Origin of the sequence: Bacillus sp. FSL P4-0248, assembly GCF_038593305.1 — a bacterium.
Classification (GTDB): Bacteria; Bacillota; Bacilli; order Bacillales; family Bacillaceae; genus Bacillus; species Bacillus safensis.
This window is the reverse complement of sequence record NZ_CP151983.1, coordinates 2646567-2761628: the sequence shown is the minus strand read 5'-3', so window position 1 is coordinate 2761628 and position 115062 is coordinate 2646567. Positions and strand designations below refer to the sequence as shown.

Annotated in this window: 115 protein-coding genes, 21 tRNA genes, 3 rRNA genes, 2 riboswitches and 1 other annotated feature (2 of these 142 running past the window's edge); of the genes, 99 read left to right on the top strand and 40 right to left on the bottom strand. The window is 42.6% G+C overall.

Translation table 11 applies throughout. The annotated features are described in order from the left end of the window. A protein-coding gene (gene betB / locus NST65_RS14265) for a betaine-aldehyde dehydrogenase (RefSeq protein ID WP_268481297.1) crosses the window boundary here: on the top strand, positions 1–1296 show its 3' portion. 174 nt of this gene lie to the left of the window's left edge; the window shows 1296 of its 1470 coding nt (coding positions 175–1470); its start codon lies off the left edge, out of view; the stop codon is at positions 1294–1296. A gap of 27 nt (positions 1297–1323) precedes the next feature. Further along, the gene (locus NST65_RS14260) at positions 1324–2532 is read left to right on the top strand and encodes an iron-containing alcohol dehydrogenase (RefSeq protein ID WP_176967274.1); all 1209 of its coding nucleotides are present in this window, start codon (positions 1324–1326) and stop codon (positions 2530–2532) included. Between the two features lie 39 nt (positions 2533–2571). Here the strand turns inward: NST65_RS14260 and NST65_RS14255 are convergent, their stop codons facing one another. Then, complete coding sequence (locus NST65_RS14255) at positions 2572–3051, bottom strand: DinB family protein (protein WP_024425883.1); 480 nt, start codon at positions 3049–3051, stop codon at positions 2572–2574. 206 nt (positions 3052–3257) lie between these two features. On the opposite strand from NST65_RS14255, the gene NST65_RS14250 reads away from it, so the two are divergent. The 3 genes from NST65_RS14250 (at position 3258) to NST65_RS14240 (ending at position 6044) form a co-directional block, all read left to right on the top strand. Continuing rightward, positions 3258–3788: a hypothetical protein gene (locus NST65_RS14250; RefSeq protein ID WP_034284306.1), complete on the top strand. Its 531-nt coding sequence runs from the start codon at positions 3258–3260 to the stop codon at positions 3786–3788. Positions 3789–3799: 11 nt separating this feature from the next. Further along, a complete protein-coding gene (locus tag NST65_RS14245; protein ID WP_034284308.1) occupies positions 3800–5347 on the top strand; it encodes a flotillin family protein in 1548 nt (515 codons plus the stop codon). Between the two features lie 142 nt (positions 5348–5489). Continuing rightward, a complete protein-coding gene (locus NST65_RS14240) occupies positions 5490–6044 on the top strand; it encodes a GNAT family N-acetyltransferase (RefSeq protein ID WP_061110356.1) in 555 nt (184 codons plus the stop codon). Here NST65_RS14240 and NST65_RS14235 read toward each other — a convergent pair. Together NST65_RS14235 and thiT are read right to left on the bottom strand one after the other, a co-directional pair. Next, the gene (locus NST65_RS14235) at positions 6004–6192 is read right to left on the bottom strand and encodes a hypothetical protein (RefSeq protein WP_024423229.1); all 189 of its coding nucleotides are present in this window, start codon (positions 6190–6192) and stop codon (positions 6004–6006) included. The two genes, NST65_RS14240 and NST65_RS14235, sit on opposite strands and share 41 nt — an antisense overlap. A gap of 92 nt (positions 6193–6284) precedes the next feature. Further along, the gene (thiT, locus tag NST65_RS14230; protein ID WP_034284310.1) at positions 6285–6860 is read right to left on the bottom strand and encodes an energy-coupled thiamine transporter ThiT; all 576 of its coding nucleotides are present in this window, start codon (positions 6858–6860) and stop codon (positions 6285–6287) included. Positions 6861–6958: 98 nt separating this feature from the next. Then, positions 6959–7060, bottom strand: a riboswitch (TPP riboswitch). Between the two features lie 433 nt (positions 7061–7493). Here thiT and NST65_RS14225 point away from each other — a divergent pair. The 24 genes from NST65_RS14225 (at position 7494) to NST65_RS14110 (ending at position 14779) form a co-directional block, all read left to right on the top strand. Next, positions 7494–9042: ribosomal RNA gene (locus tag NST65_RS14225) — 16S ribosomal RNA — on the top strand. A 182-nt stretch (positions 9043–9224) separates the two neighbouring features. Then, a 23S ribosomal RNA gene (locus NST65_RS14220) occupies positions 9225–12155 on the top strand. Between the two features lie 61 nt (positions 12156–12216). After that, positions 12217–12332: ribosomal RNA gene (gene rrf, locus NST65_RS14215) — 5S ribosomal RNA — on the top strand. The 16S, 23S and 5S rRNA genes sit together here, the layout of an rRNA operon. Positions 12333–12853: 521 nt before the next feature. Then, positions 12854–12929: transfer RNA gene (locus NST65_RS14210), tRNA-Val, on the top strand. Between the two features lie 33 nt (positions 12930–12962). Further along, a tRNA-Thr gene (locus NST65_RS14205) sits at positions 12963–13038 on the top strand. Positions 13039–13075: 37 nt separating this feature from the next. Next, positions 13076–13151: transfer RNA gene (locus tag NST65_RS14200), tRNA-Lys, on the top strand. Positions 13152–13159: 8 nt separating this feature from the next. Then, a tRNA-Leu gene (locus NST65_RS14195) sits at positions 13160–13242 on the top strand. 30 nt (positions 13243–13272) lie between these two features. Further along, positions 13273–13344, top strand: a tRNA-Gly gene (locus tag NST65_RS14190). Between the two features lie 12 nt (positions 13345–13356). Further along, positions 13357–13442, top strand: a tRNA-Leu gene (locus NST65_RS14185). Positions 13443–13452: 10 nt separating this feature from the next. Further along, a tRNA-Arg gene (locus tag NST65_RS14180) sits at positions 13453–13529 on the top strand. Between the two features lie 7 nt (positions 13530–13536). Further along, positions 13537–13613, top strand: a tRNA-Pro gene (locus NST65_RS14175). 8 nt (positions 13614–13621) lie between these two features. Further along, a tRNA-Ala gene (locus NST65_RS14170) sits at positions 13622–13694 on the top strand. 25 nt (positions 13695–13719) lie between these two features. Continuing rightward, a tRNA-Met gene (locus NST65_RS14165) sits at positions 13720–13793 on the top strand. A 4-nt stretch (positions 13794–13797) separates the two neighbouring features. Then, positions 13798–13874: transfer RNA gene (locus tag NST65_RS14160), tRNA-Ile, on the top strand. A 7-nt stretch (positions 13875–13881) separates the two neighbouring features. Then, positions 13882–13974 (top strand) — tRNA-Ser (locus tag NST65_RS14155). Between the two features lie 22 nt (positions 13975–13996). Further along, a tRNA-Met gene (locus tag NST65_RS14150) sits at positions 13997–14073 on the top strand. A 4-nt stretch (positions 14074–14077) separates the two neighbouring features. Then, positions 14078–14154, top strand: a tRNA-Asp gene (locus NST65_RS14145). Between the two features lie 18 nt (positions 14155–14172). Continuing rightward, positions 14173–14245 (top strand) — tRNA-Phe (locus NST65_RS14140). A gap of 25 nt (positions 14246–14270) precedes the next feature. Continuing rightward, positions 14271–14346: transfer RNA gene (locus tag NST65_RS14135), tRNA-His, on the top strand. Between the two features lie 11 nt (positions 14347–14357). Next, positions 14358–14431: transfer RNA gene (locus NST65_RS14130), tRNA-Gly, on the top strand. Positions 14432–14448: 17 nt separating this feature from the next. Beyond that, positions 14449–14525: transfer RNA gene (locus NST65_RS14125), tRNA-Ile, on the top strand. 6 nt (positions 14526–14531) lie between these two features. Further along, positions 14532–14606 (top strand) — tRNA-Asn (locus NST65_RS14120). Between the two features lie 3 nt (positions 14607–14609). Further along, a tRNA-Ser gene (locus tag NST65_RS14115) sits at positions 14610–14700 on the top strand. A 7-nt stretch (positions 14701–14707) separates the two neighbouring features. Continuing rightward, positions 14708–14779, top strand: a tRNA-Glu gene (locus NST65_RS14110). Between the two features lie 75 nt (positions 14780–14854). Here the strand turns inward: NST65_RS14110 and NST65_RS14105 are convergent. The 3 genes from NST65_RS14105 to NST65_RS14095 form a co-directional block, all read right to left on the bottom strand. Beyond that, complete coding sequence (locus NST65_RS14105) at positions 14855–15331, bottom strand: tryptophan-rich sensory protein (protein WP_061109521.1); 477 nt, start codon at positions 15329–15331, stop codon at positions 14855–14857. Positions 15332–15417: 86 nt separating this feature from the next. Then, the gene (locus NST65_RS14100) at positions 15418–16152 is read right to left on the bottom strand and encodes a TraR/DksA C4-type zinc finger protein (protein ID WP_041107397.1); all 735 of its coding nucleotides are present in this window, start codon (positions 16150–16152) and stop codon (positions 15418–15420) included. Positions 16153–16270: 118 nt separating this feature from the next. After that, positions 16271–17209, bottom strand: a complete 939-nt coding sequence (locus tag NST65_RS14095; protein WP_342489021.1) for a 1,4-dihydroxy-2-naphthoate polyprenyltransferase — start codon at positions 17207–17209, stop codon at positions 16271–16273. A 380-nt stretch (positions 17210–17589) separates the two neighbouring features. Between NST65_RS14095 and NST65_RS14090 the strand changes: the two genes are divergently transcribed. From NST65_RS14090 to menC, 6 genes are all read left to right on the top strand, one after another. Further along, positions 17590–19008 carry an isochorismate synthase MenF gene (locus tag NST65_RS14090; protein ID WP_265193584.1) on the top strand — a complete coding sequence of 473 codons (1419 nt, stop codon included), beginning with the start codon at positions 17590–17592 and terminating at the stop codon, positions 19006–19008. Continuing rightward, entirely contained in the window at positions 19001–20746 is a 1746-nt protein-coding gene (menD, locus tag NST65_RS14085) for a 2-succinyl-5-enolpyruvyl-6-hydroxy-3-cyclohexene-1-carboxylic-acid synthase (RefSeq protein WP_342489020.1), read from the top strand. Before NST65_RS14090 ends, menD begins: the two co-directional genes overlap by 8 nt. Continuing rightward, positions 20728–21555 carry a 2-succinyl-6-hydroxy-2,4-cyclohexadiene-1-carboxylate synthase gene (menH, locus tag NST65_RS14080; protein WP_024425779.1) on the top strand — a complete coding sequence of 276 codons (828 nt, stop codon included), beginning with the start codon at positions 20728–20730 and terminating at the stop codon, positions 21553–21555. The genes menD and menH overlap by 19 nt, the downstream gene beginning before the upstream one ends. A gap of 14 nt (positions 21556–21569) precedes the next feature. Next, positions 21570–22388, top strand: coding sequence for a 1,4-dihydroxy-2-naphthoyl-CoA synthase (gene menB, locus NST65_RS14075; protein ID WP_024424937.1), 819 nt, complete (start codon positions 21570–21572; stop codon positions 22386–22388). Between the two features lie 71 nt (positions 22389–22459). After that, positions 22460–23920 (top strand): o-succinylbenzoate--CoA ligase, encoded by a 1461-nt coding sequence (locus NST65_RS14070; RefSeq protein ID WP_327823196.1) that lies wholly within the window; start codon positions 22460–22462, stop codon positions 23918–23920. Beyond that, positions 23907–25031, top strand: coding sequence for an o-succinylbenzoate synthase (gene menC / locus NST65_RS14065; protein WP_326484213.1), 1125 nt, complete (start codon positions 23907–23909; stop codon positions 25029–25031). Before NST65_RS14070 ends, menC begins: the two co-directional genes overlap by 14 nt. 106 nt (positions 25032–25137) lie before the next feature. Here menC and NST65_RS14060 read toward each other — a convergent pair whose 3' ends face one another. The 4 genes from NST65_RS14060 to NST65_RS14045 all read right to left on the bottom strand — a co-directional run bounded on the left by NST65_RS14060 (position 25138) and on the right by NST65_RS14045 (position 27982). Beyond that, positions 25138–25329, bottom strand: a complete 192-nt coding sequence (locus NST65_RS14060; protein WP_326484214.1) for a hypothetical protein — start codon at positions 25327–25329, stop codon at positions 25138–25140. Between the two features lie 25 nt (positions 25330–25354). After that, complete coding sequence (locus tag NST65_RS14055) at positions 25355–25513, bottom strand: DUF1540 domain-containing protein (protein WP_008360682.1); 159 nt, start codon at positions 25511–25513, stop codon at positions 25355–25357. A gap of 68 nt (positions 25514–25581) precedes the next feature. Next, positions 25582–26628, bottom strand: a complete 1047-nt coding sequence (locus NST65_RS14050; protein ID WP_169510868.1) for a cytochrome d ubiquinol oxidase subunit II — start codon at positions 26626–26628, stop codon at positions 25582–25584. Positions 26629–26650: 22 nt separating this feature from the next. Continuing rightward, entirely contained in the window at positions 26651–27982 is a 1332-nt protein-coding gene (locus NST65_RS14045) for a cytochrome ubiquinol oxidase subunit I (RefSeq protein WP_024425783.1), read from the bottom strand. 176 nt (positions 27983–28158) lie between these two features. Here NST65_RS14045 and NST65_RS14040 point away from each other — a divergent pair, with 176 nt between their 5' ends. Continuing rightward, positions 28159–28401: a type B 50S ribosomal protein L31 gene (locus tag NST65_RS14040; protein WP_024424931.1), complete on the top strand. Its 243-nt coding sequence runs from the start codon at positions 28159–28161 to the stop codon at positions 28399–28401. 77 nt (positions 28402–28478) lie between these two features. Here the strand turns inward: NST65_RS14040 and NST65_RS14035 are convergent, their stop codons facing one another. After that, positions 28479–29462 carry a zinc ABC transporter substrate-binding protein gene (locus NST65_RS14035; RefSeq protein ID WP_326484215.1) on the bottom strand — a complete coding sequence of 328 codons (984 nt, stop codon included), beginning with the start codon at positions 29460–29462 and terminating at the stop codon, positions 28479–28481. Positions 29463–29676: 214 nt separating this feature from the next. Between NST65_RS14035 and NST65_RS14030 the strand changes: the two genes are divergently transcribed. Continuing rightward, complete coding sequence (locus NST65_RS14030; protein WP_024424929.1) at positions 29677–30243, top strand: carbonic anhydrase; 567 nt, start codon at positions 29677–29679, stop codon at positions 30241–30243. A 1-nt stretch (position 30244) separates the two neighbouring features. Here the strand turns inward: NST65_RS14030 and yidD are convergent, their stop codons facing one another. Continuing rightward, positions 30245–30469, bottom strand: a complete 225-nt coding sequence (gene yidD / locus NST65_RS14025) for a membrane protein insertion efficiency factor YidD (protein ID WP_024424928.1) — start codon at positions 30467–30469, stop codon at positions 30245–30247. 126 nt (positions 30470–30595) lie between these two features. On the opposite strand from yidD, the gene NST65_RS14020 reads away from it, so the two are divergent. Then, positions 30596–31069: an S-ribosylhomocysteine lyase gene (locus tag NST65_RS14020; RefSeq protein ID WP_003217624.1), complete on the top strand. Its 474-nt coding sequence runs from the start codon at positions 30596–30598 to the stop codon at positions 31067–31069. Positions 31070–31187: 118 nt separating this feature from the next. Beyond that, positions 31188–31625, top strand: coding sequence for a FixH family protein (locus tag NST65_RS14015; RefSeq protein ID WP_041116883.1), 438 nt, complete (start codon positions 31188–31190; stop codon positions 31623–31625). A gap of 8 nt (positions 31626–31633) precedes the next feature. Here NST65_RS14015 and ytzI read toward each other — a convergent pair whose 3' ends face one another. Then, positions 31634–31780 carry a YtzI protein gene (gene ytzI, locus NST65_RS14010; RefSeq protein ID WP_003217544.1) on the bottom strand — a complete coding sequence of 49 codons (147 nt, stop codon included), beginning with the start codon at positions 31778–31780 and terminating at the stop codon, positions 31634–31636. A 131-nt stretch (positions 31781–31911) separates the two neighbouring features. Between ytzI and NST65_RS14005 the strand changes: the two genes are divergently transcribed. The 4 genes from NST65_RS14005 to NST65_RS13990 all read left to right on the top strand — a co-directional run bounded on the left by NST65_RS14005 (position 31912) and on the right by NST65_RS13990 (position 33579). Beyond that, positions 31912–32349 carry a Dps family protein gene (locus NST65_RS14005; protein WP_024424926.1) on the top strand — a complete coding sequence of 146 codons (438 nt, stop codon included), beginning with the start codon at positions 31912–31914 and terminating at the stop codon, positions 32347–32349. Between the two features lie 126 nt (positions 32350–32475). After that, entirely contained in the window at positions 32476–32667 is a 192-nt protein-coding gene (locus NST65_RS14000) for a hypothetical protein (RefSeq protein WP_024424925.1), read from the top strand. A 155-nt stretch (positions 32668–32822) separates the two neighbouring features. Next, on the top strand, positions 32823–33227 hold the full coding sequence (locus NST65_RS13995) for a phage holin family protein (RefSeq protein ID WP_034279395.1): 405 nt from the start codon (positions 32823–32825) through the stop codon (positions 33225–33227). Positions 33228–33270: 43 nt separating this feature from the next. Further along, positions 33271–33579 (top strand): hypothetical protein, encoded by a 309-nt coding sequence (locus NST65_RS13990; protein WP_024425787.1) that lies wholly within the window; start codon positions 33271–33273, stop codon positions 33577–33579. A gap of 28 nt (positions 33580–33607) precedes the next feature. On the opposite strand, the gene NST65_RS13985 is transcribed toward NST65_RS13990, so the two are convergent. Both NST65_RS13985 and NST65_RS13980 read right to left on the bottom strand, forming a co-directional pair. Further along, a complete protein-coding gene (locus tag NST65_RS13985; protein WP_176966855.1) occupies positions 33608–34393 on the bottom strand; it encodes an AIM24 family protein in 786 nt (261 codons plus the stop codon). Between the two features lie 22 nt (positions 34394–34415). Next, positions 34416–35027, bottom strand: a complete 612-nt coding sequence (locus NST65_RS13980; protein WP_046312174.1) for a TerD family protein — start codon at positions 35025–35027, stop codon at positions 34416–34418. A 248-nt stretch (positions 35028–35275) separates the two neighbouring features. Between NST65_RS13980 and ytkD the strand changes: the two genes are divergently transcribed. After that, complete coding sequence (gene ytkD, locus NST65_RS13975) at positions 35276–35752, top strand: RNA deprotection pyrophosphohydrolase (protein WP_025093666.1); 477 nt, start codon at positions 35276–35278, stop codon at positions 35750–35752. Between the two features lie 31 nt (positions 35753–35783). Here ytkD and NST65_RS13970 read toward each other — a convergent pair whose 3' ends face one another. Genes NST65_RS13970 through NST65_RS13960 form a run of 3 tightly spaced genes read right to left on the bottom strand, consistent with a single transcriptional unit; the run spans position 35784 to position 38352 of the window. After that, positions 35784–36578, bottom strand: a complete 795-nt coding sequence (locus NST65_RS13970) for an ABC transporter permease (protein ID WP_176966856.1) — start codon at positions 36576–36578, stop codon at positions 35784–35786. Next, complete coding sequence (locus NST65_RS13965) at positions 36565–37335, bottom strand: ABC transporter ATP-binding protein (protein ID WP_034279407.1); 771 nt, start codon at positions 37333–37335, stop codon at positions 36565–36567. Before NST65_RS13965 ends, NST65_RS13970 begins: the two co-directional genes overlap by 14 nt. Positions 37336–37350: 15 nt before the next feature. Next, positions 37351–38352: an ABC transporter substrate-binding protein gene (locus tag NST65_RS13960; RefSeq protein WP_081124704.1), complete on the bottom strand. Its 1002-nt coding sequence runs from the start codon at positions 38350–38352 to the stop codon at positions 37351–37353. A gap of 174 nt (positions 38353–38526) precedes the next feature. Between NST65_RS13960 and NST65_RS13955 the strand changes: the two genes are divergently transcribed. From NST65_RS13955 to NST65_RS13930, 6 genes are read left to right on the top strand one after another with little or no spacing between them, the layout of a single operon-like run. Continuing rightward, positions 38527–39255, top strand: a complete 729-nt coding sequence (locus tag NST65_RS13955; protein WP_342489014.1) for a carotenoid biosynthesis protein — start codon at positions 38527–38529, stop codon at positions 39253–39255. Next, the gene (locus tag NST65_RS13950; RefSeq protein ID WP_065214487.1) at positions 39224–39970 is read left to right on the top strand and encodes a lysophospholipid acyltransferase family protein; all 747 of its coding nucleotides are present in this window, start codon (positions 39224–39226) and stop codon (positions 39968–39970) included. Before NST65_RS13955 ends, NST65_RS13950 begins: the two co-directional genes overlap by 32 nt. Then, the gene (locus NST65_RS13945) at positions 39955–41082 is read left to right on the top strand and encodes a glycosyltransferase (protein WP_176966858.1); all 1128 of its coding nucleotides are present in this window, start codon (positions 39955–39957) and stop codon (positions 41080–41082) included. The genes NST65_RS13950 and NST65_RS13945 overlap by 16 nt, the downstream gene beginning before the upstream one ends. After that, positions 41079–42560 carry a phytoene desaturase family protein gene (gene crtI / locus NST65_RS13940; protein WP_342489012.1) on the top strand — a complete coding sequence of 494 codons (1482 nt, stop codon included), beginning with the start codon at positions 41079–41081 and terminating at the stop codon, positions 42558–42560. The genes NST65_RS13945 and crtI overlap by 4 nt, the downstream gene beginning before the upstream one ends. Positions 42561–42586: 26 nt before the next feature. After that, entirely contained in the window at positions 42587–43381 is a 795-nt protein-coding gene (locus tag NST65_RS13935; RefSeq protein WP_041107366.1) for a prolyl oligopeptidase family serine peptidase, read from the top strand. 39 nt (positions 43382–43420) lie between these two features. Further along, on the top strand, positions 43421–43663 hold the full coding sequence (locus NST65_RS13930) for a DUF2584 domain-containing protein (RefSeq protein WP_025092385.1): 243 nt from the start codon (positions 43421–43423) through the stop codon (positions 43661–43663). Positions 43664–43705: 42 nt separating this feature from the next. Here NST65_RS13930 and pckA read toward each other — a convergent pair whose 3' ends face one another. Beyond that, on the bottom strand, positions 43706–45292 hold the full coding sequence (gene pckA, locus NST65_RS13925) for a phosphoenolpyruvate carboxykinase (ATP) (RefSeq protein WP_024424910.1): 1587 nt from the start codon (positions 45290–45292) through the stop codon (positions 43706–43708). Between the two features lie 226 nt (positions 45293–45518). Next, positions 45519–45653, top strand: a riboswitch (SAM riboswitch). A gap of 195 nt (positions 45654–45848) precedes the next feature. On the opposite strand from pckA, the gene metK reads away from it, so the two are divergent. Both metK and asnB read left to right on the top strand, forming a co-directional pair. Further along, the gene (gene metK, locus NST65_RS13920) at positions 45849–47051 is read left to right on the top strand and encodes a methionine adenosyltransferase (protein WP_034279424.1); all 1203 of its coding nucleotides are present in this window, start codon (positions 45849–45851) and stop codon (positions 47049–47051) included. Between the two features lie 148 nt (positions 47052–47199). Beyond that, the gene (asnB, locus tag NST65_RS13915) at positions 47200–49098 is read left to right on the top strand and encodes an asparagine synthase (glutamine-hydrolyzing) (protein WP_081124701.1); all 1899 of its coding nucleotides are present in this window, start codon (positions 47200–47202) and stop codon (positions 49096–49098) included. Between the two features lie 142 nt (positions 49099–49240). On the opposite strand, the gene NST65_RS13910 is transcribed toward asnB, so the two are convergent. Next, a complete protein-coding gene (locus NST65_RS13910) occupies positions 49241–49756 on the bottom strand; it encodes a gamma carbonic anhydrase family protein (RefSeq protein WP_034279429.1) in 516 nt (171 codons plus the stop codon). Positions 49757–49801: 45 nt separating this feature from the next. On the opposite strand from NST65_RS13910, the gene NST65_RS13905 reads away from it, so the two are divergent. Further along, entirely contained in the window at positions 49802–50581 is a 780-nt protein-coding gene (locus NST65_RS13905; RefSeq protein ID WP_024424906.1) for an alpha/beta hydrolase, read from the top strand. Between the two features lie 30 nt (positions 50582–50611). Then, positions 50612–51691: a tetraprenyl-beta-curcumene synthase family protein gene (locus NST65_RS13900; RefSeq protein ID WP_024424905.1), complete on the top strand. Its 1080-nt coding sequence runs from the start codon at positions 50612–50614 to the stop codon at positions 51689–51691. A 178-nt stretch (positions 51692–51869) separates the two neighbouring features. Here the strand turns inward: NST65_RS13900 and NST65_RS13895 are convergent, their stop codons facing one another. Next, positions 51870–52442, bottom strand: a complete 573-nt coding sequence (locus NST65_RS13895) for a class I SAM-dependent methyltransferase (RefSeq protein ID WP_024426215.1) — start codon at positions 52440–52442, stop codon at positions 51870–51872. Then, on the bottom strand, positions 52439–53404 hold the full coding sequence (locus tag NST65_RS13890) for a TIGR01212 family radical SAM protein (protein ID WP_017358356.1): 966 nt from the start codon (positions 53402–53404) through the stop codon (positions 52439–52441). Before NST65_RS13890 ends, NST65_RS13895 begins: the two co-directional genes overlap by 4 nt. A 152-nt stretch (positions 53405–53556) precedes the next feature. On the opposite strand from NST65_RS13890, the gene NST65_RS13885 reads away from it, so the two are divergent. The 7 genes from NST65_RS13885 to NST65_RS13855 all read left to right on the top strand — a co-directional run bounded on the left by NST65_RS13885 (position 53557) and on the right by NST65_RS13855 (position 58434). Then, positions 53557–53832: a YtzC family protein gene (locus NST65_RS13885; RefSeq protein WP_024426214.1), complete on the top strand. Its 276-nt coding sequence runs from the start codon at positions 53557–53559 to the stop codon at positions 53830–53832. Positions 53833–53973: 141 nt separating this feature from the next. Further along, positions 53974–54153 (top strand): hypothetical protein, encoded by a 180-nt coding sequence (locus NST65_RS13880; protein ID WP_024426213.1) that lies wholly within the window; start codon positions 53974–53976, stop codon positions 54151–54153. Between the two features lie 17 nt (positions 54154–54170). After that, the gene (locus tag NST65_RS13875; protein ID WP_024426212.1) at positions 54171–54563 is read left to right on the top strand and encodes a GntR family transcriptional regulator; all 393 of its coding nucleotides are present in this window, start codon (positions 54171–54173) and stop codon (positions 54561–54563) included. Next, positions 54556–55434, top strand: a complete 879-nt coding sequence (locus NST65_RS13870) for an ABC transporter ATP-binding protein (RefSeq protein ID WP_034279440.1) — start codon at positions 54556–54558, stop codon at positions 55432–55434. Before NST65_RS13875 ends, NST65_RS13870 begins: the two co-directional genes overlap by 8 nt. Further along, complete coding sequence (locus tag NST65_RS13865) at positions 55428–56414, top strand: ABC transporter permease subunit (RefSeq protein WP_111926265.1); 987 nt, start codon at positions 55428–55430, stop codon at positions 56412–56414. The genes NST65_RS13870 and NST65_RS13865 overlap by 7 nt, the downstream gene beginning before the upstream one ends. A 21-nt stretch (positions 56415–56435) precedes the next feature. Next, positions 56436–57134, top strand: coding sequence for an ABC transporter ATP-binding protein (locus tag NST65_RS13860; RefSeq protein ID WP_024424897.1), 699 nt, complete (start codon positions 56436–56438; stop codon positions 57132–57134). Then, on the top strand, positions 57124–58434 hold the full coding sequence (locus NST65_RS13855) for an ABC transporter permease (RefSeq protein ID WP_024424896.1): 1311 nt from the start codon (positions 57124–57126) through the stop codon (positions 58432–58434). Before NST65_RS13860 ends, NST65_RS13855 begins: the two co-directional genes overlap by 11 nt. A gap of 65 nt (positions 58435–58499) precedes the next feature. Here NST65_RS13855 and NST65_RS13850 read toward each other — a convergent pair whose 3' ends face one another. Both NST65_RS13850 and NST65_RS13845 read right to left on the bottom strand, forming a co-directional pair. Continuing rightward, positions 58500–59198, bottom strand: coding sequence for a hypothetical protein (locus NST65_RS13850; RefSeq protein WP_211043049.1), 699 nt, complete (start codon positions 59196–59198; stop codon positions 58500–58502). 287 nt (positions 59199–59485) lie between these two features. Beyond that, a complete protein-coding gene (locus NST65_RS13845) occupies positions 59486–60289 on the bottom strand; it encodes an STAS domain-containing protein (RefSeq protein ID WP_024426208.1) in 804 nt (267 codons plus the stop codon). A 422-nt stretch (positions 60290–60711) separates the two neighbouring features. Between NST65_RS13845 and NST65_RS13840 the strand changes: the two genes are divergently transcribed. The 6 genes from NST65_RS13840 to NST65_RS13815 all read left to right on the top strand — a co-directional run bounded on the left by NST65_RS13840 (position 60712) and on the right by NST65_RS13815 (position 68315). Further along, positions 60712–61041, top strand: a complete 330-nt coding sequence (locus NST65_RS13840; protein WP_008343006.1) for a DUF4257 domain-containing protein — start codon at positions 60712–60714, stop codon at positions 61039–61041. Positions 61042–61143: 102 nt separating this feature from the next. Further along, positions 61144–61365, top strand: a binding site (T-box leader). A 97-nt stretch (positions 61366–61462) separates the two neighbouring features. Then, positions 61463–63877: a leucine--tRNA ligase gene (leuS, locus tag NST65_RS13835; RefSeq protein ID WP_211043051.1), complete on the top strand. Its 2415-nt coding sequence runs from the start codon at positions 61463–61465 to the stop codon at positions 63875–63877. 130 nt (positions 63878–64007) lie between these two features. Next, complete coding sequence (locus tag NST65_RS13830; protein ID WP_065214496.1) at positions 64008–64910, top strand: dienelactone hydrolase family protein; 903 nt, start codon at positions 64008–64010, stop codon at positions 64908–64910. A gap of 47 nt (positions 64911–64957) precedes the next feature. Continuing rightward, positions 64958–65710 carry an NAD(P)-dependent oxidoreductase gene (locus tag NST65_RS13825; protein WP_211043055.1) on the top strand — a complete coding sequence of 251 codons (753 nt, stop codon included), beginning with the start codon at positions 64958–64960 and terminating at the stop codon, positions 65708–65710. Positions 65711–65929: 219 nt separating this feature from the next. Next, on the top strand, positions 65930–66790 hold the full coding sequence (locus tag NST65_RS13820) for a carbohydrate ABC transporter permease (RefSeq protein WP_087976618.1): 861 nt from the start codon (positions 65930–65932) through the stop codon (positions 66788–66790). Between the two features lie 25 nt (positions 66791–66815). Then, positions 66816–68315 carry an extracellular solute-binding protein gene (locus NST65_RS13815; RefSeq protein WP_120208840.1) on the top strand — a complete coding sequence of 500 codons (1500 nt, stop codon included), beginning with the start codon at positions 66816–66818 and terminating at the stop codon, positions 68313–68315. 45 nt (positions 68316–68360) lie between these two features. On the opposite strand, the gene NST65_RS13810 is transcribed toward NST65_RS13815, so the two are convergent. Together NST65_RS13810 and NST65_RS13805 are read right to left on the bottom strand one after the other, a co-directional pair. Further along, entirely contained in the window at positions 68361–69203 is an 843-nt protein-coding gene (locus tag NST65_RS13810; protein WP_211043057.1) for an aldo/keto reductase, read from the bottom strand. Positions 69204–69213: 10 nt separating this feature from the next. Further along, positions 69214–70401, bottom strand: a complete 1188-nt coding sequence (locus tag NST65_RS13805) for an MFS transporter (RefSeq protein WP_335617902.1) — start codon at positions 70399–70401, stop codon at positions 69214–69216. Between the two features lie 155 nt (positions 70402–70556). On the opposite strand from NST65_RS13805, the gene NST65_RS13800 reads away from it, so the two are divergent. After that, positions 70557–70928, top strand: coding sequence for a winged helix-turn-helix transcriptional regulator (locus NST65_RS13800; protein ID WP_003217763.1), 372 nt, complete (start codon positions 70557–70559; stop codon positions 70926–70928). Between the two features lie 38 nt (positions 70929–70966). Here NST65_RS13800 and NST65_RS13795 read toward each other — a convergent pair whose 3' ends face one another. Further along, complete coding sequence (locus NST65_RS13795) at positions 70967–73267, bottom strand: helix-turn-helix domain-containing protein (RefSeq protein ID WP_342489005.1); 2301 nt, start codon at positions 73265–73267, stop codon at positions 70967–70969. A 231-nt stretch (positions 73268–73498) separates the two neighbouring features. On the opposite strand from NST65_RS13795, the gene NST65_RS13790 reads away from it, so the two are divergent. From NST65_RS13790 to NST65_RS13760, 7 genes are all read left to right on the top strand, one after another. Continuing rightward, positions 73499–74464, top strand: coding sequence for a sugar ABC transporter permease (locus tag NST65_RS13790; protein WP_024424886.1), 966 nt, complete (start codon positions 73499–73501; stop codon positions 74462–74464). An 18-nt stretch (positions 74465–74482) separates the two neighbouring features. Beyond that, positions 74483–75595 (top strand): glycoside hydrolase family 105 protein, encoded by a 1113-nt coding sequence (locus tag NST65_RS13785; protein ID WP_342489004.1) that lies wholly within the window; start codon positions 74483–74485, stop codon positions 75593–75595. Beyond that, on the top strand, positions 75592–76116 hold the full coding sequence (locus NST65_RS13780; RefSeq protein WP_342489003.1) for a lipoprotein YteS: 525 nt from the start codon (positions 75592–75594) through the stop codon (positions 76114–76116). Before NST65_RS13785 ends, NST65_RS13780 begins: the two co-directional genes overlap by 4 nt. Before the next feature lie 17 nt (positions 76117–76133). Then, positions 76134–77423: a Gfo/Idh/MocA family oxidoreductase gene (locus tag NST65_RS13775; RefSeq protein ID WP_342489002.1), complete on the top strand. Its 1290-nt coding sequence runs from the start codon at positions 76134–76136 to the stop codon at positions 77421–77423. 24 nt (positions 77424–77447) lie between these two features. After that, complete coding sequence (locus NST65_RS13770; protein WP_211043061.1) at positions 77448–78131, top strand: YesL family protein; 684 nt, start codon at positions 77448–77450, stop codon at positions 78129–78131. A gap of 54 nt (positions 78132–78185) precedes the next feature. Then, positions 78186–78497, top strand: a complete 312-nt coding sequence (locus tag NST65_RS13765) for a rhodanese-like domain-containing protein (protein WP_065214504.1) — start codon at positions 78186–78188, stop codon at positions 78495–78497. A 100-nt stretch (positions 78498–78597) separates the two neighbouring features. Then, on the top strand, positions 78598–78780 hold the full coding sequence (locus tag NST65_RS13760) for a sporulation protein Cse60 (RefSeq protein WP_024424881.1): 183 nt from the start codon (positions 78598–78600) through the stop codon (positions 78778–78780). Between the two features lie 44 nt (positions 78781–78824). Here the strand turns inward: NST65_RS13760 and NST65_RS13755 are convergent, their stop codons facing one another. The 4 genes from NST65_RS13755 to NST65_RS13740 all read right to left on the bottom strand — a co-directional run bounded on the left by NST65_RS13755 (position 78825) and on the right by NST65_RS13740 (position 82618). After that, positions 78825–79349, bottom strand: a complete 525-nt coding sequence (locus NST65_RS13755) for a CbrC family protein (RefSeq protein WP_211043063.1) — start codon at positions 79347–79349, stop codon at positions 78825–78827. 130 nt (positions 79350–79479) lie between these two features. Then, positions 79480–81012, bottom strand: a complete 1533-nt coding sequence (locus tag NST65_RS13750; RefSeq protein WP_034279475.1) for a BCCT family transporter — start codon at positions 81010–81012, stop codon at positions 79480–79482. A 140-nt stretch (positions 81013–81152) separates the two neighbouring features. After that, on the bottom strand, positions 81153–81350 hold the full coding sequence (locus tag NST65_RS13745; RefSeq protein WP_024424878.1) for a hypothetical protein: 198 nt from the start codon (positions 81348–81350) through the stop codon (positions 81153–81155). Then, positions 81347–82618 carry an NAD(P)/FAD-dependent oxidoreductase gene (locus tag NST65_RS13740; protein ID WP_034279477.1) on the bottom strand — a complete coding sequence of 424 codons (1272 nt, stop codon included), beginning with the start codon at positions 82616–82618 and terminating at the stop codon, positions 81347–81349. Before NST65_RS13740 ends, NST65_RS13745 begins: the two co-directional genes overlap by 4 nt. Positions 82619–82793: 175 nt before the next feature. On the opposite strand from NST65_RS13740, the gene NST65_RS13735 reads away from it, so the two are divergent. Both NST65_RS13735 and NST65_RS13730 read left to right on the top strand, forming a co-directional pair. Then, on the top strand, positions 82794–84416 hold the full coding sequence (locus tag NST65_RS13735) for a polysaccharide biosynthesis protein (protein ID WP_065214506.1): 1623 nt from the start codon (positions 82794–82796) through the stop codon (positions 84414–84416). 16 nt (positions 84417–84432) lie between these two features. Continuing rightward, positions 84433–85149, top strand: a complete 717-nt coding sequence (locus NST65_RS13730; RefSeq protein WP_046312109.1) for a pseudouridine synthase — start codon at positions 84433–84435, stop codon at positions 85147–85149. Between the two features lie 69 nt (positions 85150–85218). Here the strand turns inward: NST65_RS13730 and NST65_RS13725 are convergent, their stop codons facing one another. Both NST65_RS13725 and NST65_RS13720 read right to left on the bottom strand, forming a co-directional pair. After that, positions 85219–85440, bottom strand: a complete 222-nt coding sequence (locus NST65_RS13725) for a DeoR family transcriptional regulator (RefSeq protein ID WP_008356419.1) — start codon at positions 85438–85440, stop codon at positions 85219–85221. Between the two features lie 372 nt (positions 85441–85812). Continuing rightward, positions 85813–87111 (bottom strand): NCS2 family permease, encoded by a 1299-nt coding sequence (locus NST65_RS13720; protein WP_034279487.1) that lies wholly within the window; start codon positions 87109–87111, stop codon positions 85813–85815. Between the two features lie 94 nt (positions 87112–87205). On the opposite strand from NST65_RS13720, the gene pepV reads away from it, so the two are divergent. Both pepV and NST65_RS13710 read left to right on the top strand, forming a co-directional pair. Further along, complete coding sequence (pepV, locus tag NST65_RS13715) at positions 87206–88606, top strand: dipeptidase PepV (RefSeq protein ID WP_211043065.1); 1401 nt, start codon at positions 87206–87208, stop codon at positions 88604–88606. 28 nt (positions 88607–88634) lie between these two features. Beyond that, positions 88635–89261 (top strand): Type 1 glutamine amidotransferase-like domain-containing protein, encoded by a 627-nt coding sequence (locus NST65_RS13710; RefSeq protein WP_046312106.1) that lies wholly within the window; start codon positions 88635–88637, stop codon positions 89259–89261. 48 nt (positions 89262–89309) lie between these two features. On the opposite strand, the gene cysK is transcribed toward NST65_RS13710, so the two are convergent. Further along, positions 89310–90242, bottom strand: a complete 933-nt coding sequence (gene cysK / locus NST65_RS13705) for a cysteine synthase A (RefSeq protein WP_185907636.1) — start codon at positions 90240–90242, stop codon at positions 89310–89312. A 91-nt stretch (positions 90243–90333) separates the two neighbouring features. On the opposite strand from cysK, the gene thpR reads away from it, so the two are divergent. The 4 genes from thpR to NST65_RS13685 all read left to right on the top strand — a co-directional run bounded on the left by thpR (position 90334) and on the right by NST65_RS13685 (position 93909). Next, positions 90334–90885 (top strand): RNA 2',3'-cyclic phosphodiesterase, encoded by a 552-nt coding sequence (thpR, locus tag NST65_RS13700; protein WP_046312102.1) that lies wholly within the window; start codon positions 90334–90336, stop codon positions 90883–90885. 25 nt (positions 90886–90910) lie between these two features. Next, a complete protein-coding gene (locus NST65_RS13695) occupies positions 90911–91846 on the top strand; it encodes a hypothetical protein (protein ID WP_024424870.1) in 936 nt (311 codons plus the stop codon). A gap of 48 nt (positions 91847–91894) precedes the next feature. After that, on the top strand, positions 91895–92824 hold the full coding sequence (locus NST65_RS13690; RefSeq protein WP_034279500.1) for a YegS/Rv2252/BmrU family lipid kinase: 930 nt from the start codon (positions 91895–91897) through the stop codon (positions 92822–92824). 284 nt (positions 92825–93108) lie between these two features. Further along, a complete protein-coding gene (locus tag NST65_RS13685; RefSeq protein WP_254001407.1) occupies positions 93109–93909 on the top strand; it encodes a phosphotransferase family protein in 801 nt (266 codons plus the stop codon). Here NST65_RS13685 and NST65_RS13680 read toward each other — a convergent pair. Next, positions 93906–94181, bottom strand: a complete 276-nt coding sequence (locus tag NST65_RS13680) for a YtzH-like family protein (protein WP_024424867.1) — start codon at positions 94179–94181, stop codon at positions 93906–93908. The two genes, NST65_RS13685 and NST65_RS13680, sit on opposite strands and share 4 nt — an antisense overlap. Positions 94182–94368: 187 nt before the next feature. On the opposite strand from NST65_RS13680, the gene trmB reads away from it, so the two are divergent. The 3 genes from trmB to NST65_RS13665 all read left to right on the top strand — a co-directional run bounded on the left by trmB (position 94369) and on the right by NST65_RS13665 (position 97748). Beyond that, complete coding sequence (gene trmB, locus NST65_RS13675; protein WP_342489000.1) at positions 94369–95010, top strand: tRNA (guanosine(46)-N7)-methyltransferase TrmB; 642 nt, start codon at positions 94369–94371, stop codon at positions 95008–95010. A 117-nt stretch (positions 95011–95127) separates the two neighbouring features. After that, the gene (locus tag NST65_RS13670) at positions 95128–95976 is read left to right on the top strand and encodes an MBL fold metallo-hydrolase (protein ID WP_070326318.1); all 849 of its coding nucleotides are present in this window, start codon (positions 95128–95130) and stop codon (positions 95974–95976) included. Positions 95977–96050: 74 nt separating this feature from the next. Further along, a complete protein-coding gene (locus NST65_RS13665; RefSeq protein WP_335370755.1) occupies positions 96051–97748 on the top strand; it encodes an NAD-dependent malic enzyme in 1698 nt (565 codons plus the stop codon). A gap of 41 nt (positions 97749–97789) precedes the next feature. Here the strand turns inward: NST65_RS13665 and NST65_RS13660 are convergent, their stop codons facing one another. Further along, entirely contained in the window at positions 97790–98104 is a 315-nt protein-coding gene (locus NST65_RS13660) for a PepSY domain-containing protein (RefSeq protein ID WP_003217759.1), read from the bottom strand. Positions 98105–98303: 199 nt separating this feature from the next. On the opposite strand from NST65_RS13660, the gene NST65_RS13655 reads away from it, so the two are divergent. Continuing rightward, a complete protein-coding gene (locus tag NST65_RS13655; RefSeq protein ID WP_034279511.1) occupies positions 98304–99377 on the top strand; it encodes a M42 family metallopeptidase in 1074 nt (357 codons plus the stop codon). Positions 99378–99423: 46 nt separating this feature from the next. Here the strand turns inward: NST65_RS13655 and NST65_RS13650 are convergent, their stop codons facing one another. Then, complete coding sequence (locus NST65_RS13650; protein WP_024426182.1) at positions 99424–99870, bottom strand: YtoQ family protein; 447 nt, start codon at positions 99868–99870, stop codon at positions 99424–99426. Between the two features lie 200 nt (positions 99871–100070). Here NST65_RS13650 and NST65_RS13645 point away from each other — a divergent pair, with 200 nt between their 5' ends. From NST65_RS13645 to ccpA, 11 genes are all read left to right on the top strand, one after another. Continuing rightward, positions 100071–101099, top strand: a complete 1029-nt coding sequence (locus NST65_RS13645) for a PTS sugar transporter subunit IIC (protein WP_101676755.1) — start codon at positions 100071–100073, stop codon at positions 101097–101099. Further along, positions 101086–101406 (top strand): thioredoxin family protein, encoded by a 321-nt coding sequence (locus NST65_RS13640; protein ID WP_024424860.1) that lies wholly within the window; start codon positions 101086–101088, stop codon positions 101404–101406. The genes NST65_RS13645 and NST65_RS13640 overlap by 14 nt, the downstream gene beginning before the upstream one ends. A gap of 20 nt (positions 101407–101426) precedes the next feature. Beyond that, complete coding sequence (locus NST65_RS13635; protein WP_034279516.1) at positions 101427–102239, top strand: DUF1444 domain-containing protein; 813 nt, start codon at positions 101427–101429, stop codon at positions 102237–102239. A 16-nt stretch (positions 102240–102255) separates the two neighbouring features. Then, positions 102256–102861, top strand: a complete 606-nt coding sequence (ytpR, locus tag NST65_RS13630; RefSeq protein WP_024424858.1) for a YtpR family tRNA-binding protein — start codon at positions 102256–102258, stop codon at positions 102859–102861. Positions 102862–103056: 195 nt separating this feature from the next. After that, the gene (locus tag NST65_RS13625; RefSeq protein ID WP_328699388.1) at positions 103057–105789 is read left to right on the top strand and encodes a DNA translocase FtsK; all 2733 of its coding nucleotides are present in this window, start codon (positions 103057–103059) and stop codon (positions 105787–105789) included. Positions 105790–106090: 301 nt separating this feature from the next. Further along, positions 106091–107389, top strand: coding sequence for a UDP-N-acetylmuramate--L-alanine ligase (gene murC / locus NST65_RS13620; RefSeq protein ID WP_025092288.1), 1299 nt, complete (start codon positions 106091–106093; stop codon positions 107387–107389). A 222-nt stretch (positions 107390–107611) separates the two neighbouring features. Then, positions 107612–108031 carry a DUF948 domain-containing protein gene (locus tag NST65_RS13615; RefSeq protein ID WP_024424855.1) on the top strand — a complete coding sequence of 140 codons (420 nt, stop codon included), beginning with the start codon at positions 107612–107614 and terminating at the stop codon, positions 108029–108031. Between the two features lie 26 nt (positions 108032–108057). Further along, positions 108058–108528, top strand: coding sequence for a YtxH domain-containing protein (locus tag NST65_RS13610; RefSeq protein ID WP_034279523.1), 471 nt, complete (start codon positions 108058–108060; stop codon positions 108526–108528). 33 nt (positions 108529–108561) lie between these two features. Further along, positions 108562–108885: a bacillithiol system redox-active protein YtxJ gene (gene ytxJ / locus NST65_RS13605; protein WP_046312088.1), complete on the top strand. Its 324-nt coding sequence runs from the start codon at positions 108562–108564 to the stop codon at positions 108883–108885. A 221-nt stretch (positions 108886–109106) separates the two neighbouring features. Beyond that, the gene (locus tag NST65_RS13600) at positions 109107–110183 is read left to right on the top strand and encodes a bifunctional 3-deoxy-7-phosphoheptulonate synthase/chorismate mutase (RefSeq protein ID WP_034279528.1); all 1077 of its coding nucleotides are present in this window, start codon (positions 109107–109109) and stop codon (positions 110181–110183) included. Positions 110184–110634: 451 nt separating this feature from the next. Continuing rightward, on the top strand, positions 110635–111636 hold the full coding sequence (gene ccpA / locus NST65_RS13595; protein WP_034279529.1) for a catabolite control protein A: 1002 nt from the start codon (positions 110635–110637) through the stop codon (positions 111634–111636). A 43-nt stretch (positions 111637–111679) separates the two neighbouring features. Here ccpA and NST65_RS13590 read toward each other — a convergent pair whose 3' ends face one another. The 3 genes from NST65_RS13590 to NST65_RS13580 are packed head-to-tail and all read right to left on the bottom strand — an operon-like array spanning position 111680 to position 114150. Next, a complete protein-coding gene (locus NST65_RS13590; RefSeq protein WP_024424850.1) occupies positions 111680–112840 on the bottom strand; it encodes an acetoin utilization protein AcuC in 1161 nt (386 codons plus the stop codon). Beyond that, complete coding sequence (locus NST65_RS13585; protein WP_034279532.1) at positions 112837–113478, bottom strand: CBS and ACT domain-containing protein; 642 nt, start codon at positions 113476–113478, stop codon at positions 112837–112839. Before NST65_RS13585 ends, NST65_RS13590 begins: the two co-directional genes overlap by 4 nt. A 39-nt stretch (positions 113479–113517) precedes the next feature. Then, the gene (locus NST65_RS13580; RefSeq protein WP_034279534.1) at positions 113518–114150 is read right to left on the bottom strand and encodes a GNAT family N-acetyltransferase; all 633 of its coding nucleotides are present in this window, start codon (positions 114148–114150) and stop codon (positions 113518–113520) included. Between the two features lie 155 nt (positions 114151–114305). Between NST65_RS13580 and acsA the strand changes: the two genes are divergently transcribed. Further along, on the top strand, positions 114306–115062 hold the 5' portion of the coding sequence (gene acsA / locus NST65_RS13575) for an acetate--CoA ligase (RefSeq protein ID WP_025092287.1). Its footprint extends 968 nt past the window's final position; 757 of the gene's 1725 nt are visible here — the first part of the coding sequence; its start codon is at positions 114306–114308; its stop codon lies beyond the right edge, outside the window.

Genomic DNA, 115062 nt, shown 5'->3' with positions numbered 1-115062 from the left:
GCAAACCTGCCTGGACTTGAAAGAGGAAATATTGTGTTTAAGATAGCTGAATTGATTAGACGTGATCTTGATGAACTAGCCAAATTGGAATCGCTTGATACAGGCAAAACATTAGAGGAAAGCAAAGCAGATATGGACGATATTGCGAACGTGTTCCAATATTACGCAGGTCTGGCTGATAAAGATGGCGGGGAAATCATAGCATCGCCAATTCCAAACTCGAAAAGTGAATTAGTCAGAGAGCCTGTCGGTGTATGCGGACAAATCACTCCTTGGAACTATCCATTGCTTCAAGCAAGCTGGAAAATCGCTCCTGCACTTGCGGCGGGAAATACAATCGTTTTAAAGCCAAGTGAAATCACACCACTCACCACAATAAAAGTATTTAAACTCATGGAAGAAGCGGGCGTTCCAGCAGGCGTTGCAAACCTAGTGCTTGGACCTGGAGCAACGGTTGGAGATGAGCTTGCTGTGAATGATCAAGTAGATCTGATTTCATTTACAGGCGGTATTGAAACAGGGAAGAAAATTATGCAGGGAGCCAGCGTGAATGTGAAAAAAATAGCCCTTGAGCTCGGCGGAAAGAATCCGAATATTGTGTTTCAAGATGCTGATTTAGACGTAGCGGTTGACCAGGCGATGAATGCTGTGTTTTTCCATGCAGGGCAAGTGTGTTCAGCAGGTTCACGTTTGCTGGTGGAAGAATCTATTCATGATGAATTTTTAGAAGAACTGGTGAAGCGTACGAAAAAAATCAAGCTAGGCAACGGCTTTGATGAAGACACCCAGAGCGGGCCGCTCATCTCAGCTGAGCATCGAGAAAAAGTAGAAAAATACGTCAGCATCGGTTTAGAAGAAGGCGCTAAGTTAGAGACAGGCGGAAAAAGACCTGACGCAGAGGAGCTGCAAAATGGGTTCTTCTACTTGCCGACCATTTTCTCAGGCTGCACGTCAGATATGCGGATTGTACAGGAAGAAGTCTTTGGACCTGTCCTGACAGTCGAATCCTTCCGTACAGAGGAAGAAGTCATCAAGCTGGCAAATGATACGATTTATGGATTAGCAGGAGCTGTGTGGTCTTCTGATATCAGCAAGGCCGAAAGAGTGGCTCGACAATTAAGATTGGGCACGGTTTGGATCAATGACTTCCATCCTTATTTCGCTCAAGCACCTTGGGGTGGCTACAAGCAATCAGGCATTGGGCGCGAATTAGGACGCACGGGACTTGAAGAATATACCGAACTGAAGCATTTATATCGAAATACAAAACCTGAAGCGGTTCATTGGTTTAAATAAAAATTAAGCATTTGGAGGAGATTCTTTATGACACTAAATATGAAAATTGAAAGCATGCAGAAATTCCACACATTTGAAATTCCAACTGTTATCAAACATGGCATTGGTGCAGTGAAACATGTTGGGGAAGAAGTAAAAGCATACGGCGTTTCAAAGGTATTGCTTGTAACAGACCCTGGTATTTATCAAGCCGGCGTGGTGGACCCAGTAATTGCTTCATTAAAAGAAGCACAAATCGATGTCGTTCTATTTGATAAAGTAGAGCCAAATCCGCCAGTCCGTCTAGTGAACGAAGGATCTGCTTTATATGAAAAAGAGGGCTGTAATGGATTAGTCGCAGTAGGCGGCGGCAGTTCAATGGATACAGCAAAGGCAATCGGAGTAGAGGCGACTCATGAAGGCTCAGTCCTTGATTACGAAGCGGCAGAGGGAAAAAAACCGCTAGAAAACAGAATCCCTCCTTTAACCACTATTCCGACAACAGCTGGTACAGGTTCAGAGGTAACGCAGTGGGCGGTCATTACTGATGAAGAAAGAGAATTCAAATTCAATACTGGTGGACCTCTCATTGCAGCTCATCTAACAGTCATTGATCCAGAGCTTCATGTGTCCATGCCGCCTCATGTGACAGCAATGACTGGAATTGACGCGCTTGCTCACGCGATTGAATGCTATACGATGAAATTTGCTCAGCCGATTACAGATGCGGTAGCGCTCATGGCAATGGAATATGCAGCTCATTATATTCGCCGTGCCTTTGCTGATGGCGAGGACTTAGAAGCAAGATATGGAATGGCACAAGCTGCGATGCTTGCCGGGCTTTCTTATGGAAGTGAATCAGCTGGAGCTGCACATGCGATGAGTCAAACACTCGGAGGTATTATTCCTGTCGCTCACGGTCAGTGTGTTGCAGCGATGATGGGACCAGTGATGGAGTATAACTGGAAAGGGTATCCGGAAAAATTCGCTCGAATTGCGCAAGCGTTTGGGATTGATACAAGCAGAATGACAACAGAGGAAGCAGCCAAAGCAGCTGTGAACTGGATGTATGATTTAGTAGAGGATTTAGAAGTTCCTTCATTAGAAGAACAAGGTGTATCAAAAGATATGATTGATCGTTTATCTAAAGAAGCAATGAAAGATCCGCAAACAGTTGGAAACCCAAGAGATTTAAACGAAAAAGCGTACAAATGGATTTATGCTCGCTGCTTTGAGTTAACACCTAAAACGGTGTAACAATGAAAAAAGGCTCCCAAAAGGGAGTCTTTTTTATGCCTATAGTTGTTCTTTAATTTCTTTGATTTGATGAATATGGCGTTTTTCGTGTGCGCCGATAAAATCAAGGTATTGCTTAAGGGATAGCTCTTTAAACACAGGATGTGCAATGACGCGTTTGAAATCTTCCTCAGTAAATGTGGATAAAATTTGATTGAGCTGCTCACGTGCAGTATCGAGCTCATCCTTTAAATGTGTAGGTGTTACATGCTTGCGTTCAGGCTCAACAATACTAGGCGCAGTGGCTTTTTTCGAACGGTCCTCTGCCATTTCTACCGGCTTTGGTTCATATTCTTTAATCGGTGCTTTTTTACCCTCAGCAGCTAGATGTTTTGCTGCAACTAGGTCCATTTTCTTTAAATGATCTGCTACCTCTTGAATACTCCAAGTATCATCAGATAATTTTTGGTTCAATTGTTCTTCGCTCAAACCTTGCAGCTCGTGCCACAATTCTTGTCTCGCTTCATGTAATATACTCATTTTCTCATCACCTCAAGATCAAATTTTAACATAATGGTACATGACAATCATTCTTGAGCTATCCGAAAATCCCTTTGAAGAATTGTGATGAAATATGAAACCTTTACAAAAGTGGTTCGTATTACCTGTTAGAAGGAATACATTGGAGGTGGGTGTGGTCTAAATGAAACAAAAGATGTTCATTTCATGAAGAAAGGATGAGGAAGATGGATGTGTTCGGGCTGCCTCTTCAGACGCTGTATTTATACATATTAATGATATCAGGAATCCTGACACTTGTTTTCGTCTTTTTCGGCGATGTATTTGATGGATTATTTGAAGCGATCCCTGTTCCATTCCTTCAACCAACATTGATCCTCGCATTTCTTACCTTTTTCTCAGCTGGAGGGTTTATCTCTGAAAAAACAGCAATTGTAGGAAGTGGACTTGGCGCAGTATTATCTGCCATCCTCGCAGTGATCCTTGTGACCTGTTTGAATGTATTTGTATTAGTCCCGCTTTCCTCTGCTGAAGAATCTCTCTCTTATACGGAAGCCGATTTAAAAGGAAGAACTGGGGAGATCATTGTATCTGTTCCAAAAGACGGATTTGGAGAAGTGCTGTTAATCAGTAATAGCGGGAAAATCTCAAAGCCAGCTGTCAGTTTCGACCAAGAGGAGATTCCATATGGAACCCGTGTGCTAGTTGTCGAAGTGAACAAAGGCGTCTTATCTGTTATACCAAATGAAGAAATCTAGGAGGGAATGCTATGCCAGGAACAACTATTTTAGTGATCATTGGAATTGTGCTTGTGATTCTTATTGCACTTATTGGTGTATTTGTTTCTAAATACCGGACAGCAGGTCCAGATGAAGCATTAATCGTTACAGGAAGTTACCTAGGAAGTAAAAATGTCCACGTGGATGAAGGTGGAAACAAGATTAAGATTGTAAGAGGCGGCGGTACCTTTGTACTTCCAGTCTTTCAACAAGCAGAGCCGCTCAGCTTACTATCTAGCAAGCTAGATGTTTCAACACCTGAAGTCTATACTGAACAAGGTGTACCAGTCATGGCGGATGGAACGGCCATCATAAAAATTGGCGGATCGATTGAAGAAATCGCGACTGCTGCAGAGCAATTTTTAGGGAAAACAAAAGAAGACCGCGAAAACGAAGCGAGAGAAGTATTAGAAGGTCACCTTCGTTCCATCTTAGGATCAATGACAGTTGAAGAGATTTATAAAAACAGAGAGAAATTTTCTCAAGAAGTACAACGTGTCGCTTCTCAAGATTTAGCGAAAATGGGTCTTGTCATTGTATCGTTTACGATTAAAGATGTTCGTGATAAAAATGGCTATTTAGAATCTCTAGGTAAACCAAGAATTGCCCAAGTAAAACGCGATGCAGATATTGCAACAGCTGAAGCAGATAAAGAAACACGTATCAAACGTGCCGAAGCAGATAAAGATGCGAAGAAATCTGAGCTTGAGCGTGCTACTGAAATCGCTGAAGCAGAAAAGATCAATGAGCTGAAAAGAGCAGAATTTAGACGTGAACAGGATACGGCGAAAGCAAGTGCTGACCAAGCGTACGATCTAGAAACAGCTCGTAACCGTCAGCACGTAACTGAACAAGAAATGCAAGTCAAAATCATTGAGCGTCAGAAACAAATTGAATTAGAAGAAAAAGAGATTCAGCGTCGTGAACGTCAATACGATTCTGAAGTGAAAAAGAAAGCAGATGCGGACCGTTATGCTGTTGAGCAGTCGGCTGCGGCGGAAAAAGCGAAACGCCTTGCTGAAGCAGATGCGAAGAAATACAGCATTGAAGCAATGGCCAAAGCAGAAGCTGAGAAAGTTCGTATTGACGGACTTGCCAAAGCGGAAGCGGATCGTGCAAAAGGGGAAACAGAAGCGGAAGTCATTAGACTAAAAGGACTTGCAGAAGCGGAAGCGAAAGAGAAAATCGCTGAAGCATTCGAACAGTATGGTCAGGCAGCGATCCTTGATATGATTGTGAAAATGCTACCTGAATATGCGAAGCAAGTATCTGCACCACTTTCTAACATTGATAAAATTACTGTTGTGGATACGGGCGGTAACGGGGAAGGCAGCGGTGCCAATAAAGTTACAGGCTATGCCACAAACCTCATGTCCAGTCTGCAAGAAAGTCTGAAAGCATCCTCTGGAATAGATGTGAAAGAAATAATTGAGAACTTTTCCGGCAAAGGAAATGTGAAGCAAAGCATTCAAGAGCTGACAAACGAAATCAAACAGCCAAGAAAAAAAGAGATCGCTGATACTCAAATAGAAGAATAAAATCAATAGACACCTTCCAGCAGAAGGTGTCTATTTTTTATAGAAGAAGTTTTAACCATTGAAATACAGACCATTGAATTCTACGTAATAGGAATTTATGATAATGAAGATAGGGTGTAAAAAACTAAAAGGAATGGTGCGGATGAAGGTGAGACATGCTGTACATCAAGATATTCCTAAAATCGCCGAAATACATGTGAAGAGCTGGCAAACGACTTATCAAGGCATTATTAATCAGGATTATTTGGATGGTTTAAATATAAAAGATCGGAAAGAGAGCTGGAGAAAAAGATCGCTTGAAGGCACGTTTGTCGCAGAAGATGCGGATGGCGTATTTGGTTTTGCTTCTTTCGGAAAACAACGTGACGAACGTTATTCTACATATGATGGAGAGCTGTATGCCATCTATTTATTACAACAGAGACAGAAATCAGGTGCGGGTATTGCTTTAATTGCTAAAGGTGTCGATTATTTAATAGAAAAAGGATATCAGAGGTTGATGCTATGGGTGTTTGAACAAAATTCGGCAAAACAATTTTATCAAAAACTTCAACCTAGTTTTGTCGTTACCAGCCAGTTCGAGCTGGCTGGCGAGAACCATAATGAAATAGGGTATGGATGGGAGCTGTCTATATTGAATAACCATGTACAGAGGATTAAATCGTCAGCTTCCAGTAATAATGAGAGAAAAAAGTGAAGAGCACAGCAAGCAGCATGTAAGAAATAAACGGTGAAGCTTCTACTTTTCCTTTCACGCCTGCTATTTTTAAAGCTTCATAGAAACCTGCCAAAAAATAAGCAAGACTGAGAATATAGCAGCACAGCATAATGGAGTAAGGGCTCATTGTCGTACCTCCAGCATGAAATCTTCTATTATTAATAGATTCCATAGAGCAGCAAATTATGCATAAAAAAATAACCAGCTGAAATCAGCCGGTTATTTTTGATGAGGAAAAACCAAACGAGATGCACTTGGGATGAGTATACAAAGAACGATACTGCAAATAATAAATGAAGGAACCATATATGTGCTGTTATAAATTAAAGAGTAGACCCATCCTGGTGTTCCTTTCGGTGCATATTGAGAGAAGAAAACGACGCCAGAAATAAAGAACGTCAGCAGTCTGAATAAACTAGCAACAAAAACAGCTAAGGTAATATAGAAGAATTGCTGTTTTCGCTTTTGATCCTGAATGGCTTTTTTGATCAGTCCAGAAAACAGGCCGCTTAAAGAAATGACAACAGATGCAACGAAGTAATCGAGGAATCCTTGAACAGGTGTAGCGATGATCGGGCTATTCATCAGCTGAAGACCTGCGATTAACACACCGATGATAAATCCGGTAGATATTCCCCATCTAATAGACATGAGAATAACGGGAATCATAATCAGCGCAAGAGAACCGCCATTGGGCATTCTTAAAAAGAGACCTGATAAGTAATCTAATACAAGAGCAAGTGAAGTCATAATCGCGATTTCCATCAGTCGTACCAATTGATTTGATTGCTGCATAAAAAAATCTCCTTTTTCATGAATTGAGCAAGGAGAGACCGTGTAAGGATGAGTATGTTATTCATAGAAAAACATATCGATTTGAATACACCGTATGTATTCAAGTGATTCCACATTCCTACTTCAGTATTAACTGACAGGTTCAAAGGGTCAGAACAACGAATGTTCACTCTCAGCACAAAGCTCCCCCTGCGGTTATTTAGTTTCAATCTATTATAAATATACTAAAGACCTGCAGGATCAACAATAGACAATTCCCGAGATAAGCAGCATTTGTATCAATATATAGGAAGAGATAAGGAAAAATAAATTATTTAGAAAAAATACTTGTTTCTTCTTTCAAAAGGTGTTATATTTGTATTCGCCGCTGAAACAGCGCGGTTGATAAATAACATTAAGAAAAAAGTTGTTGACTTTATCTTGATAGAATGTTATATTAATAAAGTCGCCTCTGAGAGACGACGAAGATGATCTTTGAAAACTAAACAAGACAAAACGTACCTGTTAATTCGAGTTTTTAAAAAAATCCTATGATACTTCATAGGTAGTCAGTCAAACTGGCGAGGCAGGAAGTGATCACATGCTAAGTTCGCTACATCGTGTAGCAACGCATGTGTGATATGCATCCTGCATACCTCGGAGAGTTTGATCCTGGCTCAGGACGAACGCTGGCGGCGTGCCTAATACATGCAAGTCGAGCGGACAGAAGGGAGCTTGCTCCCGGATGTTAGCGGCGGACGGGTGAGTAACACGTGGGTAACCTGCCTGTAAGACTGGGATAACTCCGGGAAACCGGAGCTAATACCGGATAGTTCCTTGAACCGCATGGTTCAAGGATGAAAGACGGTTTCGGCTGTCACTTACAGATGGACCCGCGGCGCATTAGCTAGTTGGTGGGGTAATGGCTCACCAAGGCGACGATGCGTAGCCGACCTGAGAGGGTGATCGGCCACACTGGGACTGAGACACGGCCCAGACTCCTACGGGAGGCAGCAGTAGGGAATCTTCCGCAATGGACGAAAGTCTGACGGAGCAACGCCGCGTGAGTGATGAAGGTTTTCGGATCGTAAAGCTCTGTTGTTAGGGAAGAACAAGTGCGAGAGTAACTGCTCGCACCTTGACGGTACCTAACCAGAAAGCCACGGCTAACTACGTGCCAGCAGCCGCGGTAATACGTAGGTGGCAAGCGTTGTCCGGAATTATTGGGCGTAAAGGGCTCGCAGGCGGTTTCTTAAGTCTGATGTGAAAGCCCCCGGCTCAACCGGGGAGGGTCATTGGAAACTGGGAAACTTGAGTGCAGAAGAGGAGAGTGGAATTCCACGTGTAGCGGTGAAATGCGTAGAGATGTGGAGGAACACCAGTGGCGAAGGCGACTCTCTGGTCTGTAACTGACGCTGAGGAGCGAAAGCGTGGGGAGCGAACAGGATTAGATACCCTGGTAGTCCACGCCGTAAACGATGAGTGCTAAGTGTTAGGGGGTTTCCGCCCCTTAGTGCTGCAGCTAACGCATTAAGCACTCCGCCTGGGGAGTACGGTCGCAAGACTGAAACTCAAAGGAATTGACGGGGGCCCGCACAAGCGGTGGAGCATGTGGTTTAATTCGAAGCAACGCGAAGAACCTTACCAGGTCTTGACATCCTCTGACAACCCTAGAGATAGGGCTTTCCCTTCGGGGACAGAGTGACAGGTGGTGCATGGTTGTCGTCAGCTCGTGTCGTGAGATGTTGGGTTAAGTCCCGCAACGAGCGCAACCCTTGATCTTAGTTGCCAGCATTCAGTTGGGCACTCTAAGGTGACTGCCGGTGACAAACCGGAGGAAGGTGGGGATGACGTCAAATCATCATGCCCCTTATGACCTGGGCTACACACGTGCTACAATGGACAGAACAAAGGGCTGCAAGACCGCAAGGTTTAGCCAATCCCATAAATCTGTTCTCAGTTCGGATCGCAGTCTGCAACTCGACTGCGTGAAGCTGGAATCGCTAGTAATCGCGGATCAGCATGCCGCGGTGAATACGTTCCCGGGCCTTGTACACACCGCCCGTCACACCACGAGAGTTTGCAACACCCGAAGTCGGTGAGGTAACCTTTATGGAGCCAGCCGCCGAAGGTGGGGCAGATGATTGGGGTGAAGTCGTAACAAGGTAGCCGTATCGGAAGGTGCGGCTGGATCACCTCCTTTCTAAGGATATATGGAGCAGCGTACGTTTTCGTCTTGTTTAGTTTTGAAGGATCATTCCTTCAAAACATGTCTCTAGCGAGACAGGATTGTTCTTTGAAAACTAGATAACAATAAGTAATACATTCACATTGAATGCAATGCAAAGTTCATCACACATAGTGATTCTTTCTAAAGTAAGAAATGGTTAAGTTAGAAAGGGCGCACGGTGGATGCCTTGGCACTAGGAGCCGATGAAGGACGGGACGAACACCGATATGCTTCGGGGAGCTGTAAGCAAGCTTTGATCCGGAGATTTCCGAATGGGGAAACCCACTGCTCGTAATGGAGTAGTATCCATACTTGAATACATAGAGTATGAGAAGGCATACCCGGGGAACTGAAACATCTAAGTACCCGGAGGAAGAGAAAGCAAATGCGATTCCCTGAGTAGCGGCGAGCGAAACGGGAACAGCCCAAACCAAGAGGCTTGCCTCTTGGGGTTGTAGGACACTCTATACGGAGTTACAAAGGAATGATATAAGCGAAGAGGTCTGGAAAGGCCCGCCAAAGAAGGTAACAGCCCTGTAACTGAAATGTCGTTCTCTCCAGAGTGGATCCTGAGTACGGCGGAACACGTGAAATTCCGTCGGAATCCGGGAGGACCATCTCCCAAGGCTAAATACTCCCTAGTGACCGATAGTGAACCAGTACCGTGAGGGAAAGGTGAAAAGCACCCCGGAAGGGGAGTGAAATAGATCCTGAAACCGTGTGCCTACAAGTAGTCAGAGCCCGTTAACGGGTGATGGCGTGCCTTTTGTAGAATGAACCGGCGAGTTACGATCCCGTGCAAGGTTAAGCAGAAGATGCGGAGCCGCAGCGAAAGCGAGTCTGAATAGGGCGCATGAGTACGTGGTCGTAGACCCGAAACCAGGTGATCTACCCATGTCCAGGGTGAAGTTCAGGTAACACTGAATGGAGGCCCGAACCCACGCACGTTGAAAAGTGCGGGGATGAGGTGTGGGTAGGGGTGAAATGCCAATCGAACCTGGAGATAGCTGGTTCTCTCCGAAATAGCTTTAGGGCTAGCCTCAAGGTAAGAGTCTCGGAGGTAGAGCACTGATTGGACTAGGGGCCCCTACCGGGTTACCGAATTCAGTCAAACTCCGAATGCCGATGACTTATCCTTGGGAGTCAGACTGCGAGTGATAAGATCCGTAGTCGAAAGGGAAACAGCCCAGACCGCCAGCTAAGGTCCCAAAGTATACGTTAAGTGGAAAAGGATGTGGAGTTGCTTAGACAACCAGGATGTTGGCTTAGAAGCAGCCACCATTTAAAGAGTGCGTAATAGCTCACTGGTCGAGTGACTCTGCGCCGAAAATGTACCGGGGCTAAACGTATCACCGAAGCTGCGGACTGTTCTTACGAACAGTGGTAGGAGAGCGTTCTAAGGGCTGTGAAGCCAGACCGGAAGGACTGGTGGAGCGCTTAGAAGTGAGAATGCCGGTATGAGTAGCGAAAGACGGGTGAGAATCCCGTCCACCGAATGCCTAAGGTTTCCTGAGGAAGGCTCGTCCGCTCAGGGTTAGTCGGGACCTAAGCCGAGGCCGAAAGGCGTAGGCGATGGACAACAGGTTGATATTCCTGTACCACCTCCTCACCATTTGAGCAATGGGGGGACGCAGGAGGATAGGGTAAGCGCGGTATTGGATATCCGCGTCCAAGCAGTTAGGCTGGGAAATAGGCAAATCCGTTTCCCGTAAAGGCTGAGCTGTGATGGCGAGCGAAATTTAGTAGCGAAGTTCCTGATTCCACACTGCCAAGAAAAGCCTCTAGCGAGGTGAGAGGTGCCCGTACCGCAAACCGACACAGGTAGGCGAGGAGAGAATCCTAAGGTGATCGAGAGAACTCTCGTTAAGGAACTCGGCAAAATGACCCCGTAACTTCGGGAGAAGGGGTGCTTCTTAGGGTGTTAAAGCCCCGAGAAGCCGCAGTGAATAGGCCCAGGCGACTGTTTAGCAAAAACACAGGTCTCTGCGAAGCCGTAAGGCGAAGTATAGGGGCTGACGCCTGCCCGGTGCTGGAAGGTTAAGAGGAGCGCTTAGCGTAAGCGAAGGTGCGAATTGAAGCCCCAGTAAACGGCGGCCGTAACTATAACGGTCCTAAGGTAGCGAAATTCCTTGTCGGGTAAGTTCCGACCCGCACGAAAGGCGCAACGATCTGGGCACTGTCTCAACGAGAGACTCGGTGAAATTATAGTACCTGTGAAGATGCAGGTTACCCGCGACAGGACGGAAAGACCCCGTGGAGCTTTACTGCAGCCTGATATTGAATGTTGGTACAGCTTGTACAGGATAGGTAGGAGCCTTGGAAACCGGAGCGCTAGCTTCGGTGGAGGCATCGGTGGGATACTACCCTGGCTGTATTGACCTTCTAACCCGCTGCCCTTATCGGGCAGGGAGACAGTGTCAGGTGGGCAGTTTGACTGGGGCGGTCGCCTCCTAAAATGTAACGGAGGCGCCCAAAGGTTCCCTCAGAATGGTTGGAAATCATTCGCAGAGTGTAAAGGCACAAGGGAGCTTGACTGCGAGACCTACAAGTCGAGCAGGGACGAAAGTCGGGCTTAGTGATCCGGTGGTTCCGCATGGAAGGGCCATCGCTCAACGGATAAAAGCTACCCCGGGGATAACAGGCTTATCTCCCCCAAGAGTCCACATCGACGGGGAGGTTTGGCACCTCGATGTCGGCTCATCGCATCCTGGGGCTGTAGTCGGTCCCAAGGGTTGGGCTGTTCGCCCATTAAAGCGGTACGCGAGCTGGGTTCAGAACGTCGTGAGACAGTTCGGTCCCTATCCGTCGCGGGCGCAGGAAATTTGAGAGGAGCTGTCCTTAGTACGAGAGGACCGGGATGGACGCACCGCTGGTGTACCAGTTGTTCTGCCAAGGGCATCGCTGGGTAGCTATGTGCGGACGGGATAAGTGCTGAAAGCATCTAAGCATGAAGCCCCCCTCAAGATGAGATTTCCCATTCCGCAAGGAAGTAAGATCCCTGAAAGATGATCAGGTTGATAGGTCTGAGGTGGAAGCGTGGTGACACGTGGAGCTGACAGATACTAATAGATCGAGGACTTAACCTATATTCTAATGTGAAGCATGAACATTGTTATCTAGTTTTGAGAGAACATTCTCTCCATCAGGTTTGGTGGCGATAGCGAAGAGGTCACACCCGTTCCCATACCGAACACGGAAGTTAAGCTCTTCAGCGCCGATGGTAGTTGGGGGTTTCCCCCTGTGAGAGTAGGACGCCGCCAAGCTTCTATTAGGATCAGTTCCAGTCGGAACTGGTCTTTTTTGTGCAAGTTGAGGGTACATACATTCACTTGTTTGATAAAAGATCGTGGCTTCATTTTATGTCCACAAGCAGCGTGTGAAATACTTGGATATAAAGAGAAAAAGAGTCTATCGCATAAACCATTATCTATAAAAAAACAATAGAGAGACAGAGTATCAGCTTATATAGAGAAATTAAAAATGTATAAGCCTCTATGATTTTTTATAAATGCTTACGGCTAAAGAGATACATATATCATTAAAGTATAAAAATGAGGGACTGCTAATATTTCTGAAGGAATCGAACGTTTTAAAAGAGAATATAGAAGAGAGAAGTTCAGCTGCAGAACGTGGAACAGCAGCTGTTTGAATAGGAGAAATGACGATCATTTGTTAAAAGAAATACGCAATGAAAATTGAAATAAAATTTTTTTAATATAGCCTTTACAAATGATTAAAACCTGTATATAATAATCTTTGTCGGATCGAGAGATTCCTACATAGTGGAGGATTAGCTCAGCTGGGAGAGCATCTGCCTTACAAGCAGAGGGTCGGCGGTTCGAGCCCGTCATCCTCCACCATATTTATTCTTACATAATGTTAGGATAGATAAAGCCGGTGTAGCTCAACTGGTAGAGCAACTGACTTGTAATCAGTAGGTTGGGGGTTCAAGTCCTCTTGCCGGCACCACTTTCATATGGTAAGATAGACAAGTCGCTTTTAAAGCGAGCCATTAGCTCAGTTGGTAGAGCATCTGACTTTTAATCAGAGGGTCGAAGGTTCGAGTCCTTCATGGCTCACCATGTTTCATGCGGGTGTGGCGGAATTGGCAGACGCGCTAGACTTAGGATCTAGTGTCTTTATGACGTGGGGGTTCAAGTCCCTTCACCCGCATTGCCAAATAAAATAAAGAAATCCTGTAATGCGGAAGTAGTTCAGTGGTAGAACACCACCTTGCCAAGGTGGGGGTCGCGGGTTCGAATCCCGTCTTCCGCTTATACCATCCACGCCGGGGTGGTGGAATTGGCAGACACACAGGACTTAAAATCCTGCGGTAGGTGACTACCGTGCCGGTTCAAGTCCGGCCCTCGGCATTATAAATAAGCGCCCGTAGCTCAATTGGATAGAGCGTTTGACTACGGATCAAAAGGTTAGGGGTTCGACTCCTCTCGGGCGCGCCATTAAGATCGGGAAGTAGCTCAGCTTGGTAGAGCACTTGGTTTGGGACCAAGGGGTCGCAGGTTCGAATCCTGTCTTCCCGACCATCTTTTATGGGGCCTTAGCTCAGCTGGGAGAGCGCCTGCCTTGCACGCAGGAGGTCAGCGGTTCGATCCCGCTAGGCTCCACTTTTTAAAAGATTATTTTGATCATGGCGGTGTAGCTCAGCTGGCTAGAGCGTACGGTTCATACCCGTGAGGTCGGGGGTTCGATCCCCTCCGCCGCTATAAAGGACCTTTAGCTCAGTTGGTTAGAGCAGACGGCTCATAACCGTCCGGTCGTAGGTTCGAGTCCTACAAGGTCCACCATCTATACGGAGGAATACCCAAGTCCGGCTGAAGGGATCGGTCTTGAAAACCGACAGGGGTGTCAAAGCCCGCGGGGGTTCGAATCCCTCTTCCTCCGCCATATTTTTTAAAACCCATATCATCGCGGGGTGGAGCAGTTCGGTAGCTCGTCGGGCTCATAACCCGAAGGTCGCAGGTTCAAATCCTGCCCCCGCAACCAAAATGGTCCGGTAGTTCAGTTGGTTAGAATGCCTGCCTGTCACGCAGGAGGTCGCGGGTTCGAGTCCCGTCCGGACCGCCATTTTTCAAAAGAATACTTGGCTCGGTAGCTCAGTTGGTAGAGCAACGGACTGAAAATCCGTGTGTCGGCGGTTCGATTCCGTCCCGAGCCACTTTTATCAAAATATTCATAGTATGGCGGTTGTGGCGAAGTGGTTAACGCACCAGATTGTGGCTCTGGCACTCGTGGGTTCGATTCCCATCAATCGCCCCATACATATTTTTGCGGGTGTAGTTTAGTGGTAAAACCTCAGCCTTCCAAGCTGATGTCGTGGGTTCGATTCCCATCACCCGCTCCATTTGTATATCTGTTCATGGGCCTGTAGCTCAGCTGGTTAGAGCGCACGCCTGATAAGCGTGAGGTCGGTGGTTCGAGTCCACTCAGGCCCACCATGATCTTCCGCAGTAGCTCAGTGGTAGAGCTATCGGCTGTTAACCGATCGGTCGTAGGTTCGAATCCTACCTGCGGAGCCAAATGGAGAAGTACTCAAGTGGCTGAAGAGGCGCCCCTGCTAAGGGTGTAGGTCGCGTAAGCGGCGCGAGGGTTCAAATCCCTCCTTCTCCGCCATTGATCTGGCCCGTTGGTCAAGCGGTTAAGACACCGCCCTTTCACGGCGGTAACACGGGTTCGAATCCCGTACGGGTCATTTTTAAAAGAGATCTTGTCAAAGATCTCTTTTTTATTTTCTCCAAACGAAAGACCGCATCATGGCGGTCTTTTTTTACATATTCATGGAATAGATCGTATAAGACAAGTATGTGGCAAAGAAGCCCCATAAGACATAAGGAATCAGTAAAATTGGAACGACTTTGCTTAGTTTACGTGAGACGATGACAAGTGCAAGTGCTGTCAGTGCGACGAGCAGGCAGTCGATTGTAGCTGCAAACAAATCCTTTTGTGTAAATTGAAAAAAGCTAAAGGCTTGATTGAATACATAATTTAAAAGAAAAAGAATCCAAAATGGTAATGTAATTTTTTGAAATCCATACTTTCCATAAATGATCGCTGCGGACAATGAGATGAGTGCAAATAAGACAGCCCACACAGCAGCAATGACACCGCCACCAGGCGTCCATTCTGGTTTATTCAATGCGTCATACCATTCTCTGTCGATGGGGAACAAGAATCCGGCAATAGAGAATAGTGCGTATGTAATAAAGAAGACGACAATCGCCCAAATGATACTTTTTCTAGCCATCAAGAATCTCCTCCAATCAAATTCACTCTTAAAATGATTTCCCAATAATTACATGATATAAACATAAAGCCCCCAATATGAGGGGACTAATGATTTTCTTCTGTATAAGGTTCTTCCTCGTACGGTTTCAAGTCACCAAATACCGTCATGACACCTTCTTCGTCTAATGCTTCTTCATAGGCCTCGTGTGCTTTGTTCGGATACACCTTGCTGGCTTTTCCTTCAATATCAGCAGCTGCGAATCCTTCGTAGTCCTCCACATAATCTTCATCTTCTGATTGTGTATACACATCATCGTATGTTAGAGGAGGGAATTCCATATCAGAGGGGGTCTCAGAGTTTCCGTAGCGTTCTACGTCTTGGTAGGCATCCTCTCCATCGTACGCAGCACTTTCTTCATTTTCAAATTGTCCCGCGGGAGGACTTAATAAATCCTCTTCAATCGGACGGTTTTGTGAAACGGTCTGTTCTTTTGAATGCTCTGTGCATGTGACGGCAGTAGGCAGGGCTTCTAAGCGTTCCTTTGGAATAGGGGCTTTACAGACCTTGCACAGACCATAAGAGCCGTCTGCAATGGCTTGGAGTGCTTCATTGATGTCTAACATATGTTCATGTTCCAAGCTGTTTAAAGCAATATCTTTCCCCCGCTCGAACAGCTCTGTCCCTTGATCACCCGGGTGGTTATCATAGGCAGACAATTCACCGATCGAATCGTAAGGAAAGGATACTTTCTGTTCATCGTCATGGCTTTTGGCTTCAAGTTCTTTCTTTTCATCAAGAAGGCGCTGCTTCAAATGATGTAATTCGTCTTTAGACAACAAAGCGATCATCCTTTCATATCAAACATATTGTTAGTATGAGCAATTTTGTATGTAAGACTAGTTCCAATTTGAAGCAATTCCTTATTAAAAAAACGCCTGCGGCTGCAGGCGTTCTTTGTTACGCGATATAGTATTGTATGATTAAAGCGATCGTCAGCAGAAAACCAAAAAATGTATTGGTTTGAGCTGTAGATTTCATGGCATTCATTAATTCAATCGGTTTTTCTTTTTGCTTAAACTCTTTAATGGCTGTATAGGCTTTTGGCACACTCAGTAAAACAAGAAGACTCCAAAGACCGACGATATCTGTGAAGATATAAACAAAAATGAGTACATATGATACCAAAAACATGGAAAGTAAAATGTTCACTGCAGCTTTGCGTCCAGCAAGAATGGCAAGTGTTCTTCGTCCATTTTCCTTATCCCCGTCTAAATCACGGATATTGTTCGATAGTAAGATGGCACCAACTAAAATAGAAATTGGTAGTGAGATGAGAACCGCTTTAGACGTCAGTGTGCCTGTTTGGATATAGAAACTAATCAGGATGATTCCTAATCCCATAAAAGCACCTGAAACAAGTTCTCCAAACGGTGTATATGCAATTGGTACAGGGCCGCCAGTATAGAAATAGCCTGCTGCCATACAAATAAGTCCTATTAGTGCAATCCACCAGCTAGACATCATGCAAATATATACCCCAAGTAATAAAGAAAGCGCAAATAGTGCATAAGCGAGGCTGAGGACTGTCTTTGGCTTCACACCGTTTCTTACAATGGCTCCGCCGATGCCGACAGATTTCTCGTTGTCAAGCCCGCGAACATAATCAAAGTACTCATTAAACATGTTTGTTGCGATTTGGATAAACATAGATGCAAACAGCATGGCTAAAAATAGCCCACCATGTATTTGACCACTTGGAAGTGCTAAAACAGTTCCTAAAGTAACGGGAATAAATGCCGCTGTTAGTGTATGCGGTCGTAGTAAATTCCACCAGATTCGCCAGTTTTTATCAGGCTTTATTGGTGAAAGCTGATCTGATATCGATTGATGCTGCATAAAATATACTCCTTTAAATAAAAAAATACGTACACGTCCAAATTCCAGTTTAGCAAAGTTCAAAAAGGTGTCAATATATTGATGCGATGAATCGGGAAAAAGATGTTTGCTAATCGTTGCCATATCGAAGAAAAGCTTGATTTTAGAACAGGTCCTGCCATTTTATCTTTGATGCTCTCGTTTCAATAAGCAGGAGCGAAAAAATCTTGAAAGCGTGATATAATAAGGATTCGAGGTTTTAAAAGCTGTTTTCTTTACTAAGTTCATCTGTTAAGGTTTATAATAGAAAAGCAGGTCATTCGACATATTCGAATGTTCATGTATTTTTTTGTTATGGTTTTATTTTTTATGTTATTTCATGGATTTTGGAGGAATGTATCATGGTGACAACAGTGCAAAGTACTTTCCGGCAGGAAGCGCTCGCGACATTAGAAGAAGCGAATAACGTCAACCATGCTGTTTTGATAAGCTACTCCAGAAGAGTTGACGATCTGGATCCTCTTGCCTTTTTCCAAAGCGGAGAAGCGGATTTTTTAGGCGAGCGGTTTTTTTGGTCTGATCCAGAAAGCCAAATGATATTTTCTGGACTTGGCAGAGCGGCCGTCATTAAATCATCTGAGCAAGGCAAGGAACGATTCGATATAGTCCATCAAGAATGGGAACAGCTAAAGCAGCACATGTTCCATTTTCATGATGAGAAGGAGTTAAAGCAAGCGGCTGTTGGTCCGCTTTTATTTGGAGGATTCTCGTTTGATCCGCACGAAGAGAAGGCGCGTCATTGGGAAGCATTTGGCGAGGCTCATTTTTTTGTGCCATCGATCATGCTGACTGTCTCAAAAGAAGGCAGTTTTCTTACGATCAATGAGTGGAAGCAGGTGGACGGGAATGTTCATCAGCTTATTCAAGAATTAGAACAAAAAGCCTCCCGTTTCGAGACATTGCCAGTACGGACTGGTGGACAAGCTGAACTTGTTCATATGGAAGAGCTGGATGTGAACGAATGGATGAAGGCGATCCAAGAAGCGACAGACCACATTCGTGCAAACGAATATGAAAAGGTTGTTTTAGCAAGAGAAGTCTTGCTTCACTATAAAAATCAAATTGAACTTGCTCCACTATTAGCAGAATTATTAAAGCACCAAACAACGAGTTATGTATTTGCGGTTGAACAGGGAAGACAAGCATTTGTCGGAGCCACGCCGGAACGCTTAGTGAAAAAAAGCGGCGGAGAGGTCTTTTCATCCTGTTTAGCAGGTTCCATTGTTCGCGGAAAAGATGAAGCGGAGGATCACGCATTAGGCGAGGAACTGCTGCATGATGAGAAGAATTTGATTGAACATCAAATTGTCGTCAATATGATTGAGCAAGCATTTAAAGCGAATTGCCTTCATGTGCATAAACCAAATCAACCAAGTCTTTATAAAACAAAAAACATTCAGCATTTGTTTACACCGATTGTGGGAGAAATCAAAAGCAGCTGTTCCCTCTTTTCATTAATTGAGCAGCTTCATCCGACGCCAGCATTAGGCGGATATCCTAAGGAAAAGGCGGTTGAAGTGATTCGTGAAATCGAACCGCTTAAGCGCGGCTGGTATGCAGCGCCGGTAGGCTGGATTGATTCTCAGGATAATGGAGAATTTGCTGTAGCCATTCGGTCAGGTCTTATTGAGGAAGATCGTGTTCGTTTGTTCGCTGGCTGCGGAATTGTAGAGGATTCCCTTGCAAAGCAGGAGTATGAGGAAACACAAGTGAAGTTAAGACCAATGCTGTCTGCTCTTGGAGGTCATCCTATTGAATAATCACATCATGACAACATATATAGGCAGATTGATGGATGAATTCGTCCAAGGTGGTGTGAAAGAGGCAGTTGTCTGTCCTGGTTCTCGTTCAACTCCGCTTGCGATGCTGGCCCTTGCTCATCAAGACATCCATGTCCATGTTTTAGTGGACGAACGGTCTGCTGCTTTTTATGCGCTTGGTCTTGCAAAAGCAAGTCAATCACCAGTGCTGCTCATTTGTACATCAGGTACAGCAGCTGCTAACTTTTATCCAGCCATTGTAGAGGCGCATTATTCTCGTGTACCTCTTATTGTGTTAACTGCTGATCGGCCGCACGAATTGAGGGAAGTGGGGGCACCTCAAGCGATTGATCAGCAATTCTTATTCGGTAAGTTTGTTAAATGGTTCACAGACTTAGCATTGCCAGAGGAAAGTCAAACGATGCTGCGTTATGTTCAGACAGCAGCTGCGAGAGCAAATCACATGTCGATGCAGGAGCCAAAGGGGCCTGTTCAGATCAATGTACCTCTGAGAGAACCATTGCTTCCTGATCTGTCTATTGACCCTTTCGCGCGAGAAGAATCAGACACGAAAAAGGTATTAGCATCAGGTCAGGCTTTCCCAAATGATCGAGTGATGTCTGAAATCGTAACCGTCATAAACCAATCCAAAAAGGGACTGATTGTGGCCGGTGAACTTCATACACAGGAAGAAAAAGAGGCAGTTTTACGCCTTTCAAAAGCCCTGCATTTACCTATTTTAGCTGACCCGCTTTCTCTTTTGCGCAACGGGCATGAAAATGAAGATCTGATCATCGATGCGTATGATTCTTTATTAAAAGATGAAGCATTACAGCAGCACCTATTGCCGGATATGGTCATTCGTTTTGGACCGATGCCTGTATCTAAGCCCTTATTCAAGTGGCTGGAAAAACATGCGGAAGTGAAGCAGATTGTTGTAGATGCAGCCGGAGGTTTTCGTGATCCTGGGTTAAGTGCTTCATACGTCATTGAAAGTACTGTCTCTGCTTTTGTAGAAGCAGCATTAAATCAAGCAGTACAACGTAAAGAGACAAGTTTCTTAAACTGCTGGCAGAATGCTAATTCTTCATTCAGAACGCATGCAGCCCGCTATTCAGATGAGGATTTGTCCTTTGAAGGGAATGTGTACCGTCAGCTTCAGCACCTCTTGCCAAAGGAGAGTGTCCTTTTTATCGGAAATAGTATGCCGATTCGTGATGTAGATACATTTTTTGAAACTCAGTCCAAGCCTTTTCGAATGATGGCGAATCGCGGAGCAAATGGCATTGACGGCGTTGTGTCCACAGCACTTGGCACGTATGCAGCATTGAAGCAGCCAGTCACTTTAGTCATTGGAGATTTATCATTTTACCATGATATGAACGGTCTGCTTGCAGCTAAGCTGATGGACATTCCGCTGACAGTTGTTTTGATAAACAATGATGGGGGAGGTATCTTTTCTTTCCTTCCGCAGGCGTCTGATAAACCTTATTATGAAAAGCTCTTCGGTACGCCGACAGGACTGAATTTTGAGTATGCATCGAAGTTATATGGGGGAATCTATTCGAAACCGGCAACGAAACAAGAGTTACATGATGTGTACATGGCGCATATCGATGAACCTGGGCTTCATTTAATTGAAATTGAAACAGATCGTCATTCCCGTGTAGACAAGCACCGTCAAATGATGGATGACATATTGGAAGAAGTGAAAAAAGAATGCCTTCGCTCATCATAAGAATGCGTGATGGGGTAGCGTACGAAGTGGTGGACCAGAACCCTTCGGCAGCAAATGCCACATTATGCTTACACGGCTTCACTGGAAGTGCAGCGTCTTGGACGTTCTTGAATGCTTATTTGAAGAATACAAGACTGATTCAGGTCAGCTTGCTTGGACATGGGCGTACGGACTCGCCAGAAAGTGTGAGAAGATATGCCATGTCTCAGCAGCTGACAGATCTTGTAGAGATTTTAAACCAATTAAAGCTTCACAAAGTGAATATTCTCGGATATTCTATGGGAGGACGTATTGCTTTATCATTTGCCGCTCGTTATCCAGATCGTGTCAATAAATTGATTCTTGAGAGTACATCTCCTGGGCTTCGCACTTTTAAAGAGCGGATGTCAAGACTAAAGCATGATCATCAGCTTGCTCAAAAGATTAGACATGAAGGCTTAGTGAAGTTTGTGGATTTTTGGGAAAGCATTCCTTTGTTTGCGTCGCAGAAAACTTTATCAGCGGAAAGGCAGACTGAGCTGAGAGAGGGAAGACTAAAAGCCAATCCTCTTGGACTGGCTCGCAGCTTAGAAGGAATTGGAACAGGTTCACAGCCGTCTGTTTGGAAGGCGTTAAAGCATATTCATTTGCCTGCTTTGTTCATTTGCGGAACGCTTGATGAAAAGTTCTGCCATATCGGCAAACGTATGCAGCAGGAGCTGAAAGGAAGTCAATTTATAGTGGCTGAGCATGCTGGGCATACAGTTCATGTGGAACAACCACATTTTTTTGGTAAAATAGTAAGTGAGTTTATTTTAGCGCAAGATTAGAGGAGGAAATATTGATGGCTATTGAATGGCAAACTGAGCGTCAGTATGACGAAATTTTATATGAAACGTACAATGGGATCGCAAAGATTACGATTAATCGTCCGCACGTACATAACGCGTTTACCCCGAAGACTGTTAGTGAATTAATTGATGCATTTTCACGGGCTCGTGATAATTCAGAAGTTGGTGTGATCGTACTTGCAGGTGCTGGCGGAAAAGCATTCTGTTCTGGTGGAGACCAAAAAGTTCGCGGCCATGGCGGTTATGTAGGAGACGATCAAATTCCACGTCTAAATGTATTAGACTTGCAGCGTTTGATTCGTGTCATTCCAAAACCAGTTATCGCAATGGTAGCAGGTTACGCGATTGGCGGAGGCCACGTTCTTCACGTTGTGTGTGACCTGACGATTGCAGCAGATAATGCGATTTTTGGACAAACAGGTCCAAAAGTAGGCAGCTTTGATGCTGGTTATGGTTCAGGCTACCTTGCACGTATTGTTGGTCATAAGAAAGCAAGAGAAATCTGGTACTTATGCCGTCAATACAATGCACAAGAAGCGCTTGATATGGGACTTGTTAACACAGTTGTCCCATTAGATCAGCTTGAAGAGGAAACGGTGAAGTGGTGTGAGGAGATGCTAGAAAAGAGCCCGACTGCTTTACGATTCTTGAAGGCTGCATTTAACGCAGATACGGATGGATTAGCTGGAATTCAGCAATTTGCAGGAGATGCGACACTTCTTTATTACACAACAGATGAAGCAAAAGAAGGACGCGATTCCTTTAAGGAAAAACGCAAGCCGGACTTCGGCCAGTTCCCGCGTTTCCCTTGATTCAATGATATCAATGAACAACAGCTTAGTGCATCAGACTAAGCTGTTTTCTTTTACAAAAAGGAGGTGTCATGATGAAGCAACCTAATTGGCTGCTGCACCGTGCCTATTTAACGCCAGATCGAGTCGCACTCATTTATCAAGAGAAAGAGTGGACATTTCACGAATTAGCTCAAGAAGCGGAAGAGCTGTCAAATAGACTTACTCAGGCATCATTGAAAAAAGGGGAAACGGTTGCGCTTTTGATGAACAATCATCCTCAAATGGTGATGCTTGTACATGCCTGTTTTTTATTAGGGTTAAAAATTGTGCTATTGAATAATAAGCTGACAAAAGCTGAAAGGCGCTATCAGCTAGAAGATGCAAAAGCCGCGGCGTTATTAACAGAATCTAGTTATGCAAGCGATCATGAGGGTGATTTACCCGTTTATACAATGGAAACTTTACCTGAACCAGGGCAAGGCCATGTCAACAAGATCGAGAGTGAATTTGATTTGAATGAAACAGCGACCATCATGTATACATCTGGGACAACAGGACGTCCAAAAGGGGTAGAGCAAACGTTTGGTAATCATTTCCATAGTGCTGTTTCCTCTGCACTGAATCTGGGTCTCAGAGAGGATGACCGCTGGCTCATTGCCCTGCCTCTTTTTCATATTAGCGGCTTATCTGCTTTATTTAAGTCTGTGATATATGGAATGACAGTCGTGCTTCATCAGAAGTTTGACGTCGATGAAGTAAAGGATTCTATTGAACGGCATCGTGTAACGATGATTTCTGTTGTGCAGACGATGTTATCTCGTTTGTTAAGCAGATTGGCAGAATGTCCGTCTTCTTTGCGCTGTCTTTTATTAGGCGGAGGACCTGCGCCTTATGCGATGCTTCAAGAAAGCAAAGAGAAGGGCTTTCCTGTCTTTCAATCGTACGGGATGACGGAAACCTGTTCACAAATTGTGACCCTTGCGCCCGAATTTAGTGTAGAGAAGCTTGGATCAGCGGGAAAACCTCTTTTTGGGTGTGAGCTGAAAATTCAAGATGGTGATCGCATTTGCCGTCCTTTTGAGCATGGCGAAATTATGGTGAAAGGTGCAAATGTGATGAAAGGATACCTTTACCGTGAAGAAGCGACCGCGGCTGCCTTTGATGAGGGCTGGCTGAAAACGGGTGATATTGGCTATGTGGATGAGGAAGGGTTCTTATTTGTGCTTGACCGCCGTTCAGATTTAATTATTTCTGGCGGAGAAAATATTTATCCTGCGGAAATTGAAGCGGTTCTGCTAACACATCCGCATGTCAAGGAAGCCGGAGTAACGGGTATGTATGATGATAGATGGGGAGAGGTACCTGCTGCTTTCCTTGTAACAGATGATAAGATACCGGAGAATGAGCTCTATGCTTTATGTGAGTCGCATTTAGCCAAATATAAATGGCCCGCCGCTTTTCACTTTGTGGACGAGCTGCCAAGAAATGCGTCGAATAAATTGCAAAGGCACAGACTCAGATCAAAGGGGTTTTCAAATGATTCAAATTGAACGAGTAATTTTATATCATGTCACGATGAAGCTTAAACAGCCATTTACAACAAGTCTTGGAACCATTTCAGAGCGTGAGTTTATTATTGTTGAAGTCAAAGATCAGACAGGATTGACTGGATGGGGAGAAGTCTCTGCTTTTTCTTCTCCGTGGTATACAGAAGAAACAATTGAGACTTGCTATCATATGCTGAGGGCTTTCTTTATCCCGAACGTGCTGACGCGCACCTTTACACATCCTTCAGAAATCCCTGACAGTCTGTATCATTTTAAAGGCAATAGGATGGCGAAAGCAGGCATTGAAGCGGCTGTTTGGGATATTTATGCGAAGCGTGAGAATAAGTCTTTACGCGATGTATTTGGCGGTACAAAAGATAAAATACCATCTGGCGTTGTGGCGGGGTTAGGCCCTATTGACGATATGCTTGAGCAAATTCAGCAATTTGTTGACCAAGGATATCAGCGGGTGAAGGTGAAAATTAAACCAGGACAAGATATTGGACTTCTTCAAAAGATCAGAGAGTCTTTTCCTGATCTGCCATTAATGGCAGATGCAAACTCTGCATATGAATTAAAAGATATTAGCAAGCTTAAGCAGCTGGACGATATTCGTTTATTAATGATTGAACAGCCTTTAGCAGCAGATGATATTGTGGACCACCGCCATTTGCAAAAGCATTTAAAAACGCCGATTTGTTTAGATGAAAGTATTTGTTCTTTAGATGATGCTAGAAAAGCTGTAGAGCTTGGCAGCTGTCAAATTATTAATGTGAAGCCTTCACGAGTTGGCGGATTGACAGAGGCTCTTAAAATTCATACGTTCAGTAAGGAGCATCAAATTCCGTTATGGTGCGGAGGGATGATTGAAACAGGTATTTCCCGAGCGCAGAACGTAGCACTTGCTTCGCTTCCTCAATTTACGATTCCCGGTGATATTTCAGCTTCGTCAAAATTTTGGGAGCAGGATATCATTTTTCCTGAAATTAAGGTTGAAAATGGGTTTATTGAGGTGCCTCGCTCCCCAGGAATGGGCGTGGAGGTTGATTACCAAGCGCTCCGTTCGTTTTCAGATAAAATCGACGTGTTTACAAAACATGATTTTGTGAGATAAAAACGAAGGAATCACCTTTTGCATCCCAAATAGAATCTAGATATAGTGAGAGAAAGTTTTTCCTTCCTGTCTGAACAAAAAAGAAAGAGCGGTGATCCGCTCTTTCTTACTCTTCAACCCACTCGCTGTCATAAGCAAGCTGTCCGATATACTGATGAATTTCACTTGGCATGTTTGATGCATGTCCATATTCATAATCCCAAAGATTTAAAAAGGAGTGAGCGGCTTGGTGGAATGCGGCTTCATCCGCGTCATGAATTTCGTCAAAAAACGTTTGAAGCAGCCGATCGTGTTTCAAATTGAAGCGCCTCCTTTAATGAGACTTAAAGGTCTTGTGGTTTAAACGTTTTACAATCCGTTTCTTCACTTTTCTCAGCCGTATTTCCTGTGTGGCTGACGACATAGATTGCATCTGCACCACAGCGGTTTCCAGCATTCCAATAGGAACAGTTATTGACTTCACAAAGGATTTTTTGACTCATACAGATGACCTCCTTTTGAGTATGTCTTTCATCTATAATGTAACCGAAATGGGGCTCGTCCATTCATGTTAATCTTCCTGACGAATATAGCGCTTATCCTTCATAAATAATTTCCAGAAGAAATAAAATCCGGGAAACAAGATGATAAACCCTACAATATAGGTGATAAATAATGCCCTAAATGTGACAGGGTCTGTAAATCCAGACATGATTGTAATATCTGGATAAGCCATGTAAGGCAAATGGGCACGCCCATACACATAGCTTGCTAAGAAATATTGAATGGTAATCGCAATGACGGCAAGGCGTGGTCTCCCTTTCCGATGCTTAAACCGGCTGTTTGGTAAAAATAGAGCCAGTCCTGCGAGCAGAAACATTAAGAGAGATACAAGAAGAATAGGAATGTTCTGCATCATTTTTGTGAACAGCCAATTGGCCTCGCTTCGTAATGTCAGCATGATAAAAAAGGCCATCATGAGTGAAAGTGGACCTGTAATGAGCGCCCCTCTTCTATAAATGCTGTAAGCTTCATCTTCATTAGCAACATTAGAGAAATCAGCTAAAAGCAAGGACGAAAGAAAAAGGGTGCTGAAGATGGCAAAGCCGACAAAAGAATAAACATTTGCACTTGTAAAGACCAGTCCTAGATCTAATGAGTAGACGTTGTTCTCCTGAAAGATAAATCCACCATGGGTGATTGGGAGAACCATGATCAGGATGGACGGAATGATAAAGCCGCTGATCCCTGAAATATACGTGACCGCTTTTCGGTATTTCTTAGGCAGTGAATGAGAAAACACGAGAAACCCGCTTCGCAGTGCAAGAAGCAATAATATGATGCTGCCGGGTATTAATAAAACGGTACCAAGTACAAAGGTCGCACCTGGAAACAGGCTGAACAATGCGACAACGATGGCGACAATAAAGACATTTGTCACTTCCCATGTCGGAGAAAGGTACTTATTTGCGATATTAGCGGCCTTTGTTTGTTCTCTATTCATATAAATCATCGACCAAAATCCTGCGCCGAAATCCATTGATGCCATCACTGCATAGATAAAAACGAATCCCCATAAGATGGTGATTGCAATGAGCGCATCAGTTGTAACATCCATTTGCATCAAGATCGCTCCCTTTTTAAGATTCTGTTAACCGTAGGTCTTCTTCAATCGAATGTTTTCTAAAGTAGTACGTCAGCACAATAACGGTTGCTATGCCTAAGATGAGATAGACAATGGCAAAAAGGATAAAAAGTGTCCCGATCGAGCCTGATGATGTGACAACCTCTGAGGTTTTGAGCATTCGATAAATAACCCATGGCTGGCGGCCTGTACAAGCAAAAATCCAGCCAAATTCAATAGCCAAAAGACTAAGAGGCCCGCCGAATAAGTAAAGAAAAAGAAGCCACTTCGGAAATTTGTCCCGTTTTAAAATTTTACGGTAAAGCAGCGCTAATACCGCAAATAGAATGAGCACCGATCCAATAATGACCATGCCGTTAAATAATGTGTGTATAAATAAAGGCGGCCACTCGTCACGAGGAAAATCATTTAAGCCTTTGACCACTGTATCAAAGCTATTTCCTGCCAGAAAACTGAGCGCCCAAGGAATTTCGATCGCACCTTTAATTTCCTGCGAATCAGCATCCGTAAAACCACCTATTGCAAGAGGCGCATGTGATTGCGTTTCAAATAAACCTTCAGCTCCAGCCAGCTTTTCAGGCTGATATTCATACAGAAGCTGAGCGGATTCGTGGCCATTTAAGGCTGTTAGAAAAGAGAAAAGTCCTCCTACAATGAGTCCAAGAAAAAGGGCTTTTCGATGAAATGTATAGAGCTTCTCATTTTTTCTCGTTTTGAGCATTTTAAAAGCTGCAACTGAAGCAATCACAAAAGCACCTGTTGTAAAAGCAGACAGCACAACATGTGTAGCAGTTACAGCAAAGCTTGGATTGAAAAAGGCCTTCCAAGGCTCGATATTTGTGATTTCTCCATTCACCATCTGAAAGCCGGCAGGTGTCCCTTCAAAAGCATGTACGTTTGTAATTAGAATCGCTGATGCAGCTGCACCAATGACGATAAAAATAACCGTAATGATGCGCATTGCATTTGATAGGCGATCCGCTGCGTACACATAAATAGACATAAATAATGCTTCTATAAAGAACGCATAGATTTCAATCTGGAATGGCAGTGACATGACCTTTCCGATGACCTCCATAAAACCTGGCCATAAAAGGGCAAGCTGCGTACCAGCAATAGTACCTGTTGGAATGGCGACCCCTAACAGAACAGCCTGTGCTTTTGTCCACCGCTTGGCCATGATGGCATAATGCGGGTCCTTCGTTTTTTGAAAGATGAGTTCAGCTAACAAAATCATTAGCGGGATGCCAACGCCAAGCGAGGCATAAATAATATGAAAGCCCATGGTTGTGCCGAACAGGCTTCTAGCTAAAACGAGATCAGTCAATTTTTTCTCCGCCTTTCTTATCGCTTCTCTTTTTCATGATGCTTATTATTCTCCACCATTTTTAGATTATTCTTCCTGACTAAGAAAGCTTGTTTTTTGACAAGTTGTAAAAGAGGGAGTAGAATATGAATATAAAACGTAACCGTTACGTTTTATTAATGAAAGGAGTTTTGACATTGAAAAGAGATATTCATCCAACCTCACATGAAGTTGTATTTATGGACGTAAACAGCGGTTACCGCTTCTTGAGTAGATCAACAAAGACATCAAATGAGACAGTAGAGTGGGAAGATGGGAAAACGTATCCTGTCATTAAAGTAGAAACAAGCTCTGATACGCATCCTTTTTATACAGGACGTCAAAAATTCGGAGAAAAAGGCGGAAGAGCTGAGCAGTTTAAGAAAAAATATCAAATGTAATCAAAAAAGCACGCCTGATAACGGTGTGCTTTTTTTTACAGCAAAAAACCCCGGTTGATCACCCGGGGTTCAAAGCATTAATCATTTAATGCAGTTTTTAAGGTCTTTAAGTTTTGTTTCATTAAGCTGACGTAGCTTTCGCCATTTTTGACATCATCCTCAGTAATGGATTCTAGATTTTTAAGGGTCAAGCTTTTTGCCCCAATTTCACTGCGGATTGTATCTGATACTTTGCTGCTGACGTTGTTTTCAAAAATAACGTATTGAATGTGATGCTTTTCCGCTTTTTGTACAATGTTTTCGAGCTGTTTTTGTGATGGCTCCTCAGAAGCGGATAATCCTAAAACACTGATTTGCTCAATGCCATAGCGCTTTTCCCAATAACCATAAGCTGCGTGAGAAACTAGGATTTCTTTATGTTTCGCTTTAGATAATGTTGTTTTGAATTCTTGATCTAATGATTGCAAATCTTTTTTTAGATTTTCATAGTTTTTTGTGTATTCGTCTTTATGATCTGGATCTAATGAGACGAGTGTGTCTTTAATGTTTTTCGCCATTTGCTGCGCATAAACAGGATCTAACCATGCATGAGGGTCTTTATCTCCGTGATCGTGCCCATCATGGTCGTGATCTTCTCCTTCGTGGTCATGATCTTCGCCTTCTTCATGTGCATGTTCTTCTTTTGTCGATAACAATTTGATGCCTTCGGCTGCTTTGACTGTTTTCACACCTTGGTTTTTTAGTGTGGCAGCAGTTTTGTCTGCGAATGCTTCAGCCCCTGTGCCGCTGTAGATAAAGGCATCACCTTCAGCCATTTCAACCATTGTTTTTGAACTTGGTTCAAAGCTGTGTGCATCTGCATTTTCAGGATACACGCTTTGAGCATGAACGTGAGAGCCGCCAATTTTTTCAGTAAAATCTTGGATTGGGAAGATCGTGGTGTAAATGATTAGTTTCCCGTCTGCCTTACCTTTTGTAGCATTAGTGCCCGCACTGCTTGAGCAAGCGGCAAGACCGATCGCGAATAAAGCAGCTGTTAAAATAAAAAAGATTTTTTTCATGTAGAAAATGTCTCCTCTCAATCTAATAGATAGAAATGATTACGATTTAATGTCCTGAGTTATTATATCGTAATAGTTACGATTTGAAAAGAGGAAAATAAAAAATTTTCGTCAGCAGATGTTTCCTCTAAAAAAATAAGCTGCAAAACGTGACGAAATTTCTTACATTGTGCTATATTTATTTTTAAAAAAAGATAAAGGAATGGACAAACGTATGAAACTTTTAGATGAAATCATCGAATATAATCAACAATTTATTGAAGAAAAGAAATACGAAGAATTTACAACAACAAAGTTTCCACAGAAAAAAGCTGTCATTCTATCGTGTATGGATACAAGACTTGTTGAACTGCTTCCGCGTGCCATGAACATGAAAAATGGTGATATTAAGATTGTCAAAAGTGCTGGGGCGCTTGTTTCTCATCCATTTGGAAGTATTATGCGAAGCATTTTAGTTGCTGTTTACGAATTAAATGCTGACGAGGTATATGTCATTGGGCATCATGATTGCGGGATGAGTAAAATAGACAGCCAGACACTTTTAAATAAAGCCGTTGAGCGCGGTATTCCAGAAAAACGTATTGAAGTACTGGAATACTCAGGAATTGATTTTAAACAGTGGCTCAAAAGCTTTAGTTCAGTCGAAGAGAGCGTGAAGGACAGTGTGTCCGTAGTGAAAAATCACCCGCTTCTTCCATCAGATGTACCTGTACACGGGCTTGTCATTGACCCTGGAACAGGGAAGCTTGACTTAGTTGTCAACGGATATGAAGAAAAGTAAGTTATTTTTCCTTTTTAGGCGGAACAGGATCGATGCCGCCAGGATGAAGCGGATGACATTTCAAAATCCGTTTTATGGTGAGCCAGCCGCCCTTGACCGCGCCATGCGTTTTGATCGCCTCTAGTCCATAGTTTGAGCATGTTGGATAAAACCGGCAGCTTGGCGGTGTAAGAGGGGAAATACATTTTTGATAAAAGCGTATCATGCCGATAAAAATTTGTTTCATAGAGGTTCCTCCTTGTCTGTCTTCCACAGTATAAGAAAAAAGGACAAGGAAGGAAAGTTTTATAAACTAAACTGGTCGGAGAAATATGTTATAATATAGGAAATTGCAATTATAGGAGTGGTGATTATGCCTTCAGTCGAAAGCTTTGAACTTGATCATAATGCTGTAAAAGCGCCATATGTTCGTCATTGCGGCGTTCATAAAGTGGGATCAGATGGGGAAGTAAATAAATTCGATATTCGTTTTTGTCAGCCCAACAAGCAGGCGATGAAACCTGATACGATTCATACATTAGAGCATTTGCTTGCGTTTAATATTAGAACACACTCAGAGAAATATGATCATTTTGATATCATCGATATTTCTCCAATGGGCTGCCAGACAGGCTACTATTTAGTTGTCAGTGGTGCACCAACTCCAAAAGAGATCGTTGAACTTCTTGATGCAACATTCAAGGATGCGGTTGAAGTAACAGAAATTCCTGCTGCAAACGAAGAGCAATGCGGACAAGCGAAGCTTCATGATCTTGAAGGGGCAAAACGTTTAATGCGTTTCTGGCTTTCTCAGGATCAAGAAGAGCTTTTAAAAGTATTTGGTTAATAGAAGGATGAACCGGACATTTAGATGTCCGGTTTTTTATTTGAATTTAAACAGAGATGTCAAAATAGGGGATATTTGTTAAAATGGACATGTCAGTAAAAGAAGGGGGAAACGCAGGATGCGAAAAATGTTGGGAATGATTCTGATGCTCACGTTATTAAGTGCATGTGGAAACTCTGCAGCAAATAGCGGCAAAGGGGAAGTGCCTGAGTTATTAGAAGTAAAGCTCACAGGACCTGAGCAAGTGGAGAAAAATGAAAGCGTTATAGTAAAAGCAGCTGTCACATACGGTGATAGGCCTGTTGATGATGCAGATGATGTTCAATTTGAAGTGTGGAAAGATGGCGACAAGGATAACAGCAAGATGATTCAGCCAAAGAAAGAAAACAAGGGTGTATACGAATTGCACACAGCCTTCAAAAAAGATGGCCTTTATATCATACAAGTCCATGTGACAGCTAAACAGCAGCATAATATGCCAAAAACGAACATCCACGTAGGTGAGGTGAAAAAAGAGAGTTCATCTACTGAAGAAGAAGAAACCTCACATCATTAAAAGCGGATTTATTTTGGATTAGGACGTTGATTTGGTTCTGCATCCTGTGGTGAATCGACTTTATGCTTATATTCATAAGCCTTCGATGTCGTCCACAATGATAAAAAGACAACGATTGAGATAATGATAAAGCTGATAATCCCAAGTAACAGCATCTAACTCCCTCCTTATTTCCATATTAACATATATTTCATGCAGTCAAAATAGAAGAAATTGACGGCAGGTTTCAGTATAATAAGAAAAGGGTATTCTCATACTAAACGCAATTACATAAGGAGGAATAAATATGTCTGAACAATTATTAAACGTCGTCAATAAACAAGTAGCTGATTGGACTGTGCTTTACGTGAAATTACATAACTATCATTGGTATGTAAAGGGGAAAGATTTCTTTACACTCCATGAGAAATTTGAGGAACTATATACAGAAACAGCTACATATATTGATGATTTGGCTGAGCGTATGCTTGCTTTAAATGGACAGCCTGTTGCGACAATGAAAGAGTGCTTAGAAATTTCCAGCATTCAAGAAGCAGAGGGCAAAGAATCAGCGGAGCAAATGGTGAAAAATCTATATGATGATTTCTCCAATATCGCTGAGGAATTAAAGCAAGGAATGGAGCTGGCTGCAGAGGTTGGCGATGAAACTACAGGTGATATGCTGCTTGCGATTCATCAATCCATTGAAAAACACAACTGGATGCTTAAAGCATATTTAGGATAATACACGTATGTGAAAAGAATGTCGGTCATAAATAGACCGACATTCTTTTTTATTGGAATCGGGACAGACAGCCCATTGAAATCATAGGGCTTTCAGCCGAAGAGAAAAGAGAAGGGAGGGAAGTAGATGTCTTCTATTGCAGGAATGATGAGTCAGCAAGTAGCGAGCATTCAAAAGACACTCAATATTAGTTTGTTGAATTCACAGCTTGCTACGAATACAGCACAAGCTATGGTGATGCTGGATCAAGTGCAGCAGCAGCCTCAAGCTGTTCAGCCAAAGGATTCAGATGCTTCATTTATTGATGTCAGAGTCTAAAAAGAGAAGCCGCCTTATGGGGCGGCTTTTTTGGTTTCATTCGTCTCCCTGAGGACATAACAGCGCCTTTTATTTTTTGTCGTCCAAGCTATTGCGAGAATTCGGCATATACTATTGAGGTAAGGAGTTCCACTTTGAAAGGATGTTGATGCCAAGTGAGCAAGGATTTAGGCATCTTTTCGTTGGTTACAGTGAGTTTGTCGGCGATGGGCTTTCTGTTTGGTGGAGCAGGATATTTATTGATGATTTTAGTGACGTTGATGGCTATTGAATTAATTTGTTCAAGCCTAAGAGAATCTTTGACTGGGCAGCTCACAATGAAGCGGTTTTTTACGCGGCTTGTTCGAAAGATCGTGACAGTCTCCTTAATATCGATGGCGCATTTCTTCGATGTCATGCTGAAGACAAATGGGACGATTAAGGATTTAGCGATCATCTTTTATATTATTTATGAATCTTACCAAATCGTCTCGACAGCCAGAGCCCTTGGAGTTCCCATTCCACAGTTGTTTATTGATGTATTGGACATGTTGAAAAATAAATTGCGCAAAAAGCCGTAATTTCCTCATATCTGGTCATACTAAAGGAAAAAGGATGATTCAGATGGCGAGACACACGTACTATGTATCCGTACAAGATGGATCGATATCGCAGCATAGAGATGCAGCGGCTTGGCAATTTCAAATAGAAGCAGATGATGATCAAATTTTGCAGCTGAGAGACTATTTCGATGAACAGTATATGACAGATTGGAAAGGCTTCTTTCGGGCGCATGTTCCGTTTCTTGAATATCATTATGATAGTCCAAATGATGAAATGGATAGAAAAAGAAAAGAGATTTACACAATGATTTATGAGCTCGGCAATGAAGAGACAAGGAGCTTTATTGAGACAAATGGTTTGATGAATTGAAAAAGCATGTAGAGATTCTCTACATGCTTTATTTTCGCGGTTGTAAAATGCCTCCGATCAAATCGCTGATCCCGCCGCCTCTATTTTCCTGCTGTGAATTGGTGAACTCATGAGAGGAGCTCTGGCTCTGAGGTTTGTAGCGATTATCATCTAAGCCCACCCGTAACCCAGATGTGCGCTCAGATGGCTGGATAATGACGATTTGATCTTGTTCCTGGAACTCAAATAAGTAGGATTCGCCAGATGTTTGTCCAATGAAAGTCTTCCAGTTCACATCTAGTTTGACCTTCGGTGCCTTGCCTGTCCAAGCAACAATTGCGTCAGGGTCTACACGGCAGGGGGCTCTTAAAATGAGCGGATTTCCATTCGTTTTGATGGCTACCTGCGCTCCGTGCCCTTGATAAGAGAGTTTTGATGTAAACAGACCTTTCTGTGATAAAATACCAACGCCTACTGGTGTGACGCCGTAATGGCATTCCTCAGTAAAGGCAAGTAAATCTTCACTTTCTACACTTACATGCTGCCAAGGACCGCTTGGCTCAAGGTTAATCACTGTTACATGCTCGCTTGCATCCGCCAAGTAGCAAGTACCTTGTCCACTCACTTCCATCATCTCAAGGTTTTCCCCTGTGAATTTCCTGCTGATATGGTTAAATACTTGGCTGACCATATTTCCTTTATTCGTTCCAAGTAATCGCTTGCGGTATTGGAAACTTCCTTGATCCGCAATCATGGCGCCTTTTTTGGCAAAAAAGATTCCGCTGCCTTCTGCTTGTAAGGTAAGTTCTTCTATTGTGTTGAAATGAAATCCCATAGGTGCCGGCTCCTTTCCTGCGTCAAGATGTAAATCCGTAGATGCGGCATAAATCATTTAAATCTAGAGTAGTCCCTTGCCCGGTCGCGGTGATTTTCCATTCTTCCTGATCTCTCGTGAGTTCAGCGCATATAATGGATGTACAATACGAATAATCCTCTGTTAACTGAAAGGTACAAATCTCTTGCTGCGAGATTTGATCCGTAAGTCGCACGTAGGCATTGGTGACTTGTCCAAAATGATGCTGTCGTTCGTGTGCATCATGTATCGTGGCTGTGACGACAATTTTATGAATATCAGGTGAGACTCTGCTTAATTGCATAATAATCATTTCATTGTCTCGATACCCTCCGCCAAATTGATGATCCCCAAGATGACGCACAGCTCCATCTAAGCTTTGCTGCTGGTGATAATAGATCAGATGCTTAGGAGACAACAGCTTGTCCTCTTCATTTAAAAGAAACACTTGCGTATCTAAATCAATTGGCTGACCAGCAAGGTCCCAACCAAGCCCGATATGAATTTGGTCGACCGCTGGATTGTCTTTTGTTAAATCTAACTTTTGCCCTTTCACGAGGTGTTTCTTGATCACCTCATGGGGTGCGTTTTGTTTTGACCCATTTTTTATACTCATGCTGATTTCCTCCTCGTTGTCATAGGACAAACACTGATTCATTTACGTCATATAGGGATAAAAGGTTTCATGATTAAAATTGGGTGAAGTTGGAGATGATAAAAAGGTTTTAGAAACAATACCTCATTTTAGATACAGACGAGTTGGAACTACTCGTTTGTTTCACTTTTGATAAAAATTCTTCAGATAAATGTGATCTGTGGTATGATGTTTTACAAGAAGCAAGGACAGGATATGAGGGATTTCACATGCATGTATTTAAAGACTATTATCATAATACGGTCAAGCTCTCTTTTGAGGAGAAGCCTTTTTCAAGTCATCCTAAGCATGTTTGGGCCATCTGCCGCTACCAAGGGAAATGGCTGCTCACTGAACATGAGGATCGGGGCTATGAGTTTCCAGGAGGGAAAGTTGAGCCGGATGAAGAAGCAGACCAAGCCGCTATACGGGAGATTCAAGAAGAGACGGGTGCTGTTGTTCGTGAATTAACGTATATTGGTCAATATCAGGTGCTGGGCAGAGAAAAGGTCATTGTCAAGAATATTTATTTCGCTGATATTGAAAAGCTAGTGAAGCAAGACACGTATTTTGAAACGAAAGGACCCGTTCTTTTCGCAGACTTGCCAAGATCCATCGCAAAAAATAAGAATTTCAGTTTTATTATGAAAGATGATGTGTTAAGACAAAGTCTTGCTTATTTAGAAAAGAACGGTTTGATTCGTTAAAAAAAGCGCAGGGTGACAATCCCTGTGCTTTTTATTTTTGAAGAAAACGGCGTTCGAGCCATTCCACAAGCTGGTACATGATGGTCGCAAATACGGCAATAATGAAAAGACTTAAGAACACGAGTGTAAAGTTGAAGACTTGAAAACCGTAAATGATCATGTAGCCGAGCCCTTTTGAGGAAACAAGAAATTCCCCTACGATAACCCCAACCCAAGAAAGGCCGACATTGACTTTGATCGCAGAAATCATCGTTGGAATACTAGCTGGCAAAATGACCTCGCGAAAGACGACGCTTTTTTTCGCACCAAAGGTTTTCATCACCTTTAAATAATTCTCATCGACCTCTTGAAAGGCTGTATAAATGACGATTGTCGTAATGATCACACTAATGATTGCGCCCATGGCAACGATGCTGATCATGCCAGGCCCAAGGGCAACAATTAAAATCGGGGCGAGGGCAACTTTTGGCATGGCATTTAAAATGACTAAATAAGGATCAAGAACGTTTGCCAGGCGGGTGGACCACCATAAGGCGGCAGCGAGCAAAATGCCGCAAAAGGTACCAAGTAGAAAACCGAGCACCGTTTCAAATAATGTAATACTCATATGATTCACTAAAGACCCATCGGATATTTTTTGTACAAACAATTGGCAGACTGCTGATGGTGAACTAAATATCAGTGGATCGATAAGGCGATAATGACTGGCAAGCTCCCAAAGCGAAAAGAAGCTGGCGAAAATAATGAACTGATAGATTCGGGTCATGCGTTTTTCCATTCGGTATTTTTTGCGATAGGCTTCATGTAAAAGATCACTGTGTTTCAACTGTTTTCAGCTCCTTCCAAATCGTTTGAAAGAGCTCTTGGAAACTCTGGGTCTGTCTCGCTTTGAAAGGAGAAAGAGTCCTCAGATCATCTGGAACGGTAAAGATTCGCTGGATCGAGCCAGGATGCTTTGAGAATAAGAAAATGCGGTCACTCATCGCAATGGCTTCGCCGATGTCATGTGTCACAAGGACCGCTGTTTTTTGATAGTTTTTGAGTGTATGAAAGACGAGATCCTCTAAAGTGAGTTTGGTTTGGTAGTCTAGAGCTGAAAAGGGCTCATCTAGTAAAAGCAGACCGGGGTTCACTGCAAGCGTTCGGGCGAGAGCCGCACGCTGCCTCATACCGCCTGACAGCTCCTTCGGGTATTTTTCCTCTACATCATGAAGGCCAAGCTTAGGCAGTAAGCCAAGAGCGGCGGAGGTGGCTTCATGTGAATCTTGCTTAGTAATTTTTAACCCGAGAATGATATTTTCCTTGATGGTTTTCCAAGGGAACAAATAATCTTGCTGGAGCATGTAGCCGATTTGATGCTCCTTTTGATTCGGTTCTTTTCCTTCGATTAAAATTCGGCCTTCAGAGGGCGGCGTTATTCCTGCAATGATAGACAGCAGGGTGGTTTTCCCGCAGCCGCTGGGACCAATAAATGAGATAAATTCTCCTTGGTCTATCTCCATATTGATATGCTGTATGGCCGTTGTTTTTTCTTTTAAAGAGAAGTACGTGTGGGTCACATGGTCAATTTGAAGGAAAGACATGTGCTACCTCCTATTCTATTTGTGTTCTGTGACCTTCTTTGCAATGGATGAATCGACAAGTTGTTTGTACGGGATAAATTTCGGCAATTCATCGCTCTCCTTCATGATTTCCTGCAATTTGTTCCATTCCTCTTCATTCAGAAGGGGATCTGCTGCATAGGAGTCCTGCTGTTTGTAGCGTTTAATGGCAGTTGATAAAACATCAAGTTCTGTGTCAGGAAAATGAGATTGAATGGTTTTGGCAATCTCCTCAGGCTGCTTGGATTCTACCCATTTCTGCGCTTTGTAAATGGCGCGAGTGAAGGCTTCAGCTGTCTCTTTGTTTTCCTCTAAGTAACTCTTCTTTGCCATGAAGGTGGTATACGGCACCTTTCCGGAAGCCTCTCCAAAGGAGGCGGTAATGTACCCTTTGCCTTCTTTTTCAATTAAGGATGCTGTCGGTTCGAATAACTGCACAAAATCGCCAGTTCCAGAGGAGAAAGCACCTGAAATGTTGGCAAAATCAATATTTTGAATCATGCGAAGATCCTTTTTTACATCAATGCCTTCCTTTTTCAGGACATATTCACCGACCATTTGCGGCATGCCGCCTTTCCGCTGTCCAAGAAAGTCTTTTCCTTTTAATTGATCCCAAGAGAATTCGCTCACTTTCTCCCTTGAAACAAGAAATGTACCGTCTGTTTGTGTCAGCTGTGCAAAGTTGATGACAGAGTCTTTTGTGTCTTGAGCCTCTACATAGATAGAGGATTCAGATCCGGTCAGGGCGATATCTGCACCGCCGGATAAGAGAGCTGTCATCGTTTTATCGCCGCCCCAGGTCGTTTTTAATTCAACCTCTAGCCCTTCTTCTTTGAAGAAATCCTCAGATAAGGCAACATAGAGCGGAGCATAAAAAACCGAATGGGTCACCTCGGCTACTTGTACGGTCTGCTCTTGTTCTTTTTTACAGGCGACAAATGGAATAAAGAGCAGGACAACGACGATGAATGCCAGTCTGACTTTGATGGAACGATTCAAGAGTAATTCGCCTCCTTTGTTCTAGATCACTAATTAAAGTATGTCAAAAGGGATTTTTGGTGAGTGCCTAGATGAAAATAAGAAGCGCATTGTTTATTTATAGAACGTGTCTTTTTTTCTATACTAGAAGCATGAATACTTTCTTGAATTTGGAAGAAATAAAGGGGCGGTTTCGTGTATAGAGTGAGTTGGGTATTTCTTGGCTGGTATTTAGTAGGGCTCATATTAATGGTCTCTTTTGAAGTGCCAGCATGGCTTCAGTTTGCAAATGGCATTTTCCTTGTGCTGTATGCCTGCTGTGTGATAGAGATTGGGCGAAATATTTATGGTTCATGGGGGTTTGTGATCAAAAGGGCAGCTATTGTCGGGGTGCTGACATTTACGGTTGAATGGATAGGGATCACAACCGGTTTTCCTTTCGGGGCCTATGACTATTATCCGACGTTAGGTTTTCTAGTGGCAGGGGTGCCTTTAACCATTGCTTTTGCATGGGTTGGTGTGTTTTTAAACAGTCTTTTTTTAGCCAATCAGCAGTCGAAATGGAAACGAGCTGTCGAAACGGGGATATGGATTGTCTTGCTTGACCTCATATTAGACCCAGTAGCGGCTGAACGGAAATTTTGGGTGTGGTATGACGGCGGTGGTTTTTATGGTATTCCTTTTGAGAATTTTGTGAGCTGGGGTATGATTGGAGCAGGACTTTCCTTTCTCTTCCCGCTTGTTCAGGTTGGTCAAAAGGCCCTCAGCTGGACGAGCCGTATTTATCAGGCAATGGTGTTCTTTTTTGGTGTGCTGGCATTAAAGGGCGGGCTCGATGTCATTTTTTATTTAGCGCTAATCATTGTTATTTTGTGTGAAGGAAGGGTTCAATTTGAAAGAAAGCGACAAAAGCCGATCGTTTAGACGTATATTTTCTCTTTATCTTGAGCGGTATTTACTTCATAAACATTTCCGCTGCGTGATGATGAAAGGCGCTGTGGACCCAAACGAGAAGCTGCCTGTTCTTTATCTCGCTAATCATAGCTCCTGGTGGGATGGACTGATTATCTTTCTTTTAACAGAAAAAGCGTCCGAACTCGATCACTATATGATGATGGAGGAGAAACAGCTGAAGCAATATGCCTTTTTCCGAAAGCTTGGTGCCTTTCCGGTTCAGAAAGAGAATCTGAAAAGTGTGAAGCAAGCATTAATGATGGCAAAAGAGAACATGCAGGCTGGCAGGGCTGTATGGCTTTTTCCACAGGGGAAAATCATGCATCAGGATGTGCGGCCGCTTGAATTGGAGGGCGGGGCTTCTTTTTTAGTGAGACAATTTGAGCAAGTCGTGGTGAAGCCTGTGACCTTGCATTATACATTTAATCAATTTCAAAAGCCGACAGTATCTGCTGTGTTTGGTGAAGATACCTTTGTATCTGGCGGAGAACTTCGAAGCAAGGACGTGACGCATCTGCTTAGGGATCTCCTTGAAACGCAGTTAAACGCACATCAAGCACAGGTCATCGCTGACCCTGATTTTTCAACCAATCAAGAATTTAGACAGATGACAAGGACAAGTCAATCAACAAGTGATGCGTTTGATTCCTTTAAAAAGTGGGTGAAAACATGGCGGTCTTCTTAACCGTGATCAGCGTACTCTTGCTCTGTCAGTTTATTTTCACCATATGGAATATGAGGCAGCTTCCTGTTTTAAAGCCAGCATCCTTTTCGCCGGGTGAACCTATTTCGTTATCGATTCTGATTCCAGCGAGAAATGAGGAAAAAAGGATAGAAGCCTGTCTTCAGTCGATCGTTGATCAACGTCTTTACCCGAAAGAGCTTATCGTACTTGATGACCATTCGACAGATCAGACAAGAGCGATGGTGGAGCGCTTCGCAGAAACATATCCGTGGATCCGTCTCCTTTCAGGTCAGCCATTAAAGCGGGGCTGGCTTGGTAAATCATATGCCTGCTCTCAGCTCGCTGAGGCAGCAGCTTCTGACTGGCTGCTATTTTTAGATGCGGATGTCCGATTAAAAAAAGGGGCAGTTGAATCAGTATACAAGCAGTTATGCATGCAAAAAACGGGCATGCTGTCAGGTTTTCCAGAACAAAAAACAGGCACATTGTTTGAGCATCTTGTGGTTCCTATGATGATGTTTACCATTGGCTGTCATCTGCCAGTGAAATGGATAAGAAAATCTAAGAATCCCGCTTTTGCCGCAGCACATGGCGGTTTTATTGCCATTGAAAAGAATTGTTATCACGACATTGGCGGGCATAAAGCGATCAAGGATTCACTCGTTGATGATATGGCTTTGGCTAAACGGGTGAAGGAAAAAGGCTTTCCGTTCACACTTGCAAGCATTCATCCATTTGTGTATATGAGAATGTATGAAAGTGGACAAGAGGTTTGGGAAGGTTACCGGAAAAATTTGTTCCCGGGTGTGAATCGAAGCATTCCTCTGTTAAGCAGTGTCTTTTGTTTATACACCCTCCTTTATTTGGTTCCTGTCATTTGTTTCATGATCGCATTGTTTCAGCTGGATGTTTTGAGCATATGCTTAGCCATTCTTTGCTATGGGCTGGGTGTATCGATTAAAGCGGCAATTGATATTGAAAACGGGCGGACCTCTGCAATGGCTTTTTTATTGCCGGTCAGTATTTTAAGCCTGATCGCCATTGGCTTTGCTTCTGTGAAAATCGGTCTGAAAAAAGAAGGGTATGAATGGAAAGGAAGAAGGTACCAATGAAAAAAGTGATCATCATCGGCGGCGGACTTGGCGGATTATCAGCCGCGATCCGTCTACAGTCACGCGGGGTTCAGGTCACCATTTTAGAAAAAGAAGCGGCTTTAGGCGGGAAATTGCAGCGCCATCACGGAGCAGGCTACTCTTTTGATTTAGGACCGAGTACCATTACAATGAAGACATATTTTGAAGAAGTGTTTACAGCCTGTCATAGACGGATGGAGGATTATGTGACCTTTTATCCGATTTCTCCGCTTACCAAAAATTTTTTTCCAGATGGACATACGGTCGAGTTTACGCCGAATATGGAGCAAATGGAATCACAAATTGCTGCATTCAGTCCTGAAGATGCGAAGCAATACCGTGCATTTTTGCAGGAATCAAAGGCGCTTTTTCAAAAGGCAGAGGAGCAGTTTTTAAATCGTCTGTTATTGAGCTGGAAGGATAAGGCGGATTTAAAGCTGATGAAAGCACTTCTCGCTGTCAAACCGTTCACATCGGTTCAGCGCCTGCTGCGTCAATATTTCCGTCACCCCCATACATTGGCGATGTTTGGACGGTATGCTACTTATATTGGCTCCTCTCCCTACGAGGCGCCGGCTATTTTTAATATGATGGCGTATTTAGAAGGGGAGAAAGGGATTTATGGAATACAGGGCGGTACATATCGTTTAGTTGAGGCATTTGAGACACTGGCAAAAGAATTAGGTGTTCAGATTCACCTCAATGAACAAGTGAACAAGATTCATGTGAAGGATCGGCAGGTCAAAGGAGTGGAAACGGATCAGCAGATGTATGAGGCAGATCAAGTCATTGCAGGAGCAGATGCGCTGACCGTATACCGTCATCTCATAGATGAAAAAAACCGTCCTCGTTATTTAAATCAAAAACTGTCTGACATTGAACCGTCGTTGTCGGGCTTTGTTCTCTTATTAGGTGTACCTAAAGTCTATGAACAGCTGGCCCATCACAATGTGTTTTTCCCTGAGGATTATGAGCAAGAATTCAAGGATATTTTTCAGAAAAAACAGCTGCCTCAAGACCCGGCGCTATACATATGCTATTCAGGTCATTCAGAACCAGCTTTAAGCGGAGGACCGGGAAGAAGCAACCTGTTTGTACTGGCCAATGCACCTTATGTGACAAAAGAGCAAGATTGGGACATGCTAAAGGAGACATATCGTCAGCATGTAAAAAACAAATTAATGGAAAAAGGTCTTTTTGATTTGGATGAGCTTATCGAATATGAAGCGGTTCAAACCCCGCTCGATCTGCAGCAGAAAACGGGGGCATATCGTGGAGCCATTTATGGTATGTCTTCAAACTCGTTCAAACAGGCATTTTTTCGCATCAATAATCAGTCAAAGGACATTGAAGGACTTTGGTTTGTTGGGGGAACAAGTCATCCTGGCGGCGGCACGCCGATGGTGACAAAATCAGGCCAGCTTGTCGCAGAAGCGATGCTGAAGCAATGGACGTAATCAAAGATGAAAAGGAGAGAAATCGAGTGATTGTGGAAAAAAGAAGGTTTCCGTCGCCCCATCCGCATATTCACTTATATACAGTGACCTATGAGGCAGATGGACTTCGGATGAAAGGGCTGCTCGCTGAACCAGCCGGAGAAGGTTTCTACGACGGCTTTTTGTATTTACGAGGCGGCATTAAAAATGTGGGGATGGTCAGACCGGGCCGGATTGTGCAATTTGCCGCGCAGGGCTTTGTCGTCTTTGCTCCCTTTTACCGGGGAAACCAAGGAGGCGAAGGGAACGAAGATTTTGCCGGAGAAGATCGAAAAGATGCGTTCGCTGCCTTTCAACTGTTAAAACAGCACAAAAAAGTGAAGAAGGACCGCATTCATATCTTTGGTTTTTCGCGAGGCGGTATTATGGGCATCTGGACCGCTGTTGAAATGAAACAGGAGGCAGCTTCCTTTGTCACATGGGGAGGCGTCAGTGATATGAAACTGACTTATGAAGAGCGTGTGGATATGAGACGGATGATGAAGCGTGTGATTGGCGGCCCGCCGCATAAGGTGCCAGAGGCATATGAGAACAGAACCCCTTTAAATGATGTGGACAAAATTGAAGCACCTGTCCTTATCATCCACGGAGAAGAGGACCAAAATGTATCGATTGAGCATGCGTATTTGTTAGAAGATGCGCTGCGCCAGCACGGGAAATCCGTGGAGACATGGTATTTCCACGGATACAACCACTATTTCCCGCCGCAGCATAATCGAGAAATTGTGAGAAGGCTGACCACATGGATGCACAGCCGAAAAAGCGGAAATGTGGTAAAATAAGCAGTATAACGAAATATAGAAAGTAGGGGGATTTTCATTATGGGAATGCCTGTTGAATTTAATACAATGATTGTCACAAAGGGAAAAGAGACAAGAATTGAAGAAAATGTATTTGAACTCATGAAGGATGGATACCGCATTTATCCATTAAATATTCCACTTGAGGTGCGCAAAACGAAAGACGGAGAAAAAACAGGGACTGCACATGTTGAAAAGCTGGAGCTGACAGACAATGTCACGAAGGTGACGTACCGTCTTGTGTCCTTGCATTCAACAAACTAAAAAAGCTGAGGGATTTTATTCTCCTCAGCTTTTTTCATTTGGTTATACGAGTGGACCGCCTTTGGCTTCAATGTCACTTGCCGCGTGGCTGAATTTTTGGAAGTTCTTTTTAAATTCATTGGCAAGGAAGTGTGCTTTTTCTTGATAAGCCTCTTGGTCATCCCATGTTTTAGCAGGTTGAAGCACTTCATCTGGTACACCAGGAATATGAAGCGGGATGTGTAAGCCAAAGATGTCATCAGTAATCATCTCGGCATTGTCAAGGTCACCTTCGATTGCTGCCTGCACCATTGCTCTTGTATGAGCGAGATTCATTCGTTTGCCTGTACCGTAGCCTCCGCCAGTCCAGCCTGTATTCACAAGGAATACTTTTGCACCGTGCTCATCAATCTTTTTGCCAAGCATTTCAGCATAGACGTGAGCTGGAAGCGGAAGGAATGGTGAACCGAAGCAAGTAGAGAATGTCGTTTCTGGTGATGTGACACCGCGCTCAGTTCCAGCTAATTTACTTGTGTACCCGCTCAAGAAATGGTACATTGCCTGCTCTTTTGTTAAACGGCTGATTGGAGGTAAGACGCCAAACGCATCAGCTGTTAAGAAGACAATGGCAGATGGATGTCCTGCGATACTTGGTTTCACGATGTTATCAATCATTTCGATTGGGTAAGCAGCGCGTGTATTTTCAGTAAAGAAAGTATCATCGTAATCCGCTTCACGTGTTTCTTCATCAAGCACAACGTTCTCAAGAACTGATCCGAAGCTGATCGCTTTGTAGATCTGAGGTTCTTTTTCTTCACTTAAGTTCACACATTTCGCATAGCATCCGCCCTCGATATTGAAGACCCCTGTGCCAGACCAGCCGTGTTCATCGTCTCCGATCAGCTTGCGGCTTGCGCTTGCAGAAAGCGTCGTTTTCCCAGTACCTGAAAGCCCGAAGAATAAGGCTACATCGCCTTCTTGACCTACGTTTGCTGAGCAGTGCATGGATAAAATATCTTGCTCAGGAAGCAGGTAGTTCATCACAGAGAAAATGGACTTTTTCATTTCTCCTGCATATTCTGTTCCACCGATAAGAATCGTGCGTTTTTCAAAAGAAACGATGATAAACGTTTCAGAGTTTGTGCCATCTGTTGCAGGATCTGCTTTAAAGTGCGGTGCAGATAAGATGGTGAAAGGTTTTTCGTTTGAAGAAGGTGTTGACCCGTCAGGTCTGATAAATAGCTGCTTGGCAAAAAGATTGTGCCATGCGAATTCGTTTACAACTGTAATCGGCATACGATATCTTTCGTCAGCGCCTGCAAACCCTTCAAAGACGAATAGTTCATCACGTTCTTTTAAGTATGACACAACCTTTGTATATAAACGGTCAAATGCTTCTTTGGAGATCGGCTGGTTTACTTGACCCCAATCGATTTTATGTTCAGAGCTTTCTTCTTTGACGATAAATTTATCTTTAGGCGAACGTCCTGTGTAGGCTCCAGTTGTAGCGCGGACAGCTCCAGTTGATGTTAAAACGCCTTCATTACGTGCCAAAATCTTTTCAACAAGTTTCGGAACAGATAAATTTTGGTGCGTATTTTCTAATGAGAGCAATGACTGCAAATCTTCTTTTAAATCCACTGAGTTCATAAAAAAACCCTTCCTTTACCGTTGAATTTGTTTGTTTCGATTAGTATAACACATTAATAATAATAGTCTATACTATTTAAAAATTTTTGTGTGTGTTTTTTCATTTCTGCTATGAAAATATGCTTTTTGGTGATGCTAATGGTGAGGAGAAAAAAGAGGGAGATAATTTCTATGAAGCATTGACATGACGCAAGGGTTTAAGATAAGATATCTTATTGAACGGATACTCTTATCCCGAGTTGGTGGAGGGACAGGCCCGATGAAGCCCAGCAACCGGTTTCTTATTTAAAAGGCATGAAAATGCTGAGAAACCAAGGTGCTAACCTGATGCAAGGTACAAGAACACCTTGAGCGATAAGAGTGAAAGGCATGCGATCTCAGACCCTTTCCTCGCAATGAAGGAAATGGTTTTTTTATTTTTGGGATATCATATGAACAAATTGCCAATAACATCTCTAATATAAACGTTTTCAAATATAAGAGGGAACGAGTTCCGTATCATATTGGAGGCCTCATCTTGGGATGATGTGGTCTTGTACAGGAGGAAATAGCCATTATGAGTCAAAATCGTCGTTTATTTACTTCAGAATCAGTGACAGAAGGACATCCGGATAAAATCTGTGATCAAATTTCAGACAGCATTTTGGATGAAATTTTAAAGAAAGATCCAAATGCACGTGTTGCCTGTGAAACTTCTGTTACAACCGGTCTCGTATTAGTAAGCGGTGAAATTACAACGTCTACTTATGTCGATATTCCAAAGACGGTGCGTGACACAATTAAGGAAATTGGCTACACACGTGCGAAATATGGTTTTGATGCGGAAACATGTGCTGTACTTACATCAATTGATGAACAGTCTGCTGATATTGCGCAAGGTGTAGACAAAGCACTTGAAGCACGTGAAGGAACAATGACGGAAGAAGAAATTGATGCGATTGGTGCAGGTGACCAAGGATTGATGTTTGGTTTTGCCAATAACGAAACCGAAGAGCTCATGCCGCTGCCGATTTCACTAGCGCATAAATTATCTCGCCGTTTAACAGAAGTACGTAAGGATGAAACACTTGCATACCTTCGTCCAGACGGAAAAACACAAGTCACAGTTGAATATGATGAGCAAAACAAACCAGTTCGTATTGACACAGTGGTTATTTCTACGCAGCATGCACCAGAAGTGACGCTTGAACAAATTCAAAGTGACTTAAAAGAGCATGTCATCAGTCCTGTCGTTCCAAGTGAACTGATTGATGAACAGACAAAGTACTTCATTAACCCAACTGGCCGTTTCGTGATCGGTGGACCTCAAGGGGATGCTGGTTTAACTGGACGTAAAATCATCGTTGATACGTATGGCGGATACGCTCGTCATGGAGGCGGTGCTTTCTCAGGTAAGGATGCAACGAAGGTTGACCGTTCTGCGGCATACGCTGCTCGTTACGTAGCGAAAAACATCGTAGCTGCCGGCCTTGCAGATTCTTGTGAAGTACAGCTTGCTTATGCAATTGGGGTTGCACAGCCTGTATCAATTTCAATTGATACATTCGGGACAGGAAAAGCTTCAGAAGAAAAATTAATTGAAGTGGTTCGTGCAAACTTTGATCTTCGTCCAGCTGGCATTATTAAAATGCTAGACCTGCGCCGTCCGATCTACAAACAAACAGCTGCATACGGACATTTCGGCCGTCACGACTTAGATCTTCCGTGGGAAAAAACGGATAAAGCCGATACACTTCGCAAAGAAGCATTGGGACAATAACAACATAAAAAACCGCTTATTTTAAGCGGTTTTCCTTTTGATTAAAAAAAAATCTTCAAAAAGCGAAAAAATGTGAAACAAAATCGGACAAAATACTGTCTAATTATAGGTCTACTTTTAAGAAATAACATAACGTGGAGGCAATAATATGTGTGGGTTTGTTGGTGTATTTAATCACCGTCCATTGTCCGAAACTACTGAACAGGAAGAGCTAATTAAACAAATGAATCGTCTCATCGTTCATCGTGGTCCGGATGATGAGGGTTACTTTCATGATGAGCATGTAGGATTTGGATTTAGACGTTTAAGTATTATAGATGTTGAGCACGGAAAGCAGCCGCTTTCTTATGAAGATGAAAAGTATTGGATTATTTTCAACGGAGAAATTTATAACTATGTGGAGCTGAAGGAAGAGCTTGTGAAAAAAGGCTATACGTTCAGCACAGATTCTGATACGGAAGTACTTCTTGCTACATACCGTCATTATAAAGAAGAAGCGGCTTCTAAGCTTCGCGGCATGTTTGCATTTTTAATTTGGGATAAAGAAGCGCAATTATTATATGGCGCAAGAGATCCTTTCGGCATCAAACCGCTTTATTTTACACAATTGGATGAGCAAGTGTACTTTGCATCTGAACGCAAAAGCTTGATGGCAGTGAACGAGAACATTTTATTTGATGAGACTGCTTTGCAGCAATACATGTCATTCCAGTTCGTACCTGAGCCAAATACACTTGATCAAAAGGTGCACAAAGTAGAGCCAGGTCATCAGTTTACTTTACGCCCAGGACAGGAGATTGAATTTAAGACTTACTGGAAAGTTCAATTCAAGCCTGAGCAAACTCAAGAACAAAAGCTGATTGAAGAAGTCCGCGATGCAATCTATGATTCTGTGAAAGTTCATATGAGAAGTGATGTTCCTGTTGGTTCATTCCTATCAGGTGGTATCGATTCTTCTTTCATCGTATCTGTTGCAAAGGAATTTCATCCTGAGCTGAAGACGTTTTCTGTTGGTTTCCAGCAGGATGGCTTTAGTGAAGTTGATGTAGCGAAGGAAACGGCTGATAAGCTGGGCTTACAAAACTTCAGCGCGGTGATTTCTCCTGAGGAATATATGAATGAGCTTCCGAAAATTGTTTGGCATTTAGATGATCCTTTAGCTGATCCGGCGGCGATTCCATTGTACTTCGTGGCAAAGGAAGCGAAGAAACAAGTGACGGTCGTTCTTTCTGGTGAGGGAGCAGACGAGCTGTTCGGTGGATATAATATTTACCGTGAGCCGCTTTCTCTTAAACCATTTGAATCTGTTCCATCTATGCTGAAAAAGCTTCTTCTTCGTCTGGCGCGCTTAATGCCAGAAGGAATGAAAGGAAAAAGCTTTATCGTCCGCGGCTGTACACCATTAGAGGAACGTTATATCGGTAATGCGAAAATCTTTGAAGAGCCAGTAAAGAAAAACCTCTTAAAGCAGTATGATCCGAACATTACGTATCGTGATGTGACGAAGACATACTTCGAGGAAAGTGCAGGCTACAGTGATATTAACAAAATGCAATATGTTGATATTCATACGTGGATGCGCGGGGACATCTTACTGAAAGCAGATAAGATGACAATGGCGAATTCTCTTGAGCTTCGCGTTCCTTTCCTTGATAAGGTCGTATTTGAAGCGGCTTCTAAAATTCCAGAAGAGCTGAAAACAAAAGATGGCACAACGAAATATTTATTGCGTAAAGCAGCAGAAGGCATTGTGCCTGACCATGTGTTAAACCGCAAGAAGCTGGGCTTCCCTGTTCCAATTCGTCATTGGCTGAAAAATGAGATGAACGCTTGGGCGAAAGACATCATTAAAAACAGTCAAACTGACGAATATATTAACAAAGCGTATGTGCTTGATTTATTAAATGAACATTGTGCTGGTAAAGCAGATCATAGCCGTAAGATTTGGACCGTCCTGATTTTTATGATTTGGCACAGCATTTATGTCGAGCGCAGTATTGATCCAGAGCAATTGAATCATCAACCGAAAGAAGTCATCTTCAGTTAATGAAAAAAGGTTTTCAGCTTTGTGCTGAAAACCTTTTTTGTCATGATAGAAAGTGGCGGAAAAGGGTAAAATAACAAGCGGTTCATAGTTATTGCTTAATATCCTGAAAAAAACATGATAAAGTGAAGATACACGTATGATGTTAACGAGGTAAAAGGGAACGATAGTATTGTCCTTTTTCTACATATTCTCTGCGGATTCGGTCCATGTCTTGGATATCTTCATCTGTTAACAGCCGAACGACTTTGGCTGGACGGCCAAAAGCGAGTGATCCTTTTGGGATGACCTTTCCTTGAGGGACAAGACTTCCTGCACCGATAAAGGCGCCTTCGCCAATCTCCGCACCATCGAGAATGATAGACCCCATGCCAATGAGGGCATTTTTTCGAATGATTGAGCTATGTAATGTGACTTGGTGTCCAATGGTAGCACCATCTTCAATAAGAAGTGTTTTTCCAGGACTTTGATGCAGGCACGATAAATCTTGAATGTTGACGTTTTTTCCAATTCTCACAGGTGCAACATCGCCTCTGATGACGGTTTGGAACCACACGCTCGAATATTCTCCAATTGTGACATCACCGGTAATGGTGGCGTTATCTGCGACAAAGACCGATTCATGAATCTCAGGTGTAAACTGATGATATGGATAAATCACTTTTTCGACTTCCTTTCTTAATACAACATTTGTGAGGTGTTTACTTTGTGGACTTGGCATGCTGAAAGACCAGTTGGTACAATTGTCATTGTACATGGTGCGAGTGAATATCACGGCCGATATAAATGGCTGATTGAAATGTGGCGGAATGCAGGCTATCACGTCGTCATGGGTGATTTGCCTGGGCAAGGCACATCGACACGTGCGCGAGGCCACATTCGTTCTTTTCAAGAATACATTGATACAGTCGATGAATGGATCGAGCATGCGAAATCATTCAGGCTTCCTACTTTTTTACTTGGACACAGTATGGGTGGACTCATTTCAATTGAGTGGATGAAGCAGTATACCCATACGAAGTTGAATGGCCTTATTTTATCATCACCTTGTTTAGGTCTGCAATTTAAACCGAAGAAGCTGATGGATTTTGCGTCAAAAGGTCTAAATGTGCTCGCACCGTCTTTTAAAGTGGAGTCAGGGCTGTCGATTGAACTAGCCACACGAAATCAGGCGGTCATTGAGGCAGACTCAAATGATTCTCTTTACGTGACAAAGGTGTCGGTTCGCTGGTATCGAGAGCTGATCAAAAATATCGATGCGGCGATGCAGCCGACGAATGTCTTTAAATCGATCCCGCTCCTTTTAATGCAGGCGGGCGATGATAAGATCGTGGATAAAACGAGGGTGATTAAATGGTTCAATGGCATAGAATCAACCAATAAATCATACCGTGAATGGGAAGAGCTGTATCACGAAATTTTTAATGAACCAGAAAGAGAAGATGTGTTTAAGGCGGCAAGAGCCTTTACAGATCAATATATTTGATTGTGAGCTTTAAGTTGGGGGTGGAGTGATTTGTCAGTACCAGAGCGTCCTTTTGCACTGATGACAAAGGTGTATAAAGATATTTTTCCGCTTGTTCATCAGGAGCTGAAAAAGTGGCGGGCTCATGCCGAAATGATTGAAAATGAAGAACTGAGAACGCAGGCACTAGCGAGCATATCGAGTAAAACGTTTCACTGTGAAGGCGGAGGTATTTTATCTCTTCTGGCAGGTGAAGAGAAAGAAACGTGCATTGAATTCATTGTGGCGTATCAAACCATCAGTGATTACTTAGATAACCTTTGTGACCGCAGCACGTCGCTTGATCCAAAGGATTTCCATATGCTGCATCAAGCGATGAGAGATGCGCTTGATATTCATGCTGAGCTCAAGCCATACTATCAATTCCGTGATGATCAAGAGGATCATGGATATTTACATGCGCTTGTCCGCACATGTCAAGATGTGCTTACGCGTGTTCGGCATTATCCGATCATTCAGCCATATTTACACACGCTGTGTGATTACTATAGTGACCTGCAAGTACATAAGCACGTTGTTCCCCATGAGCGTGTACCACGGCTAGAGTCATGGTTCCGCCAGTATGAAAAAGATTTGCCGAAGATGGAATGGTATGAGTTTTCAGCTTGTGCGGGATCAACGTTAGGGATATTCTGTCTTGTGGCGTATGCGCTGCAGCCTGATTTTACAGAAAAGCAGGCGAAGCAAATTTACGAAAGCTATTTCCCTTATATTCAAGGTCTGCACATTTTACTCGATTATTTAATAGACCAAGAAGAGGACAGGCTTGGGGGAGATCTGAACTTTTGCTCATACTATGATTCTCATCATGAGATGATGGATAGACTTCAGCATTTTATTGAAAAAGCGGATGAGCAGCTGAAAGGCATTCCGCATGAAAACTTTCACAAATTGATTAACAGAGGATTACTGGCGGTCTATTTGTCCGATGAAAAAGTGACAGCCCAAAAAGAGATGAACAAGCTGGCAAAAAGGCTGATCAAATCAAGCGGGAAAACATCGTTCTTTTTCTATATTAACGGAAGAGCCTATCGGACTTATCAGAAAATGCCTTGGATGAAATCATCATAAAAAAGCTCAAATCCATTAGGATTTGAGCTTCAGCGTGTAGACAAACCCTCGCATTCGGTGTCAGGTCTGCGCGCCGGTACTCACGAATGTCGAATTCGCTCCGTTCCGGTGCTCGCCCGTTCCTAGACTGCAAAGGTTTTCTATCACGCTGAAAAGAAGAAAAAAGCTAAAATGCACATCATTTTAGCTTTTTTTCAATGGCGACCACAAAAGGCGGGTCGTTTTGAATATTCATGTATTGATATGATAAAACTTGTACCTCTTCATGAGGGAGTGATCTGCAATAGTCGAGAAGCACTTCTTTTTCTCTTTTACCTTCGGGATGTCCATGGTAGATCACAAGGACGATCAGTCCTCCGGGTTTGAGCCATTCGAGGAGCTGCTTGATGGCTTCAATGGTTGTATGAGCCTGAGTGGTGACGGCTTTATCGCCTCCTGGCAGATACCCAAGGTTAAACACTGCACCAGATATATGTCCATAAACATCCTTCGGAAGATGATCCGCCAGTTTTTCATGTCCATCATGGATCAGGTGAACGTAAGGATATTGACCGCCAAGCCTTTTGCTTGTCTGCTGCAAGGCTTCCTCTTGCACGTCGAATGCAAACACTTGTCCTTCAGTTCCTACAAGGTCCGCTAAATAGAGTGTATCATGGCCGTTTCCCATTGTTGCATCTATGACGATGTCGCCTTTTTGACAAGCGCGTTCTAACAGCTCTTTACTAAAAGGAAGCATGCGTTTCAAAATCATTTAGCTGCTTCTTCCAATCTGACGAAACGTTTCCCTTGGTAGCTGTTACGTCTTTCGAGCTCAGCATTAATGGCATTGAGCACTTCCCACTTGTTAACACTCCACATTGGACCAACCATTAATTCAATTGGGCCGTCCCCTGTAATACGGTGAATAATCATTTCTGGCGGCAGAATCTCCAGCTGATCACAAACAAGCTGAACATATTCCTCCTGGCTTAAAAACTCAAGCTTTCCTTTTTCATATTGCTTGACCATTGGAGTCCCTTTTAAAAGGTGAAGCAAATGAATTTTAATTCCCTGCACATCTAAATCCGCAACAGCTTTTGCTGTTTCCATCATCATGTCTCGGTTTTCAAGAGGCAATCCATTGATGATATGTGAGCAGACACGAATTCCGTGTTTTCTCAGTTTTTCTACACCTTCAACGTAGCATTCATAATCATGAGCACGGTTAATGAGCATAGCTGTCCGTTCGTGTACCGTTTGAAGACCAAGCTCTACCCATAGGTAAGTGCGTTCGTTTAATTCGGCTAAATACTCCACTACGTCATCCGGCAGACAGTCAGGTCTTGTTGCAATGGATAGACCTACGACACCATCCAGATTCATGACGGTTTCATATTTTTCTTTTAGGACAGGAAGCGGCGCGTGTGTGTTTGTATACGCCTGGAAATACGCCATGTATTTTCCGTCTTTCCATTTTGTATGCATCCGGTCTTTGATTTCGTTAAATTGAGTGATGAGATCATCAGCCCGGTTTCCTGCAAAATCACCAGATCCAGCGGCACTGCAAAATGTACAGCCGCCGTGGGCTACAGTACCATCACGGTTTGGGCAGTCAAAGCCGCCGTCTAAGGCTACTTTAAATACTTTATGACCAAAGTGTTCACGCAAATGGTAGTTCCACGTGTGATAACGTTTTTCGCTGTTTGAATATAAAAAAGGGTTATGCTGATCCAAGTCAGTAACCTCCTTGCATAATAATAGGCATCCTTAAAGTTTAACAAAAATCACGAAGGAGGACAATTGAATCTGTCCAACATTTTCTTTAGTGAAAAAGCTTTACATGGGCAAAATAGGCGGGAGCGATGATGAAATGGAGGGAATGTAAGATGGCAACAAGGCAGTCGATTGATGAATTTATTCAAAAAAGTACGGAAACCCTTGAGTTTGCAAGTGAACAATTTGATTTGAGTTCACGTCAGGAACATTATAATGAGGAAGAGTTTTCTAAAGCACAGCTCATGCTTGAGAATACGGTCAACGAATTAGAAAAATTAAAAGATGTCGCCAATGACCAGCAAAGAGAACGATTAGACAGGGCACGTGTTCAAATTCAGAGCTTACAAAATCAAATGATTTTAGGGATTTCTTACGATAATGAATGATGAACAGATCCTTCTTTTAAGGGTCTGTTTTTTATTTTCTTAATAAGTTATTGACTTTTATGCTGGGTGTCTATATTGTATTAAGTGTACTACATCAACTAATACACTACAGACACTTAAAGTGAAGAAAGGTGTTCAACCATGAAAAAAGAAAAAAACCCAATTAATTTGAAGTGGATGGTGCTGGCTGTTGCGTTAGCATGTACATTTTTTTTCGTTCTTGTTTTCATTGGTTTTGAAGTTCAAAAAGATTTGATACCCAATTCAGTTCCTTTAATGCAAGGACATGAACAAGCGATAGGACTGCAAAAGCATGAATGAGGAAAGAGGGAGTCATCATGATTCAAATAGATCCAAGAAGCGCTGCGCCAATATATGAACAAATCATTGAGCAGCTCAAAATTTTATGTTTAAAAGGCGTGATGAAGCCAGGTGACAAACTGCCCTCTGTCAGAGAGCTCGCCACCATTATCATTGCCAACCCAAACACCGTCAGTAAAGCGTATAAAGAGCTAGAGCGGGAAGGGATTATTGAAACTCTGCGGGGCCGCGGTACGTATGTAACAGAAGGTGCTCAGTTAAAGCTGAATGAAGGGAAGGTGCTCCAGATGAAAGAACAGTTAAGACAACTCATCATAGAAGCTCATCATGCTGGTATTGATATTCATCAGCTCAAGGAATGGCTGGAAGAGATCGGCTCAAGTCTAAAAGGAGGAAAACAAGTTGATTGAGGTTAGAAATGTATCAAAGAAATTAAATGGACGCGAAGTACTCAGCGACGTTTCCTTCAAAATAGGCGAAGGTGAGATCTTCGGTCTGCTTGGCCGGAATGGCTCTGGGAAAACAACACTTCTCAGATTGATTCAGCAAATTCTTCTTCCAGATGAAGGAGAGATTTATTTTAAAGACGTACTGGTGAAAGACCACCCTTTAGTAAAGCAAAATATTGTATTCATGCCGGTCGTGAATCCTTACTTTGACAGATACAATTACGGACAGCTTGTCCAGCTGTTAAAGCATATATATCCAAAGTTTGATGTGACCTATGCAAATGAGCTTGTGAACCGCTATGAAATTCCGGAAAAGGTAAAGTATCGTGAATTGTCGACAGGGTTAAAGAAGCAGCTGTCATTAATTTTAAGCTTTGCCATCAAACCAGCTGTCATTTTATTAGATGAGCCAACTGATGGAATTGATGCCGTCACAAGAAATGACGTTCTTCAGCTGATGATTGACGAGGTGGCAGAACGACAAACAACGATTTTAATTACATCTCACCGCTTAGAGGACATTGAACGCATGTGTAATCGAATTGGATTTTTAGAAGGAAATCAGCTCACAAGTGTCATGGATTTAGATGAATTAAAGAATGACTATGTCAAAATCCAAATGGCTTTTGAAGAAGATGTGAATTTAAGTATTCGAAAAAATGGCGTTGCGATTTTGGATCAAGCGGGCGTTTTCTATACAGCGCTTGTTCTAAAAACCGACGAAGAAGCTAAAGAGTACTTGAAGTCACTGAAGCCAAAAGTATGGCATGAACTGCCTGTGAATTTAGAAGAAGTATTCATTGCGAAGTTTGGAGGGAAACGCAGATGGTAAAGCGGCAATTATTATATAAGGAGTGGAAGCAATCAGAGCTGACATTCATTTTAGTGATGATTGTTGCTGCGCTTGCGACGCCCTTTGCATTCTTAATGGAATATTCGTCTTTTCAAACGTGCCTAAACGATACAGAATGTATTACGGATGCACCACGTTTTTCTTATATCTTTAAGACGGATCCTTTCCTCTCCCTTTCATGGCTAATGGGAATTTTCTTTGCTGTCATGCAGCTTGGATTTGAGAGAAATAAAGGGCAGATGGATTTTACCTTATCCTTGCCATTTAGCAGAAGTACAATCTATCACACAAAGTTTTTCTTAGGTGCTGGAATCATAGCAGTCGCTCATGCCGTTTCTTATGTTCTTACTTATTTACTTATTTTAGGACTTAACCCACTAGAGACACCTGGCTTTCATAGCGTTTATATCATTTCGCTTGTGTCCTCCTTGATGTTTTATAGTTTATTTTTTGCAGCGGGTACTTTAACCGGAAGTTCCATTTCGCAAGCAATTGTTGGGTTCAGCACAGCTATTTTACCTTTTTTAGTGATCGGATTACCGATTGTTCATTTAGATTTTATTATAAAGACAAGTGGGAGCTGGGTAGATAAGAGCTTGGCTCATTTGATATCGCCTATATCTCCAATCACTTATATTATAAATGATTCTTTCCAATCTGATTATCCTCTTTGGTTCTCAGGCGAAAAAATCATTATACCTATTGTCATGGTGGTTCTGTTTTATCTAATTGGCTTAATTAGCTTTATAAAACATCCAATTGAACGAAATGGCCGCTTCTTTCTTTATTCAAATCTGAATAGACCTATTCAGATTATGGTCATTGTCTTCGGTGTTCTAGGGTTTGGATGGTTTGGTTTTTCTTCAGATAATTCCATATTTGGTTATATCGTTGGCATGCTCATCGGTGGAGCTGTGGGCGCACTAACGAGTTATTTCTTAATCTATCGAAAAAGATAAACAGAGAGCAGGGGAGTAGAGATGATTCAGATTCAAGCATTAGATCATGTATTTAAAATTGGTAAAAAGGGCAGGGAAAATGAAATTCCTGTGCTGAAAGGGATTGACCTGTCCATCAAAAGAGGCGATATTGCTTGTATTGTTGGACGAAGTGGTTCGGGGAAATCGACTTTATTGAACTTAATATCAGGCTATATTACGCCAACGAGCGGAAAAATTGTCATTGATGGTACCGATGTGACTGGCTTTAATGAAAAAGAATGGGCAGACTTTCGCTTAGATCACTTTGGCTTTATCTTTCAAAGCTTTCAGTTGATCGGGAGCTTAACAACGTATGAGAATGTTGAACTTCCGCTCACTTTAAAAGGGGTGAAGCCGTCTGAACGAAAGGCGAAAGTAAAAGAAATGCTGAAACGAGTAGGACTTGAACATCACGCAGGACATTACCCAAATGAGCTGTCAGGCGGACAGCAGCAGCGTGTGAGTATTGCAAGAGCCTTGATTTTAAATCCATCAATTATTTTAGCAGATGAACCAACAGGCAGTCTGGATTCAGAAACTGAAGGAGAAATTTTAGCCTTTATCCAGCAGCTCAATCGCGAAAAAGGAATTACATTTGTCATCATTACACATGACGATGAAGTCGCTTCAATCGCAGACACAACGTTCCAGCTTCACGACGGTGTATTAAAGAAAGGGGAACAATCCATTGAAATTTAGAGATCAGGTCAAATTCATTAGAAGAAATATGAAGAAAAATAGATTGCGTGTGTTTATGACCATTCTTGCGACGACAATGGCATGCTCTTTCTTAATCGTTCTAGCGTCTGTCGGTTTTGGTTTGCAAAAATCAGCTCAAGATGAAATTATGAAGCAGCAAATCATCACAGAAATTAAAGTGTTAGGAAAAGAAAAAGGAGACGTTAAGATTGATGATTTAAAGAAATATGATCATGTGAAATCTGTCGTCTCAAGAACGGCAATCAATCCTTCGGTTAACGTCGAGCTCGATAACCGTTCAAGTGAAACGCAGGCTGCTTTGACTGATATGAAAGAAGAAAAAGAAGCAGGGCTTGAACTAGACCGAGGAAAAGTCCCAACATCAGCGAACGAAATTGTGGTTGGGTATCATATGGCGCAGCAACTGTGGACAAAAAAAGAACGCGAAGCCTATGAAAAAGAATTAAACCAGACGTCAAATGGGGAAGAAACACCGAAGGAGCCAAAAGGCTACACGAAGGATATTTTAAATAAAGTGATTCAAATCAAAGTGCCAAAACTAAATGAAGAAGGGGAAGTCGTTAAAGAAAAAACATTTGATTTCCGTGTAGTAGGCGTTTTGAAAAAGCCGAATTTGGAGTGGCAGGAGGATCATAAAATTCTGATTCCGAATGCTTATGAAAAAGAATTTGGTCAAATACTCGACCTGTCTCCTGAAGCAGGAAATGTCGAGAAAATGACCTCTGTTTATGCAGATAAATTCGACAATGTCGGTACGCTCACGAATAAACTGACAGATGAGGGCTATCAAGTCATCTCTGTGACGAACCAGCTTGAAGGAATGGATATGTTCTTTACGGTCTTCAAAATTGGACTCATTTTTGTCGGATGTATTGCAGTCATTATTTCTGCCATCGGAATTTTCAATACGATGACCATGGCGGTAACAGAGCGAACACAAGAGATTGGGATTATGAAAGCCATTGGCGCGAATCCATCCATTATCAAGCGGATGTTCCTAATGGAAAGTGCTTATATTGGAGTCATCGGATCAATCATCGGTATTATCATCTCATATTTGATTAGTTTCGCCGTTAATTTAATCATCCCAGCCATTTTGTCGTCCATGTCTGAGGGAGGATCAAGCGATCAATTCTCGATTACTTTTTCCTATATTCCGCTCAGCCTTGTCATTACAGCGACAGTGATCAGCGCAGGAGTAGCGATCATTTCAGGGCTTAACCCGGCACGTAAGGCAACAAAAACGAATGTATTAGCAGCTTTAAGAAGAGAAATCTAAAAAAGAACCTCCTGTAAACCCGATTGGGCGCTCAGGAGGTTCTTTTTTATCTTAATTAAACATCGCTATTGCTTAGGTGCCCTGTATCCGGCACGCTCTGCCTCTTCAACAGAGCAGAACATTTTGGTTATATTCTTTGTTCTAGAGTAGTATCTGCTGCTTGGTGTGTGGTAAATACCGTTGACACTCCCTTTAATGTTACAGGCAGCCGATTCTTTTTTTGTTTCCTTTTGTGATTCATGACCGCCTGTGCTTTTTCCTTCATCTTTAGGTGCGGAGCGCTGGACGGTGGAAGAACTCGTATCGTTGGTACTATTCTTGATTTCTTGTTTGAGTGTTTCATTGCTGGAGGTGAGCTTGTCTATTTTCTCTTCAAGCGATTGAATGGTCTTTTCTTGCTGTTTGACCGTTTCTTTTTCTGAGATGATGGTTTCTAGCTTTTTTTCCAGCTTTTCTTTTTCCTTCTCCGCGTCTTCTAAAGAGGAGGTAAGCGACTCTTTATCAGCTGTTAAGCGCGAAATGTCAGATGAGAGTTCCTTTTGATCCTTTAACAGCTGTTCGGAAGATGGATCGGCTTGTGCCTTTGGCGCATTTCCAGCAGTAAGCGGTAATGACATAATGGAAAAGAAGAGACCAATGATCAAAAAAGGATAAAAAAGTTTCTTTGAAAAAATCAGCTCGTTCTGGTGTTTAAGTAAGAAGAAATTAACAGCATATCCGATGGCAAAACAAACACATAAAAGACCCAATATGAGTAACAGCATATCTAACAGCCCCCCTAAATTGCTATTTACACCTATCATACCTCATTTTTCCATTTTGGGGAGCGGTTCAATTAAAAAAAACCTGTTTACACAGGGTTTTCCAGCGTGTAGACAAACCCTCGCATTGGTTGTCAGGTCTGCGCTCCGGTGCTCACGAATGTCGAATTCGCTCCGCTCCGGTGCTCGCCCTTCCTAGACTGCAAAGGTTTTCTATCACGCTGAATAGAAGACAAAGGGCTAAAATAAAGATCATTTTAGCCCTTTGTCAACAATCTGAAAAACCCTGTTTACACAGGGTTTTCAGCTAATGGTAATCCTTTTATGGCTTCTTTTACTGTCAAATAAGTGATCGTATTCTGGAAATCTGTATCGAGGTCTTTCATTTTCAGCGCAAGCTGCGGCTTAATCCCAGTGATGATCAGTTCGGTTCCAGTTAGATTGAGAAGATGATGCAGTTTGAAAATACGTGCTGCGACGGAATCATCGACTTCGATTAAACCAGAAAGGTCGACAATTAAATAATCATCCTTTGAATCATCTAATATACAGGTTAACTTAGCGACAATAGCATCAAAGCGTTCTTCAGATAATTTTCCGATAAGCGGAAGAGCAGATACACCATTTTTGATTGGGACGATTGGCGTCGAAAGAGAGGTGACTTCCTGTAAGGAATCTTCTAGGAGCTGTTCATATTCTTTCTGTTTCGTAATATCCTTTTGAAAACCAATGAAAAATGTTTTGTCATCTTGTTCAATGTATAGAGGATCTATATTGAGTTCATTCCAAAAAAAAGTGCCGTCTTTTTTATAATTTTTTAGCTGTGTAGTAATAGGTGTTTTGTTTTGAATTCCATGACGAATTAAAGCAAGCTGCTTTTGATCCGTGTCTTTTCCTTGAAGGAATCGACAATTACGACCAAGAATTTCATCTGGTTTGTATCCAGTCATTTGTGTAAAGCCGTGATTCACATAAACGATAGGGTTATCCTCTAAGGAAGGGTCTGTAATGACAACACCGATCCGCGCATGATCCAGCGCTTTTTTGATGAGTTCAAGCTGTTTTTGCAAGCCGAAAATGTTCGAGCTGACCATATTACCCTCCTTTGCTGCTATAAGACATATCAAATGGTTGTCTTTTCAATCAAATGAATCCTTTTAAACGTAACATAACATATGTTCTGTTTCAACGATTGCAAACGCTTTGTTAAATTTGTCATCATAGTTTGTCCTCCATTAGAATAGAGTAAGTAAGGAGACTTTTCATTAGAAAAAGAAGGAATCAATTACTCATCATTCATAAAATGACAAAAATAGTTAATATGGATTAGGTAAAAATGATTCCAATGCATCAAGATTGTTTTTAGGTCATTCACATATAATGGAAGAAACAAGCTTTTTTTCTTCGTTAGAGAGAATAGACCTTTTACATGGATTATGACGGAACAGCAGAATGGCATTACAGGGGGCTGGACAGCCTGAAGTCGCTTTACTATTCTAAGGGCTTTAGGAAGGTGATGAAAATGCTGCAACAAGTCATTATTGCTTGCGCCATTGGAGGGGTCATGGGCATTCTCGGTCACGTAAAGAAAAAAGGCAGGCTAGAGAAGCCCAGAATGACAAAAAAGTTTATTTACTTAGGGTTTATTGAAGATTGGCTCGTTGGGATGATTGCCGCTACACTGCTTGTCTTATCCTCAAATCCCGAATCTAGTCTGCACTTGATCATCTTATCCATTATTTCAGGTTACGGAGGAGAAGCAGTTCTGCGAAGCTTCGATTTTGTGAGAGAAGAACGTTCACAGGATGCAGGCTCCAACCGTCATAACCGATCTCCACACGAATAATATCCTCACTTTACCCTAGTCTAGGGTACATTCCCATTGTATACAAACCTGCTTGCACTTATGATCATAATTCTATAAAATACTACTTAGATGACGGTTACGATAAGAACAGTGAAGAGGAGTAGTAGGAAAGCAGTATTTGTCTTTAGAGAATTGACGGCTGGTGAAAGTCAATCAAATCTGCTTCTGAACTCGCCTCAGAGTTGCAGTTGCGTTAAAGCTTCTGTCGCATGTCTGCGTTAAAGATATTAAGTGAGCGTACGAACAGCATGTTACGCTAACAAGGGTGGTACCGCGGGAACCAAAAAATCTCTCGTCCCTTTCCAGGGATGAGGGTTTTTTGTTGATTTTAGAAAAATCTGAATTCTTGCAGTGGTCATCTAAGCAGATAAAGCCGTACATATTAAAGGAGGTTTTCACATTGAGTTTTCAGCATCGGGAAATTGAAAAGAAGTGGCAGGATTATTGGCTGACACATAAAACATTCGCCACATCTGACTCGGAAGATAAACCGAAGTTTTATGCACTTGATATGTTTCCATATCCATCAGGAGCAGGGCTTCATGTCGGGCACCCTGAGGGCTATACAGCAACGGATATTTTATCACGCATGAAACGCATGCAGGGATATGATGTTCTTCATCCAATGGGATGGGACGCATTTGGTCTCCCAGCAGAACAGTATGCACTTGATACAGGAAATGATCCGGCGGCTTTTACAGAAGAGAACATCAATAACTTCCGCCGCCAAATTCAATCACTAGGGTTCTCGTATGATTGGGATCGAGAAATCAACACGACAGATCCGAATTACTACAAATGGACACAATGGATTTTCTTAAAATTGTACGAAAAAGGATTGGCCTATATCGATGAAGTACCAGTGAACTGGTGCCCAGCGCTTGGCACAGTGCTTGCAAATGAAGAAGTCATTGATGGAAAAAGTGAACGCGGAGGGCATCCTGTTGAAAGACGTCCTATGAAGCAGTGGATGCTAAAGATTACAGCATATGCGGACAGGCTGTTAGAAGATTTAGAGGACATTGATTGGCCTGAAAGCATCAAAGATATGCAGCGTAACTGGATCGGACGCTCTGAAGGTGCGCACGTTCATTTTGAAGTAGAAGGACATGACGAACAGTTTACGGTTTTCACAACGCGTCCTGATACACTATTTGGCGCAACATATGCAGTGCTTGCACCAGAGCATGCACTTGTTGAAAAAATTACATCAGATGCTCAAAAAGAAGCTGTCGAAGCGTATATCAAAGAGATTCAATCAAAGAGTGACTTAGAGCGGACAGATCTTGCTAAAACGAAGACAGGTATTTTCACAGGAGCGTATGCCATCAATCCTTTAAATGGTGAAAAGATGCCGATCTGGATTGCCGATTACGTGCTGGCGACTTATGGAACTGGAGCCATTATGGCGGTTCCTGCCCATGATGAACGTGACTATGAATTCGCCAAAACCTTTGATCTTCCAATTAAAGAAGTTGTAGAAGGCGGAGACATTGAAAAAGAAGCCTACACAGGTGATGGAAAGCACATTAACTCTGATTTCCTAAATGGCTTAGGAAAAGAAGAAGCGATTGAAAAAGCGATTGCATGGCTTGAAGAACATCAAAAAGGTGAAAAGAAAGTCACATATCGTTTAAGAGACTGGCTGTTCAGCCGTCAGCGCTACTGGGGTGAGCCGATTCCAATCATTCATTGGGAGGACGGAACATCTTCAGCTGTTTCAGAAGAAGAGCTTCCACTGATCTTGCCTAAGACGACAGAGATTAAGCCAAGTGGTACAGGTGAATCACCATTAGCCAATATTAAAGACTGGGTTGAGGTTGTAGATCCTGTTACAGGTAAAAAAGGCCGCCGCGAAACGAATACAATGCCGCAATGGGCAGGCAGCTGCTGGTATTTCTTACGTTATATTGATCCTCATAACACAGAAGAGCTTGCCTCTCCTGAGAAGCTGAAAAAATGGCTTCCAGTTGATGTGTATATCGGCGGAGCAGAACACGCTGTACTGCATCTTCTATATGCACGCTTCTGGCATAAGTTCTTGTATGATATCGGTGTTGTTCCAACAAAAGAACCTTTCATGAAATTGTTCAATCAAGGTATGATTCTTGGGGAAAACAATGAAAAAATGAGTAAATCAAAAGGAAATGTGGTCAACCCGGATGATATCGTAGAATCTCATGGTGCGGATACATTACGACTTTATGAAATGTTCATGGGACCTTTAGATGCGTCAATTGCTTGGTCTGAAACAGGACTTGATGGCGCTCGTCGTTTCCTTGATCGTGTATGGCGTCTCTTTACAAATGAAGATGGCTCACTCAGTGATAAAGTGACAGAGCAATCTGGCGGCGCATTAGAACGCAGCTATCATGAAACAGTCATGAAGGTAACGGATCATTATGAAGGCTTGCGTTTCAATACAGGCATTTCACAATTAATGGTGTTTATCAACGATGCCTATAAAGCTGATACACTGCCGAAAGAATATGCAGAAGGCTTTGTAAAGCTTCTTTCTCCAATTGCACCGCATTTAGCAGAAGAGCTTTGGAATAAACTTGGTCATGAAGGATCTATTTCTTATGAAGCATGGCCTCAATATGATGAGTCAAAACTTGTCGACGATGAAGTAGAAATTGTCGTACAGCTTAACGGTAAAGTAAAAGCAAAATTAACCGTTCCTGCTGATGCAACAAGGGAGCAGTTAGAAGAACTCGCGAAAAATGATGCACGCGTAAAAGAACAGCTTGAAGGGAAGACCATTCGTAAAGTGATTGCGGTTCCTGGGAAGCTTGTCAATATTGTTGCGAACTAATGATGACACCCATCGGTATAAACCGGTGGGTGTTCTTTATTTCCCGGGACATAATTTTGTCGAAAACAAGGTGATTCCCGCATCGGTCTCGTATTTTAACAGGTGACCAAGAAAATGAGGAGTGACGTCAATGGAAAAGAAAAGCAAACGTGAACAACTGCTCAGTCTGTTAGGAGAAATGCCAGAACGTCATCGCGTGGAGGCTTATACGTTAAAAATGGAGGAACGTGAATCATATGTAGTGGAAACACTCATTCTCTCCATGAATGGTGTAGAGGAAGTCCCTGCTTATTTCGTGAAACCGAAGGATACAGTGAAAAAAAGACCCGTTGTGCTGTTCCAGCACTCTCATGGCGGGAATTACGTGAATGGGAAGGAAGAGTTGTTAAAGGGTGCCCATTATTTGCAAGAGCCTTCATATGCAAAAGAGTTTACGTCAAAAGGATATAGTGTACTGGCCATTGATCATGCAGGGTTCGGTGAGAGAAGAGGAAGAACAGAAAGTGAAATTTTTAAGGAAATGCTTTTAACAGGAAAAGTGATGTGGGGCATGATGCTGTATGAAAGTATGTGTGCGATTGATTATTTGCTGTCTCGATCTGATGTGCTGGCGGACAGGTTAGCTGTCTTTGGGATGTCAATGGGCGGTCTTCTTTCCTGGTGGACGGCTGCACTTGATGAGAGGGTCAGTGTGTGTATTGATCTTTGTGCACAGGTGGACCATCATACATTAATTGAAACGAACAATTTGGACAGACATGGCTTTTATTACTATGTACCGAGCTTGGCGAAGCATTTTACAGCAGCGGACATTCAAGAAATGATTTTTCCAAGACCGCATTTAAGCTTAGTTGGAAAACTTGATCAGCTCACGCCTGCTGAAGGCGTTGGAAGGATTCAAAAGGTATTGAGTCAAACCTATGAAGCTGCTTCATTGAAAGAACGATATCAGCTTACCCGTCTTCATGCAGGTCATTTTGAAACAGCCGCTATGCGTCACGAGGCGACACGATTTTTGAAAAAGTGGCTGTAATCAAGAAACACTTGGACATACTACGTCAAAAGAAAGGAGGAGACTAAATGAAAAAAATCACCATCATTGGCGGATGCGGTGTGATTGGACGTCTTTTAACAAAAGCGCTCTCTGATGAGTACAGCGTCACGATTATTGATCTAACGAGCTGTGTAGAAGGAGTCATTTTAGCCGATGCAGCGAATGAACAGAATGTATATGAGGCAATTCCGCGGGATACAGATGTCATCTTGCATCTTCTAAACATGGACATGACGCATGATGTGATGGATCATGAAGAATTTGCAAAAATGACTGATATTTTTTGGAGGAGTACCTATTATATGTTTCGTTCAGCCGCGCGGCATGGCATACGAAAAGTCATTTTTGCAAGCAGCAACCATGTGACGGATCGTTATGAAGAGGATGGACGCTCCTTACTTGGGCGGCAGATTACAACTGACGATGTGCCTGCGACTAAAAATGTCTATGGCATATTAAAGTTTGCTTCCGAACAGCTGGGACGTTTGTTCCACGATCAATCGGGAATGTCTGTCATCAATTTAAGAATTGGAACAGTTGTAACAGATGAGATGACGGCATTGCACAAAAAGCAAAGAACAAAAAGAACTCTGCTGTCACACGAGGATCTTGCAGGTATGATAAAGGCAGCGATTGAATCAGATATTCCCTTTGGGACCTATTATGCTGTATCAGAGAATGAAGAAAAGCCGTGGTCTATTGAGAAAACGAAGCAGGAGTTAGGCTATGAACCAGATGTCAATACGACGGAGATCCTCGGAGACGATGATCAAGCATAGGGCATAATCATGTCATGAGCTAATGATCTTATTCTTTTGTTTCATGAGCATAAAAGCACGGCTGATATGATCTATCCAGTTGGTCTGTCAAAATGATTATAGACGCTTTCTTCCCCCGTTTGTTACATTTTAATCACGATATCGTCACAGGCTGCAGCTTACTTTCAGATGAAATGATAACGCTTTCAAAGAAAGGGCGTGATGAACATAGATCGTTCTATTAAAGGCCGATTGTTCAATTTATTTAATTACTCTTTTCTACTCATGTTCGCATTAATATGTGTGCTTCCGTTCATCCATGTCATTGCCGCCTCTTTTGCAACAGTAGAAGAGGTCATCACGAAGAAGTTTATCTTGTTCCCGACGACGTTTTCTTTAGAGGCATATCGGTATATTTTTTCTACAGATATTGTGTATCGCAGCCTCATTGTGTCCATTCTTGTGACGCTCGTTGGAACAGCTGTCAGCATGTTTTTGTCCTCGCTTATGGCATACGGGCTGTCTCGCCAGGAGCTAAAAGGCCGAAGAACACTGATGTTTCTCGTTGTTTTCACCATGCTGTTTAGCGGAGGGATGATTCCGACGTTTATTGTGGTGAAAACACTTGGTCTGCTTGATACGTATTGGTCACTTATTCTACCGGTTGCAATCAATGCGTTCAATTTAATCATTTTGAAAAACTTTTTTCAAAACATACCGGCAAGTCTTGAGGAATCAGCGAAGATGGACGGCTGTAACGATTTAGGGATTTTCTTTAAAATTGTGCTGCCACTTTCTTTGCCAGCCATTGCAACCATTTCACTTTTTTATGCCGTGACGTATTGGAATACGTATATGACTGCCATTCTGTATTTAAATGATTCAGTGAAGTGGCCGATTCAGGTGCTGCTGAGACAGATTGTCATTGTCTCAAGCGGAATGCAGGGAGATATGTCGGATATGGGCTCATCCACACCACCGCCAGACCAGACGATTAAAATGGCTGTGATCGTTGTGGCAACCATTCCGGTTCTGCTTGTCTATCCATTTATTCAAAAGCATTTCAACAAAGGGGCATTACTAGGTTCTGTAAAGGGTTAAAAAGATGGAACAACGGAGGGATCTTATGGGGAGAAAGAAATTATGGCTGATTGCGTTTGTCCTGTTATTTGCAGCAAGCGGTATTCTGTCAGCATGTTCAAGTAAAGGGGCAAACTCATCAGATGAGAAGGTTGATCTAGACAAAAAGGTAAAGCTGACATGGATGGCGATTTTATATCATCAGCAGCCGCCGAAGGATTCCGTTTTAAAAGAGATTGAAAAACTCACAAATACAGAGCTTGATATTACATGGGTGCCTGATGCTGTGAAGGAAGATCGGTTAAATTCCGCACTTGCAGCAGGGAATTTGCCGCAAATTGTGACGATTCAAGACATTAAAAATTCGTCTGCGATTAATGCGTTCAGATCAGGCATGTTTTGGGAAGTCGGTCCGTATTTAAAGGATTATCCAAATTTAAGTAAGATGAACGAATTGATTAATAAAAACGCCTCTATAGACGGGAAGCTTTATGGCATCTATAGAGAGAGACCACTTTCAAGACAAGGGATTGTCATTCGAAAGGATTGGCTTGAAAATTTAAATTTGGATACACCAAAAACATTGGATGATCTATATGAAGTAGCCAAAGCCTTTACTGAAAAAGACCCGAATCAAAATGGAAAAGCGGATACAATTGGCTTTACGGATCGGAACGATTTAATTTATGGCGCATTTAAAACACTTGGTTCATATGAAGGAATGCCCACAGACTGGAAAGAAGAAAACGGGAAATTCACGCCAGACTTTATGACAGATGAGTACATGAATACAATGAAATACATGAAAAAGCTGCGCGACAATGGCTATATTAACAAAGACTTCCCAGTGACAAGCAAAACACAGCAGCAGGAATTATTCTCACAAGGAAAAGCAGGCATCTATGTTGGAAATATGGTAGATGCCGTGAACCTGAGAGATGATGCGACAGATAAAAACATGAAAGTAGATATTATCAACCGAATCAAAGGCCCAGATGGCAAAGAACGTGTGTGGGCATCAGGTGGTCATAATGGCATCTTCGCATTCCCTAAAACAAGCGTGAAATCAGAGGCAGAATTAAAGCGGATTTTGGCCTTCTTTGACCGCATTGCCGAAGAAGATGTATATGGTCTCATGACGTACGGTATAGATGGCCAGCATTATAAGAAAGAAGAAGGAAATACATTTGTCAGGGAAGAAAGCCAAGTGAAAAGCTGGCAGACAGATGTACAGCCGCTTGTCAGTCTTGTAGGAATTGATAAACGTTACTTGAAAAATAAAGGGGATGCAGTTCGTTCTAAATATGAAGAGCTAGAAGAAGACAATCAAAACATCATCGTTGCCAATCCTGCTGAAAGCCTGTATTCAGAAACAGCATCAGAGCGTGGAAACGAATTGAAGAAAATCATCGATGATGCGACGTATAAGTTCATTCTTGGAGACATCAGTGAAGATCAATTTCAGAAGGATGTAGAGAAGTGGAAATCCAATGGTGGGAATAAAATCATAGAAGAATATGAAGCTTCCTTTAAAAAATCAAAATGACCAATAGGAACACCCCCGCAAAGCAAAAAAGCGGGGGTGTTTTCATTAAAAGTCGAAGTTATCTGGATCTGGACCTATACGTTTGTTTTCATTTAAGTCAGAAAGACGTTTCATATCTTCATCAGATAAGACAAAATCAAATATATCAGCGTTTTCCTTTAAACGATGTGTTTTCGTTGATTTTGGGATGGTGATGACACCTTTTTGTACATCCCAGCGCAAAATAATTTGAGCAGGTGTTTTACCATATGTGTTTGCGAGCTCTGTAATCAGCGGGTGATGCAGCAGTTCACCCTGCATCAGCGGTGACCAAGCTTCCATTTGAATGCCATGAGAGTTCAAATACGTAGAGAGTGTTTCCTGCGTTAGTTTTGGATGAAATTCTACTTGGTTGATCGCTGGTTTGATGTCTGCATCTTTTAATAGTTCGTCTAGGTGATGCGGCTGGAAGTTGCTCACTCCGATGGCTCTGACCTTTCCTTCACGATACAAGGTTTCCAGTGCACGCCAAGCTTCTTTGTATTTTCCTTCAACCGGCCAATGGATTAAATACAGATCAAGGTAGTCAAGCTGAAGCTTTTTTAAGCTTTCTTCGTATGCATTTAGGGTAGATTCATATCCTAAATCGGCATTCCACACTTTTGATGTGACAAAGATATCCTCGCGGCGCAGTCCTGTTTCTGCTAAACCAAGCTGTATGCCTCGTCCAACACCTTCTTCATTTCCATAAATAGCCGCTGTATCAATACTGCGATAGCCTAATTGAATGGCTGTTTTGACAGCATCAACTAATTCTGCTCCATCTTCCACCTTGAATACACCAAGGCCAAAGCCTGGCATGAGGACCCCATTGTTTAATGTTTTTGTACTTTGTAAATGTTCCATCATAAAAACTCCTTTAAATGGTTTGTGTTTGTTCTTTTTGTTCCATTTGATAACTGATCATCGTAAGAATGGCTGCGATGAGGACCATGATGCCGCCGACCCAGCCTGTATGCACAAGACCAAGTGTATCTGTCACGATGCCGCCTAAAAATGAGCCAATGGCAATCCCGGCATTAAAGGCAGCGATATTCATAGCAGATGCGACGTCGACCGCTCCGGGTGTGTATCTTTCTGCAAAATCAACGACGGCTACTTGCAGCCCAGGTACATTCATGAAAGCAAACAGTCCCATCAGCATGACGGTTCCAATGCCTAACACTGTGAATCCAGCAGTGAAGCTAAGGATAAACAAGATAATGCTTTGGATGATAAACATATAGATCAGTGCTTTCATTGGCTGTTCATTAGCAGCTTTTCCGCCAATGACATTTCCGGCTGCGATCGTGATTCCGTATAAAAGCAGGATCAAGGCCACAGCCCCAGGCGCAAGACCTGTCACATGCTGCAAGAGAGGAGATAAATACGTGAAGACGACAAAGGTTCCTCCATACCCTGTGGCTGTAATGACGAATAAAAGCAGAATTCTTTTTGTTTTTAATAGAACAGCTTGATCCTTAAAAGATGTTTTCACCCCCTGCTTTAATTGAGACGGCACAAGAAAATAGTTGGTTATCAGTGCGATCAGACCAATGATCACAATCACACCAAATGATGTCCGCCAGCCGAGCTCATGACCAAGAAATGTCCCGAATGGCACACCTGTCACAGTCGCTACTGTTAAACCAGTGAACATAAAGGCAATGGCGCTTGCCCGTTTTTCTTTCACGACAAGGCTTGCAGCAATCGTAGAACCGATGGACATGAAGATTCCATGGGACAAGGCTGAAATCACCCGGCCGATTAACAGCACTGAAAAAGTCGGGGCAATGGTGGCAAGTGTATTACCAATCAAAAAGACGAGCATAATGAGCAAAAGCAATGTCTTTCTTTTCATCGTGAAAGTAAGGGAAGTCAATATAGGCGCGCCAAATGTCACACCAAGTGCATATAAAGAGACAGTCCAGCCTGCCTGACTGACGCTCACTCCAAAGTCCTCTGAGATCATTGGCAAAAGACCGACACTAATGAACTCAGTTGTTCCTATAGCAAAAGCACTAATCGCTAGTGCGAGAAGAGCAAAATGGTTTTGCTTTTTCTTCATAAGTAAGTTCACATCCTTCTGTGATGACATTTTGATAGACGAAGCCGATCGGCAAGAGTTATTATCTAACATAGATGACGAAAAAAAAAGTACGTACTTTTTTGTAATATAGGTACTAAAAAGTGCCTGTTCGTACAGAGAGGAGTGAACATTCGATGGAAAAGAAAAAATATAATATCTCTGTGGAAGCAACGCTTGAGGTCATAGGCGGGAAGTGGAAGTGTGTGATTTTATGTCATTTGACACACGGGAAAAAACGGACGAGCGAATTGAAGCGGCTCATGCCAAACATCACACAAAAAATGCTCACGCAGCAGCTGAGAGAGCTTGAAAGTGATGGGGTCATTAACCGGATTGTCTATGAACAGGTGCCGCCTAAAGTGGAATATGAATTAAGTGAATACGGACAGTCGCTCGAAAGAATTCTCAATGCGCTATGCGATTGGGGGGCAGCTCATATTGAACGTGTGTATGGAGAGCCGCTTTCCGTGCTGGAAGACAGCATCTTAAATGAACAGTTTAAATAAAAGAGTCCCGCTTTCTTGTGAGAGCGGGACTCTTTGTCTTACATGCCTTTTTTCTGGTCGCGGTATTTCCCAGGAGTTGTACCTTCCAGCTTTTTAAAGGATCGGATGAAATTTTGCGGGTTTTTATATTTCAGTTTTTCCGAAATTTCTTTGACGGACATATCGGTTTCTACAAGCCAGTTTTTAGCGACATGGTGTCTGTAGGAAGAGAGATATTCACTAAAGGAGATATCCATTTCCTTTCTGAAAATGCTGCTTAAATAATTGGGATTGTAATGCAGGCGGGTGGCGATTTCATCCAATGTGAGATCTGAGTCGAATTCTTGATGAATGATATGAATGATTTTTTCTGAGATGTTTTTGTATTGTGAGTCTTCACGTGCAGCAAGCTGGTCAATAATTGGCCGAATGATTTCATGTTTCAGCCATGCTTCCGTATCTTCAAAGGTTTTAAATTCAAAAATCGTATCATAGAGCATTTTGTTATCTTCAATCTCAAATAATTCAATGCCCAGCAAATGCATCAGCTCAATTAAATTGTTTAAGAAACGAGCGAGGGCGATATGGTATTCGTGCGGTCCTGCATTTTTAGAAAAAATGGATTGCAGGAGCACATGTAAATAGTGATCCGCTTTGCCTTGATCGCCAGCTTTCATCGCATCAAATAAATCATGCTGCAGCTGCTTTGGAAAATGGGTTTTGAACGTCTTTCCTTGCTGGATATGCTCATATAAGATAATGGACTTTTTCTCTGCTTTGAGTCTGTATTTTAAGGCTTCTTTTCCTTCAATGTAAGCATGTTTTGCCATCGTGAGTTCCTTAAACTGGCGGCTGATCCCAATGCTGATCGATAAACCGAGCTCTTCTTCAATACGCTGCTGAATGCTTTCTGCTAATTGATTTAAATATTCAGTAAACTCTTCATCTGACTTTGAGTGGTTGAGGATAATCGTTGCTTGATGCTGATTGACAACGGTTGGCTGAAGGTGCTCCTCTTGCGGAATAATCTGCTCGATCAATCCATTGATCGCAAATAAAAGCAAGTCAGCATCTTTTTTTTCATAAGGTGTTCCTTTTAACGTATCGATTTGGGTCACAAGCATAGACAAATGAGACCAGCCCTGAGGAAAGCCTAAGCTTTGGAACCGGTTGTTAACTTCTTCATCTGTCAGCTTTCCAAGTAGCAGCCGTACCATAAAGTATTGCTGTAAGTGTGTCACTTGCTGCTCAATCCGTTCCTCTAAATCATTGTTTTGATCTTTCATTTGTTTAATACTCGATTCAATCAACTCAAATTCATTTTGAAAAGGCTGTTTTTGCAAAAATGATTCATTACGTGCAAATGACTCGTATAATAAGCGGATTGGTTTATAAAAGTGTCTGGAACCAAACCATGAAAATAGTAATGAAAGCGCTAACAAAATAGTGCAGATAATAAAGGTAATCCACCCAATTGATTTCGTTTGCTGTTTAAGCTCTGGAATAGAAACGAAGGATAGGTACGTCCATTCATTATAATCTGATTTTTGAAATGTGATTTGATAGTTGAGTTCGTCGATCTTCATATCAAATTGCCCTGATCGTTTTTCAAGTGAGAGCACATGCTTGACGAAATCCTGATGTTTCAGCGATTCACCAATTTGTTCTTTGCGGTTATGTAGCAGCACTTTTCCGTTGGTATCGATGACAAACATACTATCTGATTGAGAGAAGTCAGGCATGTTATCAGCAATTACGCAGCTTGGAATGCTGGCGACAGCGATTCCCTTTTTTTGAACGCTGTTCATAGGCAGTTGTTTGATTAAATTCACATTGTACTTACAAAAGGATGCTTTTCCTTCTTTTGTCGCAACAAGTGGATTATTCTCTTCAAGTGCCCAGCTGGAGTGACTTGGTATATTGAGGTAAGAGGTCAGCGCTTTTTCTTGGTCTTCGCTTGTGACATGATAAAGCCCCGAATTGTTCATGTACCAGTCTTCCATTTTACTGACGAGTGTAATATTGGAAAGGTCGGTGTCAAAGGTTTGCAGGTAGTTCAGTTCCTGCTGTACTTGATTATAAAGCTGAAATTGGTCTGGATTTAAAGGTTCTGCCAGTGTTTGAAGGAGAGGCGGCGAACTGACATAGTGAGTGAGAGAATGATCAACAGTTTTTAAAATATGCTCAATATTGGATTGCGTTTGTTTGACGCTGTCGAGCTTTTCATTTGAGATATTTTCAAGTGCTGTTTTTTGCGAATGCTGATAAGAAAAAATGCCGACAATGATAACAGGAATCGTACTAAGTATGAAAAAAAACGTCACTAGCTTGTAATAAAATTTGTACTGCCTTCTTTTCATAAAACCCCCCATTTCAAACAAAACAATCTTTTCCCCTTAATTTATTAATCCAAAAATCTGGTAGGTTTGTCAATAATCATTTTCTGAGATTAGGATCATTTTCTTATGTTTTATGTAACGTTTTGATCAGCATCACCTATGAAAATATGATCTGTTGATATGATTGTAGACGGATTTTTCATCCTTAAGATACAGTTAACACATGCATTAGCATGAGGGGAGGCTTTATCAATGAAAACAGAGGATGTCACTGCCAAGGGTGTGCCTGCGGCAGCTTTGAAAAGTGAAAAAAGAAAGCGCTTACTTAATCAATTGCTAAGTCAAAAGTTTTTGTATTTAATGATTTTGCCGGGGCTCATTTATTTTATTGTTTTTAAATATGTGCCAATGTGGGGGCTCATCATTGCCTTTCAAGATTACCAGCCGTTTCTCGGCATTCTTGGCAGTGAGTGGGTTGGCTTCAAACACTTTATTCGATTGTTTACAGAACCAACATTTTTCATCTTATTAAAAAATACACTGATTTTATTTGCCATGAATGTCGTGATTTTCTTTCCAATTCCGATCTTATTAGCGCTTCTTTTAAACGAAGTGAGATTGGCATTGTTTAAGAAATTTGTACAGACGATGATTTATATTCCTCACTTCATGTCATGGGTGATTGTCGTGTCCTTATCTTTTGTTTTGTTAACAGTAGATGGCGGGTTAATGAATGAATTGATTGCTTTCTTTGGTGGAGAAAAGATTAACTTCCTTCTTAGTCAGGAATGGTTTAGACCGATGTATATTTTACAGGTCATCTGGCGGGAAGCAGGATGGTCAACAATCATTTACCTTGCGGCGATTACAGCGGTAGATCCGCAGCTATATGAAGCAGCAAAAATGGATGGGGCCGGGAGACTGAGACAAATGTGGCACATCACACTTCCTGCCATTAAAAGTGTCATTGTGGTTCTGCTTATTTTAAAAATCGGTGATACGCTTGAGCTTGGCTTTGAGCATGTCTATCTATTACTGAACGCAACGAACCGGGAAGTAGCAGAGATTTTTGATACGTACGTTTATACAGCAGGTCTTAAGCAAGGACAATTCAGCTATAGTACCGCTGTTGGTTTATTTAAAGCAGCTGTTGGACTTATTTTGGTCATGCTGGCAAACCGTTTAGCGAAGAAATTCGGGGAAGAAGGTATTTATTAAAAAGGGAGATGAGGAAGAATGACTTTATCGATTGAAAAGGGATCACCGCTTGAGCATGCAGAGAAATTAGCACAAACCATTATGAAGGCGTATACACCGATTGAGCTGCCGCCAGCTGGAAGGTGGCATTATCATCAAGGCGTTTTCCTTTGCGGCGTCATGAAGCTATATGAGGCAACAGGGAACGAGGCGTATTTCGATTATGTGAAAAACTATGCGGACTCCCTCATTGATGAGTACGGTAATCTGTTATTTCGCAGGGATGAGCTTGATGCCATTCAAGCAGGACTCATTTTATTCCCTCTTTACGAACGAACGAGAGAGAAGCGGTATGTGCTGGCGGCGGAGAAGCTGCGCGGACTATATCGTACGCTAAACCGCACGTCTGAGGGCGGATTTTGGCATAAAGACAATTATGCTTATCAAATGTGGCTCGATGGTCTCTACATGGGCGGTCCTTTTGCCTTAAAGTATGCTCAGCTTAAAGGTGAAGAGTCGCTAGTGGATATGGTCATCCATCAAGAGCATCTCATGAGAAAGCATACGAAAGATGAACAAACAGGTCTGTATTATCACGCGTGGGATGAACGAAAAACGATGCCATGGGCTGATCAAAAGACAGGCTGTTCCCCAGAGTTTTGGGCAAGATCGTTTGGCTGGTATGTCCTTGCATTAGCAGATATGATCGAGGACTTGCCCGAGCATTATGAAAGGCGGAAGGTGTGGAAGGAAACGCTGACAGACATGCTGGAAAGTGTGGCAAAGTACCAGGATCAAAAGACAGGTCTCTGGCATCAAATCATTGATAAAGGAAATCACAGTGACAATTGGCTTGAAAGCTCGGGATCGTGTTTATTCATGTATGCCATGGCAAAGGCCATGAATGAAGGGTATGTAGGTCTCCGTTATGTTGATCATGTGGTCAGAGCATATCAAGGCTTGATTCAGCATAAGACGGCTGAGAAAGAAAATGGTGATTTTACCATCAATGATATTTGTATTGGAACATCTGCGGGATTTTATGATTACTACGTTGGAAGAGAGCGGAGCACTAATGACTTGCACGGGGCAGGCGCTTTTATTATGGCGTTAACTGAGCTAGAAAAGCTGTCTGTTTTTCAAAAGGCATGAGGAGGCAAAAAAGAGCCGCCGTATGGCTCATCAGTATCATCGCTGCCCTTTGTTTATCTGCCTGTCAGGGGAAAACAAACGGGATCGATGTTCTGATTTTTTCTGATATGTCAAAGGGGATGAAGGATCAATTAGTGGCGAAGGCTTTTCAGCCGGAACAAGAGACGTATAGCGTCCACATCTTTCCGGCGATTCCTGAAAAGCTTCTTGTTGAAATTACCTCAAAAGAGGGGGACGTGATGCTTGTTCCAGAAGAAATGTTTAGAACATATGATGATCCTGAAAGCTTTCAGCTGCTTGAAGAGATGGAAATAGGCGGTCAAGCAGCAGGACCATATACGGTCGATGACAAAAAGACAGGGAAAACGGTCGATTATGCGGTTCAAATCAATAAAGGAAAGAAAAAACTAAACGGCTATACCTTTCAACTACACCGAGATATGGTCGCTTTCATTCCCGTGTATGCTGATAAGACGGAAGAGGCGCTGTCTCTTATGAAACAGTTTCGTGAAAACCAATAGAAAATGGGGTGGGGAATGTGAAACGGGTCGTGATTTGCGGGCTGAGCCATCGTGCGTTCAATATGTTTATTAAACCGCTCACAGAGGATTTCAATGAGCATTATCGGATTACAGGGCTCCTAGATATAGATCATCAGCGGTATATACTTTGTCAGGAGCGTTTTCCATCACTCCGGGGCGTTTCGTTTTTTCATGAAGATGCATTTGATCAGATGGTCAAGGAAACAAAGCCAGATATCGTCATTGTGGCAGGCAGGGATGACACCCATGTCACATATATCATGCAGGCACTTGACCATGATCTAGATGTCATCACTGAAAAGCCGATGGTGACAACAGCAAAAGACGCCAAAAAAGTAATGGAAAAAGAGGCGGAAAGTAAAGGGAAGGTCACGGTCACCTTTAATTATCGCTACAATCCTTTCCATCGAAAAGTAAAAGAACTTATTTTAGACGGGAAAATTGGAAGGGTCACATCTGTTGAACTGAGCTGGCTCATTGATACGTACCATGGTGCTAGTTATTTCAAAAGGTGGAATCGCACACGTCAATTTTCTGGCGGGCTGTCCATTCATAAGTCGACGCATCATTTTGATTTGGTCAACTGGTGGATTGATCAAAAGCCGAAGCAAGTATTTGCTTACGGGGCGCTGAACTATTACGGCAGCGAAAGCCCTTGGAATCCCTTGCAGGGGGAGGAAAATAGATTTTGCGGAACATGCCATGTGAAGGATATATGTCACTATGAAGCAAGGTGGAATCCGCGGGTTGAGCGCTCGAAGGTGGAGGACGACCATATTGAATCCGGTCAGGAGCAAACGCAGCAGTACTCAAACTATCGCCCTGATGCCTGCATTTTTGATCAGGAAATTGATATTGAGGATACATATGTGGCGTCAGTCGCTTATGACCAAGGGGCTTTGCTCAGCTATTCGATTCAATTCTCAGCCCCATATGAAGGCTATCGTCTTGCCATTAATGGGACGAAGGGGCGTATTGAAACAAATGAGTTTCATGTGCCATCAAGAATTCCTTTTCAATTCCCAGAACAAACAATTTCTTATTACCCGATGTTTGGATCAAAGGAGACGATTGAAGTCGTAAAGCAGCCAGGCGGACATGGCGGAGGAGATCCTCTGCTTTTGGCTGATTTATTTATAGGAAAAGATCCCTTGATTCACTATGACATCTTAGCAGGAGCAGAGGCTGGTGCTTATTCGATTGCTCTTGGGGAAGGCATGTGGCGCTCTGTCGTAGAAAAGCGCCCAATTGAAATCGATGAATTGTTTCATAAAGAGACGGTGTAAAGAGAAAGAGAGGAGGGGAAGGAGATGGATCATGATGGTTCAATGAGCAGAATGCTGAGGATGTGTGAGTGGGTGATGAGGCTCGCCTATACGAATTTGTTATGGCTTTTGTTCACCATCCTGGGGCTTGGCGTATTTGGCTTGATGCCTGCGACTACTGCATTATTTTCCGTGATGAGAAAGTGGATTCAAGGGCATGAGCAGGTCAATGTATTCCGCACTTTTTGGAAGGTATTCAGGGAGGAGTTTATACGCTCTAACATCATTGGAGTGGTGCTGTTCATCATTGGAACGATTATTTATGTCGACCTTGCTTATATCTATCCGGCGAGCTGGCTCTTACATGTGCTTCGCTTTGCTATATATATTTTCGGTTTTCTGTTTATTGTGAGCTTATTTTATATTTTTCCGCTGCTTGCGCATTACGATTGGAAAAAACGTCTCTATCTGAAATTCTCTCTTCTGCTCGGTATCTCATATTTGCAATATACACTCTCTATGCTTGTTTTCTCTGCTGTGCTGTTTATTCTGTTTGCTTATTTACCGGGAATCGTGCCGTTTTTCAGTGTGAGCATACTCGCCTATGGTCATATGTGGCTGGCCTATCAAGTCTTTAAAAAGGTAGAGTTTGAAATTGAGTACGAGACAGCCGAAGTAAAGAAGCGGCTGCCGTCTTTCCTTCAATCAAAGCGGGTGAATACGCAGTGAAGTGAATCATTTGCTATAATGGTGTCACCGTAATGAAAAGGAGAGATGAGAGTCGTGTCAGTGAAAGAAATTTCAATAGAAGAATTAAAACAAAAGCTGGAGCAGGAAGACGCCATTCAGCTTATCGATGTACGTGAGGATGAAGAGGTAGCAGAAGGGATGATCCCGGAAGCCATCCACATTCGAATGGGCGATATCCCTGAGAAGCTGGATGCATTCGATCAAACGCAGGAATATTATATTATTTGCCGCTCTGGTAAACGTAGTGAAAATGTCTGCTATTACCTAGAAGATCAAGGCTACCAAGCGACAAATGTAGTTGGCGGGATGCTTGCTTGGACAGGAGAAACAAAACCGAAGCTGTAAATAGAAGGCCTTTCATCTTAACGATGAAAGGTTTTTTTGTTCATATGCCTCTTTCTATGTGCATAAAGATAGAGTAGCGAGAGAAGGGAGAGTGGCATAGGTGCTAAAGGTAGCTGTATTTGATGAAGAGCATGAGAAAGATTTGCAGAGTGAAATCAATCATTTTTTAAAAGGAATGGATGACGACCAAATCATTGACATCAAGTACAATGTAGCGGTGATCTGTGAGCAGGGAGGGGAACAGCTCTACTGTTTTTCTGCACTCATTTTATATAAAAAATAGACGGCTTCAAAAAAGGACCTGCTTGAAGGGTCCTTTTTCTTTGGTTAGCTGGCGTCAATATATAAACGATGCTTGTGGCAGTGAACACATTGAAAGAGGTAGCCTTGTAAGTCTCCTCCGTTGACGAGCCATTGCTTTAGGTTCTCTTTTGTTAATCCTTCGCCGCTGCAAATGTCTTCGATATCCTCGGCGAGTTCTTCCTCTAGATGTACAATCTCTTTCCAGCCGACATACTGGACGATTGCGCAAAAATCTCCGCAATGACTTAACCAATATTCCTGCTGCCATCCGCGATAGCCTGGCGTTCTGAAGATCAGCTCATCTATATATTCCTCTTGATCGACATCATCACAGCTTGCATCATCTTGAAAGGTTCCATTGTATTTTTTCGCTGCTGATCCATCTTTAATGCACCAAGGACAAATTCCCTCCACATCTTCCACAGTATAAAAAGGGCCATGGTACACATAATCTCTTTCTTTCTCACAAACAGGACATGTCGTATGCTCTTTTTTGATCACGTTTAACGAAACTGGATCTGGGTTGTACTTGAACGTAGGTAACGTCATTTAAACCTCCATTATGTAGAAAGTGATGATTCATCACTATTTTAAAGGAATCCTCAAGCTCGCGACAATCTTAAATTGTATATATAGAAAAAAGCCGTTCGGATAAGGAACGGCTTTTTCTCGCTTGCGATTATGCTTTTTTTACTCTTGGACTTCTTGGTTTATTGACTTGATTGGTTTGTTTGATGATTCTTCGTTCATCATTTAGTGATTTATACAGCGAGACAATCATCAATATAATGACAACGGAGAACGGTAAGGCTGCGAGCTTGGCTGTATTTTGCAGGGCTTCAAGTCCCCCTGAAAATAAAAGCACAGCAGCAACAGCCGATTGTATAATGCCCCAGCTGACTTTGACACTGCCAGAAGGGTTCAATGATCCGTAGGTTGTCTGCATTCCAAGCACAAATGTAGCTGAATCAGCCGATGTAATAAAGAATACGGCGATTAAAATGAGTGCCAGTATCGATGTAATCATCGCCAGCGGATATTCATTCAGTACACCGAAGAGCATCGTTTCAGTTGAAAGACCTGCAACATCGACAATATTCTTTTGCTGTAAGTCCATTGCAGATACACCGAAAATCGAGAACCATAGGAATACTAGGATGGAAGGAGCGACTAAGACACCCACTAAAAATTCGCGAATTGTCCGCCCGCGAGACACTCTAGCGATAAAGATCCCGACAAATGGAGCCCAAGAAATCCACCATGCCCAATAAAAGATCGTCCATCCATTAATCCATTCTCTCTTTTCAGGATCATTGGGAGATAGACGAAAGCTCATTTGAACGATATTGGATAAGTATTGTCCAATCGAATCAGTAAAAGAATTTAAGATAAAAACAGTTGGACCTACCAAAAGTAAGAAAAACATCAGAACAGCTGCTAATACCATATTGATATTACTTAAGTATTTAATGCCTTTTCCAATCCCGCTTAAAGCAGATGCAAGGAAAAGCACTGTCACAATGATAATAATGATCAATTGTGTGCTAAAGGCAATTGGAATATGAAAAAGGTAATTCAATCCACCATTTATTTGTGCCGCGCCTAATCCTAGGCTTGTTGCAACACCAACCACAGTTGCAAATACTGCAATACAATCGATGGTTTTACCGATCCATCCGTGAATTTTATTTCCTAAAACGGGCTGCAGCGTTGCACTGATTAAGCCAGGTGCATCTTTTCTAAATTTAAAGTAAGCAATGCAAAGTGCAACAATGGCATAAATAGCCCATGCATGAAGCCCCCAGTGGAAAAATGTATAGCGAAGGGAATCGCGGAAGGCCTGAGCTGTTTCAGTCTCTCCTGTTGGTGACTGAATAGCATAGTGGCTGATCGGTTCAGCTGCTCCGTAAAAAACAAGACCAATTCCCATACCGGCACTAAATAGCATAGCAAACCAAGAAAATAAACCAAATTCAGGCTCTTCCCCGGGTTTTCCTAGCGTAATCTTACCGATTGGGCTAAAGATAAAGAATAGACAAAAGCCGACAAGCAGTGATACCACTAACAAGTAATACCAGCCAAAGTCATTTGTAATGTATGTTTGAATTTGATCTGTGACATTTTGCAATGTGTCTGGAGAAAACGCTCCCCACATCACGGCAACAAATGTGATCGCAATCACAATCCAAAATACACTTGATACGTTTTTCACACCATCTCACTCTCCTGTTGTTCTACACGTTTAAGCAGAGGACTTCGCTTAATATCCCCTAACTCAACTTATTTCAAACAAAAAGAGGCGAGCTTCTCACTCGACCTCTACTTTACCGTAACATGTTTTGCTTTCATTTATCAACTATCGATATGGGAAGACGATTTTTCCTCAATTCGTTTACGAAGACGGTAGACATATTCTTTTAAACATACTGCGAAAATGGTAAACGCCAAAACAATGGCGACTTTTAACGGGGTAATGGACAGCTTCAAGAAAACAGCAGCTGTCAAACTGATAACGACCGCAAGAACAATCGGTAATGCACGTCTGATCATTGATCTCTCTCCTTTGCTTCTAGTGCAGCATTCATGCCGGCAAGCCTGCCTGTCACAAGTGCTGATGTGATATTGTAGCCGCCTGTGTAGCCATGGATGTCTAAAATTTCTCCGCAGAAATAAAGACCGGGCATTTTTTTAGACGCCATTTTCTTCGGTTCAATTTCCTTCACAGAAACGCCGCCTCCTGTCACAAACGCTTTGTCCAAGGATAGCGTACCATTTGCATGCACAATAAAATGTTTGCAATCATGGGCAAATGCACGCAGTTTATCCTTGGCTAGACCAGAGAATGTATCTTGTGGATCAATCCCGTTCCGTTCTAACAGAAACAATAAATAGCGTTCTTGCATCCAAGACTTGAGGACATTTTTAATGGCTTTCTTCGGTTCATCTTTTAGGTCACGATGAAGCTTTTGGAACAGCTCCTCGTCATTCAGCTTCGGATATAAGTCAATTTGAAGACGTACACTCGGCTGTTTTTTCAATTCCTTCACAACAAATCCACTGCATCTAAGAACAGCTGGACCTGATAAACCAAAGTGAGTAAAAATCATATCCATGACGTGTGTGACGACGGGTTTCCCTTTTTTATTTAAAACACTGACAGCCACACTTCTTAAAGAAAGACCTTGAAGCACTTTTTCTTTAATAAATCGTTCATCGGATGTGACCGGTACCTCTGTTGGGAAGAGCTCTGTAATGGTATGACCGGCTGCTTCTGCCCATGCATAGCCGTCACCAGTAGAGCCGGTATGCGGCACACTTTTTCCGCCGACAGCAATGACGACAGACTTACTTGAAATTTTTTCATCATTATTTGTAACAATTCCAGCTGCTTGTCCGTCTTGATACAGAACTGTTTTAATTTTTTCGTTCGTTCGAATGGTGACATTGAGGGCTCGGAGCCTGTCTAGAAGGGCATCCACAACAGATTGTGCTTTGTTTGAGACAGGGAACATACGTCCATGGTCTTCTTCTTTTAGTTCAATGCCAAGGTTTTCAAAAAACGAAATAATATCCTCGTTGTTGAACTCAGAAAATGCACTATATAGAAAACGGCCGTTTCCGGGTATATGCTTGATGATTTCTTCTACTGGAAGGCGGTTGGTGACGTTACAGCGTCCGCCGCCAGAAATGGCCAGCTTTCTGCCAAGTTTGTTTCCTTTGTCAATTAACAAAACAGTCGCACCGTGCTCTGCTGATGCAATCGCGGCCATCAGCCCAGAAGGTCCGCCGCCAATGACAATGACATCATAATGTTTCATGTTACATTCCTCTTTCTACTTTCAGTCATTTTTCTATTATAACGAAGATTAGGGAAGGCTGAAATATGAATTGATTGGTTTTGTGACTTCCGTATTGGATTTGTTACCTGTGTGTTGAATTGATGTGGTAAAATAGTTAAGTTGAATATTCATTAGAAAAATGGTGGTTAAGCGCATGTCTAATAAACTGCTTCGTGGTACGTTGGTTTTAACGATAGGGACGTATCTCTCTCGTATTCTGGGTATGATTTATTTAATTCCATTTAGCGCAATGGTTGGAGCAACTGGTGGAGCGTTATTCCAATATGGATACAATCAATATACGATCTTTTTAAGTATTGCTACGCTTGGTTTTCCAACAGCGGTATCAAAATTTGTTTCCAAATATAATGCGATCGGCGATTATGAGACAACAAGAAAAATGTTCAGGGCGGGTATGTCGGTCATGCTTGTCACCGGGATTATCGCCTTTTCTATTTTATATTTGTCCGCACCGATTTTTGCCAAAATTCAGCTTGGCGGATCAAATGAAACAGGCGGTTTGACTGTCGATCAAGTAGTATATGTGATTCGAATGGTCAGCTTAGGTCTTTTGGTTGTACCGATCATGAGTCTTGTACGCGGGTTCTTCCAAGGACACTCCATGATGGGACCGACAGCTGTTTCCCAAGTGATTGAACAGCTTGTCAGAATCATCTTCCTATTAACGGCGACGTTTATTATTTTAAAGGTGCTTGACGGCGGGCTTGTCATTGCTGTCGGATATGCAACATTTGCCGCACTGATCGGTGCATTTGGTGGTTTATTCACGCTTTATTTATATTGGCTGAAGCGGAAAGACCGGCTCTTATCTATGCAGCCGAATACAGGCGCTCACTCTGAATTATCTTATAAGCAAATGTTTACAGAGCTGTTTAGCTATGCAGCGCCGTATGTATTTGTTGGACTTGCGATTCCAATTTATTCTTATATCGATACAAACACAATTAACAGAGCCATGATTGCATCAGGACATCAGGATATTAGCACAGCGGTATTGTCCATTGTGACGTTATATTTACCGAAGCTCGTGATGATTCCTGTGTCACTTGCAACAGCGTTTGGCTTAACCTTGATTCCGACGATAACGGAATCATTTACAGCACGTAATTACAAGCTGCTCAATAGACAAATTGATCAGACGATGCAAGTCATTTTATTTTTCGTGCTGCCTGCATCATTTGGTATCTCAGCATTGGCTGGACCGGTTTATTGGTTTTTCTATCCATCGGTTCACCCTGAGATTGGGATCTCCATTTTGTTCTGGTATGCACCTGTTGCATTATTGTTTTCTTTATTCACCATTAATGCAGCGATTCTGCAAGGGATTAACAAACAAAAATTTGCCATCGTCAGTCTTTTGTTAGGGATCATTATTAAAACGGTTCTGAACATCCCGCTGATCAGCTGGCTGCAAGGAAATGGTTCTGTACTTGCAACAGCATTAGGCTACAGTGCGTCCATCTTGTATATGTTTATCATGATTAAACGCCATGCCGGCTATTCGTTCCGTAGAATTTTCAAACGTTTTATTCTCATTGGTATTTTAACGGCGATCATGGCTGTCGTGGCATATGTGACAAGTCAACTTGTGAGCCAAGTGATTTCTTATGAAGGCGGAATTGTACAAGCGGGTATCGTCATTTTGATTTCCATGATCACTGGCGGCGGTGTGTATATGTTCTTGTCTTATAAGGTGGGATTACTAGAGCGTGTACTTGGCAGCCGTATGCCGAAATTTTTAAGAAAAAAGAGTTAAGAAGAGGTAGATATTCATGAGGCTTGATAAATTACTTGCTAACAGCGGCTTTGGTTCAAGAAAAGATGTGAAAAAGCTTGTCAAGGCCCGGGCGGTCACAGTGAATGGAGAAGTGGCAAAGCAGGTGAAAGATCATGTTGATCCATCAAATGATGAAGTGCTCGTACACGGAGAGCGTGTAGAATATAAAGAATTCATTTACTTAATGATGAACAAGCCAGACGGGGTGATCTCAGCAACTGAAGATCTGCGGGATGAAACGGTTGTCGATTTACTTGAGCCGGAGGATATCGCAAGGGAGCCATTCCCTGTGGGGAGACTGGATAAGGATACGGTCGGTCTCCTTCTCCTCACAAATGATGGACAGCTTGCTCATCAATTACTTTCTCCAAAAAAGCATGTGCCAAAAACGTATGAGGTTCATTTGAAATATCCTTTAGGAGATCAAGACATTAAGCGTCTTGAAGAGGGCGTTGTCATCTTAGATGATTATCACACGAAGCCGGCGAAGGTGGAAGTAGATGCGAATGAAGACGAAGATACACGCATCCGTCTAACGATTACTGAAGGGAAGTACCATCAAGTGAAGCTGATGGCGCAAGCGGTGGGAAATGAAGTGATCTTTTTAAAAAGGCTCTCGATGGGGGCTGTCTCTTTAGATGAAGATCTAGCACCTGGAGAGTACCGTGAATTGACGGATGAAGAATTAGACAGCTTAATGAATCGCGAATAACATAAGAACAAAAGAAAAGAACCGGCATATCGCCGGTTCTTTTTGTTATATGGACAATTCATTATACGCTTAAGATGATATTTTTACTTTTTTTCTCGTTGTTTCCCATTTGCCTCTGCTTGGACTATGAACAAGATCGTTATAGGCAAGCACGTTTAAGTCTCTTTGAATGGTTCTAGGTGTGATCCCGAATTCATCAACCAGCTCTTGTGTCGTCACAAGACCTTTCTCTTGAATGAACATATAGACTGATTTGATTCGAGTCATCATACGGTTTGTTGAAGGTTTCAAAAAACCACTCCCTATCAATAAGATCGGATGGACTTGACTAACCACAACTTACTACACTAAAACTGCGAAATAAGGACATGCAACAATGGTAAATGTTCGTGTTTGTTAATGTTTTATTCTATTATACACGTTATTATGCATCTAGTTCCACCAAAAAGTCAACTTTACGTGTTTTTAAACTTGTCTTCATGAAATGAAATATGGTATATATCATGATTTGAATCCGGTTACAACCCAATAATGATAAGGGATGCGATTGGAGCTGACATTTTCAAATGTCCAAAAAATAAACACAGAAAATTTACAAAATAAAAAATTCAGTGAAAAGCAAAAAGACACATTCCATGTGAGGATGTGCCTTTTTTGTTTCTGTTATCCTTCTAAGAAAAAGAGCTGAATGAAAAATAAGACCGCAAAGATGAGAACAAGCACATGTACTTCTCTCCATTTCCCTTTCGCCAATTTCACAAGCGGATATGAAATAAATCCAAGTGAAATCCCTGTAGAAATACTAGAAGTCAGCGGCATCGAAAGAATGACAAGAAAAGCAGGGAATGCTTCGTCTAGTTCGTTCCAGCGAATGCGTGACACTGAGTTCATCATCAAACAGCCAACAATGATTAAAACAGGTGATGTGATGGATGGTAAAGAAGAAATCGCTTGAACGAGCGGGCCAAAAAATAATGCCACAATAAACAGTGCAGCGACCGTTAGAGACGTCAGCCCAGTTCTTCCGCCAGCAGCAACTCCTGATGATGATTCAATATAAGCAGTGGTTGGGCTTGTACCAAACATAGAACCAACCGTCGTTGCAGCCGAGTCAGCGAGCAGGGCTCTGCGCACTTTTGGCAGCTGGCCATTTTTCATTAATCCGGCTTGTTCTGCAACGCCGATCATCGTGCCTGTTGTATCAAAAATCGTCACCAGTAAGAAGGAGAAGACGACGGCATACAAATGATGAGAGAACACGTCACCAAAGGCAGAGATCGGATTTGTAATCAGCATGCCTTCAGGCAGTGCAGGGATGTCCATCAGTGTTTTAGGGAAATGAAGCTGGCCAGTTGCGAGCGCAATCAATGTGGTCGCTAACATACCGATAAACAGTGCACCATTTATTTGCAGAACCATTAAAATAACCGAAATCATTAAGCCGACAAGCGTTAAAATGACAACAGGCGAGCTTAAATTGCCAAGCTTCACAAGGTTTTCTGGATCAGCAGCGATGATCCCAGACTGACGGAGGCCGATGAATGCAATGAAAAGCCCAATTCCTGCTGTAATGCCGTACTTTAAATTGTCTGGAATGGCTTGAATCAGTTGTTTTCTAAGGGATGTTAACGATAAAATAATAAAGAGTATACCAGCAACAAATACCGCACTAAACGCTGTTTGATAGCTGATGCCGCCACCGCCGACAACGGTAAAGGTGAAATAGACATTCAGCCCCATGCCTGGTGCAATGGCAATCGGATAGTTTGCAAATAGTGCCATCCAGAGCGTACCGACAACAGCAGCGATGATTGTTGCAGTAAAGACTTGGTCAAAAGGAATACCTGCTTTTGAAAGAATTCCCGGGTTGACGGCAACAATATAGACCATAGTAAAGAATGTCGTCATACCAGCGATTATTTCTTTCTTTATGTTGGTTTGATTTTCTTTTAACTGAAACATAAAATCCTCCATTTACGAACATTATTACAAAACAATTAATATAATATTCGTTTTAAGGGTGGATTGCAACCTTTTTTCAAGGAGGAATGGAAAAATGAATTGGGAAGCTGAAGTAATTCGAAAAAAAGACGATTTGATCAAGGACACACAATCTTTTTTACAAATTGAAAGTGTCCTTGATGAAGAAGGCGGCAAAGAAGGAAAGCCATTTGGTGAAAAAGTCGATGATGCCCTGCAGTATATGCTGAAAAAAGGAGAAGACGAAGGCTTCACAGTCAAGAATGTCGACGGCTATGCGGGTCATATTGAATATGGGGAAGGCGATGACATTGTAGGTGTGCTTTGCCATGTGGACGTGGTGCCTGCTGGTGACGGCTGGACAACCCCGCCATTTTCAGCTGACATCAGAGAAAATAAAATCTTTGCACGCGGGGCTATTGATGACAAAGGCCCAACCATGGCGGCATTTTATGCGCTGAAGATCTTAAAAGATTCTGGTCTGCAGCTGTCGAAAAAAATCCGAATGATCATTGGAACAGATGAAGAAAGTGATTGGCGCTGTGTGGATCATTATTTCAAGCATGAGCCAATGCCGCAAATTGGATTTGCACCAGATGCCGATTTTCCGATTATTCATGCGGAAAAAGGGATCATTGATGCGGTTGTGTCATTTACATATCAACAAACAGCGAATCATCAGCGCTATACGCTGAAGCAATTTACATCGGGTATGAGGCTCAATATGGTACCAGATGAGGCAGCTGCTACTGTGACTGCTGCACAGGAACACGATGCTGAATCATTAAAAACAGCCTTCGAAGCCTATCTTGCTGATCATCAATTATCTGGCGAGGTAAAGAACACAACAGATGGACTGCATTTTACATTAAAAGGGGTGTCCGTTCATGCTATGGAGCCAGCGCATGGGACAAATGCGGGCATTCATATGGCGAATTTCTTATGCGGACACGAATTAGATGAGCAGGGACTTGCCTTTACTTCCCAAATCAACGCTTTATTTGATCAAGATACAAGAGGACAAAAGCTGGGAATTGCTTGCAAAGATGAGATTAGTGGAGATTTGACGTTGAATGTTGGGACAATCCGCTTTAAACAGAATGAGGAAGCAAAGCTAGGGTTAAATGTCCGCTATCCAGTAACAGCAGACGGCAAGGACGTCAAAAAAGGAATTGAAAGCATAAAAGGGGCGTCCGTTCTAAAATTCGAAGACAGCCCTCCGCATCACGTCTCAAAAGATCATCCGCTTGTGAAAACCTTGCAGCGGGTATATGAGGAACAAACGGGAGATCCTGCAACCCTTATTGCCATTGGGGGAGGAACGTATGCAAGATCTTTAGAAGCAGGCGTTGCCTTTGGACCTTTATTTCCTGGCAGGCCAGACTGCGCCCATCAAAAGGATGAATATATTGAAATTGATGACTTACTGAGAGCAGCTGCTCTTTACGCACAAGCTATGTATGAATTAGCAAAATAGAAATGGAAAAGAGAAGAGGGGATTCATAGTGAAAAAAATGTTCTTATGCTCTTCATTCAAAGACAGCTATTCTCTCTTATCTGACTTTGCGGGGGAATCATTAAAAGGAAAGCACGTGACTTTCTTTCCAACGGCAAGTGCTGTAGAAGAAGTCACGCACTATGTAGAGGCAGCGAAGGAAGCCTTTCAGCAATTAGGGATGCAGCTTGAGACTGTGCAGATAGATGAACAGTCCGCTGAAGAGATCTCGCAGATGATCAAACAAAATGATGTGATCTACGTGTCAGGAGGCAACACGTTTTATTTATTGCAGGAATTAAGAAAGCATCGTCTCGATGACGTGTTGAAAGAAGAAATCAACAACGGCAAGCTGTACATCGGAGAGTCTGCTGGGAGTATTATCATGGCGCCAAGCATTGAATATATCTCTCTGATGGATGATCAAAAGAAGGCACCGGAGCTTTCATCATATCAAGCTTTCAATGAAATAAGCCGCTATCCAGTACCGCATATGCACAATACCTATTTAGGCGAGGCTGCGCAGCAAATCACAGAGAAGCATCAGCAGACGCTTGATTTATGTCCGCTTACTGATGAACAGGCTTTACTTGTCACAGGGGAGCAGGCTGAGGTGAAATCTGTCAAAGCATCTTAACCAATAAACGAAGAAAAAGGAACAGGGATTCATCGCCCTGTTCCTTTTTTAATCTTGAAAAACATCACTTGATAAGTATCGTTCGCCCGTATCTGCTGTCATACAGATCACAATTTGATCTGCCGGCAATTGCTTGGCTGTTTCAATGGCTGCATAGCAAGCCGCCCCAGAGGATGGGCCTACTAAAATTCCTTCAAGCTGAGCGAGCTGCCGTGTGATGTGATAAGCATCTTCATCACTTACCTGAACGATGTCATCATAGACGTGCTCGTTTAAAATATGGGGGATAAATCCTGGGCTTGTGCCAACGAGCTTATGCTTCCCAGGTTTCCCGCCAGATAAGACAGGGGAGCCCTTAGGCTCTGCCACACGGATGGTTAAATGAGGGAATGCTTTTTTTAATTCCTCTCCAGTTCCTGTAATAGTACCGCCAGTTCCAGCTGTTGCGACAAAGGCTCCAAGTGGCTGTCCAAGTTGTTTCACAGCTTCCATAATTTCGACTGCTGTTGTGCCTCTATGTGCATCTGGGTTCGCTCTATTGTCAAACTGCATGGGAATAAAGCTGTGAGGAATTTGAGCAGCCAGTTCCTCAGCCTTGCGGATGCAGCCTGGCATTTTTTCTTCTCCTGGGGTTAAGACGACCTGCGCCCCGTATGCCTTCAAAATATTGATTCTTTCCTTTGTCATCGTATCAGGCATGACAAGGATGGCTTTGTAGCCTCTTGCGGCGGCATTCATGGCTAAACCAATCCCTGTATTCCCGCTCGTAGGCTCAATAATGGTTGCTCCTTTTGTGAGCTTCCCTTGTTTTTCTGCTTCAATGATCATATTGTAAGCCGCGCGGTCTTTTACACTTCCGCTCGGATTAAATGATTCCAGCTTTAAGTAAACAGCCGCCGCATTTTCTGGCTGGAGCCGCTGTAATTTGACAAGCGGTGTATCGCCAATCAGCTCAGCTATATTTTGTGCAACTTTCATCAGATGACACCCTTTCTTCTCATTCCGCATTTCTTTAGTTATACTATCATCAATGGGGATTCGTAAAGTTTGTTAAAAAAGGACAGGTGATATTGTGTCAGAAAGCCGTCATTATTTTATAGGGATTCACATCCCTGAACAACTTGCGCATCAAATCAAACAAGACATTGATCAAAGGAGCGGACTGTTCTTTCAAAAATGGACAGCACCACATGATTATCATGTGACCCTTATCTTTTTAGGCGCCATTCCAGAAGAGCGTTTAAAAAAGATCATTCACCTGCTTGACATCCTTTCAAATGAAGCGTCTGCATTTCCACTAGAGCTGAATGAGGTAGGGCAGTTTGGTGCGAAGGAACGCCCAAGAGTCTTTTTTGCAAAGCCTCATGAAAGTGAGCCGCTCATGCACTTAAGAGAAAAGGTAAAGGAAGCCGTCTTGTCAGCAGGACACCCTGTTGAAAAGAGACCGTTTCATCCGCATATGACGATTGCGCGCAAATGGAATGCGGATGACCCTTATGAAAAGCAAGCACCTTTACGCAAAGAGCCATATGTGATGGAGGTTTCTCGTATCACTTTATTTGAAATACGTCCGAAGGAAACCCCTCGTTATCACGCAATCAAACAATTTACACTACATAAATGATTCTAGAAGTTGGAGTGAGCAGCAGATGGCGCAAATTATCAAAATTCAAGATTATATATCACGATATGAACAAGACCCGCATCACTATATCAATCAATTCAATCGGTTGAAAAAACAAAGATGGGACGAGTTAAAAAAGGCTTCAAAAGAGGAGGCGCAGCAACCGTTTGATCAAATTCCTCAACAAGCGCCAGAACAAGAGGAAGAAAAGAGAAAGAAATTCTCCTTAAAGAGAAAGCAAAAAGAAGCCGATATGAAAAAGGAACGGGACCTGAGTCTTTTTAACGAGCCGACAGATATAGAGCAAGGGGTTTTCAGAAACGTTCCTACCGATGAAACGAAGCTGATTCACTTTTTTAAGGATCATCTCTTTGAAGTGCAATTAAAATGGGCGAGTTCGACGATTTCACATATTTCAACCGTTTCCCATCATATTCGGTATGATGAAAAGCTGCGGATGCTTGCAAGGCAGCTTCCGGATTCTTATTTTGTGATGTACAAGCCGGTGCTGCTCATTCAAAAAGCTGAGATGGAATTATGTCCGATACTCATCACGCCGCTCGAAGTGATCTGTTTATCTTTCTTAGAGGCTGAGCCAGACAGCGTCTATATCGGAACGAAGGAACGTTTTTGGGAAAAACGGGCGACTGGGAAAGCTGTTCAGTCCGTCTTGAATCCTTGTGCAAGCCTTTTGCGATCTGGCACCGTCGTGTCAAAGATCTTACAGCAAAGTGGTGTAGACCTTCCTGTGAAAAAAATCCTCATCAGCCGAACCTCTTATATTGATTTACCTGAAGTTCCATATGGGATGGAGGTTATCGATAAGAAGAAGGCAGAAGAGTGGTTTGAAAAGCAGCGGAAAAATACGGCGCCGACAAAGCATCAGCAATTTAAGGCGACAAAGGCATTGCTTGCTTATGGTGAATCAGACAGCAAAAGAAGACAGGAATGGCTCGATTAAAGGCATGATGGAAGGTCACGAAAAATGAGACCTGAGTGGAGCTAATATATGAATGAATGGTACTTTATCGTTAATCCAGAAGCAGGACATGGAAAAGGACTCCGCACATGGAGGAGCATAGAGAAAGAATTACAAAAGGTGGAGGTCTCTTATCGATCATTTCTCACCCAGCATGAAGGCCATGCAGAAGTTTTGGCAAGACAAATCAGTGCCATGCAGGATGACAGGCTGAAGCGCTTGATTGTTATTGGCGGTGACGGCACCATTCATGAAGTACTGAATGGCTTAAAGGAAATCGATCATGTGCAGCTTAGTTTTGTCCCTGCTGGTCATTGGAATGATGCTGCGAAGGGTCTCGGTATCCATCGTCATGATGTCCTAAAAGAAGTGAGAAAGCAAAAGAGAATGCTCACCAAAACATTTTCTCTCGGCTCCTTTCAAGATCATGCCGAAAGTCCGCAATCTGTTCTCTTTCTCAATCATATCGGTGCGGGGTTTGACGCACATGTACTGAGGAAAACGGTGCATTTTAGAGGGAAAAAGTGGCTGAAACGGCTGGGGCTTGGCTTTATCATCTACCCTCTGTCATTTCTCCATTCTTTATGGTCGTTTAAGCCGTTTGATCTTGCGTTATTTATTGAAAATGAGAAGAAAGTCTTTCGCCAAGTGTGGTTTGTGATCGTCTGCAATCACCCGTATTACGGGGGAGGGCTGGAAGCGGCACCGGAAGTGAGTGCGAGGCAGCCAGGTTTTCAAACGTTGGTTGTCACAGATTTGAATCCATTCAAAGTCCTCTTGTTTCTAAGCGCGATGGTGTTCCGAAAGCACCTTGGGATGAAGGGGGTTACCCTGTTTCAGCATGAGGAAGCGTTTTTAGAAGCAGATGAAAAAATCTTATTTCACGCAGATGGAGAAGTGATCGGCGCAACGCCTGTCTTTGTAAAGGCAAGTGAACGATCCTTAAAATTACGTGCTTAAATAACTTGCGGTATATCCTTAGTCAAAGAACCATGAAAAAAGCCTTCTTTTTCGTAAGGTTCTTGTCCTGATTTTTTAGTTTTGCTTGACGAGTATAAGAAGGTAACGATAAAATCTATAGGACGGCTATTGTTTAGCATCTCATTCTCAATAGCTGTCCTTTTTGTTTTTATGATCATATAAATAAAAAAAGAAACAGCCAATTGATCCTCAATCGGCTGAATTTTGTCGACTAAAAAAGCAAGATTTAAAATATTTTAAGAAATGATGGGTTGAAAATTGATATGAACTGGTTGGGACAAATATTAGGTAGCGAATGGCACATCTCTCCGGCTGGAGGCGCTACGGGAGATGCGTACTTCGCAACACACAATGACCAAAAGCTATTTTTAAAACGCAATACGTCACCGTTTCTTGCGGTTTTGTCAGCTGAAGGCATTGTGCCGAAGCTTGTCTGGACAAAACGGATGGAAAATGGAGATGTGATTACTGCACAGCACTGGCTGAGCGGCAGAGAGCTGAAGCCAAAGGACATGAATGATCGTCCTGTAGCAGAGCAGCTAAGAAAAATCCATACATCAAAAGAATTGCTCGATATGCTGAAACGATTAGAGAAGCACTCTCTAGACCCAGAATCCATTCTGATGCATCTGAAACAGTCCATATTAAACGAGCAAATTGATTCACAAGACATTTCGCGTGCCATCCAGTATTTAGAGAAGCATGTGGAGGCTGTCTATTTTGAGGACAAGGTCGTCTGTCATTGCGATCTCAATCATAATAATTGGCTGCTGACAGATGAAAACCAGCTCTATTTGATCGATTGGGATGGGGCGATGATTGCAGACCCAGCGATTGATCTTGGACCGCTTTTATACCATTATGTTGAAGAAGAGAACTGGGAAAGCTGGCTCTCTATGTACGGCGCCCCGCTGACGGACAATTTGCGAAAGCGCATGGCGTGGTACGTGCTCGCTGAAACCGTATCGTTTGTCGTTTGGCATAAACGAAAAGGGAATGAAAAGGCGCAAAAAGAAGTGCAAGCGGAGCTAAATGCACTCTTAAAACGGTTAAACATCCATTAAGACAGTGGAATGTTCTCGACCCACTCAGACAGATGTGATTGATGCTCCTCAATATGTGCATCAATTGAACTGACAGAGGTGCCCTTTTGGCTGTAATCATAAATATCTGTTAACAGCTGACGAATGTCGGCATCCAGATCTTCTTTTGCCAGCATTAATTGAATCACGCGTCCCACCTGTTCATATTCTGCAACAGTCCCGCAGCAATCCAGCTGGTGATCGGTTAAAATATCTTTGATTAATTGAAGCTGATGTTGACGGTTTAAACCCATACAAATGCTCCTTTCCTGCGTGTCATTTATGAGGTTAAACTGTGCATTCAGCGTCCAATTTATACATGCGGCAGACCAGCTCAAGCGAGGGCTGGTCTTTTTATATGGACATAGAAGATGCTGTCTTGCGGGTCTTTATGTTTCATGGTATCTTGATAAAATGTAAAGAAAATAGAGGTGTATCAAATTGAGAATGCGACATAAACCATGGGCGGATGATTACTTAGCTGAGAATGCTCATATTGCTTTAGCAAGTCCCGAGCAATATAAAGGGAAATGGCATGAGCTGTTTGGAAATGATCATCCAATCCATATCGAAGTTGGGACAGGAAAAGGGAGCTTTATTGCTGGAATGGGCAAGCTTCATCCTGATATCAACTATATTGGCATTGAATTATTTAAAAGTGTTATTGTGACGGCAGTAGATAAAATCAAAGAGACAGATGTTGAAAATGTAAAGCTTTTGAACATCAATGCTGAGACGCTGACAGATGTGTTTGCGGAAAATGAGATTGACCGGGTGTATTTGAATTTCTCTGATCCGTGGCCAAAAGCAAGACACGAAAAGCGCAGATTGACGTTTAAAACCTTTTTAGAGCGATATGAACATATACTCCGTCCAGGCGGTGAGTTACATTTCAAAACAGATAACCGCGGGTTATTTGAATATTCCTTAAAAAGTTTTTCTGCATATGGCCTTCTTTTAACGTATGTCAGCCTAGATTTACATGAGGACGGCTTAGAAGGAAACGTGATGACTGAATATGAAGAGAAATTCTCGGCTATGGGACAACCGATCTATCGATCAGAAGTCAAATTCCCAGAATAACAAGTGATATCAAGCTGGCTGCAATAGAAAAATGGCAGTCAGCTTTTTTTATGAAAAGATTGGTGCATGCGATTTTTGGCTGTATTTGCTACGATAGAAAAAGGAGGGATGACAGCAATGGAGACAATGAAAATAGGTGAAATGGAACTGTTTTGGTTAAACGGGGGAGATACGCACATGGACGGCGGAGCGATGTTTGGTGTCGTGCCAAAGCCATTATGGTCAAAAAAATACCCGGTAAATGACCGCAATCAAATTGAATTACGATGTGATCCAATTCTCATTCGGTGGAAGGGTCTTCACCTGTTAGTGGATTCCGGCATCGGATCAGGGAAGCTGACAGATAAACAAAAACGCAATTACGGCGTGACAGAGGAAACCAAATTGGAAGAATCTCTAGCGGCGCTTGGCCTGCGCCCATCAGATATTGATTACGTATTGATGACACATCTGCACTTTGATCATGCCAGCGGATTAACAAAACGTGAAGGCGATAAGCTCGTGTCTGTTTTTCAGCAGGCAAAAATCATCACATCGAAAATCGAATGGGATGAAATGAGAGCGCCAAACATTCGCTCAAGAAATACATATTGGAAAGAAAACTGGGAGCCTGTGGCAGATCAAGTCGTCACATTTGAAGAAAGCATCGAAGTGACAGAAGGAATCGAGCTGCATCATACAGGCGGCCATAGCAATGGTCATAGCATTTTAACGCTCACAAGTGAGGGCGAAACAGCGATTCATTTAGCTGATATCATGCCAACACATGCTCATAAAAATCCACTTTGGGTTTTGGCATATGATGATTACCCAATGACCTCGATTCCAGCCAAGCAAAAGTGGCAGGCATTTGCAGAAGAAAAAAATGCATGGTACTTGTTTTATCATGATGCCATTTATCGTGCTGTAAAATGGGACGAAGACGGGCAGATCACACACGACATCAAAAGAGAAACAGGAAGATAAAAGATCATCTGTATGTTTTTTTCGCCTTTCACACAAAATAACGACAAAATGAACTTGTGAAAGGAAGAGTGCAGGTGAACCAATTTTATCGTGTACATGGTGATGTGATCGAAACACCATTAAGAGGGTTGGAAGTCATGTCAGTCCCTTATTTAAACAAAGGGGTTGCATTTACAAAGGAAGAGCGGGAGGAGCTCGGGTTAAAGGGATTTCTTCCGCCTAAGGTCTTAACCTTAGAGGATCAGGCAAAGCGTGCATATGAACAGTTCAAGGCACAGCCTGATGAACTGGGGAAAAATGTGTATTTAACAGCGCTTCATGACAGAAATGAAGTGCTTTTTTACAAACTGCTAAATGAGCACTTGGCGGAAATGCTTCCGATTGTCTACACGCCGACTGTTGGAACGGCTATTCAGCGTTATAGCCATGAGTATCGAAAGCCGAGAGGGCTCTATTTATCGATTGATGATCTGGAAGGCATGGAGGAGATTTTTGCCTCTTATGGTGTCGATGAATCAATCGACTTAATCGTTGCAACGGATGCAGAAGGCATTTTAGGTATTGGAGACTGGGGCGTTGGCGGGATTGCCATTTCAGTTGGAAAACTTGCTGTTTATACAGCTGCAGCAGGCATTGATCCCAGCCGCGTGCTGGCAGTAGTGCTTGATGCCGGAACGAACCAGGAAAGTCTCTTGAATGATCCGCTTTATGTTGGAAACCAGCACTCCCGCGTTCGAGGAGAGCGCTATGATCAGTTCATTGATCAATATGTCGAGCTTGCCCGCGCTACTTTCCCAAATGCACTCCTTCACTGGGAAGACTTTGGGACAAAGAATGCCCGTGCGATATTGGAAAAATATAAGGACCGTATTTGTACATTTAACGATGACATTCAAGGGACTGGCGCCGTTTCACTTGCTGCAGTTCTGGCATGTGCAAAAGCTTCGAAGGTTCCGCTGAAAGATCACCGTATTGTCATTTTTGGAGCGGGTACGGCAGGTATTGGCATAGCCGAGCAAATCCGTGATGCCATTGTCAGAGATGGAGTCAAAGAAGAGGAGTCCTACGATCATTTCTGGTGTATTGATAAAACGGGGCTGCTCACAGATGATTCACCTGACATTCAGCCATTTCAAAAGCCGTATGCAAGGCGCTCTGACGAAGTAAAGAATTATGCCCGTAATGGTCCAAAGCATTCGATTGATCTATTAGAGGTCGTCAAGCAGGCGAAACCAACAATCTTAATTGGCACTTCGACGGTCGGAGGAGCATTTACAGAGGAAATTGTAAAAGAAATGGCGTCACACGTGGAGCGTCCTGCAATTTTACCGATGTCGAATCCGACACCTCTTTCAGAAGCAAAGCCGCAAGATCTGATCGAGTGGACTGAAGGACGTGCCCTTGTGACAACGGGAAGTCCATTTGATCCTGTCGAATATGGCGGTGTCACATATGAAATTGGACAAGCGAATAATGCCCTTGTCTTCCCAGGCCTTGGTCTAGGCACAATTGTGTCAAAAGCACGCCTCATGACAGACAGTATGTTTGTTGCGAGTGCTGAAGCCATTGCAAGCATGGTCAATGTTGGGAAGCCGGGTGCAGCGATGCTGCCAAGTGTCGATCAGCTTCGAACCGTTTCAGCGACAGTAGCCGTCCGTGTGGCGCAGGCAGCAATTGATGAAGGAATTGCAGAAGAAACGCCTGATGATCTCATTCAGGCTGTGCAGGACGCTATGTGGCATCCTGTTTACAAAAAAATCAAAGCCATATAAAAAAAGCTTCGCAAGGACATGTCTTTGCGAAGCTTTCTTGATCAAGCAACAGAATCAATTACATCCACGATCATGCCAGTTTTGGCATCAATCATCACTTCATACTGTTCAAGCTCACCAAAGGCAGAGCGGGTAATGCCAGATTTGTATACATCAATCGTTTCGCCATTTACGGTATACGGTTCTGGTACAGTATAAATCCAAGAGCCATCAATCGGGCCGCGCTGTTTAAAAGCAGATTTCACAATTTTTAATGCTTTTTCAGATGAGATATACGTAGGGAAAAATACTTTCTTTGCAACAATTGCAGCGGCTACGCCAATACTCGCACCAATCAGAACATGTTTTAACTTCAACGTGCTGCACCTCCGTATTGCTGTTTTTTCCATTATACAAAACTTGTCCAACGATGTTAAGGAATCCGAATACTTGAAAGCATATTCAAAATTTCTGGAGAGATACTTGGAAAACCGAAAGAATTCTTATAGTATAAAGTGAGTGTTATTTTTATAGGAATATATATGGTCATTACATAGAAACGAGGTAAACTGTAGAATGAACGAAGAAACATTGTCGCTTTTCCGAAATTTAACAGAATTACAGGGAACTCCAGGAAATGAGCACCATGTGCGTGCTTTTATGAAAAAGGAACTTGAGAAATATTCTGATGAACTCATTCAAGACCGTCTTGGCGGAGTGTTTGGCGTACGCAAGGGACCGGAAAACGCACCGAAAATTATGGTAGCGGGTCATATGGATGAAGTCGGATTCATGGTCTCATCGATTACGAAAAACGGGATGATTCGTTTTCAAACACTTGGCGGCTGGTGGAGTCAAGTCATGCTGGCGCAGCGTGTGGACGTCCATACCGATCACGGGCCAATTCCTGGTGTCGTCTCTAGTACACCTCCTCACCTTCTCACGCCAGAACAAAAAAGCAAACCTGTGAAGCCGTCAGATATGCTCATTGATATTGGTGCAGACAGTGAAGAAGAGGCAAAAGAGCTTGGCGTTCGTCCAGGACAGCAAATCGTTCCTGCAACGGTTTTTACCCCAATGGCGAATCCAAAAAAGATTTTAGCGAAGGCTTGGGATAACCGCTATGGCTGCGGCCTTGCAATTGAATTATTAAAAGAATTAAAAGACGAATCACTTTCATGTCAGCTGTACTCAGGAGCAACTGTTCAAGAGGAAGTTGGGCTTAGAGGAGCTGAGGTAGCTGCGAATATGATTCAGCCAGATCTTTTCTTCGCTTTAGATGCGAGTCCTGCAAACGATGTGACAGGTGACAAAACACAGTTCGGCCAGCTTGGAAAAGGTGCACTTCTGCGTATTTTTGATCGGACAATGATTACGCACCGCGGAATGAGAGACTTTGTACTTGATACTGCTGAGACAAACAACATTCCATATCAATATTTCGTATCACCGGGTGGTACGGACGCTGGACGTGTTCATATTTCAAACCAAGGTGTGCCTTCTGCTGTCATTGGAGTTTGTGCACGCTACATTCATACAAGTCATTCTGTTTTGCATGTGGATGATTACGCAGCGGCAAAAGAGTTAATTGTCCGCCTTGTCAAAAATTGTGATCAAAGTACAGTGGATTCTATTTACCAACAAGTATAAATAGAATAGAAAAAGGCTGCTTCTTCAATGAGAGCAGCCTTTTTTCTTATTGCTGTTCAAACACATAAGATAACGCCTTGATCGCTTGGTTTACGGTTTCCACAGTGATATTTGCTTTGTTTGATAGTTCCTTTAATGGATGGTGCAGCTCTTTTGGACGGATTAAAATAAGAGGTTTACCTTTTGCAATCGCAGCAGATGCATCCATGGCTGTGTTCCACTGCTTATATTTCTCACCAAAGCGAGCAATGACGACATCTGCTTTGTTTAATAAAATTTCAGTACGAAAATTATTCAAATCAGAAGCTGCATCATCTTTGAAAATGGCATTCGGCTGCTCACCTAAAATATCCTCACCGATGTTATCTGAGCGGTCATGATTTTCCATTGGACCGACAAATGTCACCGGCAGCTTCAAAGATTGGCTTTTCTCCTTGATTTCATCACGCCACTGGCTATGAATTTCTCCAGCTAAATAGACAGTTAATTGCATAACGATCTCCTCCTTTTGTACAAACTTAGTAAAGGTTTGTCCTGTTTCTTTTCATGTTACACAAGAAGTGCTTGATAAAGCAAAAAAAATATGATTATGATATTCATGGTAGAGACTATTTTTCATCGCAAGAATACTACATATAATGGGAAGGACAGGCCTCTTCGTCTTTCCTATGAGAAAGCAGGAAGACGACGTTGATGACTTATTTAAAAAGAAAGGGGATCTCCCTTTCGTCAAAGGTGTATTTCATTGATGCACTTTCTTATATGGCTTTAGGTCTATTTGCTACATTAGTGGTAGGTCTGATTTTAAAAACAGCAGGCGGTCTGTTATCACTTCCACTCATCATTAAAATGGGAACCCTTGCCATGGGGCTCATGGGACCGGCGATCGGCGTAGCGGTTGCGTACCGTTTACATGCATCTCCTTTGATCATTTTTGCAAGTGTTGTCTCAGGCGCTGCAGGAGCAGAGCTTGGGGGGCCTGCTGGAAGCTTTGCCGCAGCATTAATTGGTGTGGAACTCGGCAAGCTGGTCAGTGGTGAGACAAGAATTGATATTATTTTAACGCCGTTTGTCACCATTATCACTGGCTTTTTCACCGCTGCCCTAATCGGACCTGGAATTGAAGCCATGATGACAGGGCTCGGCAGGCTCATTATGTGGGGGACAGATCAAAGCCCGCTGATCATGGGCATGCTGGTAGCGACCATTGTTGGACTTGCTCTCAGTTCTCCGATCTCAAGTGCTGCACTTGCGCTCATGCTTGACTTAAGCGGGACAGCTGCTGGTGCTGCAACGATTGGCTGCTGTGCTCAAATGGTCGGCTTTGCCGCTGCAGGCTTTAGAGAAAATCGCTTTGGCGGTCTTGCGGCTGTCGGCATTGGAACGTCAAAGTTGCAGCTTTCGAACATTGTGAAAAATCCCCTCATCCTGATTCCGCCGACAATTGCTGGTCTGATTCTCGCGCCAATTGGTATTATTGGCTTTGGGATGGTCAATAATGCGGCAGGAGCGGGAATGGGAACGAGCGGGCTTGTTGGACAACTCATGACGCTGACCGTCATGGGGTTTCATCCATCTGTATTTCTGGCGATCGCTCTCTTGCATATCGTTGGCCCGGCAGTGATTAGTTTGGTAGTATCAGAATGGATGAGAAAGAAAGGCTATATACAATTCGGAGATTTAACCATACAAACTGGAGGAATGAAACATGAAAAAAATTGAATCAAACGAAGAATTACAAAAAGTGATTCAAGAAGACTTAACGGTATTGCTATTTTCAGCTGACTGGTGCCCGGACTGCACATTTATTGAGCCATTCTTGCCAGAGCTTGAAGCAAACTACCCAGAATTTGAGTACTTCTATGTCGATAGAGACAAGTTCATTGACACTTGTGCAGAGTGGGAAATTTACGGTATTCCAAGCTTTTTAGTCTTTAAAAACGGACAAGAGATTAACCGCTTTGTCAGCAAAGATCGTAAGACAAAGGAAGAGATTGAAGCATTTTTAACAGATTCTCTTTCTAAATAACGAAAGGAGAGTCTAAAACGATGGCAAAAATGACATCAAGACAGCTTGCGAATGAACTCAAAAGCCGTCTGACGAACGACAGCTGGTCACACGAGTTTGACCGGGAAAAAGATACGCTTCGTATTGAAGATAAACAAACAGGCAAAGGCATCACACTAGAGCTCCCGCCAATTATTGCAAAGTGGGAAGTAAAGCCTGATGAAACCATTGATGAGATCGTCTATTATGTGAAAGAAGCGCTGAGTGCCATGAAAGGCGAAGCGCAGCACATTTCAGGAAAAGAAAAGCAGATCTATCCGGTCATTCGTTCCACTTCCTTTCCTGAGGCATCAAGTGATGGGATTCCGCTCGTGTTTGATGAGCATACAGCAGAAACGAGAATCTACTATGCGCTTGACCTTGGAAGCACCTACCGACTAATTGATGAAAAGATGCTCCAAAAGGAAAACTGGACAAAAGAGCGAATCAGAGAAACTGCAAGCTTCAACGTCCGTTCGCTAGAAACAGTAGTGAAAATGGATGAAGTGGCAGGCAACCGGTTTTATTTCTTCCGTGCAAATGACGGGTATGACGCCAGCAGACTTTTAAATGAATCGTTATTACAAGAATACGCGCAAAAAATAGAAGGGCAGATGGCGATTTCTGTTCCCCATCAAGACGTTTTCATCATTGCAGATGTTCGCAATGATTCAGGCTATGATATTTTAGGGCAGATGTCGATGAGCTTCTTCGCCAGCGGCACGGTTCCGATTACCGCATTGTCATTTTTATATGACGAGGGTAAGCTTGAACCGATCTTTATACTTGCAAAAAGCAGACCAAAACAGCAGTAGAAGGGAATTTTGAAGAATGAACGTTTTTTATAATGCAGAAGGTGTAGGCGACACACTCCTTATTTCATTGAAAGATGTGACGAGAGAAGAAGTAGGTCATGAGACGTTTGGAGATGTTGTACGAATCTTCAATCAAGAAACAAAAGAAACAACAGGCTTTAATATCTTCAATGCATCCACTTACATGAAAATTGAAGAAAACGGATCTGTTCCGCTTTCTGAAACCATTGTTCAAGATATCAATGAAATTTTAAACCGTAACGGTGTCAGTGAAACGTTGACTGTGGATTTATCACCAAAATTTGTTGTCGGCTATGTAAAGGAAAAAGAAAAGCATCCGAATGCAGATAAATTAAACATTTGCCAAGTTGATGTGGGCGATGAAACCTTACAAATCGTGTGCGGTGCACCAAACGTTGACCAAGGTCAATATGTTGTGGTGGCGAAGGTCGGTGCAGTGATGCCAAGCGGTATGGTCATCAAAGATGCTGAGCTAAGAGGCGTTCCATCAAGCGGTATGATTTGTTCTGCAAAAGAGTTAGATCTTCCAGACGCACCTGCTGAAAAAGGGATTCTTGTTTTAGATGGAAGCCATCAAGCTGGCGAACCCTTTAAAGCGTAACCTCCCATAAACGGGCACATAGGAGCGAAGAATGTGTTATACCAAAAGTCACTAAGTACGTACTTAGTGACTTTTTTTCATCTACAACAGCATGAACAGCATAAAGCGGCACTTTTCTCGCTTTTCTGCATGAAAAAGCAATGGTATACTAAAAATCGCCCAAGAAAACGTAAGGGGAGTTAAAGTGAGTGATAAATGATGAGTTGGTTAGATAAATTTTTTAGTGTATTTTTAGGAGAAGAAAAGAAAGAAGAAAAAGCTGCAAGACCTGAAGAAGATCTAGCTGCACCAAAGCAGCCAGCTTTTGAACCGCATAAAGAATATAAAAAAATCGAAGATACGAAAGTGTATTATGAATATCCAAAAGGGAACTTTCGCTTTCCGCTCGTTCCAGATGAACCCCAGCGTGATGGAGTGAAGCAGGAGAGAAGACGCGTGAAACCAAGCCAGCCAAAGGCAAAGCAGAAAACCTATCAGCCTAAACAAACGCTTCAGCCTGATATAAATAAAAAGCCATTCAAGCCAGAGCAAATTCCATCACCGATCTATGGCTATCATCAGGATATGCGTCCAAAACGGGCAGATTCAAAAGAAGGAACAGCTTCAGTTCAAAGGAAAGCAGCAGAAGAAACGGCGCAGCGTGTCACACTGTTATCAGAAGAGGCAGAGCGTGAACGGAATGTCAGACAGCAAATGAACATCCCGTCTATACAGAAAGAAAAACGTATCGAGGAAATGGCTTCAGTGTCAGCAGAAGAGAGAACGGACAAAGAGCCAGCAGTAACCCCGCATACATTGCAAGAGGAACTCGCTTATCAAGATCATGTTCAATCGACACTGGAACGTTTAACTGACGAGCCTTTCATCGAGCCAGAAGAAAACGATCCAGAAGATCATCATGAAGCTGATGTACATAAGCAGCAAGCAGAAGTCTATCAGAAGCAGCCCGTTGAGTCTGAGCCGGAACAGACTGTCTCCGGTGATGAAGAAGAAATAAAGGACGATCCTGTCCATCAGTTTGAAGATCATACTGAGGAAATAGACATGTTGACCTTCGAAACACCGGAACCTTCGCAGCCAGCGATTGAAATGGAAGTAGACATGCCATCAGAAGAAGCGGCGTTAACAGAAAACATTTCAGCAGAACCGGTGGAAGAAGTAGCGGCTGATCCAATAGAAGACAAACAAGAAGAAGCGCCTGCGGCAGCATTTGAAGAAGCTGAGCCAGTCAAACATGACCTGCAGGAAGATCAGCTGGTCCAAGAAGCTGAAATTGAAGAAGATCAAGTGATGCCAGTAGAACAAGTAACAGAGGAACAAACTGCATCTGAAGCGGCAGAAACCGTTATAGAGCAGACAGAGCAGCAAGAACAAACGCATGAAGTCAAGAAAGAAGAACCAAAACAGACATCTCCGCAGCCACAACGCACAAGCGGGCAAACCTCTACGGTTCCGTTTAATGTCATGATGTTAAAAAGCGATCAGCGCGTGCAAGGACAAAAGAAAGCAGCCGATACACAAGGGTATGTTTTTCCAAGCCTTGCCCTTTTAGACGTACCGCCAGCTCAAAAAGAAGAGGACGGCACATGGGTGAAAGAGCGGGCAGAGCTGCTCAATGCGACGCTTAAAAATTTCAACGTAAGAGCAAGTGTTGTTCACGTCACACAGGGACCTTCTGTGACAAGGTTTGAAGTACATCCAGAACCAGGTGTCAAAGTGAACAAAATCACGAACCTGTCAGATGATATTAAACTTAGTTTGTCCGCAAAGGATATTCGAATTGAAGCCCCGATTCCAGGGAAAAACACGATCGGAATCGAAGTGCCAAATCTGCACAGTAAAATGGTGTTCTTAAGAGAAATGATCAGAAGCAGTGCGTTTAGAGACAATCCATCTCCTTTAACAGCGGCACTCGGATTAGATATTTCAGGCCAGCCTGTCGTGGTTGATCTGCAAAAAATGCCGCATGGATTAATTGCCGGAGCAACTGGTTCAGGAAAAAGCGTCTGCATTAATACGATTTTAGTGAGCCTCATGTTTAAAGCATCACCAGATGAAGTGAAAATGCTCTTAATTGACCCTAAAATGGTTGAATTAGCGCCGTATAATCACATTCCGCATCTTGTGAGTCCCGTCATCACTGATGCCAAGACAGCAACTGCTGCTCTGAAATGGGTAGTGGATGAAATGGAAAGACGCTATGAACTATTTGCACACTCTGGCGTGAGAGAAATTAAACGATTCAATGAGCTTGTGAAAGAAAAACAAATGGGAGAAAAACTGCCTTATCTCGTCGTGGTGATCGATGAGCTGGCTGATTTAATGATGGTCGCACCAAATGAAGTCGAAGAAAGCATCTGCCGAATTGCGCAGAAAGCAAGAGCATGCGGCATTCACTTATTGATTGCGACACAAAGACCTTCTGTTGATGTCATTACAGGTCTCATTAAAGCTAATATTCCAACAAGAATTGCGTTTTCTGTTTCAAGTCAGGTGGATTCAAGAACGATCATTGACATGGCAGGTGCAGAAAAGCTTCTCGGAAAAGGAGACATGCTCTTCTTAGAAAATGGCTCCGGCAAACCGACAAGGCTGCAAGGGAACTTTGTATCAGACCGTGAGATTGATCAAGTGGTGGCACATGTGAGAAAGCAGCGCAAGCCAGTGTTCCTTTTTGAACAGGAGGAACTCATGCTGCAGGGCTCTGCGATTACAGACGAAGATGAATTGTTTATGGATGCCTGCCGTTTTGCCATCGAGCAGAATAGCGCTAGTACATCAAGTTTGCAGCGAAGATTTAGAATTGGCTACAACCGTGCAGCCAGGTTGATTGACATGATGGAGCGAGAGGGCATGATCTCTGGTGCGAAAGGCAGTAAGCCAAGAGAAGTGCTCATGACACTGAGTGACTTAGAACAGTTGATCTAAACAAACCACTTCATTTTTTTCATAAACATGGTATGATAGCACATAGGTGCAATTTTGTAATTGGACGCTTTTCGCATGTCTGTCAGAGCGCTTTTTTATGTAAAATAAGCGGAAACAGGTGTTAGAAATGGGAAGGTTGTCGGATACTAATCATAGTTAATATTGATTAGAATAGGAAGATCGGAAAAAATCTTTATTTGGAGCTGCGATCTGTGATCAGCTAGAGGCAAAATCACAAGTTGCAAATTGAAATGAGCGTCATATACTGTAAGTCAGATAGACGTTTGTTGGAGGTACAATTATGACTGTTTATCATTTTGTTGGAATAAAAGGGACAGGTATGAGTCCACTGGCCCAAATTCTTCATGATACTGGGTATACTGTCCAAGGATCGGATATCGAAAAACATATCTTTACACAAAAAGCATTAGAAGAACGAAATATTAAAATTCTACCATTTGACCCAGATAATATTCAGCCAGGGATGACGGTCATCGCAGGAAATGCATTCCCTGATACACACCCTGAGATTGAACGTGCCCTTTCTGAAGGGATTCCTGTCATTCGTTACCATAAATTCCTTGGAGAATACATGGATTCATTCACAAACGTTGCGATTACTGGTGCTCATGGCAAAACATCGACAACAGGACTGCTTGCTCACGTCATGCAGGCAGCCAAACCTACTTCGTACTTAATCGGTGATGGATCTGGAATGGGGAAAGAAAACAGCGAGTATTTTGTTTTTGAAGCATGCGAATACCGCAGACACTTCCTCAGCTATCATCCAGATTATGCGATCATGACCAATATTGATTTTGATCATCCTGATTATTTCTCGGATATTGATGACGTGTTTGATGCGTTTCAAAACATGGCGCTTCAAGTGAAAAAAGCCATTATTGCCTGCGGTGATGATGAGCATCTGCCAAAGATTCAAGCGAAGGTACCTGTTGTGTACTACGGTTTCAACGAAGAAAATGATTTCCAAGCACGCAATGTTGTGAAAAATACGGAAGGTACCACATTTGATGTATTTGTACGCAATACGTTTTATGATACCTTCTACATTCCTGCCTACGGAAATCATAATGTCCTCAACTCGTTAGCTGTCATTGCATTATGTCACTATGAGTCCATTGATGTAGAGCTTATCAAAGGCGCATTAACGACATTTGGCGGTGTGAAACGACGCTTTAATGAAAAAGTGGTCGGTGAGCAGGTCTTAATTGACGATTATGCACATCATCCAACTGAAATTGAAGTCACGATTGAAGCAGCTCGCCAAAAATATCCGGACCGTGATATTGTGGCTGTCTTCCAGCCGCATACGTTCACACGTACACAGCAATTCTTAAGTGAATTTGCTGACAGTCTAAAGAAAGCCGACTATGTCTACCTTTGTGATATTTTCGGTTCAGCCCGTGAAAACATTGGGAAGCTGAGCATTGAAGATTTACGAGAAAAAATCCCGCAGGCCCAATTAATTGAGGAAGAAGATACATCTGTGCTGAAAACGCACGAAGATGCGATTCTGATCTTTATGGGAGCAGGAGACATTCAGAAGTATTTGCGTGCTTATGAAAAAGTCGCTGTATAAATGCTTTAAAAAAGTGCCGTTTCACATGGCACTTTTTTATTTTGAATAAAATGTGACAAAAGGGCTAAATGTGTCAACATGCGGCGCTTTTTTTCGTTCGCTGTGGACAGGAATTAGCGAATAAGTGTAGAATTATTATTCAATCGGTCATTCTAGGCGATGTTTGAATGATACAACGAGAGGGTAATGAATTGAATATGCCCGCAGCAAAGGAGGTATCAGATGATTATTATTCTATATCTAAGCGTTGCACTGATCGCAATTGCTTTCCTCATTCTTGTCATCTATTTGTCCAAAACATTAAAATCCTTACAGCTGACATTAAAGAATGTTGCATCAACTTTAGAAGGTCTTGAAGGTCAGATGCAAGGCATCACCACAGAGACAGCACAGTTGCTACATAAGACGAATCAGCTTGCTGAAGATATTCAAGACAAATCAGCAAAACTTAACACAGTTGTGGATGCGGTGCAGGGAATTGGTGGCTCGATCAACCAATTTAATACAAGCATAAAGCAGGCAGCTGGTGCGGTTTCTTCATCCGTTGAAAGAAATCAAGAAAAAGTGACGGATGTGGTAAGCTGGAGTAACGCAGCACTTGAAATTTATAAAAAATGGAAACAGCGTAAACATCAAAAATAAACCATATTCGCATAGGAGGAATAATCATGAGCAAAGACGGAATCAATAGCAAAGACTTTTTGATCGGAACACTTATTGGTGGAATTGTTGGTGCAACAACAGCATTATTTTTAGCACCGAAGTCAGGGAAAGAGCTTCGCGATGATTTGAACACCCAAGCGAATGCGTTAAAAGAAAAAACAGACCGGCTCACAACAGATGCAAAAGAAAAAGGCACTGAATATGTGACGATTGCAAAAGATAAAACGTCTGAATTGTCTCAGCTTGTAGCAGAGCAGTCAAACCAGATTTTAGACAAAGTGAAAGACATAAAAGAGCGTGCGGCTGGAAAAGCTAATCATGTGAAAAATGAAGCAGAAGATGCGGCAGCGGATTTGGCAAGCGAAGCATCTGATGTAGCAGATGAAGCAAAAGTAAGAGCACAAGAAGCAAAATCAGAAATTGAAGACGGCATCAAAGATGTCAAAGAAAAAGTAGAACAATCTACTAAAGGCTAACTCTCACTGCTCGAAGTGAAGAAGGAGAACATCATGTCAAAACAACTCATTGAAACAGAAGAACAGTTTGATCAACTAACGAATCAAGATGGGACCTTTGTCTTTTTTAAGCACAGTTTGACATGTCCGATCAGCCAAGCGGCTTTTCAAGAGTTTGAAGCATTTGCGTCTGCACATGAAGACGTGCCAACGTATTTCTTGCAAATTCAAAACACGAGAGAGCTTTCATCCTACGTGGCTGAAAAATCAGGTGTAAAGCACGAAAGTCCGCAGGCACTCGTCTTTAGCGGTGGAAAAGTAAAATGGCATGCTTCTCACTCAAGCATTACAAAAGAAGCGCTTGAACATAATCTGTAAAAGAAAGAAACGTCAGCAGCGGCTGACGTTTTTTTTATAAAAAAGGTTTACTTGAACGAAAAGTATGCTATAATCTTACATACAATACTTTATCGCTTAAAAGCGTTTGGGTAATAAAGAAAATTTTCGTGACAATTCCGAAATCTTTGTTTATAATAAACCCTATCATGCAAGAATGAAAAAATAAAAAGCGAGAGCAGGCAGAGGAAAGGATGACAAAAATGAGCAACAATGAACTAGAAAAATTGAGGCAGCAAGCAGATGAACTAAATCTTCAAATTCTAAAACTGATCAATGAAAGAGGAAACATTGTCAAAGAAATTGGAAAAGCAAAAGAAGCGCAAGGTGTCAACCGTTATGATCCTGTCAGAGAGCGCACAATGCTGAACCAAATTCTTGAAGAAAATGATGGGCCATTTGAAAACTCAACGATTCAGCATATTTTCAAAGAGATTTTCAAAGCAGGTCTAGAGCTTCAAGAAGATGACCACAGCAAAGCACTTCTTGTTTCTCGTAAGAAAAAGCCAGAAAACACAATCGTGAATATCAATGGGGAAGCGATCGGTGATGGAAAGCAGCGTTTCATCGTTGGACCATGTGCCGTTGAAAGCTACGAGCAAGTCGCAGAAGTAGCGGCAGCAGCGAAACAGCAGGGATTAAAACTACTTCGTGGTGGCGCATTTAAACCTCGCACAAGTCCATACGACTTCCAAGGACTTGGTGTAGACGGACTAAAGATTCTAAAGCGTGTAGCGGATGAATACGGTCTTGCTGTCATTAGTGAAATTGTCAATCCTGCTCATATTGAAGAAGCGATTGAGCATATCGATGTTATCCAAATTGGGGCACGTAACATGCAAAACTTCGAGCTGTTAAAAGAAGCCGGTTCCGTGAAGAAACCAGTTCTTTTAAAACGCGGTCTTGCAGCGACCATTTCAGAATTCATCAATGCAGCTGAATACATCATCGCCCAAGGAAATGATCAAATCATCCTTTGCGAGCGCGGTATCCGCACATACGAAACAGCGACAAGAAATACACTAGATATCTCGGCAGTGCCAATCTTAAAACAAGAGACACATCTACCAGTCTTCGTTGATGTGACGCACTCAACTGGACGTAGAGATCTTCTCCTTCCAACAGCAAAAGCAGCTCTTGCGATTGGAGCAGACGGTGTCATGGCAGAAGTACATCCAGATCCATCTGTTGCACTGTCTGACTCAGCGCAGCAAATGGACATTCCACAATTCGAAAAATGGTTAGATGCGTTAAGACCACTTGTGAATATTCACGCGTAATCATAGATAGAAATAGCCGCCGGATAACTGCCCGGCGGTTTTTTTATGGAGAAATACCATGGAGTTTGGGAATGAAAGGAAGAAAGCACATTGCAACCCTAAAAAGTGCTTGTTCACAATGTTTTCATTTTTAAAATTCGATAGAATCTGCTAAGATCATTGTCATAGCTGGCGTTCTCAATGTTTTTTTATGAAATATGATTCAATTTACAGGTAACAAGCTGATTAAAGTTTGTTTAATTTAGTTATAAAAAGAAAGGGAACGTTTTCATATGACAAAAAAACGTGTATAATTTCATAAAAGAATGTCATTTTGATGTAGATTGAAAAATTATGTGTCTCTTTTCATCGTTTTAATGACAAATAGGATATTATTTTCCTCGTATCTGACATGTCTCTATCCAATTGGTGAATGCTATAGATATGAAGTGTATTTGAAGGAGTGATTTATGTGAATAATGTTACAATATATGATGTAGCAAGAGAAGCAAATGTAAGTATGGCAACGGTATCACGCGTAGTAAATGGTAATCCAAACGTAAAACCAACAACAAGAAAAAAGGTACTTGAAGCAATTGACCGCCTTGGCTATCGTCCGAATGCAGTGGCTCGAGGCCTAGCAAGTAAAAAAACAACGACAGTCGGGGTCATCATCCCTGATATTTCTAGTATCTTCTATTCGGAATTAGCACGCGGTATTGAAGACATCGCTACGATGTATAAATACAACATTATTTTGAGCAACTCAGATCAAAATACAGATAAAGAGCTTCATTTGTTAAATACGATGCTCGGCAAACAAGTAGACGGAATTGTCTTTATGGGCGGAAATATCACAGATGTGCATGTGGAAGAATTTAAGCGCTCTCCTGTGCCGATTGTTCTTGCAGCATCTGTTGAAGAGCAGGCTCAAACACCATCCGTCAACATCAACTATGAGCAGGCCATTTATGACTCAGTTCAGCTGTTAGTTGAAAAAGGACATAAACGAATTGCATTTGTTTCTGGTCCAATGTCAGAACCAATTAATTCCGTGAGAAAGCTTGCAGGTTATAAGCGAGCACTTGAAGAAGCGGGCATAGCGTTTGACGATACGCTCGTCGCTGAAGGCGATTACTCGTATGATTCTGGAATTGAAGCACTTGCTCATCTGCTTGAGCAGTCTGACAAGCCGACAGCTGTTATCGCAGCTACAGATGAAATGGCTCTAGGTGTCATTCATGGAGCACAAGACAGAGGGGTATCTATTCCTGAAGACTTAGAAGTGATTGGCTTTGATAACACAAGACTTTCTCTCATGGTGCGTCCTCAGCTGACAACAGTTGTACAGCCGACATATGATATTGGTGCTGTTGCGATGAGATTGCTCACAAAGCTGATGAACAAAGAACAAGTGGACGATCAAATTGTTGAGCTTCCGCACAGAATTGAAGAAAGACAATCAACGAAATAAAGCAAAAAAAGCAGGCTACCTTATGAGGGATAGCCTGCTTTTCTTATGCCTTTTTCTTTTCTCTTCTAACAGGCATAAGTGCTTTTTCTACTGTTTGTGCATTTTTTTCTGTGATTTCTGCTTTTCTTGGGATCGGTGGATATAAATCGTCAGGATCTTTCCATGTAGGTGGAAGGGTAACAGGCGATTGCTTATTCCATGCCTGAATCCAGTCCTGAGGGAGCTCATCTGGCGGTGTAATGCCTTTCATCTCAAGCCAAATGCGGCTCCACGCTCTTGGAACGACGCGCCAAATATCATATCCCCCTCCGCCAACAGCGATCCACTTGCCGTCACAATATTGATGTGCAAGCTCATGAGCAAGTCTAGGAATTTCTTCATATATTTTCATGGTGGCAGATAAATGAGTTAACGGGTCATAGTAGTGTGCATCTGCCCCGTTTTGCGTCAAAATCACATCTGGTTTAAAAAAAGCAGCAATCTCAGTCACTGCTGTTCGGTATGCTTCGAGAAACGATTCATCTTCCGTAAATGCATCTAGTGGAATATTATAAGCATAGCCATAGCCTTTATCGTGGCCTCTTTCCTGTACTTGTCCGGTTCCAGGGAATAAGTAGCGTCCCGTTTCATGAATGGACACCGTACATACCTCTGGGTCGTCATAGAAGCTGAACTGGACACCATCGCCGTGATGAGCATCCGTATCAATATATAAAATTCTAGCGCCATATGTCTTTTGAATATATTGAATCGCCACAGAGCTGTCATTATAAATACAAAAGCCAGATGCACGCCCTTTGAATCCGTGGTGAAGCCCGCCGCCGAGATTGAGGGCATGCTGCGAATGACCGAGCATCACTTGGTCAACCGCTGTTAATGTTCCGCCAACAAGGAGAGATGCCGCCTCATGCATGCCTGCGAACATCGGTGTATCTTCAGTGCCAAGACCGTATCGTTCACCCTCTGCCGTAGACAGCTTTCCTTCACTTGCCCGCTGCACAGCCTGGATATAATCTGCTGTATGGACGAGCTTTAATTCCTCCAGAGTAGCCATACGCGGTGCAACGATTTCATCCTCTGTTAACGCCTTCATTTTTTGAAGAAGATCATAAGTTAAGTAGACACGAAGCTGATTGAAGGGATGATCTTGGTTAAATTGGTACGTTTGAAAAGATGGTGAAAAAACAAAGGTCGCTTCCTTCATTTGATCGTCTGCTCCATAGGCCAGAGCACTTTATAGCCTTTTGCGCGAATCAGCTTCGTCACATGATCTGCATGAATGGTTTGAAGGCGGAATACGAGCACTTTAGATGCCTCATTGGCATGCGGGTACACGAGCACACTCAGCATTTGAATATGCTGCTCCTTTAAAATGGCTGTAATATCTGCGAGGCTTTCTGTCATCTGCTCCACTTCAACCTCTAAGTGCGACCCAGGCTGATCTGCACCTGTCAGTCTTACAAACGTACGAAGCAGATCTGTTTTTGTGATAATGCCTACAAGCTTGCCGCGTCTCACCACTGGAAGACAGCCAATTCCGTGCTCAAAAAAGACACTTGATATCTCCTCAACGAAATCAAGCGGGTGAGCAGTGATCGTCTCTAATACCATGATCTCTTCTACTGGCCGCTGAATAAAGAGCTTCCTTTTCTCTGTTTCAAAAATACTTGGACTGGCATTTTTAATATCCCGATCTGTCACCATCCCAATGACAGACCCTTGATCAGATACGATCGGGATATGCCGGATGTGGTGTGCACTCATTTTTTGAATGGCTTCTTCAATCGTATCGGTTTTTCGCAGCGTGATCACATCACGCTCCATAATTTGTTCAATCATCATTGTTTACCAATCCCCTTTGCCAAAAAAACGAATTGAACGTTAATACATAAAGCGCTGATGGAAGCGAAGACGATCGAAACGCTCGATCGAATCAGGACTCACATGTTTCCCAATTCTGGCCATTAAACAATTGGCTGGATGTGAGCTGATTTCTGGCTCGTCTGTTGCAAACCAGACAAGACCGCCTGCGTTCATCATTTTCTCCATCATTTTGCGGTACTCCCAAACGTTTTTCTTTGTCCCCTTTAAATCCCAATGCCAGTAATATTCAGTTGTAATGATGATGTAATTCTCCATTTGCTCATCCATCATGCTCACATCAAGCAAATGCTTGCCAAGTGAGCATCCTCTAAATGGAGGAGCGACCTCAATCGCGCCAAGCTCAATTAAATTGTCCATTTTGCCCTCTGACCAACGCTCAAGTGGATCAGGATACAAATACGTGACATAGCCTACGACAAGCTCATTCGCTCTTGCAATGATAATACGTCCTTCTGGAAGATCTGCTATTTCAACAAGTGCTTGTTTCTGTTCCTCAGGCGTGCGAAATGCCGTTAGTCCTTCATGAAACGTATAGTTCGCAAGCTCTGATGCAGGTACCGGTCCTTCAACCAGGATGGAACCTGTTTCGCGCTCAATGGTTTTTGAATAATAAGTTTTAGGATGCTCCACGTATCCACCGCCCCTAATTCTAGTGAGTCGTCTCTATTCTATCTTAAAACTTGCAATAATTAAAACGGTTTCATCAGAAGTTTTTTAAAAATTGAGAAAAAAAGTCATCTATACTATAATGGTCATTGTAAACGTATGCAAAGGGGGACTGTTTGATGAAATTGGAAACGCTACCATCAGTAAAAGGGGATTATCATTTAAATGATTATGAGCAGGCATACAAAGATTTTTCATGGGAGGAAGCTAGAAAAAACTTCTCCTGGTATGAAACAGGAAAAATAAATGCAGCCTATGAAGCGATTGACAGACATGCGGACTCGTTTCGTCAGAACAAGGTGGCGCTTCACTACAAAGATTCACAGCGGGATGAAAAGTATACGTTCAGGGATATGAAAATCAACACAAACAAAGCGGGGAATCTATTCAGAGAAAAAGCACATGTAGAAAAAGGGGATCGCGTGTTTATCTTTATGCCAAGATCACCTGAGCTCTATTTTCTTTTGCTTGGTGCAGTTAAAATTGGAGCGATCGTTGGCCCATTATTTGAGGCATTTATGGAAGGTGCCGTCAAAGACCGTTTAGAAAATAGTGAGGCAAAGGTGATCGTGACAACACCAGATTTGCTTGAGCGAATTCCATTTGCAGAGCTTCCGAAGCTTGAATCTGTCATCATTGTCGGCGGTGAAAACGAAGACGTCGATGGAGTGCGGACAATTCACTATGAAAAGGCGTTTGAGGAGGCAGCAAAGGAGCTTGAGATTGAATGGATGGATGAAAAAGACGGCTTCCTGCTTCATTACACATCAGGATCTACTGGTACGCCAAAAGGTGTGCTTCATGTCCATGGTGCAATGGTCCAGCAAGGCCAGACTGGTAAATGGGTGCTTGACTTGAAAGAGGATGACGTTTACT

What these genes read in the sequence shown, in the direction of transcription:
- NST65_RS13780 (WP_342489003.1), top strand. Translation starts at nt 75,592, where the DNA reads ATGAGGAGGCAAAAAAGAGCCGCCGTATGGCTCATCAGTATCATCGCT.
- menC (WP_326484213.1), top strand. Translation starts at nt 23,907, where the DNA reads ATGATTCAAATTGAACGAGTAATTTTATATCATGTCACGATGAAGCTT.
- NST65_RS13850 (WP_211043049.1), bottom strand. Translation starts at nt 59,198, where the DNA reads ATGCTGTTACTCATATTGGGTCTTTTATGTGTTTGTTTTGCCATCGGA.
- NST65_RS13840 (WP_008343006.1), top strand. Translation starts at nt 60,712, where the DNA reads ATGAAAATGCTGCAACAAGTCATTATTGCTTGCGCCATTGGAGGGGTC.
- NST65_RS13635 (WP_034279516.1), top strand. Translation starts at nt 101,427, where the DNA reads ATGGCAAAAATGACATCAAGACAGCTTGCGAATGAACTCAAAAGCCGT.
- thiT (WP_034284310.1), bottom strand. Translation starts at nt 6,860, where the DNA reads ATGCAGCAATCAAATCAATTGGTACGACTGATGGAAATCGCGATTATG.
- NST65_RS13885 (WP_024426214.1), top strand. Translation starts at nt 53,557, where the DNA reads ATGGCAACAAGGCAGTCGATTGATGAATTTATTCAAAAAAGTACGGAA.
- NST65_RS14050 (WP_169510868.1), bottom strand. Translation starts at nt 26,628, where the DNA reads ATGGATGTTACAACTGATGCGCTCATTGCAATCACCATCTTATGGGGA.
- NST65_RS13785 (WP_342489004.1), top strand. Translation starts at nt 74,483, where the DNA reads ATGACTTTATCGATTGAAAAGGGATCACCGCTTGAGCATGCAGAGAAA.
- metK (WP_034279424.1), top strand. Translation starts at nt 45,849, where the DNA reads ATGAGTCAAAATCGTCGTTTATTTACTTCAGAATCAGTGACAGAAGGA.
- NST65_RS13730 (WP_046312109.1), top strand. Translation starts at nt 84,433, where the DNA reads ATGAGGCTTGATAAATTACTTGCTAACAGCGGCTTTGGTTCAAGAAAA.
- NST65_RS13720 (WP_034279487.1), bottom strand. Translation starts at nt 87,111, where the DNA reads ATGTTTCAGTTAAAAGAAAATCAAACCAACATAAAGAAAGAAATAATC.
- NST65_RS13815 (WP_120208840.1), top strand. Translation starts at nt 66,816, where the DNA reads ATGGGGAGAAAGAAATTATGGCTGATTGCGTTTGTCCTGTTATTTGCA.
- pepV (WP_211043065.1), top strand. Translation starts at nt 87,206, where the DNA reads ATGAATTGGGAAGCTGAAGTAATTCGAAAAAAAGACGATTTGATCAAG.
- NST65_RS13610 (WP_034279523.1), top strand. Translation starts at nt 108,058, where the DNA reads ATGAGCAAAGACGGAATCAATAGCAAAGACTTTTTGATCGGAACACTT.
- NST65_RS14240 (WP_061110356.1), top strand. Translation starts at nt 5,490, where the DNA reads ATGAAGGTGAGACATGCTGTACATCAAGATATTCCTAAAATCGCCGAA.
- menB (WP_024424937.1), top strand. Translation starts at nt 21,570, where the DNA reads ATGGCTATTGAATGGCAAACTGAGCGTCAGTATGACGAAATTTTATAT.
- NST65_RS13740 (WP_034279477.1), bottom strand. Translation starts at nt 82,618, where the DNA reads ATGAAACATTATGATGTCATTGTCATTGGCGGCGGACCTTCTGGGCTG.
- NST65_RS13930 (WP_025092385.1), top strand. Translation starts at nt 43,421, where the DNA reads ATGGGAATGCCTGTTGAATTTAATACAATGATTGTCACAAAGGGAAAA.
- NST65_RS14235 (WP_024423229.1), bottom strand. Translation starts at nt 6,192, where the DNA reads ATGAGCCCTTACTCCATTATGCTGTGCTGCTATATTCTCAGTCTTGCT.
- NST65_RS14095 (WP_342489021.1), bottom strand. Translation starts at nt 17,209, where the DNA reads ATGCAGCATCAATCGATATCAGATCAGCTTTCACCAATAAAGCCTGAT.
- ytzI (WP_003217544.1), bottom strand. Translation starts at nt 31,780, where the DNA reads ATGCTGTTACTTGGGATTATCAGCTTTATCATTATCTCAATCGTTGTC.
- NST65_RS14070 (WP_327823196.1), top strand. Translation starts at nt 22,460, where the DNA reads ATGATGAAGCAACCTAATTGGCTGCTGCACCGTGCCTATTTAACGCCA.
- NST65_RS14055 (WP_008360682.1), bottom strand. Translation starts at nt 25,513, where the DNA reads ATGAGTCAAAAAATCCTTTGTGAAGTCAATAACTGTTCCTATTGGAAT.
- NST65_RS13845 (WP_024426208.1), bottom strand. Translation starts at nt 60,289, where the DNA reads ATGGTCAGCTCGAACATTTTCGGCTTGCAAAAACAGCTTGAACTCATC.
- NST65_RS13655 (WP_034279511.1), top strand. Translation starts at nt 98,304, where the DNA reads ATGAACGAAGAAACATTGTCGCTTTTCCGAAATTTAACAGAATTACAG.
- crtI (WP_342489012.1), top strand. Translation starts at nt 41,079, where the DNA reads ATGAAAAAAGTGATCATCATCGGCGGCGGACTTGGCGGATTATCAGCC.
- NST65_RS14000 (WP_024424925.1), top strand. Translation starts at nt 32,476, where the DNA reads ATGTCTTCTATTGCAGGAATGATGAGTCAGCAAGTAGCGAGCATTCAA.
- menH (WP_024425779.1), top strand. Translation starts at nt 20,728, where the DNA reads ATGCCTTCGCTCATCATAAGAATGCGTGATGGGGTAGCGTACGAAGTG.
- NST65_RS13600 (WP_034279528.1), top strand. Translation starts at nt 109,107, where the DNA reads ATGAGCAACAATGAACTAGAAAAATTGAGGCAGCAAGCAGATGAACTA.
- NST65_RS13810 (WP_211043057.1), bottom strand. Translation starts at nt 69,203, where the DNA reads ATGATGGAACATTTACAAAGTACAAAAACATTAAACAATGGGGTCCTC.
- NST65_RS13865 (WP_111926265.1), top strand. Translation starts at nt 55,428, where the DNA reads ATGGTAAAGCGGCAATTATTATATAAGGAGTGGAAGCAATCAGAGCTG.
- NST65_RS14020 (WP_003217624.1), top strand. Translation starts at nt 30,596, where the DNA reads ATGCCTTCAGTCGAAAGCTTTGAACTTGATCATAATGCTGTAAAAGCG.
- NST65_RS13770 (WP_211043061.1), top strand. Translation starts at nt 77,448, where the DNA reads ATGGATCATGATGGTTCAATGAGCAGAATGCTGAGGATGTGTGAGTGG.
- NST65_RS13755 (WP_211043063.1), bottom strand. Translation starts at nt 79,349, where the DNA reads ATGACGTTACCTACGTTCAAGTACAACCCAGATCCAGTTTCGTTAAAC.
- NST65_RS13640 (WP_024424860.1), top strand. Translation starts at nt 101,086, where the DNA reads ATGAAAAAAATTGAATCAAACGAAGAATTACAAAAAGTGATTCAAGAA.
- NST65_RS13860 (WP_024424897.1), top strand. Translation starts at nt 56,436, where the DNA reads ATGATTCAGATTCAAGCATTAGATCATGTATTTAAAATTGGTAAAAAG.
- NST65_RS14090 (WP_265193584.1), top strand. Translation starts at nt 17,590, where the DNA reads ATGGTGACAACAGTGCAAAGTACTTTCCGGCAGGAAGCGCTCGCGACA.
- ytxJ (WP_046312088.1), top strand. Translation starts at nt 108,562, where the DNA reads ATGTCAAAACAACTCATTGAAACAGAAGAACAGTTTGATCAACTAACG.
- NST65_RS13695 (WP_024424870.1), top strand. Translation starts at nt 90,911, where the DNA reads ATGGCGCAAATTATCAAAATTCAAGATTATATATCACGATATGAACAA.
- yidD (WP_024424928.1), bottom strand. Translation starts at nt 30,469, where the DNA reads ATGAAACAAATTTTTATCGGCATGATACGCTTTTATCAAAAATGTATT.
- NST65_RS13585 (WP_034279532.1), bottom strand. Translation starts at nt 113,478, where the DNA reads ATGATGATTGAACAAATTATGGAGCGTGATGTGATCACGCTGCGAAAA.
- NST65_RS13880 (WP_024426213.1), top strand. Translation starts at nt 53,974, where the DNA reads ATGAAAAAAGAAAAAAACCCAATTAATTTGAAGTGGATGGTGCTGGCT.
- NST65_RS13875 (WP_024426212.1), top strand. Translation starts at nt 54,171, where the DNA reads ATGATTCAAATAGATCCAAGAAGCGCTGCGCCAATATATGAACAAATC.
- ytpR (WP_024424858.1), top strand. Translation starts at nt 102,256, where the DNA reads ATGAACGTTTTTTATAATGCAGAAGGTGTAGGCGACACACTCCTTATT.
- NST65_RS13745 (WP_024424878.1), bottom strand. Translation starts at nt 81,350, where the DNA reads ATGATCAGACGTGCATTACCGATTGTTCTTGCGGTCGTTATCAGTTTG.
- NST65_RS13625 (WP_328699388.1), top strand. Translation starts at nt 103,057, where the DNA reads ATGATGAGTTGGTTAGATAAATTTTTTAGTGTATTTTTAGGAGAAGAA.
- NST65_RS14035 (WP_326484215.1), bottom strand. Translation starts at nt 29,462, where the DNA reads ATGAAAAAAATCTTTTTTATTTTAACAGCTGCTTTATTCGCGATCGGT.
- NST65_RS13980 (WP_046312174.1), bottom strand. Translation starts at nt 35,027, where the DNA reads ATGAGTATAAAAAATGGGTCAAAACAAAACGCACCCCATGAGGTGATC.
- NST65_RS13590 (WP_024424850.1), bottom strand. Translation starts at nt 112,840, where the DNA reads ATGAAGGAAGCGACCTTTGTTTTTTCACCATCTTTTCAAACGTACCAA.
- NST65_RS13690 (WP_034279500.1), top strand. Translation starts at nt 91,895, where the DNA reads ATGAATGAATGGTACTTTATCGTTAATCCAGAAGCAGGACATGGAAAA.
- NST65_RS13670 (WP_070326318.1), top strand. Translation starts at nt 95,128, where the DNA reads ATGGAGACAATGAAAATAGGTGAAATGGAACTGTTTTGGTTAAACGGG.
- NST65_RS13945 (WP_176966858.1), top strand. Translation starts at nt 39,955, where the DNA reads ATGGCGGTCTTCTTAACCGTGATCAGCGTACTCTTGCTCTGTCAGTTT.
- NST65_RS13965 (WP_034279407.1), bottom strand. Translation starts at nt 37,335, where the DNA reads ATGTCTTTCCTTCAAATTGACCATGTGACCCACACGTACTTCTCTTTA.
- NST65_RS14250 (WP_034284306.1), top strand. Translation starts at nt 3,258, where the DNA reads ATGGATGTGTTCGGGCTGCCTCTTCAGACGCTGTATTTATACATATTA.
- NST65_RS14105 (WP_061109521.1), bottom strand. Translation starts at nt 15,331, where the DNA reads ATGGCTAGAAAAAGTATCATTTGGGCGATTGTCGTCTTCTTTATTACA.
- NST65_RS13735 (WP_065214506.1), top strand. Translation starts at nt 82,794, where the DNA reads ATGTCTAATAAACTGCTTCGTGGTACGTTGGTTTTAACGATAGGGACG.
- NST65_RS13645 (WP_101676755.1), top strand. Translation starts at nt 100,071, where the DNA reads ATGACTTATTTAAAAAGAAAGGGGATCTCCCTTTCGTCAAAGGTGTAT.
- asnB (WP_081124701.1), top strand. Translation starts at nt 47,200, where the DNA reads ATGTGTGGGTTTGTTGGTGTATTTAATCACCGTCCATTGTCCGAAACT.
- NST65_RS14015 (WP_041116883.1), top strand. Translation starts at nt 31,188, where the DNA reads ATGCGAAAAATGTTGGGAATGATTCTGATGCTCACGTTATTAAGTGCA.
- NST65_RS13795 (WP_342489005.1), bottom strand. Translation starts at nt 73,267, where the DNA reads ATGAAAAGAAGGCAGTACAAATTTTATTACAAGCTAGTGACGTTTTTT.
- NST65_RS13685 (WP_254001407.1), top strand. Translation starts at nt 93,109, where the DNA reads ATGAACTGGTTGGGACAAATATTAGGTAGCGAATGGCACATCTCTCCG.
- NST65_RS13830 (WP_065214496.1), top strand. Translation starts at nt 64,008, where the DNA reads ATGGAAAAGAAAAGCAAACGTGAACAACTGCTCAGTCTGTTAGGAGAA.
- NST65_RS13615 (WP_024424855.1), top strand. Translation starts at nt 107,612, where the DNA reads ATGATTATTATTCTATATCTAAGCGTTGCACTGATCGCAATTGCTTTC.
- NST65_RS14245 (WP_034284308.1), top strand. Translation starts at nt 3,800, where the DNA reads ATGCCAGGAACAACTATTTTAGTGATCATTGGAATTGTGCTTGTGATT.
- NST65_RS14255 (WP_024425883.1), bottom strand. Translation starts at nt 3,051, where the DNA reads ATGAGTATATTACATGAAGCGAGACAAGAATTGTGGCACGAGCTGCAA.
- NST65_RS13680 (WP_024424867.1), bottom strand. Translation starts at nt 94,181, where the DNA reads ATGGGTTTAAACCGTCAACATCAGCTTCAATTAATCAAAGATATTTTA.
- murC (WP_025092288.1), top strand. Translation starts at nt 106,091, where the DNA reads ATGACTGTTTATCATTTTGTTGGAATAAAAGGGACAGGTATGAGTCCA.
- NST65_RS13650 (WP_024426182.1), bottom strand. Translation starts at nt 99,870, where the DNA reads ATGCAATTAACTGTCTATTTAGCTGGAGAAATTCATAGCCAGTGGCGT.
- NST65_RS13895 (WP_024426215.1), bottom strand. Translation starts at nt 52,442, where the DNA reads ATGATTTTGAAACGCATGCTTCCTTTTAGTAAAGAGCTGTTAGAACGC.
- NST65_RS13790 (WP_024424886.1), top strand. Translation starts at nt 73,499, where the DNA reads ATGAAAACAGAGGATGTCACTGCCAAGGGTGTGCCTGCGGCAGCTTTG.
- NST65_RS13805 (WP_335617902.1), bottom strand. Translation starts at nt 70,401, where the DNA reads ATGAAGAAAAAGCAAAACCATTTTGCTCTTCTCGCACTAGCGATTAGT.
- pckA (WP_024424910.1), bottom strand. Translation starts at nt 45,292, where the DNA reads ATGAACTCAGTGGATTTAAAAGAAGATTTGCAGTCATTGCTCTCATTA.
- NST65_RS13825 (WP_211043055.1), top strand. Translation starts at nt 64,958, where the DNA reads ATGAAAAAAATCACCATCATTGGCGGATGCGGTGTGATTGGACGTCTT.
- NST65_RS13800 (WP_003217763.1), top strand. Translation starts at nt 70,557, where the DNA reads ATGGAAAAGAAAAAATATAATATCTCTGTGGAAGCAACGCTTGAGGTC.
- ytkD (WP_025093666.1), top strand. Translation starts at nt 35,276, where the DNA reads ATGCATGTATTTAAAGACTATTATCATAATACGGTCAAGCTCTCTTTT.
- NST65_RS14030 (WP_024424929.1), top strand. Translation starts at nt 29,677, where the DNA reads ATGAAACTTTTAGATGAAATCATCGAATATAATCAACAATTTATTGAA.
- NST65_RS13990 (WP_024425787.1), top strand. Translation starts at nt 33,271, where the DNA reads ATGGCGAGACACACGTACTATGTATCCGTACAAGATGGATCGATATCG.
- NST65_RS14260 (WP_176967274.1), top strand. Translation starts at nt 1,324, where the DNA reads ATGACACTAAATATGAAAATTGAAAGCATGCAGAAATTCCACACATTT.
- NST65_RS14005 (WP_024424926.1), top strand. Translation starts at nt 31,912, where the DNA reads ATGTCTGAACAATTATTAAACGTCGTCAATAAACAAGTAGCTGATTGG.
- NST65_RS13985 (WP_176966855.1), bottom strand. Translation starts at nt 34,393, where the DNA reads ATGGGATTTCATTTCAACACAATAGAAGAACTTACCTTACAAGCAGAA.